This is a genomic window from Citrobacter sp. Cpo040 (genome assembly GCF_030332915.1).
Taxonomy (GTDB): domain Bacteria; phylum Pseudomonadota; class Gammaproteobacteria; order Enterobacterales; family Enterobacteriaceae; genus Citrobacter; species Citrobacter portucalensis.
On the sequence record NZ_JAOWGX010000036.1, the window covers coordinates 287,969 to 403,311 of the forward strand.

The window sequence follows — 115,343 nt, forward strand, 5'->3', positions numbered from 1 at the left end:
GCTGCGACCCACGTGACAGCATCTGGGCAGCGAATTGCAGGCGTAAAGTGGTTAATACTGCGAGCGGCGTGGAGTTTGAGACTTCACGAAATAGCTGCGCGAAGCTGGCCCGCGACATATGTGCACGTTTCGCCAATTCTTCGACGGTCCAGGCAAACGCCGGTGACTCCAGCATCATGAAGACGACAGCCCCTAGTTTGGGATGAAGCAGTAGATTCAACACGTTTTGAACGGGGGTCGCCTTGGTTAACCATTCGCGAACGGCTAAGGCGAACAGTGTGGCGCATTGTTGACTGCAGACTACACTGGAACCTGGCAGAGTACTCATGGATTCCTGTTGCATCAACGCAATCATGGCCTTGAGCCAATGGCTGACAGGGCTATTTTCATCAGGTGCCAGAACCAATACTTCCGGTAACGCAGTTAAAAAATAGCGTGAGGAAGCGTGCAATCGAAGGCTGCCACAAACAATGTGTGTTTGTTCATCGCCAGACTGGCAGAGCCGATGTGCGGAGTTTTGCGGCAGGATCACGATAGTACCGGGCCGCAGAGTAAAAGATGTCCCATCGGGCATGTCCAGTTGGGCTGCCCCTTGTGTGACCGTATGCCAGCGGATAATGGACAATTCACCTGCTGCGTGCGGCAGTTGCCAGTCCCTGCTCAGCAGGCAATTTTGATCGATCGAGCCTTGTGGGTCGTTAAGCATCAGTAATCGGCTAAGGGCATCCATGGAGACTCCTGAACATTTTTTGTTGTCGTTTATTGAAACGATATTATCTCTTTATTTTATTATTATATTAATACCTTCAAAGTGTTAGTGTAATAATTCATTCTCGAAATGTTAGTCATCTTTAAGGCTGATTTAGACGATCTGACAGTTATTGGCGAGTTGTGGATACATTGTTCTGGCAGAGTTAGAGCTATATTTCAGTTCATCAAACGAACAGTGACTTGGCGGAGAGACAGCATGAATCAGTATCAGGCGATTATTATTGGATTTGGCAAAGCGGGTAAAACGCTGGCGGCAACACTGGCCAAAACGGGTTGGCGGGTAGCGATTATTGAACAGTCAAACACCATGTATGGCGGGACATGCATCAACATCGGCTGTATCCCAACCAAAACCCTGGTACATGATGCTGAACTTCAGCATGACTTTGCCGAAGCAATGCAACGCAAGGCCTCTGTTGTCAGTTTTCTGCGCGATAAAAATTTCCATAATCTTGCCGATCTGGAAAACGTGGATGTGATTGAAGGTCGTGCTGAATTCGTTGATAACCATACTGTGCGAGTCGTGCAGTCAACAGGCGAGATTGAGCTGAGCGGCGAGAAAATCTTTATTAATACCGGCGCCCAGTCAACGATTCCAAACGTTGAGGGATTAACCACGACACCTGGCGTATTTGACAGCACCGGGCTGTTGAATTTGACGCAACGTCCAGAGCGTCTGGGCATTTTGGGCGGTGGGTATATCGGCGTTGAATTCGCATCGATGTTTGCCAACTTTGGTAGCAAAGTCACTATTTATGAAGCAGCTCCGCAGTTTTTGCCTCGTGAGGACCGGGATATTGCTGACGCTATCGCCAACATTTTACGCGACAAAGGTGTCGAGTTGATCCTCAATGCCAACGTGCAGTCGGTCTCCTCTCATGATGGTGCAGTACAGTTGCACATGCCGGAGGGGACCCAGACGGTGGATGCGCTGTTGGTAGCATCAGGTCGCAAACCGGCGACAGAAAACCTGCAATTGCAGAAAGCGGGTGTGGATGTAAACGATCGTGGTGCCATTGTTGTGAATAAATATTTGCGTACATCGGCAGATAACATTTGGGCAATGGGCGATGTCACTGGTGGATTACAATTTACCTATATCTCGCTGGATGACTTCCGTATTGTGCGTGACAACCTGCTAGGCGAGGGGTTACGTAACACCGGCGATCGCCAAAACGTACCGTATTCCGTCTTTATGACGCCGCCGCTTTCCCGCGTTGGAATGACTGAAGAACAGGCTCGCGCCAGCGGTGCGGCGGTGCAAGTCGTGACGTTGCCGGTAGCGGCTATCCCGCGAGCGCGGGTGATGAATGATACGCGTGGTGTTCTTAAAGCGGTGGTGGATAGTGAAACGAAACAAATATTAGGCGTATCGCTGCTGTGCGTGGATTCTCATGAAATGATTAATATCATCAAGACGGTTATGGACGCGGGGTTACCTTATACCACATTGCGTGACCAGATATTTACCCATCCAAGTATGAGCGAATCATTAAACGATCTCTTTTCTCTCATAAAATGATAATAACGTAGTCTGCATATTTGCCCCACCCGTGTGGGGCTTTTTTTTATTTGTTTTTTATACTCCTGATACTAATTGACAGTTATTCTGGCGTTACGGATGAAATAAAATAAAGTGACATGTTTTATTATATTCCCACTGAAATAACTCGTTAATGGAAATAGAAATGAACATGTTTAAGTCTACGTTACTAATGACTGCGTTACTGACTGCTCCGGTGACATTTTCCGCGTTAGCGCAAACAGAGGTTGCCCACGTTAGCGTATCAGCCGTGTCTGGCTCTCCTTCCGTGATGGAAGATGCCATTGCGAAACTGGCGCAGGAAAAGAATGCGACTTCCTGGAAAATTACCTCAATGCGCATTGATAGCAGCACTCACGCAACGGCAATTTTGTACAAGTGAGGAGAGCCGGGATGGAAAAGTATCTTCGTATATTGGGCAAAGGCGATAGAGTTGGATTAACCTTGATTCGCCTGAGTATCGCGATTGTTTTTATCTGGATTGGTTTATTAAAATTTGTACCTTACGAAGCCGACAGCATTACGCCGTTTGTCGCCAATAGTCCGGTAATGTCATTTCTTTATGAGCATCCAGAAGAATACAAACAACATTTAACCCACGAAGGTGAATTCAAACCGCAGGCTCGTGAATGGCAGACGGCGAATAACACGTATACGTTCTCAAATGGCCTGGGCGTAGTCGAAGTTCTTATCGCTTTGCTGGTGCTGGCTAATCCTGTTAGCCGCTGGTTGGGATTAATTGGCGGCGTTCTGGCATTTGCCACACCAATTGTTACCTTATCATTTTTAATAACCACACCAGAAGCGTGGGTAATGCCGCTGGGTGATTTACACCACGGATTTCCGTACTTGTCAGGCGCCGGGCGGTTGGTGTTGAAAGACACGTTAATGTTGGCGGGAGCAGTGATGATCATCGCAGATTCATCCCGATCAATAATTAAGCAGCGGTATTGAATTTTTAACGTTGTGCCCTCTGTAAGATAGCAAGCCACTATAGTTCGATTCGGTACTTACCGGGCCAGCAGGATGCTGGCTTTTTTTCTGACTTAAGGTAAATTTATTAAGTATATATAAATTGCAATTATTCAATTTAGAAGCATAACGAGTCAGAGCTATATTTTTAGTTAATGATAGAGCGCAGTAAACATCTTCTCTTATCCCCCCGCGATAGCACGCCAACCCGCATGTTGCTTAGCCCCTCCATCATGATGGCTTTATTTTTTTCTGTACAATTCTTGCTATTTGTTATCTCAAAACCTCATTTTAAAAAATTTTGTTATTCGCTTTTGTTATAGCCAGTACGCAAGTTCGCGTGGTTTTAGGCCTGGCTTGAGCTAGAATTAATCCTGATTAAATGTTTTTACGTATCAATAACTGACTAAAGATAGTTAAAAACTTAACTTTTAACCAACTGTTTGACATGGAATCCACTATGGTAATTAAGCACCAGGGGTGGATGCTGATCTCGCGTTTTGTGAGTAACCAAAAGCGGGACATATCTTAAATATGGAAATAAGGGTTTTAGAATGAGCTTTGGCTTAGCAAAGGAAGACAAGTTTGAAATCATCGCTATCCTTCGTGAAGAGCTTCATAAGAAAACGAAACTGGAAATCCTGTGTGGAGACAGTAGCGTTATCACGCAGTTAGAGAAAGTTGATTTCGAACGGTTTGTCATCTCCGGACACGGAGACATTGTTCCTGAAAAGGTCCAATACTTTATCCTGCACAGCGAAAGCGGGATTGTAAAATTTACTGCCAGGTTCGAACAAACCTCGTCAGCAGGTGCGGAAGCAGGATTATCCTACTTCATCCCGGATATGATTTTCTTTGCCCAGCAGAGACAAAATCAGCGTTTTTCATTCCTGAAAGGCTATGACTTTTTCTGTTTTGGTCGTTACAAAAATGGAGAAAACTACTCTCTCAAGATTAAAAATATCTCGCAGGGTGGTTGTGCGTTAATCGTTAAAGATGTAAACGCCCGTTTTCTTTATAAAGATGCGGTGATTAAAAATGCATCTCTGGATTTCGATACATTTGGCAGTTTACAACTGGACTTAAAAGTGATCGATGTCGTCCCGATCAATGAATTTGATGAGGATAACCAGTTGTATTCCTGTCATCAGATCTCATGTGAGTTCGACTTTAAAAATCGTCGTGAAGAGACTGAAGTCGAGAAAATCATTATTAAATTTTTAATGAGTAACAAGATTAGAAGCTTATAAGGAACGGTGAACAGGATGTTGATGTGTGGCAGTGATAATTTTGTGGGCAATGGTATGTTTGCCTACCTGACCAGCAAACATGTACCGATACAAACATTCCAGTTTGAGGATATGTTGCATCAGTCATCATTATGCCAGCATCAAACCATGGTTTTTAATATCATTGATAATGAACAAGCGTGTTCAGACATTGTTCAGTTTTTGAATAAAAACCGATTCAAATTTTATAATAACGTCGTGGTGATTGTTGCTGATAGTTTGGTGGCGAAATTATGCGTAGAGTTATTATATGTCGAAAAAACAATAGTTTTGACTGAAAAATCTTCACTGCGTGATTTTGGTCAATTGGCAACATTATCAGTCGGGAAATGGAACCCCCGACTGTATCGTTCGCAGAAGAGATTAACCGAAAGAGAACAGCAGATCCTGAACTTACTGGTAAGTGGTTATACAGCCAAAGAAATTTCTGAGTTAGTTAGCCTGAACTATAAAACGATTCAGGCACATAAGATGAGAGTCGTCGCCAAGCTTGGCCTGACCAATACCTCTGATTTAAATAAGTTAATTGTCAGATTTACCCATCCTATGTCTTTTTTACCCTAACCTGACCATTCTTTTCTGATGTAATACACCTAATAGTAGATACAATTTGGGAGTGATTTTGACTGGTTTTTAATTTTATGATTTGTAGAGGGAGAGGGGAATGTTTAATTCCAATGAGGTGCTAACTGCGCTTGAAAAGGCTTTGAATACCAGTCAACTTTATATGGTTTATCAGCCTATTTTCAATTTGCATGCCCAGCGTATAAGCGGATTTGAAGCATTAATGCGTTGGAATAGTCCTCAGATGGGTATGATCTCTCCCGATGTTTTTATTACCTTACTGGAAGATAGCGGCAATATTATTTCCATTGAAGATATGGTTACTCACTCTCCGTGGGATGTTGCAACTTCCTGGCCTGACCCCATTGTATTATCCGTCAATATTTCCGCGCTTGAATTCTGCGATCCTCTGTTACCCCAACGCGTCAGACAAAATCTTGCCACTTCCGGATTGCCGGTCCATCGATGCCAAATAGAGGTCACGGAAACGTCACCGCTGTGTGACAGCCAGATTGCGGCTAAAAATATGACAGAATTAAAGGCGATAGGGGTCAAGCTTGCACTTGATGATTTTGGAACCGGCCATGCTAATCTTAATTACCTGTTGAAATATCCTTTTGACACCTTAAAAATTGATAAGGAATTTGTCACCGGTATTGAGCCCGACACCCGATCAACAAAGATTGTTGAGGGTATTATTTCACTGGCGCATAATTTTGGCATTGAAGTTCTTGCCGAAGGGGTGGAAACCCAGTCCCAGTTGGAGCGGTTGATGCAGATTGGTTGTGACAAAATTCAAGGCTTTTTCATTTCTCCCCCAGTGCTGGCAGAAGAGATCCCTTCACTCTTAGCACAATATAATCGTTAATCCCTCCTTATTTACGTTTCCCAAATCCTTGATTGTTCCGCGTTGCTGTTAAGTCTGTAGGCCTGATAAGCGTAGCGCATCAGGCGGCTTTGAACGGCAAAAAAAAGCCCCCTGCAGAACAGGGGGCTGGTGAGTTTATGTCAGCTTAGAACGATTTCTTAAAGCCGATAGAGGCATTGACCGGCGCTTCTACCTGCGACTTACTGCCGCCGTTGCTGAATTGCGTACCCAGCTCACCGTAGACCTGCAGGTTTCTGTCGATGGACCATGACAGGCCGGCTGCAACTTCAGTGCTGGAGTACTGCTGTGAAGATTCCAGCGTGGTGGTGGCTACCGCATTGCTAAAGTGCGTTTTGTCTTTTGAACCCAGACCCTGCCAGACGTTTACCCTGCCGTACGGCTGGAATTTGCCATGGTTGGTGTCATAGTCAGCGACCAGACGCACGCCCAGACGCGCGGTAAAGGAATCCGCAGTATCCATTTTCACTTTCGTTGGGGTCACACCATCCAGCGTGCTGTTATCAAAGTCGCTGTACTGGTAGATCAACTGAGCCTGAGGTTCCAGACTCCATACGCTGGCACCTAAACGGAACGATTTACCCACCTCTGTCGACGCCGTCAGCGTGTTGCCTCTGACCGTATACGAGCCGTTGTTCCCGGTCGCCTCCAGGCGGGATTTATGGTTACCGTACTGCAGGACGTTATCAACATACATACCGTCACCCGAGAACCAGGTAGCATAGCCGCCGACGTAAAATGCGTTGTCGTCGATGTTACCGCCTTTGCCATCGCTGCCTGTCTTCGTGCCTTTCACGTTGCTGTCGATATCAAGGATGCTGGTATACATCCCGGCTTTCCAGCTTTCGTTAGCATACATATCAACGCCGACCTGAATGCCCATGGTATGGGAGCTGGTTTGCGTACCGGCCGCATCATCCAGTTTGGTTTTACCGGAGTAGCCAATCATTCTTGCCCAGGCGCGATTGTCTTCATCAATGCCCGGTTTAACCTCGTCACCCATACGTTGGTGCATGTTACCCAACAGGCTAATATCACCCTGACGTACGACGCTGGCGAGGCCAGAATACAGCATGGTTTCTGGACGGTATTCACTTCTCAGATACCAGTTTTCACCCTGGCCCTGAGCATTACCCGCATGCAGTTGGTACTCAAACGCACCTGCAGCCATACGATCGGCGGCAAGATGGAAGGCATCCCGCGACGTTTGTGCGGTGGTGGTTGCGCCATTGAGCGCTGTCACCACTTCGATACCATCCCCAATGGTCGGCGCGCCGAGACCAGAACCATCGACATCCAGCAGCGTGCTACCGCTGGCTTTACCGCCATCGATAATCAGACGGTCGGCAATGCCTGCGCCGCTACCATTCTGGATAGCCGCCATGTTGATAGTCCCTTTTTCGCCGGTGTAATCCCCTTTGACGGTTAAGGTTGTGCCAGTCTGCTGACCGATGAGCGAGACATCGCCACCGTTGCTCAGGCCCGCTACCGTTTGGTTGTAACCCTGAGTGTTCAACGTGGTGTCTGCGACCACATAGTGGTGAGATGCGCTACTCAGGGTGTTGGCATTACCCGCTTGCAACACGCCGTTGGCGATCAACGTCGCGCCGCTGTAGCTGTTTTCACCTTGCAGCTCGGTAATGCCGCTACCGGTCTGATGCAACTGGCCTTTACCACTGATATTGCCGGTCAGCGCCAGGGTATCGCCACGATTGACGTTGAGTACGCCGTTATCAACGACATCCCCCTGAATGCTGCCGATATCGCCGCCGTTACCCAACTGTAAAACGCCTTGTTCGATGGTGGTGCCACCGGTGTAGGTGTTATCCAGCGTCAGGGTGAGGGAGCCTTTACCGGTTTTGGTCAGTTGACCATTACCTTCGACTTCCGTCAGCAGAGAAACGTCATGCCCGTTGGTGTCGAATGTCCCGCCGCCGGATTCCAGCGTCACCTGACGGGCAGTATCAAACGCTTCGCCATACTTCAGCGTACCGCCATTAAAGGTAATTCCCGTATTTGCCGCACCCAGGTTGGTATCGCCCGCTACCTGCAGCGTCCCGGAGGTGATGGTCGTTCCACCGCTGTAGGTGTTGTCGCCCGTGAGGATGAGGGTACCGAGATCGCCTTTATTCAGGCCGCCGGTACCGCGGATAACGTTGTCGATAGTCGCGGTGTAGTTGGCGCCGTCTACTGTGCCATCGCCAACGCGAATCAGGGTGTTGGCCGTATCGGTGGTAATGGCTTCGCCGCCCACGCGATAACCATCGGTGGCGAACTGCGCGCCGCTGATGATGACGTCGCCTTTGCTGTTATCGACGGTCACGTTGCCTGCTTCACCCTGGAAGACGGCAAACGCGGCATCGGTAAACGGTGCGTTCAGCGCGCCTTCCGGCGTTGATTCATCGGTCGTCCAGTTGTCGTTACCCTGGCTGGATTGCCAGATACCGTCGCCGCCGTTGATGACGCCGTTGTTTTTCAGCTCGCCATTTTCACCACCGGTGCCGTCCCAGAAGCGCAGCGTTAGTCCTGCGTGGTTGACCAGGTTGACCTGATTTTTCACCGATGTCTGCACGTACAGGCTGTCAGCCGCTTCCGGCGCGTTAGCAATATCCATCACATTGTTGGTCAATGTGCCGGTGTAGTTGATGACGCGATAGACGCCGACATCAAAGCTGCCGCCCGGTGAGGTTTCAATGTTGAGCTTACCGTCGAGCGTCAGATCGCCATTAACGTCAATCAAGTCGTTGAAAGCACCGCCCGGGGTGTAAGCCTGACCAAACTGATAATCCAGCTGTGCGTTATCACTGAGCGTCAGCGAACCGGTAGTCAGTTTACCCACGCTGTTGATAGCTGCACCCGCGGTAATATGAGCGTCGTCCAGTACATCAACCGCGCCGCCAATAATCCCGTTACCGCCGAGCGTTGCCCCGGATTTCACTGTCACCTGGCCGGTAGCCGCAGACTGATTACCGTTGACCAGCAGTACGCCTTCATTGACGTCCGTGGTGCCGGTGTATGTGTTGTCGCCGGTCAGCGTTAACGTGCCGTCACCGATTTTCACCAGGCTGCCGTCGTTGCCGCTGATAATGCCGCTGATGGTGTCATCAAGATGTAGATTACCCAGCGACAGCTCTTTATTGCCCAGTTCGACATTACCCGCGCCGGACAACGAGCCGATCGATGTTGCGCTGTCGACTGCGCTGATATCGACCTTACCGCCCGCCAGGTTTTTAACGACGGTATTTTCTGCCATCGCCAGGTCAGCAAAGGTCATCAGCCCGCTGTTGTTCACGGTGGCATTGCCGCCGCTGGCGTCTTCTTCCAGCGCCAGAGTACTGTCTTTTGACACGTTAACCGTCGCGTTGCCCGCGGTGGCGTTGTTGGTTAACACCGCTTTCGCCGTGCCCGTCAGGTTCAGCATTGCGCTCGCTGCGGTGACGTTATCTGCCAGCGTTAACAGGCTGTCGGCGATGTTCATGGTCAGGGATTTCAGGCTGGTATCTGTCCCGCTGACATTGAGCGTCGCGCCCTTATTGACGTTCACTGTGCTGCTTTCGTTACTGCCAAAGGCTCCGGTTTTGCTGACGTTGACCGTCACATTGTTGGCGTTTCCGGTACCGGCAATTTCTGTGTCGCCTTTGTAGCTGTTTGCGCGGTCGAGCGACAAGGTGCTGCCCGCATCGCTAGAGCTGCTGGTGACTTTCAGTTTACCGTCGCCGGTAATCTCACCAGTTGGCGTGAAGTGATGCGAATTGAGATCGAACACCGCTGCGTTCTCATTCGCTCCCAGCTCGATGGTGCGATTGCTGGTCAGGTCCGCGCCCAGTTGCAGCGTTGAACCGTTATTGATTGCCAGGTCAGTTCCGCTCTGGCCGAGATTGCTGTCGGAGGAGATCTGCAACGTGCCGCCATCAATGCGCGTGCCGCCGCGATACTCGTTGTCACCGCTGAGAATCAGACGGCCAAGGTCGCTTTTCACCAGCGTCAGCTTATCAGCAGTACTGGCTTCGCGGATAACAGACTCAATGGTCGCGGTATAGTTTTGCCCCGCGCCACCGGCGCCAACGCGCAGCAGCAGTTCGCCAGTTCCCGGCGTCTGGCCTGCGTGGGTCGCGTTTTCCGTGGTGGCATACGCGTTAAGCGCATCGCCTTTAACGACATAGCCATCGGCATCAAACTGTGCCCCGGAGAAGTTAACTTCTCCCGCGGCGTTGTCCACGGTAACTGTACCGCCTTTGGTGGTGAAGACGGCGAAGGACTTCTGTGCCCAAGGGGCGTTACCTTCACCGGTTGCGGTGGTCCAGTTGTTATCACCCTGGCTGCCGATTGCCATCCATTTGCCATCGCCACCGTCAATTTTGCTGTCGCCTTCAATGCCCGACGCGCCGTGGCTCTGATTGACGGTTGCGCCGTCCCAGAACTGCAGGGTAACGCCGTTGGCGTTCACCAGGTTGACCTGTTTGTCGATGGAGGTCTGGACAAAAATATTGCTCTTATCCTGACTGTCCGGTATTGCGCCTAATTCCAGCGTCTGGTTATCCAGCGTGCCGCCGTAGTTATAGATACGGTACACGCCCGGTCCGAAGCTACCGCCCTGTGAAGTGGTGACACCCAGAGTCCCGTCCAGTTGCAGATCGCCCGCGACGTTAATCAGATCGTTTAGCGCGCCGCCTGGCGTATAGGCCTGACCCAGTTCGAAAGCGGAAGTCGTTTTGCTACCAAGCTGCAGATTACCGTTAATGGATAACGTACCCGCACCACCGTCACCGGCGCTGAGGGTCGTGGCATCGTTCATCAGCACGTTGCCGCCGATAGTGCCATTACCGCCAAGTGTGGACGTGCCGCTAACGGTGGTGGCACCGCGCGCCGCGCTTTGATCGCCATTCACCAGCAGCGTGCCGTTGGTAACGGTGGTGTCGCCGGTATAGGTGTTGTTGCCGTTCAGACGGGTAATGCCGCCGCCGATTTGCTGTAGCGCGCCAATACCTGAGATCACGCCGTTGAGCAGCACGGTGTTGGCGCGATTAATCGCCAATATGCCGTTGTCGATAATGTCTGACACGGCGCTGACTTCGCCTGTATTTCCGCCGTCACCCAACTGCAGCGTACCGGTTTGAGCGATAGTGGTAGAGCCGGTGTAGGTATTGTTAGCTGTGAAGATCGTGGTACCGCCCGCCGCACGTTCGAACTTCCCGTCACCGCTGATGATACCGCGATAAATTTGCGCCGCTGAAGCATCACCCTGGGTATCGAAGATAACCCGGCTGCCTGTGCCCTGGGTCGTAACATTGTAATCGCCAATGCTTGCTGCAGTACTGGTCGGCTCGACGTGGTCGCCGGTGCTCAGGGTTGCGCCATTGTTTACGGCAATGGTTTTGCTTGCCAGTGTCAGGTTTTCTACGACGCGGACATCCGCGTTTGAGCCGCTGATGGTCAGCGAATCCCAGCCGGTGCCGATGTTGGTGCCAGTGGTCAGATTGTCGCTCGCCAGCGTACCAATCTTCGCACCTTTTGTATCGGTGAAGGTGAGGGCGTTGCCGCTACCAGCTTCAGTAGTGATGTGGCGTGTTTTATCCAGCGTCACATTGCCGATGTTGGCTTTATTGTTACCGCCAGTACCGGCGAAATTCACTTCACCCGCATAGGAGCCACTACGCCAGTTAAAGATGTCCGCACCTTCGCCGGTATTGATTACGCCGCTGGTTACACCGCCGCTGATATCAATGGTGTCATTGCCTTTGCCGGACTGAATGGCCACGGCCGTGTCGTTGATGGCCTGCAGGGTTCCCGTGTTGGTAATAGTTTTACTGCTGTCGCCGCTGGCGTCAATTACCGGTGAGGTGGTGCTGGCAGAGATAATCTTGCCGCTGTTGGTCAAGGCGCTGACGTTTTTCGCGATGATCGCCGAACCGCCTGCGTCGTTATGCACGTTAATGTCGGCATTGGTGGTGACATTACCGTTGGTATTAGCGCGGATACCGCTGCCTTCGCTGTTCAGCACCTCAATGGTGTAGCCTTTGCCGATGGTCAGATCGCCCGTCACCGAGCCGCCGTCGCGTTGTTCAAAAGCGAAGCCGGTACCTTTCCCGTTGACGTTGAGGATATTTCCAGCGCTGTCTTTATCGGTCATGGTCAACGCCACGCTGGTGCGGATGCCTGCGCCATCGTTGGAGTTTATGGTGACGTTTCGTAACAGGATATTGTTATTGTTAGCATCGTTTTGAATGCCAGCACCGTCACCCTTTGCACTGATCTCCACATTTTGCGCGGACAGAGCGCCAGCGCCTTCGGCCAGACGAATACCGTCAGCGGTGCCATCGGTAGTAATACTGTCGCCAGAAATACCGTTAATTAGCAGGCTGGCTCCTTGGGTGAGCAGAACCCCGGCAGTACCATTATCAACCTGAACTTTGCCCAGTGTATTGATCTGTGCGCTGGCACCTGAAGCTCTAACACCGATGCCGTTGCTGACATGCAGAGCGCTGGAAGAGTTATTGGTTAAGCTCCCGCCTTGTTGAACATCAACACCGATGCTGTCGACGCTGGCCAGATCAATAATCGAGTTGGTATCCAGGATCAGGTTGCCCTGATTCCTCGCCACATAGGCGATAACCTCATTGCCGCTAGCTTCAGAGGTAATCTTCGCGTTCGAGGTGAGGGTGGTGCTAGTAGGATCACCCTGCGTGCGACCATTCAACTGGTGAGCCTGACCATCCACAACCCCGGCAATGGTTCTTTCGCCGGTTAAATTGATGGTGGTTTTATCACTGATGGTCCCTTTCGCGCCGCCTTCGATTACCAGTGCCGCTGAGTCGCTGCCCTTAACGGCAAACGTTGCTTCACCAGTATCTACGCTACTGCCAGCGCCGGTGGCGAGAACGCCCACGGAATTCTTACCGTTGAGGGTAAGATCAAGGTTGGAACTGGACTGATCTTTCGGGTTAGTCGTGTTACCGGCCAGCAATGCGCCATTGGCGATACGGAAAATGGTGGTGCGATCCTGACCATTGTCATTCATCACCGCCTGACCAATATTGGCGGTAGCGCCTTTACCATACAGGTAATAACCAATCTGATCGGTGTTGTTGAATGTCGGGCTACTCAGACTGTCAACGTTAGCGATGGCGTTATCACGTACGTGCACACCGATGTTACCGGCTTTATCCAGCGTAATGTTGGAGTAAACGTTGACCACTGCCTGGCCGCTGCTGCCACCTTCAGCCCAAATAGCGTAGTTACGGTTACCGACGCCGCCTTCTCCGTCCACCACGATAGAGCCCGCAGCGCTGGTGGTGACTTCGGCATTTTTGTTATTGGCGCTAACGTGGATCCCCACGTTGTTGGTGCCATTTACGTTAATCTTGCCGTCGTTGCGGATTTCCTGATTATTTTCCGCGCCGCTGTCGCGTACGGAGATGCCGTAGTTTTTACTGCTGCCCCCGTCAGAACCTCCATTGATCACGATATTGCCGATATTGAGGACGTTGCCCGTGGCATTCCCGACCAGAATTCCCGCGGCGTTGCGTATCCCGGTTCCCAGCGTGATCAGACCGTTGTTAATCACCTCTTTGGCACTTTTGGTCATGATCCCGGCGCTCAGACTAGAGCCGCCAGCCATCGTGACATCTTTAGACGGATCGCTTGCGTCGCGACCAAGATAAATTGAGGCATCCTGAGCGTTAGTGAAAGTGGCATTCCCGGCGACTTCTACGCCATAAGCGGTGCCTTTGGCAAAGGATGCACCGTTTTTGCGCCCGTCCACGACGTTGATATCACCGTTGTTAACCCCTTGCGCATCGTCAGACAATTGCATACCAATAGCCAGCGTCAGCGAAGAATCTGGCTCATCTTTACTCCAGGGATCGGCTGCCGACGCGGTACCAAAGTTATCGGTGGTGATCGCCTGGTTAATGGTGCCGTTGTTTGCTATTTGGCTGGTGCCTTGCCCCTGCATGCCAAATGCGCCATAGCTGTTGACGTTTTGGTTGCCGTCTTTGTCGATAAACAACCCGGAGTTGATGATCCCGTTGTTGGTTGCCGTCGCGTCTTTTGCCAGCATGCCAATCGCCAGACTCTGCCCGGTAGACGTGCGTAATGCGTTCAGCTCGCCAAGGTTAGTGATAACCCCGCCATTAAGAGCTTTCATTACGCCATTGATACTGCCGTCAACGGCAATAATCGCATCTTTGTTCAGGGTGCCGGAGGTGCCTGCACCGTTGGCGTAAATAGCATGCAGCTCACCGCGGCCAGCGGTCGCGTTATTGCTATGCGACAAGCCGTCGGTCCAAACGTCGTAATCCCAGGTAAGCACGTCTGAAGACTTGCTGGAGTTGATCAAGCCATCAATCAGCTCCGCGTATTTTGTCTGCGCGGCGGCGACGGTTGTGATATCACCGTTTTCAACATCCAGCCACAACTGCAGTTGGCTGACCTTTTGCCCTTCAGGGTTTTCTGCTGCGTCGCTGCTTTTACCCAACAGCCAGTCGTTAAAATCGGCCAGCTCCTGCGTGCTGGTAATGTTAAATGTGCGCGTACCCGTTTCGACTACTTTACCGTCTGCATCATAGCCGTAGGACATGAGTGTTACATTATCGCCAAACACGGAGGTTTGCGCTGAACCGGCGAACGTTTTTTCAGGGACAACTGGGGCGGCGTTAAATTTTATATAGTTATCGGATTGCCAGTTAACCTGGCTACCTGCGTCCTGAGCCTCCAGCAAGGAGGAGTCTTTGGCCAGCAACTCGATAGTATTGGCTTTGTCGCGGACATTGAGCGTGTCGTTGCCAATATCCAGATTGGCTATGGAGCCATTTGTCGCCAGCGCGATGCCAAATTGTTTATAGATTTTAGACAATGTTGGATCGTAGGTGTTTAATACCGAATCGCCAATCTGGGATTCAGTAAGAAAATTACTTAACTCATTGGTGTCAAATACTTTAATAGTTGTAGGTTCGCCAGGGAACGCCGGGTCGTTAATATCAAATTCTGTGCTCTGTGAAGGCGTCGACGACCGATTGTACGTCAGGTATTCCGCCAGTTCTTCAGCGGTAGTAATCGTTTTTACGCTCTGGTCAGGGCTGGTGGCCTTAAGAGTGATTTTGCCGGTTTGCAGCAGTTCTCTGATGGTCGTTGATTCAACAACGCCACTTTGACCCGGACCGATCGTTGGGATCGCGCCGCTGATATTGAGCGCCTGACCAGCAGTGATATCTTTATATAAGAACCCGTAGTCGTGGATACCCGTATAATCCCCAACGGAAATACCTGCCTGGTAGTCGGTGAAAATATTGTGATCACCGGTGTCGATAATCGGATCAGCGGAAACCTGCATTGAAGCAGCGCTTAATGCACCCGCTGCCAATACCGCAACCGTTTTACGCGAGCTGCTTTTTTTCTTTCCTTTGGTTAATTCAGAAACGACCACCCAGATACCGAGCGCCGCGTTCCAAATAATGCTGTAAACTTTGTTCATATATAACCCTCGTCTACATTCCTGTTATGCATGTGTTAATACATTGAGTTGTTGGCTATGGTTGGCACGCGGATGTGCTACCCGGTAATAGATTTTTGGGAATAGGGTTTCCTTCCGTGCGATGCGGAATTAAAAAGCGAGTCGAAAGAAAACCTTTTTAAATAATAACCGTGATAATTGTCCTTAAATAAGTCAGTTACGGCTGGCTATAGTGGGAAATGGTGTACTTGAGCCGGGTGTTATTTTTGCCGAGTTTTCTGGCAATATTGCTTTTGTACGCCCCGATGGTTTTTTCACTTTTTTGTGATGCCCCGGCGATTTGTGTCAGTGACCATCCTCGGGCAAGCATCATCATTACGTTGAATTCGTTTGCTGTGATCTTGTTGTGTAATGCTTTGATATTTTGTTGGTTATTGTTCTTTGTGATACGTGTAACGGCATGGTGTAGCCGATCAAGACTGGCATCTTGATCAAGAAACAGCATGTTCTTCCCACAAACGGTTTGAAAAAGAGTAAAAGTAGCTTCATCTGCCAAAACAATAATTTTGGTGACAGGTCGTAAAGCCATGTTGCGGATAATCCTGGCATATTTTAAAAAATCTGATTTGTCAGGATTAATGATGATGCAATCCGTTTCATAAGGAAGCATTTTGACAGCAGAGAGCGTCTGGGAGGAGTAATACGCGATATCAATATATAATGATGAGCCACGTAGGATTTCTCGCATGCCTAGCCAAGGGTAAATTGAGTCACCCAAAAAAATAGCCTTTGACATAACGATCTCCTTGAAATTTTGGTGCAAGCAGCCGCCTCTTTTTGTAGGTTAAAAAAGAGTTTCTTGCGACGCGTGAAATGTTAATTAAATCTCGTATTACGTTCTGTGTTGTGAACGTATCCTTATTAATTCCAGATTAAACAGATATTCTCTGTATTTATTAGAATCATTAACTATTCTTAAAGTAGATATTACACTTTGTTAAAATTTAAGATAAATCGTTTATTTCAGCTCTGCGTAAATGATTGATAGATTTCGCTTATGAATCGCATGAATAATGATTGAGTGGTTTCTATAAAGACAGGGTATTCCTATCTGTTTTGGAGGGAATTTACATGAAAAACATTATATTTCAGATGGATATACGTTTTTCTTAATGGGCTTACTGGTGGGTAGGAGAATTCTTAATCAAGACCAGGACAAAGTGAAGGGGCGTCGAGGGGAAGAGAGAAATATCGCTAAATTTGCAGTTATCGACCTGAAACTCGAGTATCCAGGTTGATAATTCTTAGCGTTGTGAGGTTTTTAGGGAATTATCCTATTTTTAGCTTTTTGTGCTTAATTTTAAAAACTCACTTGAAGAGGTTATTTTTTCTGATTGCTATTGCTGATAGGGCTTAGCCCGCCAACAGTTCCTGTTCAACCTGATGTACCTGCTGTTCCAGTGTATTGCGGATTTCCGTAAGCGCCCGTTGTTGATCGGAGAAGTAGGCTTCTTTATCTGTCACGGAGGTGGCAAGCCGCCAGGCGTTTTCGGCTTCCAGTTCGGTAATCTCTTTGAGCAGCGCGTTAATTTGTTCTCTGAGCTGCTGTATTTTGCTGCGTAAATGCTGCAAATCGTTCAATCGGTCACTGGCCATCATCGGTTCGAGGCCGCTTTGCAATTGAGTCAGTAGCGCCCGGACGGTGGCAAGATCGGCATTTTGGCGCGCCTGGTTAAGCTGCACCATCATCTGATGCGCTTTCTCTTTCAGATCATCGGCTACCACGTCCGGGTGGCAAAGACGGCTTGCCTGACGCCACAGGCGTTTTAACTCATTACGTTCATCAGAGGAAAGCCGCTGGTCACGGCTAAAACGATGCTGTGCATCCTGCTGCTGCTCCTGATATTCATCATATTCATGGCTGGCCTCTTCCTGTGCCTGACGGGTTGCGCTGTCATCCTGGCGAGAAAAGTCGTTTTCCAGCTCACGAATCTCCGCCAGCAGGGCGGTAATCAGTTCAGTTTGCTGCTGAATACGTTGGCGTGTTTCCACCGATTCGCGCGAATCTGAATTCTGGTTCATCCAGTGCTGCTTGAGCCTGGCTAGTTGATCAACAGCCTGGGAAATATAGTGCTGACAGGATTGATAGTCTTTTTCCCGGCGTTTTTGCTCCGCTTCCTGTTTGCGCTGGGCACTGGCGGCGAGCTGTTTACGCAGTTCGAGAATGCGGCTCATCAGCGGTCCAAGACGAAGGTGATACAGATCGTTGAAATCATCGAGGATTTGAATGCGCGTGTTACGCTTATCGATCAGGTCACGCAACTGTGTTTCGAGTGCTTTGAGTTCCAGCTTACTGGCGGCAATGGCGGGATCCTGCCACGTAGAGACTGCCCGTTGAGATTGCAGCCAGGCTGAGATTTCCCGCAGGGCATCACCAAAGCGTCGTTCTTCGATCGCCTGCACAATGGTGCCAGGTACGACTGACAAAGGCTCATTTTTAAGATGCGCCACCTGCTGGAAAATAATCTCCTCATCTTCCAGTTCAATAGCGCTTTTGACGATTTCCAGTCGTTTGATGATCTTATTCATGACAGTCATTGCCTGGCTTGGCTAAAAAACGAGTGGCTGAAGTACAACAGGTTCACCCGTTTGAAAATGTTAGAAAAACAGTAAAGCGCATTCTGTGGCCTGCGATGCCTTTTCGTCCAGAATAATTCACTGTAATTATGAAAAACCGGAAGTCGCGCGCACCTGTCTGCATCTTCAAACCTCTGTTTCATGTTTTTTACTCTCGGGTAATTATTCTTGATTCAGTAAAGATAATGCGTATAGTTCTCATTCTCTTTTGTTATTAACTCCCTGTATTACTTCTGGTAAGGATCCCGACAATGAAAAAAACAACATCCGCGCTGGCATTGCTGATTGCTGCGGCGTTAAGCGGTTGTGCGGCGCATACCACGCCAGCCAGCAACGCCAGCGTTACGGAAAAAACAGCGCAACCTGCCGTCAGTGATGTGCAACAACGCGCGCTGGCGGATGGGTTATATGAAATGGCGCTTAGCCCGGCAGGGGATGAGTTGTACGTTGCAAGCGCCGAAGGATTTAAAGATGTGCAGGGCGGCGTGGTTTACAAGCTGGATCCAAAAACGCTTAAAACGCTCGGCTTGAGTCATACCGATATGAAAAACTTTGGTATGGCTATCTCGCCGGACGGTAAAACGGTGTATGTCACCAACTCATTGGATGGTGGCCTGAGCGCGCTGAATACCGCTGACGGCAAAGTGAAAAATCGCGTACTGTTCCCGGAACGTAACCCAGAAGGTTTCCCGTATGGTGCGCGGCAGGTGCTACTGCATAACGGTTTGCTCTATATTGGTGCCGTGGCGGATCCGGCGGTGATTTGGGTGGTTGACGCTGAAACCCTGAAGCTAAAAACCCGCATTAAAAATACGGGTAAATGGATGACCGGACTGCATTATTCAGAAGTGACGCAGCGAATTTATGCAGCTAACGGCGGCGGTGAAATTCTTGTTATCAACCCGCGTAATCAGCGCGTAGAAAAACGCTGGCAACCGCTGGGGGAACAACCTGCGCTGTTGCTGAATATGGCGGAGGACGCACAAACGGGTCGCCTGTTTGTCACCGACAACTCGAAAGCGAAGACTACCCTGGTGCTGGATATCCATACCGGTAAGCTGCTGAAAAAATTGGATGTGGGTGATTCGCTGGCGGTGAAATTTAACGCAAAACGCAACGAAATCTATATTACCCAGCGTGATTCAGGGAAATTGCTCAGCCTGAATGCGACCGATTACAGCGTGAAGAAAAGCTGGGATTTACCACCTAACCCTAACAGCTTGCTGCTCTCGGCGGATGGGCAAACCCTGTTTGTCACCGTGAAACAGAAATTTAATAAAGACCACTCTACGTCTGCGCCAGATAACGTGGTACGTATTGACCTGAATAAACAATAACAGCTCGCCTTCTTTCTATTGTTTTTCTCCCGAGCCTCGGTGCGTTGGGCAAGGAAGCCCGGCGTATCCAATCGATTGCGCCTTGCGACAACCAGGTTGAAATGTTAAAAGAAGCCCCTTCAATAAAAACCACACAGGGGAAGGGCGTGAAAAACGCGTCAACTGCATCTGACACCAGCGTGTCTGATGCCGCGTCGACGAACGAGCCGACGCTTCAACGAGGGTTGCAAAACCGCCATATTCAGTTAATTGCGCTGGGCGGCGCAATTGGTACCGGCCTGTTTTTGGGCATTGGCCCGGCTATTCAAATGGCGGGACCTGCGGTGTTACTGGGTTACGGCGTTGCCGGGATCATCGCTTTTTTGATTATGCGTCAACTGGGCGAAATGGTGGTCGAAGAACCCGTTTCCGGATCGTTTGCCCATTTTGCCTATAAATACTGGGGACCGTTCGCGGGTTTTCTGTCCGGCTGGAACTACTGGGTGATGTTTGTGCTGGTCGGCATGGCTGAACTGACAGCGGCAGGGATCTACATGCAGTACTGGTTGCCCGATGTTCCAACCTGGATTTGGGCCGCGGCATTCTTCGTGATCATCAACGCCGTCAATCTGGTCAACGTACGTCTGTATGGCGAAACGGAATTCTGGTTTGCGCTGATTAAAGTACTGGCCATTATCGGCATGATTGGTTTTGGCGTGTGGATGCTGTTTTCCGGTAACGGCGGGGAACATGCAAGCATCGATAACTTGTGGCGTTACAACGGCTTTTTTGCTACCGGCTGGAACGGATTAATTCTGTCGCTGGCAGTGATTATGTTCTCCTTTGGCGGGCTGGAGCTTATCGGGATTACTGCCGCGGAAGCGCAGGATCCACAGAAAAGCATTCCAAAGGCGGTAAACCAGGTGGTGTACCGTATTCTGCTGTTTTATATCGGTTCTCTGGTGGTGCTGTTGGCGCTGTACCCGTGGGTGGAAGTGAAATCCAACAGCAGCCCGTTCGTAATGATTTTCCATAATCTCGACAGCAACGTAGTGGCTTCTGCGCTGAACTTTGTCATCCTGGTGGCTTCGCTGTCGGTGTATAACAGTGGCGTCTACTCTAACAGCCGTATGCTATTTGGTCTCTCGGTTCAGGGTAACGCGCCGAAGTTCTTAACCCGCGTCAGCCGTCGCGGCGTACCGGTGAACTCACTGATCCTTTCCGGTGCTATTACGTCGCTGGTGGTACTCATCAACTATGTACTGCCGCAAAAGGCCTTTAGCCTGCTGATGGCGCTGGTGGTGGCAACGCTGCTGCTGAACTGGATTATGATTTGCCTGGCACATCTGCGATTCCGGGCGGCGATGCGTCGTAAGGGACGTGACACGCAGTTTAAAGCGCTGCTGTATCCGGCAGGGAACTACCTGTGTATTGCTTTCCTTGGCATGATTCTGGTGCTGATGTGTACGATGGATGAGATGCGCCTGTCAGCTATCCTGCTGCCAGTGTGGATCCTGTTCCTGTTTGTTGCCTTCAAACTGCTGCGTCGTAAGTCCCGCTAAGTTTCTACCGATCTTGTTATTACCGATCCCATCGTCAGGGTGGGATCGGATCCTCACTCAACGTTTATCGTGACCGTTCTCGCAATTTTGCTGCTGCTGACAGGATCTTTGTTTTGTAATCGATTACTTTTCTATTGAATCTAATTTGTAATCGATTACTTTTTAAGGATGGGGCAAAAATGGTGTCAACAACCGAAAGTAGTGGAAAACAGAGCGTACAGTACCGGCTGCTGGTCCCCCGGCTGTCGCTAATGATGTTCTTACAGTTCTTTATCTGGGGAAGTTGGTCCGTCACGCTGGGGCTGGTGATGAGCCAGCACAACATGTCGCTGTTGATTGGCGATGCGTTCTCAGCCGGGCCCATTGCCTCTATTCTGTCGCCATTCGTCTTAGGGATGCTGGTAGACCGCTTTTTTGCCTCGCAAAAGGTGATGGCGGTGATGCACCTTGCTGGCGCGGCAATCCTGTGGTTTGTTCCGCAGGCATTGGTGGCGCAAAACGGTGCACTGTTGATTGGTCTGCTGTTTGGCTACACGTTGTGCTACATGCCAACGCTGGCGCTTACCAACAATATTGCTTTTCATAGCCTGTCGGATAAGGACAAAACCTTCCCGGTGGTGCGGGTGTTTGGCACCATTGGCTGGATTGTCGCGGGGATCTTTATCGGTGTAACCGGAATTTCGGACACCACCGGCATCTTTACGCTGGCGGCGATTATCTCTGTGATTCTGGCGCTCTACAGCCTGACGCTGCCCAACACGCCTGCACCGGCGAAAGGACTGCCGGTGAAAGTTCGTGATCTGTTTTGTGCGGATGCTTTTGCCTTACTCAAGGTCCGTCACTTTTTTGTCTTCTCACTCTGCGCGACGCTTATCTCTGTACCGTTGGGAACCTATTACGCGTATACCGCGTCGTTTCTTGCTGATGCGGGCGTCGGCGACGTCAGTACGGCGATGTCGTTTGGTCAGATGTCTGAAATATTCTTCATGCTGGTGATCCCGTTCCTGTTCAGACGTTTGGGCGTGAAATACATGCTGTTAATCGGGATGTGCGCCTGGTTCGTGCGCTACGCATTTTTTGCCCTCGGCATCAGCGAAGAGGGGCGATTCCTGCTGTATCTCGGCATTCTGCTGCACGGCGTGTGCTACGACTTCTTCTTCGTGGTCGGCTTTATTTACACCGATCGTATCGCCGGGGAAAAAGTAAAAGGTCAGGCGCAAAGCATGATCGTCATGTTTACCTATGGGATCGGTATGCTGCTGGGCTCGCAAATTTCAGGCGCACTTTACAACCGGCTGGTGGCGGGGCAAACCGTGCCTCAGGCGTGGACCACATTCTGGTGGATCCCGGCAGTCGCTGCCGCAGTGATTGCCCTGATTTTCCTTTTCTCTTTCAAGTATGACGACAAAGAGCAGGCGTAATTTTCAGGAGGGGTTATGAAAACCATCAAGGGGCCAGGCATTTTTCTGGCGCAATTTATTGGGGATCGCCCGCCATTTAACACCCTGGAAGGCGTGGCAAAATGGGCGGCGGAGTTGGGCTATAAGGCATTACAAATCCCGTGTAATCACAAGTCGCTGTTTGATGTCGAACAAGCTGCTGTAAGTCAGGCCTATTGTGATGATATTCGCGGGATGCTGGCCGGATATGGGTTAGTGATTAGCGAATTATCTACCCATCTTGAAGGTCAACTGGTTGCCGTCCATCCGGCTTACGATGACGCTTTTGACGGATTTGCTCCGCCGTCTGTACGCGCTAATCCGCAGGCCAGACAGGCGTGGGCCATCGAAACCCTACACCAGGCTGCTGCGGCTTCGCAAAGACTGGGGCTGACGGCACATGCCACGTTTTCAGGTTCGCTCGCCTGGCCTTTCTTTTATCCGTGGCCACCGCATAATCGTCAGCGCTTTGAAGAGGCTTTTCTGGAGCTGGCGCGCCGCTGGAGACCGATTCTCGATCGCTTTGATCACCATGGGGTGGATGTTTGCTTTGAGATCCATCCCGGCGAAGATCTGCACGATGGCGTGACGTTCGAGCGTTTTCTTGCGCTGGTTGATAATCATCCTCGCTGCAACATTCTCTATGACCCGAGCCATCTGTTATTGCAGCAGATGGATTATCTTGGGTTTATCGATGTCTATCACTCGCGTATTAAAGCGTTCCACGTCAAGGACGCTGAGTACCATGCCAGTAGCCGCAGCGGTGTCTATGGCGGTTATCAGCCGTGGCTCGATCGCGCCGGGCGCTTCCGTTCTTTGGGGGACGGGCAGGTCGATTTCAAAACGATCTTCAGCAAGCTCACACAATATGATTTCCCTGGCTGGGCGGTGCTGGAATGGGAGTGTTGCCTGAAAGACGCGCAAACCGGGGCGCGTGAGGGGAGTGATTTTATACGGCGCCATATTATTCCGGTTTCTGCACGTGCATTTGATGATTTCGCCGCTGGCGATGAGGTACGCAAATGATACAGGTTGGCATTATTGGCAGCGGATTTATTGGGCCTGCACATATTGAGGCGTTGCGTCGACTCGGCGGTGTGAACGTGGTGGCGCTCTGTGATAGCTCACTGGCGGTTGCCCAGGAACGCGCAGATGCTCTTCATATTCCTCATGCCTACGGCAGCGTTGAAGCGCTGCTGGCGCATCCCGGACTGCAGGTAGTGCATAACTGTACACCGAATCATCTGCATGCCGACATCAATCGGCAGATTTTACGCGCGGGTCTGCACGTGTTTTCAGAAAAGCCGCTGTGTATGACGCCGGAAGAGGCTCGTGAACTGGAAACGCTGGCACAGCAGGCTGGAGTGGTGCACGGCGTGAGCTTTGTCTATCGCCAGTTTGCAATGGTGCAGCAGGCGGCCAGTATGGTCAGAAGCGGCAGCGTGGGCAGTCTGTTTGCCGTACAGGGGAGCTACCTGCAGGACTGGATGCTGCTGGAGACTGACTACAACTGGCGGGTCGATGCCGCACAGGGCGGCGATTCACGGGCGGTAGCGGATATCGGTTCGCACTGGTGTGATACGGTGCAATTCGTGACTGGAAAACGTATTGTCGAGGTGATGGCCGATTTGGCTATCGTCTGGCCGGTTCGTAAAGCCAGCATTGCCAGTAACGCCACGTTTGGCCAGCAAACGGCTGATGTGCAATTTGAGGATAAAGCGGTTACGACGGAAGATCGTGGGTCGGTGCTGGTACGTTTTGATGATGGCAGCAAAGGCTGCTTTAGCGTTTCGCAGGTGAGTGCCGGGCGCAAGAATCACCTGAGCTTTGAAATTAACGGTAGCCACTGTTCACTGCACTGGGATCAGGAAACGCCGCAACAGCTTTGGGTCGGGCACCGTCAGCAGGCGAACCAGATCCTGACGGACGACCCTGGATTGATGAATGCTGATGTAGCTGCCAGTGCGCACTTTCCGGGTGGGCATATTGAAGGCTGGCCGGATGCGTTCAAGAATATGATGCAGCAGTTTTATCAGGCTGTGTTGGCAGGCAAAATGCCCGCGGCGGCGGAGCGTCGATTTGCGTCTTTTTCTGATGGTGCGGATGTGATGTATATTATTGATGCAATTATAAAAAGCCATCAGCAGCAGCGTTGGGTATCAGTACAGCGCTAAACACGCATCCGGTTCGCCAGTCGGCGATTTTATGGTAGCCTCAACGCAAAGCGTAAACCGCAGGATGTGTCGTCGTTATGTCTATTCAAAAAATCGCCCAGCTTGCCGGTGTGTCGGTGGCGACGGTATCGCGTGTGCTGAATCACAGTGATACCGTCAAAGCCAAAAATCGCGAGCGCGTGCTACAGGCTATTAAAGAAAGCAATTATCAGCCCAACCTGCTGGCGCGTCAGCTACGTACAGCGCGCAGCTCGATGATTCTGGTGATGGTTTCCAACATTGCCAACCCTTTTTGTGCAGAGGTTGTTAAAGGCATTGAAGAGGAGGCGGAGAAGAATGGCTATCGCATTTTGCTGTGTAATTCCGGCTCGGATACAGCCCGCTCAAAATCGGCGTTGAAGCTCCTGTCGGGGAAAATTGTTGATGGCATTATCACCATGGATGCATTCTCAAAATTACCGGAACTAACTACGCTGATTGGCGATGCGCCCTGGGTTCAGTGCGCGGAATATGCTGACAAAGGCGCGGTTTCCTGCGTGGGTATTAACGATGTTGACGCCGCACAGTCGGTGATATCTCACCTGGTGGATAAGGGCTACCGACGAATTGCCTTAATCAATCATGACCTGAGTTATAAATATGCTCGTTTGCGCGAACGCGGCTATAAAGCGGCGCTGCATGCGCTGTCGCTTGAATATCAGGCTGTGGAATATGCCAGTGAATTAAGTTCCAGTGCAGGAATTGCGGCGATGAAAACACTACTTGCCGCAGAGGTGAAACCCGACGCGGTGTTTGCCGTATCGGACACGCTAGCCGCTGGTGCGATGCGCGCTATTTTCGATGCCGGATTACAGATCCCGCAGGATATCGCCGTTGTTGGTTTCGACGGTACGGAACTGGCAGAAATGGTTTCTCCACAGCTTTCGACCATTGAGCAGCCGTCACGGGATATAGGCCGCAAAGCGGTAGGATTATTACTGAATAAAATAGAAAATCCTGACGCGCAGACGGAAAGGGTGATGATGGACTGGCGCTATATTTCACGCGCCAGTACCTGAGCTTTATCGCTGAAACGCGCCAGACAGCGCACGAATATCATTTCCGGTAGGCGACTGATGAATGCGCAAGCCAAACTCTTCAACTACGGCAAATATATGGTCGAAGATATCAGCCTGAATACTTTCATATTCCAGCCAGACCACCGTATTGGTAAAGGCATAAATTTCAATCGGTAATCCGTGATCGTCCGGCGCAAGTTGGCGCACCATTAACGTCATATCTTTGCGAATACGCGGATGATGACGCAAATACTCGTTCAGATAAGCGCGGAAGGTGCCAATATTGGTCATCCGGCGGTGATTCAATACCGATTCAGGCGCATCTAACTGCTGATTCCACTCGCTGATTTCCTGGTGACGTGTGGTTAAATACGGTTTCAGCAGGTGGGCTTTATGCAGCCGCTGACGCTCATCCTCATCAAGAAAATGGATGCTGGTGGCATCAATGCTGATGCTGCGTTTAATTCTCCGACCGCCTGAAGCCGACATTCCGCTCCAGTTTTTAAAAGAGTCTGATACCAGTGACCAGGTGGGGATAGTGGTGATAGTGTTATCCCAGTTGCGCACTTTGACGGTGGTTAAGCCAATATCGATAACAGCACCGTCTGCACCGTATTTCGGCATTTCCAGCCAGTCGCCAAGCTTTAACATATCGTTGGCGGAGAGCTGTATTCCGGCCACCAGACCGAGAATAGGGTCTTTAAACACCAGCATTAACACGGCGGCCATTGCACCCAAACCGCTTATCAGTATTGCCGGTGACTGGCCAATCAGCAGGGAAATCATCAATATTCCGACGAGGATTGCGCTGATTAGCTTGATGCCCTGAAATATGCCTTTTAGCGGCAATTGCGACGCAGCAGGGAGTTTTTGCGACAGATTGAGAATAACGTCCAGCAGAGAAAACAGTGACAGCAGGGCGTACATCATGATCCACAGCTGTGCGCAGTTCACTAATATTTCTGCGGCTTCGCTGCCTTTCTGTAGCCAGAGTGCGGCCTGTATATTGACAATGATACCCTGCAGGGTGAATGCCAGCCGGTGAAATAACTTGTTCTGCGTGATGATTTGTAGCCACAGGCGGGAGCTGGCGTTGGCGCGCTTTTCAAATGCGCGTAATACCACCCAGTGCAAAATAACGTGAACAATAATGGCGGTGATAAAAATAATGCCAAAAATCATCACCAGCGAGGTGGTGTGATTTATTTCAATGCCGAGTTCTTCTACCTGAGATATCAATTCCTGCATAATGTCTCCTTAATAAACAGCGGTCTATGATGACCGCTGTGCGGAGCTTATGCAAATGCGGAGGATTAGACTTCCGTCAGCGTCGTTTCCAGCGGCAGACGAGATTTCGGCAGCGCGGCGTTGAAATCTTCTACGCTGTGATGACCCACAGGAACCACCACTACGCTGGTGAAACCTTTTTCTTTCAGGCCAAATTCTGCATCCATGACTGCTGAATCAAAGCCTTCGATAGGCACAGCATCCAGGCCCATCGCCGCAACGCCCAGCAGGAAGTTACCGACGTTCAGGTACACCTGTTTTGCCATCCAGTGGTTGTCATCTTTCAGTTCTTTGCGATGCATGTCGGCAAAGAAGGTGCGGCCTTTGTGGTTTGCGGCTTTCGCTTCAGGCGTGGCGAAACGACCATCGCTTTCTTCTTGATCCACCACGCGTTCCAGCCACGCATCGTCCATCGCCGTTTTGGCGCAGAACACCACGACGTGGGAAGCATCCAGCATTTTACGTTCGTTGAATACAAAGCCGCCAGCTGCGGATTTAGCCACACGCGCCTTACCTTCGTCAGTGCTGGCGACAATAAAGTGCCATGGCTGAGAGTTGGTGCTGGACGGGCTATACTGCAGCAGCGTTTTTAATTTTTCGGCCTGCTCAGCGGTCAGTTTTTTATTCGGATCAAATGCCTTAGTGGAGTAACGTTTTAAGGCGACAGAAACAATATCCATAACTACTCCTGGTGATTTTCCATACCCTGCGGGTGCGTTTTGTTTCAGCAGGGTACAGGGTTAGCAGGAAAAAGATAAGACAGGAAAATGCAAAAACACTTATCGGGGTTAGCGATAAATCAACCTGGACGCAGGCGTTTTTGATCCCGCTTCGGCAAGCCATCGACGACGCGGTGCCAGGAATCATTCACCAGCTCTGCCAGTAATGACTCGGTAATATCGTCACCAGGATAGACTGAGATCCAGTGCTTTTTATTCATGTGATAACCGGGTTCAATGCTGGGGTAGATCTGTTGATTTAACAGTGATTTTTGCGGATCGGATTTCAGGTTAACCAGCGGGCGTCCGTGATGTTCAAACACCAGCATGAAAATCTTGCCGCCGACCTTGAACACGTCGTATTCCGGGCCAAAAGGCCAGCAGTGCTCGGTGAAAGGCAGTTCTAGCGCAAGGCGCTTTGCGCAGGCATGCAGTGTCTTTCCGTCCATTATTTTTCCTCGCGAGTCAGGGCGCGCCACATGGCTTCAAACCCCAGCGAAATGTATTCAGCCGCGCGGGCAGGATTGCGGGCAGCGAATTCCATGGTTGTTTCTGCAAGTGTTAAAAAAAGCCCGTCGCCAAAGGCGCGATACTCGTCCGACATAAATTCAGGTCGCACGGAGCGATGGCAAAGATCGCGCAGTTCCGGGAACATATCGTCAGCCTTCTGTTCTGTTTCTTTACTGATTTTCTCGCTGACGGCCAACTGGCGAATGGTGCGATGTCCGCAGGTATGATTCAGGCCCCAGCTAATGTAGCTGTTCCAGATGTAGTGAGTCATGGTTTTGGCATCGGTCACTGAACGATCCAGGTTTGCCATCATCGACTGACAAAGGTCTTGCTTCAAAAAGAGGTAAAGCTCGTTGATCAAATCATCTTTGGTCGCGAAATAGCGAAACAACGTTCCCTCCGCAACCCCTGCATTACGGGCTATCACGGCGGTCGAAGCCGCAACACCTGATTGTGCAAATGCTGTGGTTGCAGCTTCCAGTAATGCCAGTTTTTTGTCTTCACTCTTCGGACGAGCCACTACACTTTACCCTTAAGTCTGTAAAAAACATGATTGAATCACGGCGTTTGCTGCGCCGCAACGGCGAATGTCAAAGATTGAAAATCATCTTGACGGAGAACTTTCGATTTCTATAATGAGTGCTTACTCACTCATAATCAAGAGTCAGTCGCGCAAACCAGCGGAAAGGGGGCGCGTTTAAGGTCAGGATATGAAGCGTCTCACAGTTTGTGTGGTTGTTATTATGCTTATTGCTGCAGCTGCAAGTTTACCGTTTGTACTCAATGCCGGGTTTGGTCAGGTGCCGCAAGGGGCACAACTGAGTCAGGTTGAACAGTCACCGCACTATCGTGATGGACAGTTTCATAACCAGGTGCCGACACCGGGCTATACCGGCAACAAAGGCATGCTGGCGGCATGGTGGGAGTTTCTGGTCGCTAAGCGTGAAAATGCACGACCAGCACAACCGTTACCTATGGTCGCGACCGATCTCGCCGGGCTTTCGCCGCAGCAGGATACCCTGGTCTGGCTGGGCCATTCTTCGTGGTATTTACAGCTGGCGGGTCAACGAATCCTGATTGATCCGGTGTTCAGCAATTATGCCGCACCGTTTTCGTTCCTGAACAAGGCCTTTGCCGGTGATTATCCATGGACTGCGCAGACGATGCCGGAGATAGACCTGCTCATCATCTCGCACGATCACTATGACCATCTGGATCTCGCCACTATCAAGGCGCTAATGCCGAAAATTAAGCGGGTGATTACGCCGCTCGGCGTCGGGTCGCATCTGCGTTACTGGGGGATGCGCAGCGAGATAATCGAAGAACGGGACTGGAATCAGTCCGTCAGAGTGACGGATTCGCTGATCGTTCATGTGCTGCCTGCTCGTCATTTCTCGGGACGCGGTATCAAACGCAACCAAACGCTATGGGCGAGCTTCATGTTCGAAACGCCGGAGCAGAACGTTTATTACAGCGGCGATTCCGGCTATGGAGCGCATTTTAAAGCCATCGGCGAGCAGTTTGGCTCTGTCGATTTGGCGATTATGGAGAACGGTCAGTATGACCAGGACTGGAAGTTTATTCACATGATGCCGGAAGAGACGGCTCAGGCTGCGGCAGATCTGCATGCGAAAGCCGTGTTGCCAGGGCATGCCGGCCGTTTCGTTCTGGCGAAACATACCTGGGATGATCCTTACAAACGACTGGCGCTTGCCAGCCGTCATCAGGATTACCGACTGCTGACGCCAATGCTGGGTGAACCGGTAATACTGTCCGAACCGGACCAACCGTTTACGGCCTGGTGGCAACAGGTGACACAATGAATACAGGGGAGAGCATGATGACGATTTCTGCTCAGGTAATTGATACGATTGTTGAATGGATTGATGATAATTTGAATCAGCCATTGCGCATTGATGATATTGCACGCCATGCGGGATATTCCAAATGGCACCTGCAGCGTCTTTTTATGCAGTACAAAGGCGAAAGTCTTGGGCGTTACATCCGCGAGCGCAAGCTGCTGCTGGCGGCGCGCGATCTACGCGATACCGACCAGAAAGTGTACGACATCTGTTTGAAATACGGATTCGATTCGCAGCAGACCTTTACGCGTATTTTCACCCGTACGTTCAGCCAGCCGCCGGGAGCTTATCGCAAAGAAAATCATAGCCGAACGCATTAACGGCAACGGGTTCTCGCGGGCCTAATCCGCCAGCGAGAACCAGCGCCGCCAGATGAAGCGCAGCACCAAATATTCAAGCACGCCCAGCAGTAAAAACCACAGGCAAAACAGTAAAGTATAAAACTGGTTGAGATCCATCAGATGAAAAATGGCGACGAGTTTTTGCGCCAGCACCAGGCCAAGTGAGGGCGCGGGCAGCAGCAGGCAAGACAAAAAAGCCAGTAGCAGGATCCCTGCGACAGTCATCAGTGATTCAAGCGGGTGTTTCATGACATTGTTAAACTTGAGTTAAAAAGCTATTGTCCGGGATCTCAGCGGGCAACGCAAATACCCACGCTTACAACCCCGCCCAAATCTCACAATGTTTTTTCACCAGACCACTCAACGATCCCCCTTCCGCCACGAAATCACGCATATTCTGTGCTTCGTCATGACCATGTTTAACCTGTAGGCGTAAGGCTTCAATCGCGCTGGTCGCACCCACTTTATCCGCAGAGGCGGCAACATTCTCCAGTAGCCGTAGCGTGTCATCCACCAGGCGATGCCCATCGCCCGTATTCACGTCGGTGACGATTCCCGCCATACCAAAACGACAGGCCTGAAAACGATTGAATTTATACAGCAGATAATCGCGCTCCTGGTGTTTGAACGGGCGTTTGGTGAGTAACCAGTGGGCGGTAGCCTGAATAAGTCCTGCCATATTGACCGCATGATCAAGGGTCAGCGGTGTATCCATTACCCGAACCTCTACCGTGCCAAAGTGCGGGCTGGGGCGGATATCCCAGTGTAAATCTTTAATGCTATCAATCATGCTGGTGTAAGCCAGTCGACGGAATAGCCCCTCGAATTCCTGCCAGTTATTCACCCATGGCATCGGGCCATTATCGGGAAATCCGGAGAATATATTCAGTCGCGCGCAGGCAAACCGCGTGTCGGAGGTCTGCATATAAGGTGAGGCGGCCGAGAGCGCAATAAAATGGGGAACAAATCGCGACAGGCCATGTAGCAGGTAAATTGCATCGTCGCCGTTTGCGCAGCCGATATGCACATGCTGGCCAAACACCGTCGCCTGCTGGATAAGATAGCCAAAATTTTCCAGGTTGCGCCGATAGCGTTCGTCATCGCAGACTTCCTGACGTTGCCATTTTTGAAATGGATGTGTGCCACCGCCACAAATGGCGAGGTGATGCTCTGCAGCAACTCGCATAATTATCTGCTGCATAGCGGACAATTCAGCATCAGCCTGGTCGATATTGCGGCAAACTCCGGTCGCCATCTCCAGCATACTTTCGGTGATATCGTGCTTCACTTCTCCGGCGGTGAGCTGCGGTTTTACGGCATCAATCAGCCGGGAGGAGTCCTGACTCAGGTCGTAACCTGGCGGATTGACCACCTGCATTTCCAGTTCAATGCCTAACGTAAAAGGGTCGGAAACATGAAAATCGGGTAGTGGCATAAGGCTCTCTTCCGCGTTGATTTTTAATCAGTATAGAAGGACTGCTGATTTTCTGTTCGTCGTCAAAATCACCCTTGTGACGCTTTGAAGGTGTAATGGCCGGTGTTATAACTATTTTTTACTTCGCTACTGGGGTTGAATCGTGCCGGAAATAAATCTTTATGGGCAGACCGTCGGCGATGTCGTGCCGGACTGGAATGGCGCTGCCGTACTGCCACGGGAAACGCTGATAGGGCAATATTGTCGACTGGTTCCCCTGGATGCCGACAGCCATGCCGCCGATCTGTTTGATGCCTACGCGCAGGCGCCGGACGATCGCGACTGGACCTGGCTTGCAAGCTCTCGCCCCACAAGCGTTGAGGCCGCAGCTTGCTGGGTGCAGGGGAAAGTTACTGATGCATCTCTGGTTCCCTATGCCGTCATTGAACAGCGTTCAGGACGAGCTGTCGGACTGGTGTGCTTTATGGCGATTGAACGGGAGCACGGTTCGGTCGAAATTGGTCATGTGACCTGGTCACCGCGTATGAAAAATACGGTTCTCGGCACCGAAAGCATCTGGCTGCTGTTACGCCAGGCATTTGCGTTGGGCTATCGTCGCGTGGAGTGGAAATGCGATTCTCTGAACACCGCTTCTCGACGGGCAGCGGAACGCCTTGGGTTTATCTTTGAAGGTCGCTTTCGCCAGAAGATTGTGCGCAAGGGGCGTAATCGCGACAGCGACTGGTTATCAATGATTGATAGCGAATGGCCCCAGTGTGACGCCGTGTTACAGCGCTGGTTGGCCGCAGAGAACTTTGATGAAAACGGCCGACAACGCCAGTCGATGGCAGAGTGCTTTTCCTGTGAGACAGCCAACGCTGAGACTGTGCAGATGCAACAGCAAGGCTATCAACAGCGCTGGCAACAGGAACACGGCTCGCTGACGCAAACACCGCCCGCGCTTCTGGCTGATTTACTCGCCGCACAACCTCGCAATCCCAACCTTTGCTACGACACGCTCAGCTCAAGAGCAGGGTTAGCAGCACTGACAAAAGCAAATGTGTCCACCTCAGAACCGATGGCGGCGATTATCAATACGGAAGTGGATACCGGAGAGCGTCGCATCCCGGTACGGATTTATCGTCCGGCACTGACCGGAGAGCCGAAGGTGGTGCTGTTTATCCATGGTGGTGGGCATCTGAGCGGTTCCGTGGAAGTGTATGACCCGGTTGCCCGTCATCTGGCGATGGCGACAGGGAATATCGTTGTGTCGGTTGATTATCGACTTGCGCCAGAAAACCCGTATCCGGCTGGTCTTTCCGATGCTAAAGCCGTAATAGAAAACGTCTGGTCGCTGCTCGAAAGTCAGCATATTCCTTACACTCGCCAACTCACGCTTATCGGCGACAGCGGTGGCGGTGCATTTAGTGCGACGCTGACGGCCTACTTTTCCCGCGAGCAGCCAGGATTTATTCATCGCCTGGTGCTGATTTATCCGAGCCTGGACTACACGCTGAACTGGCCGTCGGTGCAGGAGAACGGCGCAGGAAAGCTACTGGATGAAAGCAAAATACGCTGGTATTTTCAGCAATATTTCCGCAATGGAGAAGATCGTAAACAGACGTCTCCGCTTTACCTGCCGTTGAGCCAGGATTTTCCACCCACTCTGGTAGTCAGTGGTGGGTTGGATCCTTTACGGGATGAGAATTTTGCTTTTGTCGCCAGACTGCAAGCTGAGAGGATACCCGTACAGCATGTTCACTTTCCTGGGATGACGCATGCTTATCTGATGCTGGAGGATAAAGTCCCGCAGGAAGCAAAAGCCACCTATCTGGCGATTGGTGACTTTGTTAAAAAGTAACGTCGCACAGAGTAATGACATGGTAATCGCGTTGAAACCAATGCACGTTAATTTCCTGATTGGCGAGGTTAGGCGAAAATGATGGCATGATTTGCAATGTTAATTGCTGATTCGTGAGTGCGGTAATTTTTGCGCTGGTGAAACCTGGTAACCCGGATGCCTGAGTGGAAAAAGCCTTATACAGGCTCTCCTTGGCGCTGAATGCCAGAGTTAAGGCGAGTGGAAAGGGCAGTTCAGAATGATGCAAAATCGGTCGTTCGTGGTTATCGATAATACCGTCAGCCAGCTCAACTGCGGTTTGTGGCGTAAAAATAGCTTCTATATCCAGCCCTACGGGATGCGTCGATACCACCGCCAGCGCAGTTGACGCACTGTGGCTAATGCTGCCAAACAACGTTTGTGGCCACAGCGGTTGTCGCTGCCCGCCGATGCCGGGTACGGTTTTGTGACCAAATTCACGCAGCGCGTGTACTGCGGCAATACGCCCCGCTAAGTGCTCAGCTTTACGCTTACGTCCACAGGACTGAAGCTGAGAGTGGTGGGGGAGCCAGAGCAGGTCGTGCTCATAGAAGCTGTCGGGATCGAACTCGACAATGTGCAGCGTGTGGTCTGCGAAAGTGAGCGGTGTGTGCGTGGTGTGCATGATAGTTATAATTTCCCTCTCCTCGCAGCGAGGAGAGGGAAAGCGTTATCAGAAGTGGGTGTTTACGCTCATGAACCACGTCCGGCCCGGTTCGTTATAGGTATTCGCGCCAGCGCCCGCCATATAGTTCCCGGTTACAATATCGCCCGTGGTCTGGGCATTACCTTCACGCCACAGACGTTTGTCGAAGACGTTATCCACGCCGCCGGTCAGGCTGACGTTTTTCGTCACATCCCAGGTCGCGCTCAGGCCGACGATGCTGTACGGGCTGACTTCACTCGCCGAACTACCGGTTACCGGTTTACCCTGGTAATCGTATTTCTTCGGCTGCTGTTTGCCGTACCAGGTGAAGGTGGACTGCAGCGACAAATCTTCGCGTGCCTGCCAGCTCAGCGTTGAGTTCAGCGTATACTCAGGAATAATCGACAGGCGTTCGCCGGTCTCTTTATTCTTACTTTGCAGCATGTAGGTAATGTTGTTGGTCCAGTTAACGGTTTCGCTAACCGGTACGTTCAACGTCCCTTCCAGACCTTCAACCACCGCTTTAGGAATATTTTCCCACTGATAGATATCGGTGTAAGTCGTCTTGCCTTTATTGGTGATCGACGTTCTGTCGAACGGTACCGTACCTGCTTCAATTTTGTTGCGGTAATCGTTACGGAACCAGGTTACCCCAGCCAGCCAACCGTCACGCTTGAACTCAAGACCAATCTCTTTGTTGATACTGGTTTCAGCCTTCAGGTCATCGTTGCCCATCATGTAACAACCAATTCCGGTCGCGGAACCGGTAGCGTAGCAACCCTGGCCTTTACTGTACAGAATGTAGTTCGGGTTGAGCTGGTACAGGCTTGGTGCTTTATAGGCGCGCGCAATCCCCATCTTCAGGGTGAAATCATCACCCAGACCCTGGGACAGGTTCAGAGATGGGCTCCAGTTGTCGCCAACGATGCTGTGGTGGTCGAAACGCAGACCCGGCGTCAGCATGGTGCTGTCGGTCAGTTCCATGTTGTTTTCAGCAAACAGGGAGAAAATCTCTGCGTCTGAGTACGGGCTACGGTTGGTGCTGCTCGAACCGGGGATATCGCCGCCCATAAAGGTCTGCGAATTGGACAACATGTCCTTCATGCGTTGCTGGTTCCATTCAGTACCCAGCGTCAGGTTTTGGTTCACCAGCAGATCAAACGGAATGCTGATTTCACTGTGCAGCATGACGTCATTCAGGTCGGCATCGACATATTTTTGTGACGCATTCGGGTCGAAGATCCCTTCCGTACCTCCTGCCAGGCCTTCTGGTGTACGGGAGTTACGCGTATGTTCATACTGCACCCAGTTGCTGGTGGTGACGCCGTTATCCCAACCGCCGTTCCAGGTCAAAGAGTAGTTCTGGCGGTAAAGACGGTTGGTCTCTTTCCCGTAGTTATCTTTCACCAGTTGGTTGGTGTTGGTGTTTTGGGTGTCACCCGCATACAGGTTGCCCTGACGGCTATAACCGGCTTCCAGTTCCAGTGACTGGAGCGGGGCGAAATCCCAGCGCGCCACGCCGTTAATGTCCTTGTTGATCACCCCTTCACGACCGGCCGGTAAGGTGTTGGCGTAAGTGCCGGTACGTTCTGACTGATGGCCCTGGTTGATGTCCCATGCGTCGGCCTGGGTTTTATCAAGATTACCGTACAGGCGGAAGCTGAAATCCCCGCCCATTGGACCATTCAGGCTAAAGTTGGTGCGTTTGGTCGAACCTTCGTCTTTGTGTTCCGGGGCGTTGAAATAGGTATCCCAGGAGCCGTGCCATTCATTGCTGCCCTTTTTGGTGATGATATTCACCACGCCGCCAGCTGCACCGTTGCCATAGCGTGCCGCGGCAGGACCACGCAGCACTTCAATACGCTCAATCATTTCCGGTGGAACCCAGGCGGTATCGCCACGGGTATCACGCTCGCCGCGCCAGCCCTGACGCACGGAGTTACGGCTGGTAACCGGTTTACCGTCGATCAAAATCAGGGTGTTTTCTGGCCCCATGCCGCGAATATCGATCTGGCGGTTGTTGCCGCGCTGACCGCTGGTTGAGTTACCGGTCAGGTTAACGCCAGGCATGGTTCGGATGATTTCCGACACATCGCGAGCGGGAGGGTTCTTACGAATTTCATCAGCGGTAATGGTTGAAACGCCCGGCGCCTGCAGGTTCTGCTGGGCGGCGGTAACGACGATGGTGTCTTCAGGAGAGACAGCGACGCTATCGGTTTGATCTTCTGCCATTGCTGGCAGGGCTACCCCGTAAATCCCTAAATTGACCAATAAGGCCAGTGAATGAATCTTGTTGTTCATTGTATGTCCTGCTGTTCTTTTAGCCACGAGTACCAATGTGCCGTGGTGCGGCATTTGGCCTGATGTCGCCCGCATCTGCGTAAACTATCCATTCCAGAAAAAGTACGCAGCGCCAGGTCGGTTTATAAGTGGTGAAAAACTGTACGCGCTTCCCACAGCGCGACAATACGCTATTGCAAATGCAAATAGTTATCAATAATATTATCAATATATTTCACGCTAGATCATAAAATTTCACAATAAACATGGGGTTATGGCTGTGACGACGTTAAAGATGGGAAGCGAGGCGTGGTGGCAGTCGAAAAAAGGCCCGGAGTGGGAGCGTGAAGACAACGGAAATTATCAGGTAACCTTCTGGTGGCGTGACCCGCAGGGAACGGAAAATGAGTCAGTCATTCATCGCGTTTGGGTTTATATCACCGGCATCACCGACCACCATCAAAATGCCACCCCTCAGTCGATGCGACGCATTGATGGAACAAATGTTTGGTGCTGGAGTGTTTCCCTCAGCGCCAACTGGCGTGGAAGTTACTGTTTTATCCCAACAGAGCGCAACGATATCTTTTCCTCGCTTGTGGCAGGCGAAGCACCTGACAGAAACGTGCTGCGTGAAGGCTGGCGGCAATTGCTGCCACAGGCTATTGCCGATCCCCTTAATTCGCTGAGCTGGCAGGGTGGTCGTGGCCACGCGGTGTCTGCGCTGGAAATGCCGGAGGCACCCGTACAGCCTGGATGGGAGCGACCTGAAAACCCAGATTCACCCGCAGTTTGCTTGCAATGGCATAGCGCCAGGCTCGGCAATACGCGTCGCGTATGGGTGTTTACCACCGGTGATGCTCAACCCGAAACGCGTCCGTTGGCTATCCTGCTGGACGGACAGTTTTGGGCACAGAGTATGCCGGTCTGGCCTGCGTTGACTTCACTCACGCATCGCGGACACCTTCCTTCTGCCGTTTATCTCCTGATTGATGCCATTGATACGGCTCACCGCAGCCATGAGCTACCGTGTAATGCGGATTTTTGGTTGGCGGTGCAGGAGGAGCTATTACCACTGGTGAAGACAACGACCGCGTTTAGTGACGATCCGCAGCGCACCGTGGTGGCTGGGCAAAGTTTTGGCGGGTTGTCATCGCTGTATGCCGGGCTGAACTGGCCCGCGCGCTTTGGCTGTGTGCTTAGCCAGTCGGGCTCTTACTGGTGGCCGCATCGTGGTGGTCATCAGGACGGGGCGATCGTCGAGCAACTGAAAAGCGGGAAGGTGAGTGCTCAGGGGCTGCGTATTGTCCTGGAAGCGGGGATCCGCGAGCCCATTATTTATCGCGCTAATCAGGCGTTATATGCCCAGTTACCTTCTGCACCACAGTCTATTTTCTGGCGTCAGGTTGATGGCGGACACGATGCGCTTTGCTGGCGCGGCGGTCTGATGCAAGGGCTAATGACGCTCTGGCAACCGCTTACCGACACGATTTAACCGGACGATGTTCCACGACAGGAGTTGAGTATGGAATTCAGTAACCCCTTCGATAATCCGCAGGGCCAGTTTTACATTCTGCAAAATCCCCAGCGTCATTTTAGCCTTTGGCCGCAGCAGTGCTCGCTTCCTGCTGGCTGGCAAATTGCTTGCGAACCCCAATCCCAGGAAGCCTGCCAGCAATGGCTGGAAGCAAACTGGACCACGCTTACGACCGCGAACTACGTCGATGTGCAGGAGGCTCCATGACTCAGCGTTTACCGTTAGTGGCGGCTCAGCCGGGGATCTGGATGGCCGAAAAACTCTCCACATTGCCCTCGGCGTGGAGCGTGGCGCACTACGTAGAGTTAACTGGCGAACTGGACGCGTCGTTGCTGGCGAAAGCCGTTGTGGCGGGCCTGGAGCAGGCCGATACCCTGCGGATGCGGTTTAGCGAAGATAACGGTGAGATCTGGCAATGGGTGGATTCTGCGCTCGCCTTTGCGCAACCTGAAATTATCGACCTGCGCGAAAAATCCAATCCACATGAGGCGGCGCGTGCGTTGATGCAGGCAGACCTGCAGCAGGACATACGTGCTGATGGCAATAAGCCGCTGGTTTTTCACCTGCTTATACAGGTGGGAGAAAAGCGTTGGTATTGGTATCAGCGTTACCATCATTTGCTGGTCGATGGCTTCAGTTTTCCGGCCATTACCCGCCAGATAGCCGCAATTTATCGCGCATGGCTACACGGCGAGCCTACGCCAGACTCGCCTTTTACGCCGTTCGCCGAGGTGGTGGAAGAGTATCAACAGTACCGTCAAAGCGATGCCTGGCAACGCGACGGCGCTTTCTGGAGCGAGCAGCGAAAGCAACTCCCGCCTCCTGCCTCGCTGTCGAACAATCCGTTGCCGGGACGATCGGCCAGCGCGGATATTATTCGTATGAAGTTAACCGCGCCTGAAGGGGCGTTTCGTCGGCTTGCGGCACGTATGCCTGACGTTCAGCGTGCGGATCTGGCCCTCGCGCTGGTGGCATTGTGGCTGGGACGTTTATGCAGCCGAATGGATTATGCCGCCGGGTTTATCTTTATGCGGCGCATGGGGTCGGCGGCGTTGACCTCCACAGGACCGGTTTTAAACGTACTGCCATTTGGTGTGAGGCTGGATGCGGCAGAAAGCTTGCCTGTGCTTGCACAACGACTGGCCGGACAGTTGAAGAAAATGCGTCGGCATCAACGTTATGATGCCGAACAAATCGTTCGCGACAGCGGGCGTGCAGCTGGTGCTGAGCCGCTGTTTGGCCCGGTGCTGAACGTGAAAATATTCGACTATCAGCTGAATATTCCCGGCGTTCAGGCGCAAACCCACACGCTGGCGACAGGGCCGGTGAACGATCTTGAGCTGGCGTTATTCCCGGATGAAAACGGTGGGCTGAGTATTGAAATTCTGGCCAATAAACAGCGCTACGATGCAGTAACGCTGGCGCAGCATGCCTCGCGTTTAATCGGGCTTATCGAGCAGTTTGCCGACAATCCGGCGCTATGCTGCGGCGACGCCGGGATGCTGTTGCCAACAGAACATGAGCGGCTGGCGAAGATTAATGACACCACCGTGGAGATCCCGTCCACTACGCTGAGCGGGCTGGTGGCACAGCAGGCCGATAAAACGCCGGATGCCCCGGCGTTGGCCGATGCCCGCTATCAGTTTAGCTATCGCGAAATGCGCCAGCAGGTCGTGGCGCTGGCGAGCCTTTTGTGTGCACGCGGCGTCAAGCCAGGCGACAGCGTCGCCGTGGCATTACCGCGTTCCGTGTTCCTGACGCTGGCGCTGCACGGCATTGTTGAGGCGGGAGCCGCCTGGCTGCCATTGGATACCGGGTACCCGGACGATCGTCTGCGGATGATGCTCGAAGACGCGAAGCCAAAATTGTTGATCGCGACCAATGAGCAACTGGCGCGCTTTAGCGATATTCCTGGGCTGGAAAGTCTGTGCTATGACTCGCCCCTGCCAGCAGAAGATGCTGCTCCGCTGGCCCTATCTCAGCCTAATCATACTGCCTATGTCATTTTTACTTCCGGTTCTACCGGTAGACCAAAAGGCGTGATGGTAGGGCAAACCGCCATCGTTAACCGTCTGCTGTGGATGCAAAATCACTATCCGCTGACCGCAGATGATGTGGTGGCGCAAAAAACACCGTGCAGTTTTGACGTCTCGGTATGGGAGTTTTTCTGGCCGTTTATTGCCGGGGCAAAGCTGGTAATGGCAGAGCCTGAGGCGCACCGCGATCCGCTGGCGATGCAGCAGTTCTTTGCCCAATATGGGGTGACGACCACGCACTTTGTTCCCTCTATGTTGGCCGCTTTTGTCGCTTCACTGACGCCGGAAACCGCGCGGGAGAGTTGTGCCTCGCTGAAACGGGTATTTTGCAGCGGCGAAGCCTTGCCTGCAGATTTATGCCGTGAGTGGGAACAGTTAACTCATGCGCCACTGCACAATTTGTACGGACCAACGGAAGCGGCGGTTGATGTGAGCTGGTATCCGGCCTGGGGGGAAGACCTTGCTGCTGTAACCGGCAACAGCGTGCCGATTGGCTATCCGGTATGGAATACCGGTTTACGTATCCTGGATGCCATGATGCGCCCGGTGCCTTTCGGCGTGGCTGGTGACTTATATCTGACAGGGATCCAACTGGCGCAAGGTTATCTGGGCCGTCCGGATCTGACCGCAAGCCGCTTTATCGCCGATCCGTTTAACGCTGGCGAACGCATGTATCGTACCGGAGATGTGGCGCGCTGGCTGGAAAATGGCGCGGTGGAGTACCTTGGACGCAGCGATGACCAGCTTAAAATTCGCGGACAACGCATTGAGCTCGGCGAGATTGACCGGGTGATGCAGCAGTTGCCTGATGTCGAGCATGCCGTTGCCCACGCTTGCGTATTCAACCAGGCGGCGGCGACAGGCGGCGATGCGCGTCAACTGGTGGGGTATCTGGTGTCACAATCGGGTTTACCGCTGGATACGTCAGCGTTGCGGGAAAAGCTGCGTGAAAAACTGCCTGCGCATATGGTGCCGACGGTATTGTTGCAGCTGGCGGAGCTGCCGCTTAGCGCGAACGGTAAACTGGATCGTAAAGCGCTGCCGATGCCGCAGTTGACGTCGCGTACTTCCGGGCGTGCGCCGCGAGCAGGGACTGAAACCACCATCGCGCAGTCTTTTGCGGCTTTGCTGGGTTGCGAGGTGAATGACGTGGCGGCAGACTTCTTTGCGCTTGGCGGACATTCGTTGCTGGCGATGAAGCTGGCGGCACAGTTGAGCCGGGTTTTTGAGCGTCAGGTGACGCCGGGGCAGATTATGGTGGCCTCTACCGTTGAACAACTGAGTGCTCTACTGGAGAGCACTGATGATGAGCAGTCGCAGCGTCTGGGATTTGAGGCACTGCTGCCGCTTCGTGAAAGTCACGGCCCAACGCTGTTCTGTTTCCATCCGGCGTCGGGTTTTGCCTGGCAGTTTAGCGTGCTGTCACGATATCTCAGCCCGCAGTGGTCGATTATTGGCATTCAGTCGCCACGACCGGATGGCCCTATGCAGACGGCGGAAAATCTTGATGCGGTATGCGAACATCACCTGACAACGTTGCTCAGTCAACAGCCTCACGGACCTTACTATTTATTAGGTTATTCGCTGGGCGGCACGCTGGCACAGGGGATCACCGCGCGCTTACATGCCAGAGGAGAGACGGTTGCATTCCTCGGACTGTTGGATACCTGGCCGCCAGAAACGCAAAACTGGCAAGAAAAAGAGGCTAATGGGTTGGATTCAGCGGTACTGGCGGAGATCGAGCGTGAACGCGAAGCGTTTCTGGCGGCGCAGCAGGGGAATGCGTCAGAGGCTTTATTTAACGCAATCGAAGGCAACTATGCCGATGCGGTTCGCCTGCTCACCACGGCACACAGCGTGCCGTTTGCAGGTCACGCTACGCTGTTCGTTGCTGAGCGCACGTTAGTACCGGGTGTCAGTCCTGAACGCAGCTGGTCGCCGTGGATATCCAGTCTGGATGTTTACCGCCAGGATTGCGCGCATGTTGATATTATTTCCCCTGCCTCATTTGAGGCGATAGGGCCTGTAATAAATGCACTGATTAATAAATCTGTGTAACAAGACGAATATTGCTATCGCGGTGATCAAACAATTCCATAATGTAAAAAATATGTTATGGAATTGTTTATTTTTGTGCGGTGCAAGGTGATGAAAGGGGTGAATAAATTCCGAATATAATTTTTGGTAGGGCGACAAGCACAAAGATTGTTTCGGATAATTCTGACTAGCTGGTAGACTTCTCCCACAGGAATGTTTTTCTTTTAGGAAAGTTTTCAGGTCACGCAACATGTCATCATTAAATATAAAGCAAGATAACGTTTCGGAATTTACTGGGTATCCTCAGCCAACGGCAAACGCAAATGAAATCGATTTAGTGAATCTAATCGAAATCTTATGGCGTGCAAGAACGAAAATTATAGCGACCGTTTTCGCCTTTGCCTGTGTGGGTATTCTGGTCTCTTTTCTGCTGCCACAAAAATGGACCAGTCAGGCCATCGTGACGCCGGCGGAAGCGGTTCAATGGCAGGGACTCGAGAATACGCTGACCAAATTGCGCGTGCTGGATATGGATATTAGCGTTAGCCGTGGTGATGTGTTTAACCTGTTTATCAAAAAATTCCAGTCGCCTTCATTGTTAGAAGAGTATCTGCGCTCTTCGCCTTACGTAATGGATCAATTGAAAGGTGCTGATATCGACGAAATGGAGTTGCATCAGGCAATTGTCAGGCTCAGTGAGAAAATGAAAGCGGTTGATACTAACCTGGGTAAGAAGAACGAAACTTCGCTGTATACCGCATGGACACTGAGTTTTACCGCACCTCAGGCCGAAGAGGCCCAGTCAGTGCTGAAGGGATATATCCAGTATATTTCTGCCCTTGTGGTGAAAGAAACGCTGGAAGATATTCGCAATAAATTGTCCATCAAAACCAGTTATGAAAAAGAGAGACTGGAGATGGATCGCGTCAGGCTCAAAAACCAGCTGGAAGCAAATATCCAGCGACTGAACTACTCGCTGGAGATCGCCAATGCCGCCGGGATTAAAAAGCCGGTCTACAGTAATGGCCAGGCCGTGAAGGATGACCCCGATTTCTCTATTTCACTGGGTGCTGACGGCATCGAACGTAAATTAGAAATAGAAAAATCAGTAACGGATGTTGCTGAAATTAACGGTGAATTACGTAATCGCCAGTATCACGTTGAGCAACTGTTAGCGATGAATGTGGGTGACGTAACATTTACGCCGTTTAAATATCAACTGACGCCTTCGCTGCCGGTTAAAAAAGACGGTCCGGCTAAATCAATGATCGTTATTCTGGCCGCATTACTGGGGGGAATAGTGGCGTGTGGTGGCGTTCTGCTGAACTATGCCATGGTGTCGCGTAAGCAAAAAATGACGTTTATTGATCAGCAACTGGTGTGATGAATTGTCGTATGGCGGCAAGCTGGCCGCCATACTGTAACGCGTGTTATTTGTTGCGTCCAAGCGGCACCACTAACGGCGTTCCGGCAACCGGATCGTCGATAATCATACAGCGCAGTCCATAGATTTTTTCAATAAGCTGCGCGGTGACGATCTCCTTCGGTGCACCCTCGGCAATTATTTTTCCGTCACGCAGCGCGATCAGATGTGTTGCATAGCGACAGGCCTGATTCAGGTCGTGCAAAACGGCGGCCAGCGTATAACCTTTTTCCCGATTTAGCTCACTCAACAGTTCCAGCAGATCGATCTGATGACTGATATCCAGCCAGGTGGTGGGTTCATCGAGCAGCATAATCGACGTTTCCTGCGCCAGCACCATCGCAATCCATGCACGCTGACGTTGTCCGCCGGAAAGGGTATCCACACTTTGTGATGCCAGATGGGTGATACCCGTCGCCTGCATGGCGTTTGAGACCGCAGTTTCATCCTCTTTCCGCCAGCGGGTAAACAGCGGCTGGTGCGGGTAGCGTCCGCGGGCAACCAGCTCCTGTACCGTAATATCTCCCGGCGTGGTGGCGTTTTGCGCCAGCAAACCTATTCTGCGGGCGACTTCTTTGCTGGCATAGTGCTGAATATGCTCGCCATCGAGCCAGACCTTGCCGTGCGCGGGCGTCATCAGACGACTCAGCGTGCGCAGTAGCGTTGATTTCCCGCAGCCGTTTGGCCCAATAATCGCGGTGAAATGGCCGTCGGGAATCGATACATTGAGGTTTTCCGCCACGGTAAACTTGCCATAACCCAGCGTTAACTGGTCGCCACGCAAACGGGCTACTGATTCGATCATTTTTTGCGGGACTCCTGAATTAACAAGACGATAAGATAAATACCGCCGAGGCTTACGGTGACAACGCCCACCGGAAGCTGATAAGGCATAAACAGCTGTTGGGCGCATAAATCCGCCATCAGCAACAGCAACGCGCCGCACAGCGCCGACAGGGTTAATCCCCAGCGCGATGTACCGCTTATACGTCGCGCGATATGCGGCGCGACAAGAGCAATAAACGAGATAGGACCGGCCAGCGCGGTGGCGGCAGCGGTCAGTACCACCGCAACCAGCATCATCATCAGACGTGAACGCTCAACGCTGACGCCAAGCGCACAGGCGCTGTCATCACCCATTTCCAGTAAACGCATCCGGCGTACCAGCAGCGCGGCGCACACCAGCATGATGATAATCAGCGGAGCAGAAGGCCAGGTTTTGGCCCAGGTCAGGCCATTGAGCGATCCGGCGTTCCACAGCCCAGCCGTCAGCGCGGTTTCTAATGATGCTTTCAGCAGTAGCCAGGTGTTGAACGCCACCAGCATGGCGCGAATGCCGATACCAATAATAATCAGCCGGAAGGTGTCGATCCCATTGCGCCAGGCGAGCGCCCAGACCACCAGAGAGGTCAGAATCCCACCCAGCATGGCCGCCAGCGCGATAGCGGTGAGATGCTGTCCGAACAGCACCATTGCCACCAGCACACCGCTCCAGGCTCCGGTATTGAAACCCATCACATCCGGGCTACCCAGCGGGTTACGCATCAGCGACTGAAATATTGCGCCGCTCACGCCGAGAGCCGCGCCAATCAATAGCGCCATGAGCGCGCGTGGCAAACGCCATTCGGTCACCACCAGCGTAATACTGCGCGGCGCATCGCCGAGCAGGGCGGCAATAATTTGCTGGGTTTCCAGCGTAACAACGCCGCTACGCAGGCTCCACAAACCAATGACGAGACAACCTGCAACCAGCAGCAGGCTGCTGATTATCAGGCGGCGGGAGAGGTACATCATGCGCCACCTCCGCGCGATTTACGGCGTACCAGAAAGATAAGCACCGGTGCACCGATAAACGCACTGACTACCGACACGCGCAGCTCGCCGGGGACAATCAGGCGACCGATTATATCGGCAATCAGTAACAGAGTAGGCGTTGCCAGTAGGGTTACGGGCAGTGACCAGCGGTGATCCGCCCCCACGAGCCAGCGCGCCATGTGCGGCATCATCAGGCCGATAAAGGCGATAGGACCGACAATCGCGGTCGCGCTGCCACACAGTACGGTAATAACCAGCAGGCCAATAAACTGCGTGCGAGCGACTTTACTGCCAAGCGCGGTAGCGGTGTCGCTGCCGAGGCTCAGACTATTCAGAGCGCGACTGAGGAACAGTGCGACAGCCGCGGCAATTAGTACCGGTACCAGCACAACTTTCAGCGTTTGCAGGCTGCGGATATCCAGTGAGCCGGCTTGCCAGAAACGCAGCTGATCGTAAACGTCCGGGTTGAGCAGGGCGATGCCGGTGGATAATCCTTCCAGCACCGCGCCCAGCGCAACGCCCGCCAGCGTCAGACGTACTGGGCTTAACTGCCCGCCGCCCTGACTACCGGTAAAAGCTACGATCAGCGATGCAGCCAGCGCACCGCAAAAGGCCATCAGCAGCTGTTCTTGCGCAGAGGAAAAGCCGAACAGCGCGGCCCCCAGCACAATAGCGAAGCTGGCGCCGGAGTTGACACCCAGAATGCCGGGATCGGCGAGAGGGTTACGCGTGAGCGTTTGCATAAGTGCGCCAGCCAGGCCCAGCGCGCCACCGGCGAGCAGCCCCGCCAGCGTGCGCGGCAGGCGCGCGTCCAGCACGATGGTGCAATCAGCACTTTGACAACTGCCGGTGAGCGCATCCAGCACCACGGAGGCAGGTAACGACTTGGCGCCAATAACCAGACTTAATACCGTGGTGAGAACAAGTAATAACAATAGTCCGGGCACGGCGAAGGCACGTGTCGCGGAAACAGAGCATGACATATCAACTTCCCTGATAATGATAGTAATTATCGTTATCGATCTTATTTGGATATGTTAGCATGTGCAGCCATCGAATGGATATTGAAAAAGTACCTGGTAAGGCTCTGTAATGAATCGACAATCCTGGCTGCTCAATCTCAGCCTGTTAAAGACCCACCCAGCATTTCGCGCTGTCTTCCTCGCCCGTTTTATTTCCATTGTCTCTCTGGGGCTACTCGGCGTGGCGGTTCCGGTACAGATCCAGATGATGACCCAGTCGACATGGCAGGTGGGTTTGTCGGTGACGTTGACCGGTAGCGCAATGTTTATTGGCCTGATGGTGGGCGGAGTGCTGGCCGACCGCTATGAGCGTAAAAAAGTGATCCTGCTGGCGCGTGGAACCTGTGGTATTGGCTTTATTGGCCTGTGTCTGAATGCGCTGCTGCCTGAACCGTCGTTGCTGGCGATTTATCTGCTTGGCTTATGGGACGGTTTCTTTGCCTCGCTGGGCGTGACCGCTTTGCTGGCAGCGACGCCAGCGCTGGTTGGGCGCGAGAATTTGATGCAGGCCGGGGCGATTACCATGCTGACGGTGCGTCTGGGATCGGTAATTTCGCCGATGCTTGGCGGGGTGCTGCTCGCGACTGGCGGCGTGGCCTGGAACTACGGACTGGCGGCGGCGGGAACCTTCATTACCTTACTACCGCTGCTGAGCCTTCCTGCGTTGCCGCCTCCGCCGCAGCCGCGCGAGCATCCGCTGAAATCGCTGCTGGCAGCATTTCGCTTTCTGCTTGCCAGCCCGCTGATTGGCGGCATTGCGCTGCTCGGTGGTCTGTTAACCATGGCGAGTGCCGTGCGTGTGCTGTATCCGGCGTTGGCGATTAACTGGCACATGTCGAGTGCGCAAATTGGCCTGCTGTATGCGGCTATTCCGCTGGGGGCAGCCGTGGGCGCATTGACAAGCGGACAACTGGCGCACAGCGTGCGTCCGGGACTGATTATGCTGGCATCGACCGTGGCTTCATTTCTGGCTATCGGCCTGTTTGGCTTGATGCCTGTCTGGCAGCTTGGAGTGGTTTGTCTGGCGCTGTTTGGCTGGTTGAGTGCGGTCAGCTCTTTGTTGCAGTACACCCTGTTACAGACGCAGACGCCGGAAGCGATGCTCGGGCGAATTAACGGTTTGTGGACGGCGCAAAACGTCACCGGCGATGCGATTGGCGCGGCGTTGTTAGGTGGGCTGGGCGCGATGATGACGCCGGTTGCTTCGGCAAGCGTGAGTGGATTCGGGCTGGTGATTGTCGGTCTGCTACTGCTGCTGTTGTTGGGAGAAGTGCGCCGATTCCGGCAGGTCCCCGTGAATGTCTGATCGCGTTGTGCTCTACGGTTGTAGGCCGGATAAGGCGTTAGCCGCATCCGGCGCTGACCATTAAAACAGAGCCGACAGACGTTGCAGCAGCAGCGTGGCGCTGTAGTAGTCGAGACGGAAGGTTTCCGTACCCAGGGCGTAAACGCGTTTATTCTGCACGGCTGGCAGATGCGCCAGAAGCGGATTGGCGTAAATAGCGTCGGCATCTTTGCTGTCGCCAGCAAACAGGAACAGCGCTTCGCCGTTCAGGCCTGCCGCCAGGTTCTCACCGCCAAGCTGGATGATATCGTGGCGTTTGCCCTGACTCTGGCTGGTGTGCAAGTTGGCAGGCAGCGTTGCCAGCGTGAACCCTAACTGCTCCATCAGCTTGCCTTGCGCTGACTCAGGCGTCCACAGGTTGGCGCTGTGCGCCGCGGCGGTATATACCAGCGCGCTGACCGGCTGTGGTGGCAGGGTAATATGTTGCTTAACCGCCTGAAGTTGCTTATCAAACTCGGCAATTCGCGCTGCTGCCTGTTGCTCCTGACCGGTAATTTCACCTAACTGGGTAAGCAGCGACTGCCAGCTTTTATCGTCGTAATTAATGATGAGCGTTGGCGCAATGGTGGACAGCTGATCGTATAGCGCGAGGGCAGAATCTCCCCCTGTGGCGCTTACCAGAATCAGATCTGGCATTTGAGCTGCGACGGCTTCGGCGCTTGGTTCGCCGATATACAGGCGGCTCAGTTTGCGTTCTTTTGCTACTTCGCTCCACTGACGTAAAAAGCCCTGCGCATCGCCGATGCGATTGTTCGGCGTAGTGGCACCGCTGGCAATGACCGGGGCATCAATCGCCAGCAGCGAGCCGGTGAGGGTTACGCTGGTGGAGACAATGCGCTGCGGCTTATGCTCCAGCGTATGCGTGCCACGGCTGTCGGTGATCTGACGCGGCCAGTCGGCGGTGTGACCTAAAGAAACTCCTGAAATAAATACACCAGTCAGTAAAAGCACGGTGCGACAAAAAGAGGGGAGACTCACGAATCAGCTTCCTGTTATCAGTATGAGTAATGCTTCTCATTTTCATTGTTAGCGAGCAAGGATGCAAGCCAAAGTCGCACATTGTGCTACCACAAGAGTTGACATACCGCCGCTTTGCTTTTAGGTTAGCGACCGAAAATATAAATGATAATCATTATTAGAGCCTTTATCATTTTTGGAGGATGATATGGATATGTCACTGGCCGAGGAAAAAACGCAGACTATGCCGACGCTCGCTCCCGACAGTTTTTTCTTTATGTCGCCGTACCGTAGTTTTACGACGTCAGGATGCTTCGCCCGCTATGCGGAACCGGCAATTGATGGCGATTCGCCAGACAGCCCTTTCCAACAGAAAATGAACGCACTGTTTGCTGATGCCAAATCGCAGGGCATCGCGAACCCTGTCATGGTCGGGGCGATTCCCTTTGATACCCGCCAGCCATCATCGCTGTTTATTCCCCAATCATGGCTGAGCTTCTCTCGCACGGCGAAGCAGCAATCATCACGTTACTTTACCGCGCATCAGTCGCTGAACGTCGTTGAACGTAAATCGATCCCGGAACAGGACTTTTTTGAAGATATGGTCGCCCGGGCGGCAGCGCTGACGTCCACTCCAGAAGTCGACAAAGTGGTGTTGTCACGCCTGATCGATATCACCGCCGATGCCAACATTGACAGCGGTGCGCTGCTGGAGCGTCTGGTGGCGCAAAATCCAGCGAGCTACAACTTCCATGTACCGATTGAAGACGGCGGCGTATTGATTGGTGCCAGTCCGGAACTGTTACTGCGCAAAGAAGGCGATCGTTTCAGTTCTCTGCCGCTGGCGGGCTCAGCACGTCGTCAGCCTGATGATGTGCTGGATCGCGAAGCTGGGATCCGCCTGCTGGCGTCTGAGAAGGACCGCCATGAGCACGAACTGGTGACGCAGGCGATGAAAACGGTATTGCGCGATCGCAGCCGTGAACTGCAACTGCCTTCTTCTCCACAGCTGGTTACCACGCCGACGCTCTGGCACCTCGGCACGCCGTTTGAAGGTAAAGCCAACCCGCAGGAAAACGCCCTGACGCTGGCGTGCCTGCTGCATCCGACGCCTGCGCTAAGCGGCTTCCCACATCAGGTTGCGCGCAAGCTTATCGCCGAGCTGGAGCCGTTCGATCGTGAATTGTTCGGCGGTATTGTCGGCTGGTGTGATGCCGAAGGTAACGGTGAGTGGGTGGTGACGATCCGCTGTGCGAAGCTGCTGCGCAATCAGGTGCGTTTTTTTGCCGGAGCAGGAATTGTTCCAGCCTCTTCCCCGGTTGCGGAATGGCGTGAAACGGGGGCCAAGCTCTCCACGATGTTGAATGTTTTTGGACTGCATTAAGAGCCTTGTGGACTGGCTTTAAGGAGCAATAATGAGTATTCCTTTCACCCGCTGGCCGGAAGAGTTTGCCCGCAGGTATCGTGAAAAAGGTTACTGGCAGGATTTGCCGCTGACCGACATTCTGACCCGTCACGCCGACAGCGACCATACGGCGGTTATTGATGGTGAATGCCATCTGAGCTATCGCCAGTTGAATCAGGCCGCTGACAATCTTGCCTGCAGTTTGCGTCGCCAGGGGATCAAACCTGGCGAAACCGCGCTGGTACAACTGGGCAATGTGGCTGAGCTGTACATCACCTTCTTTGCGCTGCTCAAGCTGGGCGTGGCTCCAGTGCTGGCCCTGTTCAGCCATCAGCGTAACGAACTCAACGCCTATGCCAAACAGATTGAGCCGGCACTGCTGATTGCCGATCGCCAGCATACGCTGTTTAGCGGCGACGATTTTCTTAACGCTTTTGTGGCCGAACACAATTCAGTGCGTGTGGTGCAACTGCGCAACGATGAAGGTGAACACAATCTGCAAACGGCGATAAACCAGCCTGCGACAGATTTTTCCGCCACGCCATCGCCTGCTGATGAGGTGGCGTACTTCCAGCTTTCTGGCGGGACGACCGGGACGCCAAAACTGATTCCTCGCACTCATAACGATTACTACTACAGCGTGCGTCGCAGCAATGAGATTTGCCGCTTCACCGGGGAAACGCGTTATCTGTGCGCGATCCCGGCGGCGCATAACTACGCCATGAGTTCGCCAGGCGCGCTGGGCGTATTCCTGGCTGGCGGCACTGTGGTGCTGGCGGCTGACCCGAGTGCCACTCTGTGTTTCCCGTTGATTGAACAGCATCAGGTTAACGCCACGGCGCTGGTGCCGCCTGCGGTGAGTCTGTGGTTGCAGGCGATTGCGGAGTGGGGCAGTAATGCGCAACTGGCTTCGCTGAAACTGCTTCAGGTCGGTGGTGCGAGACTTTCCGCCACGCTTGCGGCACGTATTCCAGCCGAGATTGGCTGCCAGTTGCAGCAGGTCTTCGGCATGGCGGAAGGGCTGGTGAACTATACCCGTCTGGACGACAGTCCTGAGCGCATCATCAATACCCAGGGTCGCCCGATGTGTCCCGATGATGAAGTCTGGGTAGCAGACGCTGACGGCAACCCTTTAGCCCAGGGAGAGACCGGACGCCTGATGACGCGTGGTCCGTACACCTTCCGCGGTTATTTCAAAAGTCCTGAGCATAATGCCAGCGCCTTTGACGCCGACGGCTTTTACTGTTCCGGCGATCTGATCGCTATCGATCCGGATGGTTACATCACCGTTCAGGGGCGTGAAAAGGATCAGATCAATCGCGGCGGGGAGAAGATCGCCGCTGAAGAGATTGAAAACCTGCTACTGCGCCATCCAATGGTGATCCATGCCGCGCTGGTCAGTATGGATGACGAACTGATGGGCGAGAAAAGCTGTGCCTGGCTGGTGGTGAAAGAGCCGCTGCGCGCGGTGCAGGTGCGCCGTTTTCTACGCGAACAGGGCATAGCGGAATTCAAATTACCCGATCGTGTTGAGTGCGTTGAGTCATTACCGCTGACTCCAGTGGGGAAGGTAGATAAAAAACAATTACGTCAGTGGCTGGCATCACGTTCACTGGCCTGAAGGAGAAATAGAAATGGCAATTCCTAAACTGCAGGCTTATGCGCTACCAACGGCGCTCGATGTTCCGGTGAACAAAGTCGACTGGGCATTTGACCCTGAACGCGCCGCGCTGCTGATCCACGACATGCAGGATTATTTTATCGGCTTTTGGGGCAATAACTGCCCGATGATGGAGCAGGTCGTCGCGAACATCGCCGCGCTGCGCCAGTACTGCAAAGAGCATAACATTCCGGTGTATTACACCGCTCAGCCGAAAGAACAGAGTGATGAAGACCGCGCTCTGCTCAATGATATGTGGGGACCGGGCCTGACGCGTTCCCCGGAACAACAAAAGATCGTTGAGGCGCTGGCGCCGGATGAAGCGGATACCATTCTGGTGAAATGGCGTTATAGCGCATTTCATCGCTCCCCGCTGGAACAGATGCTCAAGGAAACCGGACGTAATCAACTGATCATTACCGGGGTGTATGCGCATATCGGCTGTATGACCACCGCAACGGACGCCTTCATGCGTGACATCAAGCCGTTTATGGTTGCCGATGCGCTGGCGGACTTTAGCCGTGACGAACACCTGATGTCGCTGAAATACGTGGCGGGACGTTCCGGGCGTGTGGTAATGACCCAGGAATTATTGCCGACACCGGTCCCGACCAGTAAAGATGCGTTGCGCAGCGTTATTCTGCCGTTGCTGGATGAGTCTGAAGAGCCGATGGATGACGAAAACCTGATCGACTACGGGCTGGATTCCGTGCGCATGATGGCGCTGGCGGCGCGCTGGCGTAAGGTTCATGGTGACATTGATTTCGTGATGCTGGCGAAAAAACCGACCATTGACGCATGGTGGGCACTGCTCTCCCGTGAGGTGAAGTAATGGCTGGATTTGATTTTGCCGGGAAAACCGTCTGGGTAACCGGCGCGGGTAAAGGGATTGGCTATACCACGGCGCTGGCATTTGCGAAGGCTGGTGCTGAGGTGACAGGATTCGATCGCGAATTTCCTCAGGATAACTACCCGTTTGCGACCGAAGTGCTGGATGTGGCGAATGCCGGACAAGTAGCTGAAGTGTGCCAGCGCGTCTTCAAAGCGCGCGAGCGTTTAGATGTGTTGGTCAATGCCGCAGGTATTTTGCGTATGGGGGCCACCGATGCGTTGAGCGCTGAGGAGTGGCAGCAGACGTTTGCGGTTAACGTTGGCGGGGCGTTCAATCTGTTTCAGCAGACGATGGCGCAGTTTCGTCGCCAGCAGGGCGGGGCGATCGTGACCGTCGCGTCGGATGCGGCGCACACGCCGCGTATCGGCATGAGTGCTTACGGCGCGTCAAAAGCCGCGTTGAAAAGTCTGGCGCTGACCGTCGGACTTGAACTGGCGGGCAGCGGTGTGCGCTGTAATGTGGTGTCGCCAGGCTCGACCGACACCGATATGCAGCGCACGCTGTGGGTTAGCGATGACGCGGAGCAACAGCGCATTCGTGGATTTGGCGAACAGTTTAAACTCGGGATTCCGCTGGGGAAAATCGCCCGGCCGCAAGAGATCACCAACACTATTTTATTCCTCGCTTCCGATCTGGCCAGTCACATTACGTTACAGGATATCGTGGTGGACGGCGGTTCCACGCTGGGGGCATGACGATGATCTGGAAGCGTCATTTAACGCTGGATGAACTCAATGCCACCAGCCAGAACACGATGGTGGCGCATTTAGGCATGGTCTACACCCGGCTGGGTGATGATGTGCTGGAAGCCGAAATGCCGGTGGATAGCCGTACGCATCAGCCATTTGGCCTGCTGCACGGCGGCGCATCCGCGGCCCTGGCGGAAACGCTGGGTTCAATGGCGGGTTATCTGATGACCCGCGACGGGCAATGCGTGGTGGGGACGGAACTCAACGCCACGCATCATCGGGCGGTATCGCAGGGGAAAGTGCGCGGTGTTTGCCAGCCGCTGCACCTTGGGCGTCAAAATCAAAGCTGGGAAATCGTCATCTTTGATGAGCAAGGACGACGCTGCTGCACCTGCCGTTTAGGCACTGCGGTGATGGGGTGAGATCACCCGGCAAAGTAAAATGAAATTGCAGAGTTAACAGGTAAATGAAGTGATCTAGTTAACAATGCAATGTAAATACTCAGTGATACTTCGGGTTTGCATGGTTGTCAGGTTGTTAAATTCAGAAAAGATGTTATAGAAACAAAATGTAACATCTCTCTGGATCGGACAACGGATAACAACTATGAACAAATCAGGGAAGTACCTCGTCTGGACAGTGCTCTCCGTTATGGGAGCATTTGCCCTCGGCTATATCGCATTAAATCGTGGTGAACAGATCAACGCGTTGTGGATAGTCGTGGCGTCGGTCTGTGTCTACCTTATCGCTTATCGTTTCTACGGCCTGTACATCGCGAAAAATGTACTGGCGCTTGACCCGACGCGTATGACGCCAGCCGTGCGCCATAACGACGGTCTGGATTATGTTCCCACCGATAAAAAAGTGCTGTTTGGTCACCATTTTGCGGCAATTGCCGGAGCGGGTCCGTTAGTTGGACCGGTGCTGGCGGCGCAAATGGGCTATCTGCCGGGGATGATCTGGCTTCTCGCCGGGGTGGTACTGGCGGGTGCGGTGCAGGACTTCATGGTGCTGTTTGTTTCTACCCGTCGCGATGGTCGTTCCCTTGGCGAACTGGTGAAAGAAGAGATGGGCCCAACGGCGGGCGTTATTGCGCTGGTGGCCTGTTTTATGATCATGGTGATTATTCTCGCGGTACTGGCGATGATCGTCGTGAAAGCGCTGACCCACAGTCCGTGGGGAACCTACACCGTGGCGTTCACCATCCCGCTGGCGATCTTCATGGGGATTTATCTGCGCTATCTGCGCCCGGGCCGCATTGGCGAAGTGTCGGTCATCGGTCTGGTGTTCCTGGTGTTTGCCATTATTTCCGGCGGCTGGGTGGCTGAAAGCCCGACCTGGGCACCGTACTTTGACTTTACCGGCGTACAGCTGACGTGGATGCTGGTGGGCTACGGTTTTGTTGCCGCCGTCCTGCCGGTGTGGCTGCTGCTGGCCCCGCGTGATTACCTCTCTACCTTCCTGAAAATCGGCACCATCGTTGGTCTGGCGGTAGGGATTCTGATCATGCGTCCGACGCTGACCATGCCAGCGCTGACCAAGTTTGTTGACGGTACTGGCCCGGTCTGGACCGGTAACTTGTTCCCGTTCCTGTTTATTACCATTGCCTGTGGTGCGGTATCTGGCTTCCATGCGCTGATCTCCTCCGGCACCACGCCGAAGATGCTGGCTAATGAAGGGCAGGCCTGCTTTATCGGCTACGGCGGAATGCTGATGGAATCCTTTGTCGCCATTATGGCGCTGGTTTCCGCGTGCATCATCGATCCGGGCGTGTACTTTGCGATGAACAGCCCGATGGCGGTGCTGGCTCCTGCGGGCACGGTTGACGTAGTGGCTTCTGCGGCGCAGGTAGTCAGCAGTTGGGGCTTTGCCATTACGCCAGACACCCTGCATCAAATCGCCAATGAAGTGGGTGAGCAATCCATCATCTCCCGCGCAGGTGGTGCGCCGACGCTGGCCGTCGGGATGGCGTACATTCTGCACGGCGCGCTGGGTGGCATGATGGATGTGGCGTTCTGGTATCACTTCGCCATTCTGTTTGAAGCGTTGTTTATTCTGACGGCGGTAGATGCCGGTACACGCGCCGCGCGCTTTATGCTGCAGGACTTGCTGGGCGTGGTATCACCGAGCCTGAAACGTACCGATTCGCTGCCTGCAAACCTGCTGGCTACAGCGCTGTGCGTGCTGGCCTGGGGTTACTTCTTACACCAGGGCGTGGTGGATCCTCTGGGTGGTATTAATACCCTGTGGCCGCTGTTTGGTATCGCTAACCAGATGCTGGCCGGTATGGCGTTGATGCTCTGTGCTGTGGTGCTGTTCAAGATGAAACGCCAGCGCTACGCGTGGGTGGCGCTGGTGCCAACGGCCTGGTTGCTAATTTGTACCCTGACCGCTGGCTGGCAGAAAGCGTTTAGCCCGGATGCGAAAATCGGCTTCCTGGCTATCGCCAACAAGTTCCAGGCGATGATCGACAGCGGTAACATTCCGGCGCAATACACCCAGTCGCAGCTGACGCAACTGGTGTTTAACAACCGCCTGGATGCGGGTCTCACCATCTTCTTCATGGTCGTCGTTGTGGTGCTGGGTCTGTTCTCCATCAAAACTGCGCTGGCAGCATTGAAAGAGGACAAACCAACGTCGAAAGAGACACCGTACGAGCCGATGCCTGAGAATGTCGAAGAGATCGTGGCGCAGGCGAAAGGCGCGCACTAATATTCTCTTAACCAACCAGCCCTCTCCTGAACGGGGAGGGCGTTTGTACGACAGGGAAACACTATGTTTGAAACACTCGCCAAAGCCGGGAAGTATTTAGGTCAAACCGCCCGATTAATGATAGGTATGCCGGATTACGACAACTATGTTGAACATATGCGCGTCACGCATCCGGACCAGACGCCAATGACCTATGAAGAATTTTTCCGTGAGCGCCAGGATGCACGATATGGCGGGAAAGGTGGCGCGAAGTGCTGTTGATTTTTTGCCGGATGGCGCTGACGCTTATCCGGCCTACAACATCGTATTGGCGTAATTTGCGTCGTAGGCCTGATAAGGCGAAGCCGTCATCAGGCAACCCGCACCATAATCACACCGTAAACGACTCTACCTTTTCGAATGCTGCGCGCAGTGTCTCCGGCGTTAACGTTACCGGCAGGGCGTGAATGGACTCCACCGGGCGCAGAGTGTGCGCAATCACTTTGTCGATTTCGGCGCGGTTATTGATGTCCACTTGCAGTTGAGCTAACCGGGTTGGCAGGTTGAATCGCTGATAAGCAGTAATTAACTGCGCCAGCACATCATCTTGTCCCAGCAGCGCGCTCTGCACCAGGATGCCGTACGCCACTTTGGTGCCGTGTAAAAACTTCTCGGTTTGTGGGAGGACGGTCAGGCCATTGTGAACAGAATGCGCTGCCGCCACGCGTGTGTAGCGCTCGCCCAGACCACCAACCATGCCGCCTCCGGCTATAATCGCATCTACCACATCGCAAAACGTGCGGCTTAGCGTGCCTTGTTGTTTGTCTGCCAGCGCCTGCTCGCTGCTTTCCAGCAGGACGTCGCGGATGGTCTGCGCAGCTTGAATACCCAGACGTACTGTCAATGGCAGTGTTTCCGGCTGAGGTGCGAGCACGACGGCTTCATACCACTTTGCCAGCGTGTCGCCGATCCCCGCCAGTAAGTATTCTTCTGGCGCATTGAGAACGATCTCGGGTTCGACCAGCACGAGGAAGTTCGCGTCAGCGAAAATTTCGAAATGTAGTGCCTGGCCCGCATCGTTATACCAGACGGAGAGCGGCGTCCAGGCAGCGCAGGTCGCCGCGATAGTAGGAATACCGACAAACGGCAGATCCAGACGACGGGCCAACGCTTTAGCGGTGTCGAGCAATGTACCGCCACCTACGCCAATCACCACACTGCGATCCTCTCCCGACTCTTTTGCCAGTTGAGCAACATCGGTTTCGCTGCAATGTCCCGTAAACAGCAGGCGTTTAGCCTCGGCAAGATGAAAAGCCTCTGGCAGGTAAGGGCAGGCTGCATCGATGGCGCGTTCACCATAAACCCACACGGCGCGTGAAAGTTGGTCGACAGAGAAAAATTCGTTCAGTCTCGACAGGCTGCCGGGATGGGAAAAATAGTTGGCCGGGCCGGTGACGACGCGAATCTCGGTATTACTCATGTTGTGTTGTCCTTTTGCTGTCCTGTCCAGGCAGGTTATTTTTATATAGACGTCTGAACGTCTTGATTGCCAAATACTAGCATCGTGCTATAGTGGCTTCAACCACAACATCACACGCTGGGATAACAATAATGAGTAATAACCCGCTGATTCCGCAAAGCAAACTGCCTAATCTGGGCACCACTATCTTCACGCAAATGAGTGCGCTGGCGCAGCAGCATCAGGCCATTAACCTCTCGCAGGGATTTCCTGATTTTGACGGTCCACTCTTTTTGCAAGAGCGTCTGGCGTATCACGTCGCGCATGGCGCAAACCAGTATGCGCCGATGACGGGCGTGCAGCCGCTGCGCGAAGCCATCGCGGATAAAACGGCAGACCTGTACGGCTATAAACCTGACGCGAATAGTGAAGTGACTATCACGGCGGGGGCAACGGAAGCATTGTATGCCGCGATCACTGCGCTGGTGCGCCCAGGTGATGAGGTGATTTGTTTCGACCCGAGCTACGACAGCTATGCGCCAGCGGTTGAATTATCCGGCGGTGTGGTTAAACGTATCGCCCTGCAACCACCGGCTTTTCGCGTCGACTGGCAGGCGTTTGGTGCCTTACTCAGCGACCGTACCCGATTGGTTATCCTGAACACGCCACATAATCCTTCTGCCACCGTGTGGCATCACGCCGATTTTGACGCGCTGTGGCAGGCGATTAAAGAACGCGAGATCTTTGTCATCAGCGACGAAGTTTATGAGCATATCTGTTTCGCCAAACAGGGGCATGCCAGCGTGCTGGCACATTCAGAGCTGCGGGAACGCGCTGTTGCTGTTTCATCGTTTGGTAAGACCTACCATATGACTGGCTGGAAGGTCGGATACTGCGTTGCGCCAGCCGCCATTAGCGCTGAGCTACGAAAAGTGCACCAGTATCTGACGTTTTCCGTCAACACGCCGGCTCAGCTCGCACTGGCGGATATGCTACGAGAAGATCCGGCACACTACCGCGAGCTCCCCGCGTTTTATCAGAAAAAACGCGACGTGTTGGTGAACGCGCTGCGTGACAGCCGGCTGGAAATTCTGCCATGTGAAGGTACGTATTTTTTGCTGGTCGATTACAGCGCCGTTTCCACGCTTGGCGACGTTGAGTTTTGCCAGTGGCTGACCAAAGAAGTGGGCGTTGCGGCGATCCCGCTATCGGTTTTCTGCGCCGATCCTTTCCCGCATAAGCTGATTCGCCTATGTTTTGCCAAGCAGGAATCGACGCTGATAGCGGCAGCCGAACGTCTGGTTTCGCTGTAGCTATTTAACCGTCCAGGCTTTGGAGAAGCGACGGTCGGCAAATAATTCTTGCAGGCCGTTAATTTGTTTCAGGCGTAAAACCTCGTCGCTGTCCATACCAAGATCCTTGCCAATTCTTTCTTCACTCCATCCCAGTTGCGATAGCTCGCGGACAATCTCGGACATGGCGTGGATTTGATGACGCCCGCGAGCGCGGTTGTGGCGAATGGTTGCCGCCATACGCTCATGGCGTTCGCGTTCTAAACAGGCAACCGGCAGATATCCTTTCAGCCTGGGCCTCAGTGAGGCTTTGGCTTTACCTAACTCGTGGCGGTGGAAACCATCGACAATTTCGTATTCTTCAGCCGTGGAGTGGACCACCACGATGGGCTGCGTGAATCCGTCAGCTTCCAGAGATTTCAGCAACAGCTTTTTCTCCGGTGGCGCAACGTTATTGGGGTTGTAGTCATTGGGTGAAATATGATCATTTTTAACCCAAAGAACGCAATCTACGGGCTCCTCGCGAAAGGGACTGATGCTGTGTATTGCCTTTCTGAATTCATTTATGGCTTCAATTCTTTCTGGTTCTGATAAACCAGAAAGAAAGCTGAGGAGTTCCTGAGTTAATCGTTGTTGCATAAGAGTCCCCATTCCTGGCGTTTTGTTTTCATGCGCTCATTGTAGCGTTGATAGTTTTTGGGTTTCGTTGGACTAAATGAGAGAGCCCGGCACCAATAGTCGTTATTCAGCAGGACCTTACAGATACGCCGCCACGACGGAATATCCGCTGAGCCAATATCTCTTTCCTGAGTTTGCGGAATATTTTCCATGCCCTTTTTCTTATACCACTGCAAATAGACGGCGATTTTATTGCGATAATGTTCGGCGGTCGTTTCCGGCATACTCTTCAATAACAGCATGGCGTATTCCTGCCAGCTTAAATGTTCGGGTTTTAATATTTTGCGGTGACCGTAAAAATGGTTGTCCTGACCAGCATATATCCCGCCACTTTTTACCCCGCTGACGCGGGAGCACATCATTGCCCAGCGTTCAGGCTCAATAACATGGTAAAGCCACAGCCCCTGGCGTTGTTCTGGTCCAAAGGGTTCGCAGATGCGCATGTATCGCGTGGGAACCCCCGCCTGATACATCAGGTTGTACAGGGGATTACACGGGAGCATTGACTTCGCAAACCACGTCCAGATGTCAGCAGTTTTCCAGTCATAAATCGGATAAATATACCAGGTATGCCCGCCGGGGGCGCTGGTGGTCCAGGGTTTGTCATCGGCAAAACGCTGTTTTTTCGAGTTCGCAATGGCGACAAAACGATTATATGACTCATCGGCGCGGATCCCGACCATCATGGCGGCCGGTCGTTTCTGCGAAAACCATTCAGCGAACTCACGAACAAATTGCTCGAAAGTCATACCGGGTTGATAGAAAGAGAAAAACTCGGGATCGGTAATGGCATCTGCGGGCGGTTGGCGCACCCATTGAGTACCCGGTTCCCAGCATTGCCATTCAGGCTGAAATTGTGACAGTGAATTTTGCGTCGTCAGTGGCAATGCAACCCAATAAAATTCTTCGATGATATCGGAATAACTCTCGCGTAGCGCCTGGACATAGTCGATAGTGCAGGAAAACTGAGCCTCCCAGTCGATAAATAAGACGTTTATTTTTTTCTGTAACTGGCGGGCAATGGCGGCGGTCAGATGTAACATTAACCCCGAATCTTTACCTCCAGAGAAAGAAACGCAGACACGCGGTAGAGTCTCAAGCGTCCAGGTAATACGTTCCTGTGCTGCTTCGAGAACGTTTTGATTCAGTGGTATTTTATAAACAGACATATCAAGTCCATATCCAGATTTTATTATTTACAGCTATAGTAAATACTTTCAATAAGATATGCTAATTTCACAAGGATGCAATACTTAAACATATTCATGGTTTAAATATTGTCGTCTAATTTATAAGAAATATATATTATTGTGTTGTTATTTACAGAACTTATGGGGTGATTGTTTTAATGTACTCAGCAAATGATTTGTTATTAAGTGAGGAGCGATTATACATTAGAAATAGCTTAACTGACGGTAATTTGAAATCAACACTGATTTCTTTCAGGTTAAGCGCTGCGGCGTTTTGCTCATATATTATTTTGGGAATGAGACCAATAATATCTGTGCTGGCAATAATATTGGTAATAGAAGTCAACGAATCACTACTAAAACCTATTTTACGATTGAGAAAGAGATTATTAGCTGCTGACTGTTGTTCCTGGATGCTTGGTTGAGTCGTGATAAGCAATGTAAACTGCTCGCGCATGATGTCTTCAAGCGTACTGTGTTCAACCATTCTGGGATGATTGCTGCTGCATACTAATACACTTTCAACTGTTTTAAACAGGGTACATACGATAGAGCGGTTGTGCACAGGTACTGTCGAGATGATCAGATCAGCCTTGCGGTACGCCAGAATATTTTCTGCGGTTTCTGTCGACATTAATATATCGTGGTGTTCGATTTCGACATCGGAGTTTTTTCTTAATAAATTTATTAATTCCGTTACGCCCAGCGTGGTTGTAATTTGTGGGCTGTAGATGACGAATTTATTTTTCAGGCTGGAACCGTGCATGATATTGATGGTTTGTTCCAGATTGTTGAGATTTTTTTCAAGGTGAAGATGAAGATTTACCCCTGTGACCGTAGGCGTAATGCCTTTGCCTGAGCGAATAAACAGGGGATCGTTAAACTGTGTACGCAGTCGCTGTAATGACTGGCTGACGGCTGAAGGGGTGATATACAGTGTTGCCGCAGCTTTACTGATGCTCAAATGTTGATAAATACATTCAAAAATTACCAACAGGTTAAGATCGAATTTTTTGAGGTCATAGAGGTTAGCCATGCATACCTTCCTGTGATGGTAATGTATTGGGTAATTCAATTATTGAATAATTTAAATTCTAATCATTCTTAGAATTTATGTTTATAGCTTAATGAATGATTAACTTAAACTAAAATAACACAGATTGCTTGATAGTTAAGATAAAAATATATTTAAAAGAGTGATTGAAATGAGAACCATAACAATCACTCATTTTGTTACCTTTATTTATTCCCCATGATAATATTTAATTTTTCCTTATCGGGTAATCCCACTTCCTGTTGTAACGTATCGTCTTTGCTCATGTAGTAGATCGCGGGCGTCACATTAGCACCTAAATCATCCATGATTTTTTGGTTGATATTCAGTACCTTCATCTGTTCTGGATGGACTGAAGCCGGGATTTCCAGCTTCATTTTCCCGCCGGATGCTTCATAGTCATGCCAGGTTTTGGCCGGATCTTTGGATGCCAGGATCGCAGCAGCAGTTGCTGGGCTTTCAGGCTTGATCACGCCAACCAGCAGCGTACGCAACTGAACTTTACCGGAATCTACCCATGGGCGCGCCTGCTGCCAGAACTGTTTGCAATAAGGACAGAAGGGATCGGCAAACACGTAAACGATGACCGGGGCCTCTTTTTTCCCGTCCAGAATCCACGACGCTTTTTCCATTCGCTGCCACATCTCACGTCCGGCAGGGGCATAGATCTCTTTTTCTATGAGCGCATTACTGAGGTTTTCGCCTTTTTCATTATACATGTAGCCGGAGATGGCATGTTTACCGTCAGGCGTGACATAGATAGTGACCCCCATGTCCTGGTATTTTCCCAGATAGCCTTTCATTCCACCCGGTGCGTCGAAGGGCTTCAGGATGGTAATTCCCTGTTTCTCAATGGCTTTAACAGGGGCAGGGAGTTCCTCTGCGTGCACGATAGCGGGGAGAAGAGTTAAGAGTAAGGTGCGTTTAAACATTGATTTTCCTTATAAAATCAGCAGGAAAGTGGGCTTAATTGCAAAACCTATCACAGCCATAGGTAAGATCGACGGTCTGTCGATTGCCCTTTCTTTAGTTGGGTGATGTAATCCCCATCGCTGTTACGACCTTTGTTAAGGTAATGTAGAGCGCAACACATAGCCAGCTCTGCTGGCACTGACGTTACCTGCGGGTAGCTCGGGTAATGAGGCTCCCTGCAAAGGGGGCCTTTTTTACTTTTATCTTTAGGTTCACAACATGAGTTTGAGTGAGTTGTTAGTTAACGCTTATTGATTTGATAAAGGAAACGCATTAGCCCTGCGAAGAGATTTTCGTTAACTTATCTCTCAACGAAAACACGGAGGAAGTACAGATGTCTTTGATTAATACCAAAATTAAACCTTTCAAAAACCAGGCGTTCAAAAACGGTGAGTTCATCGAAGTAACCGAGAAAGATACCGAAGGTCGCTGGAGCGTCTTCTTCTTCTACCCGGCTGACTTTACTTTCGTATGCCCGACCGAACTGGGTGACGTTGCAGACCATTACGAAGAACTGCAGAAACTGGGCGTAGATGTGTATTCCGTTTCTACCGACACCCACTTCACCCACAAAGCATGGCACAGCAGCTCTGAAACCATCGCAAAAATCAAATACGCGATGATCGGCGACCCGACTGGCGCCCTGACCCGTAACTTCGACAACATGCGTGAAGATGAAGGTCTGGCTGACCGCGCAACCTTCGTTGTTGACCCGCAGGGTATCATCCAGGCAATCGAAGTTACTGCTGAAGGTATCGGCCGTGATGCGTCTGACCTGCTGCGTAAAATCAAAGCCGCACAGTACGTCGCTTCCCACCCAGGTGAAGTTTGCCCGGCGAAATGGAAAGAAGGTGAAGCAACCTTAGCGCCATCTCTGGACCTGGTTGGTAAAATCTAAGTCGCGTAGTTTGTAGGCCGGATAAACGTAGTGCATCCGGCATTCCACAGGCGCAAATTTGCGCCTGTTTCATTCCAGCACCATGACGCAAGTTGCATTAATGCAGTCCCGCAAAATCGGCTTGCATGATGATGTTTTCAGAGAGGGAAGAAGAATGCTCGACACAAATATGAAAACCCAGCTCAGGGCTTACCTTGAGAAACTGACCAAACCTGTTGAGCTGATTGCGACGCTGGACGACAGCGCTAAATCGGCAGAAATCAAGGAACTGCTGACTGAAATTGCTGAACTGTCAGAAAAAGTCACCTTCAAAGAAGACAATACTCTGGCGGTGCGTAAGCCATCGTTCCTGATTACCAATCCTGGCTCTCATCAGGGGCCGCGCTTTGCGGGTTCTCCGCTGGGCCATGAGTTTACCTCTCTGGTGCTGGCGCTGTTGTGGACCGGTGGCCATCCGTCAAAAGAGGCGCAGACGTTGCTGGAGCAGATCCGCGATCTCGAGGGTGATTTTGAATTTGAAACCTATTATTCACTTTCCTGCCATAACTGCCCGGACGTGGTGCAGGCGCTGAACCTGATGGCGGTGCTGAACCCACGTATCAAACATACGGCGATTGACGGCGGTACTTTCCAGAACGAAATCACCGATCGTAACGTGATGGGCGTTCCGGCGGTATTTATGAACGGCAAAGAGTTCGGTCAGGGGCGTATGACGCTGACTGAGATCGTGGCGAAAGTGGATACTGGCGCAGAAAAACGTGCGGCTGAAGAGCTGAATAAGCGCGATGCTTATGACGTATTGATTGTCGGTTCTGGTCCTGCAGGTGCGGCGGCAGCGGTGTACTCTGCACGTAAAGGAATTCGCACCGGTCTGATGGGCGAACGTTTTGGCGGTCAGGTCCTTGATACTGTTGATATTGAAAACTATATCTCAGTACCGAAAACTGAAGGTCAGAAACTGGCAGGCGCGCTGAAAGCACACGTTGATGATTATGATGTCGATGTGATTGACAGCCAGAGCGCGAGCAAACTCATTCCAGCAGCGCAGGAAGGCGGTTTGCATCAGATTGAAACGGCCTCCGGCGCGGTGCTGAAAGCACGTAGCATTATCATCGCCACCGGCGCGAAATGGCGCAACATGAACGTTCCGGGTGAAGATCAGTATCGCACCAAAGGCGTAACCTACTGCCCTCACTGTGATGGCCCGCTGTTTAAAGGCAAGCGTGTTGCGGTGATTGGCGGCGGTAACTCCGGCGTTGAAGCGGCTATCGACCTGGCAGGTATTGTTGAACATGTGACGCTGCTGGAGTTTGCTCCTGAAATGAAGGCCGACCAGGTGCTGCAGAATAAGCTTCGCAGTCTGAAAAACGTCGACATCATTCTGAATGCGCAAACGACAGAAGTGAAAGGCGATGGCAGCAAAGTTACTGGCCTGGAGTATCGTGACCGTGTGAGCGGCGATGTTCACAATGTGGAACTGGCCGGTATTTTTGTTCAGATTGGGCTGCTACCGAACACCAACTGGCTGGAAGGTGCCGTTGAACGTAACCGTATGGGTGAAATCATCATCGATGCCAAGTGCGAAACCAGCGTGAAAGGCGTTTTCGCTGCCGGTGACTGCACCACCGTACCGTATAAGCAGATTATCATCGCGACAGGTGAAGGCGCGAAGGCCTCGTTAAGTTCGTTTGATTATCTGATTCGCACGACAGTAGCATAAAAAAAGTAAGACTCACCTGCACTATAAAAACCCCTGTCAGGCGTTAACCTGGCAGGGGTTTTCTTTAGCAAATCAGTGGCTGTTAACGAACAACCAGCACTGGCAAAGTCGCGTGTCGAACAACGCTGGAAGCGTTAGAGCCGAGCAGATGGGTGCTGATTGATGGGTTACGCGACCCAATGACAACGACATCCGCATTCAACTCTTCACCCAACTCGTTGACCACGTCACGGACGCTGCCAAAGCGGACGTGTTGTTTAATACGTGAAGGATCGATGCTGAAGTGACCGACCATCGTTTGCAGACGGGTTTCCGCTTCGTGTTGCAAATGCTCTTCAAAACGACGGACATCGGCCGCAAAGCGATGCAGGCTTAAGCTCGCTGAGCCTGGCAGCACATGCAGCAGATGAATAACCCCTTTATCCTGGGCCAGAAATTCTGCATGGCGAATAGCCTTGTCGCTCAGTTCCATTTCGAATACATCAACAGGCATTATGATTGTGTTGTACATAAACATTCTCCTTGTCATTACATGAACACATAACAGCATAGTATTAAAAATGATTCTGTCAGTCACGACACAGATTTATGTTTTGCGAACAGGAAAGAAAGCGAGGAGCAGGGAGATCTAACCGGAAAGAGGATGCGGATGCATCCCCTGTAAGATAAAGCGAGTGGCTTTGATAAGACAGAGTTAGCGCAGGTAGTCGCCTGCAGCTTCAGGCTGATACTCAAGCTCGATAACTTCGAGGTGCGTTGAGGTCCCGCCTGGCAGTTCCCAATGAATGGTATCACCCACGCGTAGCCCCAGAAGTGCAGCGCCGACAGGTGCCATTACCGAAAGCTGTGTGTTGCTGTCAGTCATAGTGGCCGGATACACCAGGGTACGCACACGGACTTCGCCATCACTCAGATTGCGGAATTTCACGCGGCTGTTCATGGTCACGACGTCGTGCGGCATGGTTTCTGGAGAACACATTTGGGCACGATCCAGCTCGGCGTTCAGGGCGTCGGCAATCGGTAAACCAGCAAACGCAGGTTGCTCCAACAGGCGGTCAATGCGTTCCGCATCGAGGTCGTTAATGATGATAGTTGGTCTGGACATTTATTACTCCATGTCGTCGATACTGCGGGTGCGCAGGTAAATAATCCCAAAAGAAAACCCTCACCGTCAGGCGGCAAGGGTTTAGCTTTTATGATGATACTGAGACTTACCCCATGTTTGAAGTGATTTAGTTCACATTCAGGTAAATCATCAATATTGTCGCATATGGTGTGATTTTAGCCGAAAAACGTGATCGTTCTCCAATTTGCATTATGCTTTTTAAGCGCTCGCTGCGGGCGCGTCAAACAACTCAGTGTTTCGCGACAGGAGATCTCATGAGCCAGTACGACAAACTTACCTTGAAAGACGGCAGCTATTTGCATTTTAAAGACTGGGGAAGTGGACAACCTATTGTGTTTAGTCACGGTTGGCCGCTGACGGCAGACGCGTTTGAAGATCAGATGCTGTTCCTTGGATCGAAAGGATTTCGTGTGATCGCCCATGACAGGCGCGGACATGGGCGTTCGGCCCAACCCTGGGATGGACATCATATGGATCAGTATGCTGACGACCTGGCTGAACTTACCGCGCATCTCAATCTTAAAGATGCCGTACATGTCGGACACTCTACCGGCGGTGGGGAAGTGGCTCGTTATATTGGCCGGCATGGGACGCAGCGGGTGGCAAAAGCGGTGTTAATTGGCGCGGTGACGCCCATCATGATCAAGACTGACTTTAACCCAAATGGCGTGCCGAAAGAGGTATTCGATGGCATCCGTGAGGGGGTTGTGAACGATCGCGCCGCCTTTTTCTATGAACTGACCGCTGCATTCTATGGCTACAACCGTCCGGGCGCAAAAGAGTCGAAAGCCGTCAGGGAAAGTTTTGTTGAACAAGGCTTACAAGGTTCCATCAAAGCGTTGTACGACTGTATACACGCGTTTTCGGAAACAGATCTGCGTGAAGACCTCAAAAAGATGACCATCCCGACGCTGGTGATCCACGGTGATGACGATCAGATTGTCCCGTTTGAAACCTGCGGAAAGGTCGCGGCGGAAATACTGCCGGACTCGCAGTTGAAGGTATATGTCGGCGGCTCGCATGGCATTTGCACCACCCATAAGCAACAGATCAACGGTGACCTGCTCAACTTTATTCAGTCGTAATCGTTGGCAGATTGTTCTACGCTGATCTTCTTTTTCCAGGGGGATGAGCGAAGCATAATTTGTGCTGCGCTGACGTTAACTTCAACAGGGAACGCTATGTATTTCTATCAACCGTCACAGGGACACGGCTTACCGCATGATCCGCTAAATGCCATCATTGGACCGCGCCCGATTGGCTGGATTGCGTCGCGTGACGGCAACGGTCGGCACAATCTGGCACCATACAGTTTCTTTAACTGTTTTAACTATCATCCGCCGATTATCGGTTTCGCCAGCAGCGGCTGGAAAGATAGCGTGCAGAATATTATCGAAACTGGCGAATTTGTCTGGAACCTGACGACTCTTGAGCTGGCCACAGCGATGAACGAAACGTCAGCCAGCTTGCCGCACGGTGAGGACGAGTTTTTTGCCGCCGGGCTTAGCAAGGCAGATAGCCGGATAGTCAACGTGCCGCGCGTGGCGCAAAGCCCGGTCAATTTTGAGTGCCGCTTATCGCAAAGCCTGCAACTGACTACCGCTGATGGCTCACCGGTTGAAACCTGGCTGGTGTTGGGGGAAGTGGTAGGCATTCACATAGATGAAACGCTCCTGGAAGACGGCATCTATCAGACGGCGAAAGCGAAGCCGGTACTGCGTGCAGGTGGGCCAACGGCGTATTATTCGATCAGTGAAACACACCGTTTTGATTTAGTTCGCCCGGATGCCCGTGCAAAACGCTAAGCTTACGAACCGACGCCAGCTTGCAGCGTCGGTCACGAGTTTCAGTATCCCACTTTGTCGATAATAAACTGTTTACCGCAGTTACCCGGATGCGGTTGCGGTAAGAATGACTGGGCAGATAACGTCTGGTTGATGTTGTCGGCTTTCAGGGATAACTGGATCTCAGTGAGATACGCTGGATTGCCGTGGCAGCTTAGCTTCACAGCTTTGACGTTCTCTTTGCCCCAGCTTTTGGCAACGGCGGCGTCAAATGCGTTACGGTTGACGGTTTTGCCGTAGTTTTCCGCCAGGAATTTGCCCACCTCGCTGTTCTTAACCTCATTATTCAGCCGTACCATCGTGCCGAAGTACGCGTCGGGATCAAAACCGAAACACGCGCCATGTTTGGCATACTCGTAACGTTCCAGACAGGATCTCCCTCCAGCGCCGGGCATTACGGCGCTGAGTTTTGCCGCGCTTTCCAGCGACAGCCCGGTTTCGGGGGCCGCGCATTTACGGCTGGCGCGGGCTTCAGGCAGGTTGGGAATAGGGCGAGTCGCGCAGCCAAAACGCATCCAACGGCGATTGTCTACTCCACGGGCGGCAATGGATTTAGGCAGGCTGGGCCATAAACCGTGAACGGTCAGGAAATCCGCTTTGTCTGCGCTCTCTTTTTGCAAACGACATTCGTCAGGCTCCTGACGATTACGCTCGTGTTGGCTCTGACAAAATCCGGTTTGCCAGGAGAGAGCCAGTACGTAGCTGTCAAAATCAGCGTACTGTTTTGCCTGAAGTTCATCGGCCTGAGCTGCAGAAACTGGCAGCAGGAGTGCTGCCAGCAACGAAGAATAACGCCATGTTGATGTCATGATGATTTCGGACACTTATATAAATTCTGAATATCATCTATTTAATCATAAAAAATGCCAGTCAGGTTTAGCTGACTGGCATCATTTTCATCAGGCGTGAACAGGAATGATTAGCTCCACATTGCCAGAATCGGCCAACCGACCAGCAGAAGCATAGCGATGTAGATAACGCCGAAGATAGCACCCAGACGCCAGTAGTCTTTGGACTTCACATAACCACAGCCGTAGATGATAACGCCTGGGCCTGTTGCATATGGAGTCAGACAGCCCATGATACCGATGGACAGTACCAGCAGGATACACAGGTGTTCCATCGGCACGCCCGGGATACCTTTACCGACGGCCAGAATAACCGGCAGCATGGTGGCGGTGTGAGCGGAAAGGCTGGCGAACAGGTAGTGAGCAAAGTAGAACACCAGCACCAGAACGATCACGGTCGCGTTAGGCGAGAAGCCTTCCAGATGCGTGCTCATAGTGTTGGCGAACCAGTCGATGAAGCCTGAACGGGTTAAACCATTCGCCATAACGACCAGCGTGGCGAGGTTAACCAGAGTGTTCCATGCGCTGTTATAACGAGTAATGTCTTTCCACGGTACAACGTGCAGCGCCAGCATCAGGGAAACGGCCAGCAAACCCACTGCGGTTGCATCAATTAGTTTACCACCGAAGACCCACAGGCCCAGGCTGAGCAGTACCAGACCAATCAGAGTTATCTCTTTACGGCTCAGTTTACCCATGCCTTTCAGTTCATCACCGGCCCAAGCGGCAACTTCAGCACTGTGAGTAACTTCTGGTTTGTACAGAACGTATGACAGCCACGGAGCAACGATCAGCAAAATAATACCGACCGGCAGGAAGCTGAGGAACCACTGCAACCAGCTGATTTGAATACCGGCAATTTTGTTGACGAATTCCAGTCCCAGTACGTTTGGCGCAGCGCCGGTCACGAACATCGAGGAGCTCAGGCTGGTACTGATGACCATCATCCACATCAAATATCCACCGATACGGCGCGCGGAAGGATCGTTCGGGAATGATTTAAACAGCGGCGGCAGGTTTTTGATAACCGGGAATACGGTGCCACCGGTACGCGCGGTGTTGGATGGAGTAAACGGTGCCAGCAGAATGTCGATGATAACAATCGCATAGCCCAGCGTCAGGGTACGTTTACCCATGAATTTCACCAGGAATAGCGCGATACGACGACCCAGACCGGTGACTTCATAACCCAGTGCGAAGATAAACGCACCAAACACCAACCACACGGTGGTGCTGGAGAAGCCAGCCAGACCCCATTTCAGCGCTTGCTTACCCGCTTTAAACGCCGGGTCGGCCAGTTCTGAAGCATCAAACAGCAGATAGTTGCTGCCGATAACGCAGATCGTTACGGCGATAAAGCTGATCGCTGTTGCCGGAATTGGCTCCAGGATCATACCGACGATCATCGCCACAAACACGGCAAAGTAGTGCCAGGCCTGTGGAGGCATTCCATCAGGGACGGGGATAAGAAACATGACACCCATGACGACCAGGGGGGCCAATAACTTCCATATTTTATCTTTTGCTAAAGACATGTGTGTGATTCTCCGGAAAGGATCTTTAATTGTGATAATGATGAACTTGTGAAATCTGAGCTAAGAACCAGGTGACGATCAGCAGATCGGCGCAACCTCCGGGACTGAGGTTGCGTTCAATGCACTGTTGGTCGAACTGGTGTAGATATTCGAGATCGGCAGGGGTACGAATCCCCCCTTGCTGCATCAGGGCGGTGGCCTGCTGCTGTAGCCAACGCAGACCTTCTGCGCCGCCACGTGAAGCCACGTTGGTGTCGCCGTTGATAGACATCAGCAGCAATAATGTGTCGAGTAACGCCAGTTCAGGGTCGCGGCCCTGAGTCAGCAGTGCGCGGTAGTGCGGCAGGGCATGCTGGATGACTAGCGGATATCCCGCTTCGGCTTCGCCCCGTGCGCCGGTTAATCCCAATTGCTGATAAAGACGTTGGCCAGCCGTGAGTTGTTGATTGTTCTGGCGCAGTTCGCGCTCGGTCAGGCCACGGCAAAATGTTGCTGCCGTAGAGCAAATGGTTTCAGCGGTAACAGTGAGTTGGAGCTGGTGCAGGCGGCCAATGGCGGCACACAGCAGTCCGAGTGAAAAGATGCTCCCTTTATGGGTGTTCACCCCGGCGGTGGCGCGGAACATATCGGCTTCGCAGGCCATGCCCAGCGGGCGCAGTCCTTTCAATACATCTTCAGGCGACAGCTGTGCGCTAAACGCCCCATATTCAATAAAACGTGGTAGCCATGACTGAATCGCTTCAGCACTGCGATGAAAATCTTCCAGCGCCATATCTTTATGCGCGCCGTTGTTAATACGATCTACCAGACCGGGTTTGGGCGACAGGTTGACTTCAGTCAACATGGCGCGCCACGCAAGCGCTGCGTAAGCATCAGGCAGATCCAGAGGGAGGACTGCGTTATTGGTTGATGTTGCGGGAATCGGCATCATGCAGCAGTGCCTCCATCTGAGTGAGTAAGTCGGAAAGCGCGTGGGTTTTACCCCGCGCACAGTCGGCAGCACTTTGCTCGCACAGCAGACAGCGGCGGGCAGGGAGTGCGAAATGACGCCGGGACAGAATTACCCCTTCAGGGGTCAGGACATCGATGTCCCATAGCCGTCCCAGCGGGTGTGAATGCTCAAGTTCAATGGTGGCGAGCTTGAGGTCGTGGGCCGGAGCCTCAATAGACAAAAGACCTTCTGGACCGCTGGCAGAAACCAGCGCTGTTTGCTCCCTGACAATCCAGGTGGATTGTTCCGCCAACGCGAGCAAGGCGGTTACGCCGTGATTAAAGATACGACGGGTTAATTCGCTGTCTTTAATCGGTCCCGGTGCGACGACGGTAAACGAGACCAGCGGCGCAGAGTGGCGTGTCAGCCACTCCTGTTGCCTTGCTTGTCTCTCATCGCGGCTGGCGAGCAGCTCCGGAATGGAAACCGCGTGTTGGGTGGCGTATTCAGGGAGCAGGTGCATGGTTTATTCCTTCACCTGATGCACAACGTCAATCACTGAACCATCGCGGTAACGCACAACGGCAATCACGCGGTCAGTGAATTCGATAGCGCGTGGCTGACCGGTGAGCTGCTGTGCACGTTCGCGCAGCCATTCAATGGACACCACTTTCATACCGGCTTCTTTCAGACGTTCTGCCAGTTCCGGACGTGCAGGGTTGACGGCGATACCGTGGTCGGTGACCAGAATGTCAACACTGGAGCCTGGGGTTACGCAGGTCAGCACGTTATCAACCAGGGTCGGGATGCGTCCGCGAACCAGCGGCGCGACGATGATAGACAGCGCAGCGGCAACCGCGGTATCGCAGTGACCACCGGATGCGCCGCGCAGTACGCCGTCAGAACCGGTCAGTACGTTAACGTTGAAGCTGGTATCAACTTCCAGCGCGCTGAGCACCACGACGTCCAGACGATCGACGGATGCGCCTTTTGAGCCCCAGTTGGCATACTGGTTGGCACTGATCTCAATGTGGTTTGGATTGCGGGCCAGCGATTCTGCGGCATTACGGTCAAAGCTCTGAACGTCCAGCAGTTTGCGAATCAGACCTTTTTCGTGCAGGTCAACGATGGTAGCGGTAATGCCGCCCAGCGCGAAGTCGGCACGGATATCGCGGCTGCGCATTTTGTCTTCCAGGAAACGCGTAACGGCCAGAGAAGCGCCGCCGGTTCCTGTCTGCAGTGAGAAGCCTTCGTTGAAGTAGCCGGAATTTGCAATGACCTCAGCCGCGCTACGGGCGATTAACAGTTCACGCGGGTTGGTGGTCATGCGGGTCGCATCGGCACCAATTTTGTCCGCATCGCCGACCTGATCGATCTGCACGATCAGATCTACCTGGTCCTGCGTAATGCTGGCCGGGTTATGCGGATAGGTCAGCAGCTGTTCAGTCAGCAGGACAACCTGTTTCGCGTTTTCGGCATCTACGCGGGCATAGCCCAGTGAGCCGCAGCACGCTTTACCGGTATAACCGTTGGCGTTGCCAAACTGGTCGCAGGACGGCACGCCGAGGAACGCCACATCAATGCTGAGCTCGCCACTTTGCACCAGGTGCACACGGCCACCGTGGGAGTGAATTTGTACCGGTTCGGCCAACAGGCCACGTGAGATTTCTTCCGCCAGCGGACCACGCAGACCGGAGGTATAAATGCGGCTAACCACGCCCTGACGGATGTGCTCAACCAGTGGAGCATGGCAGTCGCTCAGAGAGCTGGAGGCCAGCGTCAGATTTTTAAAGCCCATATTGGCGATGGCGTCCATCACCAGGTTAATCGTCAGATCGCCACCACGAAAAGCGTGGTGGAAAGAGATGGTCATACCATCCTGTAAACCTGAACGACGAATAGCGTCCTCCAGGTTAGCGCACAGCTTTTTGTCGCGCGGTTTTTGCGCCTGCAATTCTACTTTTGCGGTGCTCTGATAAGCGGAAAGCTCACTTTCTGCATGACGGCTCCAGGTCGCCACGCGATCCTGGCGTTGAGACTGTTCGATTTTCTGCGTCATTTTTTTGCCTTATTCTTCGCGAATGCCGGAAAGTTCTGCACGGGAGATAACCAGAAGGGCGCGCTCGATAACCGGGCTGTCGACCATTTTGCCGTTCAGGGAAACTACGCCACGACCTTCGCGAGCAGCGGCTTCAGCGGCTTCCACAACCAGACGGGCGTGAGCCAGCTCTTTGCGCGTTGGGGCGTACAGGTTATGCAGGAGTTCGATCTGGCGCGGGTTGATGAGCGATTTGCCGTCAAAACCCAACTGCTTGATGTGTGCGGCTTCGTGCAGGAAACCCGCTTCGTTGTTGGCATCGGAATACACGGTGTCGAACGCCTGAATACCGGCAGAACGTGCAGCCTGCAAAATAGAGCAGCGGGCAAACAGCAGTTCAGTACCTTCCGGGGAGCGCTCAGTGCGCAGGTTACGTACATAGTCTTCCGCACCCAGGGCAATACCGATCAGACGTTCGGAAGCATGGGCAATTTCTACCGCGCGAGTAATGCCTAACGGCGATTCGATGGCGGCTAACAGACCGGTGCTGCCGGGTTCACGGCCACAGGCGTTTTCGATGCGCAGAATTTCGCTTTCGATGTCGATGACATCCTGCGCGGTATCGGTCTTTGGTAAACGTACGATGTCAGCACCGCCACGTACCACGGCTTCAAGGTCGTTGATGCCCCATTCGGAGTCGAGGGCGTTTACACGCACGATGGTTTCAACGTCGTGATACAGCGGATGCTGCAGCGCGTGGTACACCATGCGGCGAGCGGTATCTTTTTCACGCAACGCGACGGAGTCTTCCAGGTCGAACATCAGTGCATCTGCCGGGTAGATGAACGAGTTGCTGACCATGGCGGCATTGGCGCCCGGTACGAACAACATGCTGCGGCGAGTACGGGTTTTACGTTGTTGCAAAGATTCGGAAATCACTGGCAATCCTCCCATGGCAGTGCCGGAATACCGCCAGCGCGGGCCAGTAGTGCTTCCAGTCGCGCACGTAAAATGCAGTCCAGTGCGCCTTTATCATCAACATTCAATTGCACGCCGCGTACGTTGTAGCGGGACAGAACGTCCAGAATGGTGGCCCGGATGGCATCACCGAACTGCTTTTCGACGCTACTGTTAACCTGCAGGTCAATATCCTGCGAATCGAGTGGGGCGATGCGAATCATCACATCACCGGACTCGAGTGTGCCTGCGACGGCTGCCTGGTTTATTTTCATTTTTCACCTGTTGCTAATGCGGGGGTATTTTGGCGGACTGTCGCACCCGATGAGGCTCGCTCAACCATGCTTTGCAGATACTGCAGCGTGGCGTCAGGGACCAGGGATGCGATAGCCGTGAGATCTTTTTTAACCAGCAGCTTGCGCACCCAGGAGGCGGAAATCGGCATCTCCTGGAAGCACAGCCGCTCAATTTCCACCAGTTCAATCGGTGGGGCGGGAAGCATTGGGGTCTCCAGCCAGTAACGCATATCGTTGTTATACTGGGAGGTGACGGTGCAATACGGCTCAGTACCGACGAAGCGGTGCGTGACGCCGAGAGCCGGAGCCAGATACTGGCGGAAGATTTTCAGGTCTATTTCGGTGTAGCAGTGGTTAATAACGCTCTGCTCTTTGATGAAGTAACACGGGAATGTGGCGCGGGAAATGATGTACTCCGAACCGCGATGCACGGTTAAACGCGGAATGTCTTTTGTTCCTTTAAGCACCAGATCCAGGCGGTCTTCATACGGAAAACGTGAGGTATCTTCTTTCACCAAAAACAGATGCAGCCAGTCACATTGCGCGGCCGCCTGTTGGATCAGAAAACGGTGTCCGTTGGTGAAGGGGTTGGCGTTCATGACGATACAGCCAATTTTTTTCCCATCATGACGCTGTTTTGCCAGTGACTCGGCGTAGCGTTTCAGACGTGTGGTGCTGTTTTCCATCAATACCATAATGCCGGGAACGCTGGTGAGCGTAGAAAAACCGCACTGTTTAAACAGCGATTCGTACTCGGTTTTGGTATAGATGAAGAGGTGCGTACAATGGCGTTCATAGGCAAGGTTGATTAACTCAGTCGCCAGCGTTAGCGCTAAGCCCTCGCCACGGACAGATTCACAGATTGCGACACACTTAATAATATTCCCAGCGATACCACCGCAGGCAATCAGACGGTCGTCACGGGTGACGGTGATAAATACTTCGACGGTCGTATCTACGCTCAAATCATTCTCTTTCAGAAATTGCGCGATAGCCGCCATCTTTTTATTTTCTGAGCGTTTAACTTGCGTGAATATATTATTACCGAACATAGTGAATAGAGCCCCGATGCTATATTTGTTACTGGGTTTCTGTTTTTGTTGCTCTGTTTAGCAACCTGATAACGTTTTGTTTGCAATTGAAGGGAATGGTTTTTTATTACGGAGTATTTCTTTTTTTCCCTGATGCATACATCGTAAGGGGTATTTTGGAGGTAATTTTTGATTTATTTCACAATAAGTTAGAAGGTTTTAATGTGTTTTATGGTTTTAAGTTTTTTAATTAATTTAACCCTAAAATAAGGTGTGGTTTTAATTTGTTTAATTGATTTAAGGTGGGGAATCTGCAACGATCTTGTTTTATAGCATAACGTGTAAATAGAACATTTTAATTACAACTACAATGAGAAATTAGTTTTAGTTAACGTCGGTGAGGAAAAATGTGATGGCAGAACAGAAAAATAAAACACGGTTTCCTTTTTTCCGCAGTCTGGCGTTTCCTTTACGTATCTTTCTGCTCATTCTGGTCGTTTCTGTTTTTATCATTGCCGCCCTGGCACAATACTTCACCGCCAGCTTTGAAGATTATCTGGCAACGCATGTCCGCGATATGGCAATGAATCAGGCCAAAATCATCGCCTCTAACGACAGTATCATCACGGCGGTTAAGCATCGTGATTACAAGCGATTGGCGACGATTGCCGACAAACTGCAGAGCGGAACTGACTTCGACTACGTGGTTATCGGGGATACCAACTCCATTCGTCTATATCATCCGAACCCGGAAAAGATTGGCTATCCGATGCAGTTCACCAAACCCGGTGCGCTGGAAAAAGGGGAGAGCTACTTTATTACCGGTAAAGGCTCCATTGGGATGGCAATGCGCGCTAAAACGCCCATCTTTGATGACGATGGCAAAATCATTGGCGTGGTCTCAATTGGTTATCTGATCAGCAAAATCGATAGCTGGCGCTCGGATTTCTTACTGCCAATGGCTGGGGTATTTATCCTGCTGCTGTTGGTTCTGATGCTGCTCTCCTGGTTTTTCGCTGCCCATATTCGTCGGCAGATGTTGGGTATGGAACCGAAACAAATTGCGCGGGTGGTACGCCAGCAGGAAGCGTTGTTCAGCTCGGTGTATGAAGGGTTGATTGCCGTGGATCCTGATGGATATATCACCGCAATAAATCGCAGTGCGAGGAAAATGCTGGGGCTGTCTTCACCTGGGAGAAAGTGGCTTGGAAAACCGGTGAGTGAGGTAGTTCAGCCAGTGGACTTTTTCACCCAACAGATTGCGGAAAAACGACAGGACGCGATGGTCAACTTTAATGGACTGAGCGTTATCGCCAACCGTGAGGCGATTCGCTCCGGTGACGAACTGCTTGGGGCAATCATCAGTTTTCGTAGTAAAGATGAAATTGCTACTCTTAATGCGCAGTTAACGCAGATCAAACAGTATGTAGAGAGCCTGAGAACGCTGCGTCATGAGCATCTGAACTGGATGTCGACTATCAATGGTCTGCTGCAAATGAAAGAGTATGACAAGGTTCTGGCCATGGTGCAGGGGGAATCCCAGGCGCAACAGCAACTGATTGACAGCCTGCGCGGCGCGTTTGCCGATCGTCAGGTAGCCGGTCTGTTGTTTGGCAAGGTGCAGCGCGCGCGGGAACTGGGTCTCACCATGACTATTGTTCCGGGCAGCCAACTGCATCAACTCCCCGAGGGGCTGGATAGCACAGAGTTTGCAGCAATTGTTGGCAATCTGCTTGATAATGCATTTGAAGCGAGCTTGCGCACCCAGCAAGGCAACAAGGTCGTCGAACTCTATTTGAGCGATGAAGGGGATGACGTGATCATCGAAGTTGCCGATCAGGGATGCGGTGTGCCGGAAGCATTGCGTGAAAAAATATTTGAACAGGGTGTGAGCACCCGTACCGATGAACCAGGTGAACATGGCATCGGTTTGTATCTTATTGCAAGTTATGTGAGGCGCTGTGACGGGGTGATTACGCTTGAAGATAACTCCCCCTGCGGCACCTTATTTTCTTTATTTCTTCCGAAAGTGAAAAAAAACAATGACGGAACCATTAACGCTATTGATCGTTGAGGATGAAACGCTACTGGCGGAAATGCATGCTGAATATATCCGCCATATACCCGGCTTCAGCCAGATTTGGCTGGCGGGTAATCTTGCGCAGGCGAGGATGATGATTGAGCGTTTTAAGCCCGGTTTGATTCTGCTCGATAACTACTTGCCGGACGGCAAGGGAATTACGTTATTGCATGAGCTAACCCAGGCGCGTTATCCGGGCGGTGTGGTGTTTACCACAGCGGCCAGCGACATGGAAACAGTCTCCGAAGCTGTGCGCAGCGGCGCGTTTGATTACCTGGTCAAACCCATTGCCTACGAGCGGCTCGGGCAGACCCTGACACGTTATCAACAGCGTCGACGCATGTTGGCGGGTAATGATAGCGCCAGTCAAAAGCAGATTGATGAGATGTTTAATGCCTACGCGCGGGGCGAGCCGAAAGGGGATTTACCGACCGGGATTGATGCGTTAACACTGAATGCAGTGTTGAAATTATTTGCCGATCCGACGGTACACCATACAGCAGAAACGATCGCCCAGGCGCTCACCATCAGCCGAACGACTTCCAGACGTTACCTGGAGTACTGTGCCAGCCGACATTTGATTATTGCGGAGATTATTCACGGTAAGGTGGGTAGGCCGCAGCGTATCTATCACGGCGGCTAAATGCTGATTTCTGACGTAGGCCGGATAAGATGCTTTAGCATCGACATCCGGCAACGTTGCAGTCGAAATGCCGGATGCGGCGTGAATGCCTTATCCGGCCTACATTTCTCTGAGTATCAGCCGCCAACGACGGCTGAAGAAGAGCCTGGTACCATCACTTCAGTTGCGATAATCACAACCAACAGCCCAACCAGAACCGGAACCGAAGTACGTTTCACCACTTCGAACGGAGAAATCTTCGCCATACCAGCAACAGCAACCACCACGCCGGAGACCGGGGAGATTGTGCGTCCAAGGTTTGACGCCTGCAGCATCGGGATAACAAGGTAAGCTGGGTTAATGCCGGAGGAATGCGCCAGCTTAGGGATCATCTCAACGAAGGCATAGAACGGGGCGTTACCGGAACCCGTAGTCATTGCCGCCAGCATAGTCAGGATCACCAGCACCATCATCAGAATAATGCTCGCCGAACCAAACGAGGTGGCGATAGAAATCAGACTCTGAATAAAGCCGATTGTGCTCAGGCCCTGGGCAAAAACACCCGCAGCGACTAACAACATCACCACGTTAGCAAAGGCATCCGCCATGCCACGGTAAGCGACTTCCAGACCAGAGAAAACCTTTTGGGTATTGAACCCACGTATGAACTCCAGAATAGCCGCGATGAGCATGCACAGTACCAGAATCGTAATGATATGCAGCTGTGGACCCCATTTACCATCAAAAATCAGGACGCCAACAATCGGGGTAAACGGCAGAATGGCGTAAAATGACGGGGCAGTCGTGGTGATTTCAGCCACATCTAACATTTCATGAGAAATGTTCTCTTTTTTATCCAGAAAACGCTGCCAGAAAAAGTGGGCAATCGCCATAGCAATGATGGCGGCAATGGAAATTGGCAGCGTGGTTTTAAAGGCGAAATCGATCAGCGGCATTTCCGCAGCTTTTGCCGCCAGCACCACATCACCGGATGTTGGTGAAAGAATAATTGCAGCAGGGGAGGCACAAATGGCCGCTGCGGCGCCACGGCTGATCCCAACGTTAACCATGACCGGGAACAGTGTTGCCATCAGCAATACGCCCAGACCGGTTGCTGAAGAAACCGCCAGTGACATCAGGCAGGCGACAAAATAGGCGGCAATCATTAGCAGGTAAGGAGAGTTGATGTATTGCAGAGGCTTGGAGGCCAGCTTAACGACCATATCGTTCGCGCCAATATGGGTCATATAAGCGGCAAAACCACACAGCATCATGATCATCATGCCGAGATCGCCACCACGGCTCATCAGCAAAATTTTAATATATTCAACAATGTCTGTTGCCGTATAGCCCGTCGATGCCGCGCTGGACGGCAAAACTTTATGCCCCATCAGCGCACTGATAATCAGCAAAACCAGACCGCCAACAAACAGTACGCCTGTCGCGGAATAACCTTTAATGATGTAGCGCGCTACACCCACAATAACCACAACTCCAATAAGGAGTTCAATAAATGTCAACATCGTTTCCCCTGTCGCATTGCTGCCCAGAAAGTAAAAAAACTAAAAAAAGTAAAAAGTGGTGACAGAATGTGCCTAATAAACCGATAACTCTTGCTGATTAAAATCAATAAAAATACGGATTCAAGCGATGGTTAAGCCGTTTTTTCAGCATCGTGGTTAAAAAAAGAATCTCACAATAAGAAACTGTGAAGCGCAGCGCTGATGTGTGTGTTTTGTGGCGATGATGAATATCAATTGTTAATTTATTGTGATGCTATTTAACTTTTTTCGCAGGAAAGAACAATTTATTGGCAATAAAGAGAAAATAGTTCCTATTAGATGGCTCAATAAACTCATGGATAATTATCTTAAAAATTATAGGCTGAGGATTATTCTGATTTTTTAGCTGCGCATTTTTGTTAAGCTAACATTAAGGTTGGGTTTGCTACAATTAATAATAAATCCCAGGATGGTAATTAAGTTGTGATTGTCGCTAAACGATATTTTCTCATTTTTTCATTTCTTTTTATTCAGTTAGCTTTCATTCCCCAGGGCGCTGCTGAAGATAAAGGTTGGTTCGCTACTTTTAAAGACAATGTCAGTGAAACCTGGCAGCAGCCAGAACATTATGATCTGTACGTGCCGGCTATTACCTGGCATGCTCGTTTTGCTTATGATAAAGAAAAAACGGATCGCTACAATGAACGCCCATGGGGGGCGGGCTTTGGTCAATCCCGTTGGGATGATAAAGGTAACTGGCACGGGCTTTATATAATGGCCTTTAAGGATTCCTACAATAAATGGGAACCCATTGGTGGTTATGGCTGGGAAAAAACCTGGCGACCGCTGGCAGATGAAAATTTCCACACAGGTCTCGGTTTTACCGCTGGTTTTACCGCGCGCGATAACTGGAACTACATTCCGGTACCCGTGCTGTTACCGCTGGCATCGATAGGGTATGGTCCGGCAACGTTCCAGATGACCTACATTCCGGGAACGTACAACAACGGTAACGTCTACTTTGCATGGATGCGTTTCCAGTTTTGATGGACTACCTGTATTGTCAGGTGGATTATTAAAAAGTCTTTTAAAAACAGTGCGATATTAACTTTAACTGAAAAATAACGCGACATTTATCACTTTTTGATAAAGTTCGACTGGACAAAGTCCACCACAATTGTTGTACTGATACCCGACACAGCATTTGTGTCTATTTTTCATGTAAAGGTAATTTTGATGTCTAAGATTAAAGGTAACGTTAAGTGGTTTAATGAGTCCAAAGGATTCGGTTTCATTACTCCGGAAGATGGCAGCAAAGACGTGTTCGTACACTTCTCTGCAATCCAGACCAATGGTTTTAAAACTCTGGCTGAAGGTCAGCGTGTAGAGTTCGAAATCACTAACGGTGCCAAAGGCCCTTCTGCTGCAAACGTAATCGCTCTGTAAGCATACGACAGCAAGCATTCAAAACCCGCTTAATTGCGGGTTTTTTTTCGCTTCAGTGCGCGGGAGAGGCCGAAACCAGCCAGAATGCCAGGGCGGTCATCGCAAATGATCCCAACAGATTAACCAGTACATTCACCATAGCCCAACCAAAGCGTCCTTCCTGTAGCAAAAACACCACCTCAGCTGAGAAAGTGGAAAACGTTGTCAGTCCCCCGCAAAAGCCAGTGGTAATCAGTACCTTCCACATTGGATCAATGTTTGTCATGCGATTAAACCATGCCAGACCCATACCAATGATAAATGCGCCAAGTAAGTTTGCAGCCAGCGTGCCGAATGGGATGGCCTGATGTAGCGGGTTAAACCTCATGCTCAACATCCATCTTGCTACACTACCTGTACCACCACCGATAAAAACCGCTAAAAGGAGTTGTAACACTGCATAATCCTGCTATTTGATTGTATATAGGATGAGTGTAACGCTGAATAATCGTGGTTGGCGAGCCTAACAACGTTTTCTGGAGGGAATATGTTCGTTGCAGCAGGGCAATTTGCCGTGGGACCTTCATGGGAAAAAAATGCAGAAACCTGCGTCTTATTGATGTCACAGGCTGCAGGAGAGGGGGCGTCGCTGCTGGTATTACCGGAGGCGCTTCTGGCCCGTGACGATCTGGACCCAGACCTGTCAGTGAAATCAGCTCAACTGCTGGAGGGCGGATTTTTGACGCGCTTGCTGCGAGAAAGCGCGCAAAACGAGATGACGACAATCCTGACGATTCATGTTCCTTCTGTGCCAGGCCGGGCGTTTAACATGCTGGTGGCGCTACGGGCAGGTCAGGTCGTGGCCCATTACGCTAAATTACATCTCTATGATGCCTTTTCGATTCAGGAGTCACGTAATGTTGATGCAGGGGACGCCATAGCGCCGCTGCTGGACGTAGACGGGTTAAAAGTAGGGTTAATGACCTGTTATGATCTGCGCTTTCCTGAGCTGGCGCTGGTGCACGCATTGCAGGGAGCGGAAATTCTTGTCTTACCCGCAGCCTGGGTTCGGGGATCGCTTAAAGAGCATCACTGGGCTACGCTTTTGGCGGCAAGAGCGTTAGATGCGACGTGTTACCTGATTGCGGCGGGAGAGTGCGGTAACAAGAATATAGGCCAAAGCAGGGTCATCGACCCCTTTGGTGTGACCATTGCTGCTGCGGCAGAAACGCCCGCGCTAATTATGGCCGAGGTTTCCGCCGAGCGGGTGAGGCAGGTTAGGGCACAACTCCCGGTGTTAAGTAACCGACGCTTTGCGCCACCGCAATTATTATGACGTTTTTTTAAACAAGGCTTGATTCACCTTGTTACAGATTGCTATTGTGTGCGCGCGTCGAAAGGCCGTTAATATTCTCAGGTTAATATGGCGCTTTATGCAGCCTGGTTTAAGTCAAGAAGGTATCTATGGGTGAGATTAGTATTACCAAACTGCTGGTGGTTGCCGCACTGGTTGTTCTGCTGTTTGGTACCAAGAAGTTACGTACACTGGGTGGAGACCTGGGAACGGCAATCAAGGGCTTCAAGAAAGCAATGAACGACGATAATGCCGATGCTAAGAAAGATGCTGATGGTAGCGTTCAGGCTGAGAAGCTTTCTCATAAAGAGTAATGTCAGGAGCATGATGCTCATACTGCATACTCTGCATGAAAAAAACCGGCAATTTGCCGGTTTTTTTATTGCTGATATGTAAGTGAGTATTACACGATTACTTCACTTCCAGCCCTTTGGCCTGCATGTCAGCATGGTAAGAAGAGCGAACGAATGGACCGCAGGCTGCATGGGTAAAGCCCATTGCCATAGCTTCGGCTTTCATCTCATCGAACTCATCCGGGCTCACATAGCGTTGAACCGGCAGGTGATGGCGGCTTGGCTGTAAATACTGCCCCAGCGTCAACATAGTTACACCATGACTGCGCAGGTCACGCATGACCTCAATAATTTCCGCATTGGTTTCGCCCAGACCGACCATCAGACCTGATTTAGTCGGAATCTCCGGGTGCGCTTCCTTGAAACGTTCCAGAAGCTTCAGTGACCAGTTGTAGTCAGCCCCGGGGCGTACATTGCGATAAATACGTGGTACGTTTTCAAGGTTGTGGTTAAACACATCCGGCGGAGTGGCGGTAAGAATATCCAGCGCGCGATCCATACGACCACGGAAGTCAGGCACCAGCGTTTCGATTTTAATCGACGGACTTTTCTCACGAATAGCGGTGATGCAGTCAGCAAAGTGCTGAGCGCCGCCGTCACGCAGATCGTCGCGGTCAACGGAGGTAATGACGACATAGCGCAGCGCCATGTCAGCAATCGTCTGAGCAAGTTTTAACGGCTCGTTAGCATCAGGAGCAACCGGACGGCCATGGGCAACGTCACAGAATGGGCAACGGCGGGTACAGATTGCGCCGAGGATCATAAAGGTTGCAGTTCCGTGATTGAAACATTCAGCCAGGTTAGGGCAGGAAGCTTCTTCGCAGACAGAGTGCAGGCCATTTTTGCGCATTGCCGCTTTGATGCCCTGGATGCGAGTGGAGTCCGCTGGCAGTTTTATTTTCATCCATTCCGGTTTACGCAGCAGGGCTTCACGCTCTGTTGCCACATTTTTTACCGGGATAAGAGCCATCTTATCGGCATCGCGGTATTTAACACCGCGTTCCATCACAATGGGTTTACTCATAGCTTGCGTGTTCCAGTTGCGAATTACGAAGGAAAGCGTTTCAATTCAAGGGAATGTTGCATTTATCAACTATTTTTGAATTAGTGATACGCAGTATATCATTGAAACGGGCCAGAAAGCAGCCTGACAGGCTGGCAAAATGTAAAATAGTTGTTGTTTTGTGCCATTTGCCACAACATATGCCGTGGCAAAGTATGCGCGTATTTTCAGTCCGCGATGTACTCGTGCGGTGGGTTACCCAACAGCGCCAGAATGTTGGCCAGCAGCCTTGGGCGAATGCTCTCGGTCGTGGCTGTGCTATCCCACTGCGATACCTTCGCCATTTCCATACCGGCATAACCACAAGGATTGATACGCAGGAAAGGCGACAAGTCCATATCCACGTTGAGCGCTAAGCCGTGAAATGAACATCCTTTACGAATACGTAACCCCAAAGAGCAGATTTTCTTCTCTCCAACGTATACGCCAGGCGCATCGGCTCGCGGGTGGGCGTCAATACCGATTTCCGCAAGGGTATTCACAACGGTTTGCTCCAGCAGCGTAACCAGTTCGCGAACGCCAAGTTTACGACGCTTCAGGTTCAACAGCACATACATGACCTGCTGGCCCGGCCCGTGATAAGTCACCTGACCGCCACGATCGCTCTGGATCACCGGAATATCTCCCGGCATCAGTACGTGCTCTGCTTTACCTGCCTGACCCTGGGTAAAAACAGGATAATGCTCTACCAGCCAGATTTCGTCATAACTGTTTTCATCGCGGGTATCGGTGAATTCGTGCATGGCCAGAGAAACTGGCTCGTAAGGTTGAAGACCGAGCTGGCGGACAAGAATTTTATCCTGATACAAAACGGCATCTCCGTAGATACTCACATAGAGTAGAGAATATAAAAGAGGGGGAAAAGTATATCACAGGAGGGAGGGGTTACCCGAGCGGGGATGCAGCGGGTAACCAACAGGTTTTTACAGTACCATGCGTACGATATCGATATTGCCTAATTCTTCGTACAGCGTTTCAACCTGCTCAATGTGTGTAGCAGTAATAGTGATTGAGACCGAGTGGTAGTTGCCTTTGCTGCTCGGTTTTACCGTCGGAGAGTAATCACCTGGCGCATGGCGCTGTACCACTTCAACCACCTGATCAACCAGCTCAGGCAACGCCTGCCCCATTACTTTGTAAGTAAATGGAGTAGGGAATTCAAGCAGTTCGTTAAGTTTGGTTTTCATGTCAGCTCCGGCGTTACATCAATAAATAATAACTCCCACAGCGCGTGGGAGTTATCTGGATACCTAGTATATGGGGACGTAAATCACACTTTCAAGTGTTCGATTTTTAGCCAAACCAGTGATGGAACATTAATTTAATGTAATCAATGATTTTCCCAAAGAAGTTGCCTTCAGGGATTTCCTGCAGGACTACCAGCGGGCGCTGCTCAATGGTTTTGCCATCCAACTGGAAGTTGATGGTGCCGACAACCTGGTTTTTCTGCAGCGGTGCGTGCAGTTCTGTGGTGTTCAGCACATAGCTTGCTTTCAGATCTTTCATGCGGCCGCGCGGAATAGTCAGGTAGACATCTTTATCTACGCCTAACGATGCACGATCGGTATTACCAAACCAGGCGGGCTCTGAAGCAAACTCTTTACCGACTTTCAGTGGGTTCACGGTTTCAAAGAAACGGAAGCCCCAGGTAAGCAGTTTTTTACTTTCGGTTTCACGACCTTTATAGGTGCGGCCACCCATGACGGCGGAGATCAGACGCATCTGACCTTCGGTTGCGGATGCAACGAGGTTATAGCCAGCCTTGTCGGTATGACCGGTTTTGATACCGTCGACATTCAGGCTGTTATCCCACAGCAGGCCGTTACGGTTTAACTGACGGATGCCGTTAAAGGTGAACTCTTTTTCTTTATAGATAGAGTATTCGTTAGGCACGTCGCGAATCAGCGCCTGACCAATCATCGCCATGTCGCGAGCCGAGCTGTATTGACCGTCAGCGTCGAGACCATGAACGGTCTGGAAGTGGGTGTTTTTCAGGCCTAGCGCGTTCACATAGCTGTTCATCAGACCGACGAAAGCATCCTGGCTGCCGGCTGCGAAGTCCGCCATTGCTACGCACGCGTCATTACCGGATTGCAGGTTGATACCACGGATAAGCTGAGAAACAGGAACCTGCATGCCAGGTTTCAGGAACATCAATGATGAACCTTTAAAGACCGGGTTACCTGTAGCCCAGGCGTCATTGCCGACGGTGACCAGATCGGTTTCTTTGAATTTCCCGGCTTTCATCGCCTGGCCGATGACGTAGCTGGTCATCATTTTGGTCAGACTGGCGGGATCGCGGCGAGTGTCAGCGTTCTGTTCTGCCAGAACTTTGCCTGAATTGTAATCAATCAGGATATATGACTCCGCATCGATCTGCGGAACACCTGGGATCATGGTTTTAATATTCAGGTCATCGGCATGGGCAGCAGAGAGAGAAGCTGCGCAGAGAGCCGCGGTGAGCGCCATACGCTGCACGAAACGAGCGGAAAAAGTGGTCTTCATGGTCTGAACTACGACGTCCGTGATGAAATTAAAAAAAGTGCCCTACTATAGCAAATGCAAAACGGGCAGGCATCTGACTTTCCGCGTGACTTTGTTAATGTCATTTACAGAAACTGACAGTTCAGATACCTGATTTACGTTATTACACGCCGGTGATGAAGGACTGTAATTGCGCCTCGGCTTGAAGACGCTGCTGCAATGTGGAGGCTTCAGCTTTGCTGGCGAACGGCCCCATCTGGATACGCCAGACTGCGCCGTTTTGTACCACCCGACCTGGGACGCCAAATTGCTGGCTTAAACGTTTTTGATACTGCTGCGCACGCGACTGCTCGCTGACTGCGCCAACCTGAACCACGTAGCGTCCGTTGGCTACTGCCGCTGGCGCAGGTGCTGCGACGGCGGCTGGTGTTGCTGCTGGTGCGGTTGGCGTTACCGGTGCGGTGGTGGTCGGTTGCGGAGCCGGAGTCGGCTCGCTACCTTCCAGCACGCCTGCAGCGAGCGTGGTCGGCGCACCGAGGAATCCACTGCTGTTCACTGGCGCACCGGTTGTATCATCGCTTTTCAACGTGGAATTGCTGATCGGACGAATATCGCCTTGCGGCTGACCCGCATCCGATGGCGCAGGCATGCTGCCCATATTGCCACCGCCGCTTAAATCAGGACGCGCGGGCAGGGCATAGGTTTGTTTCGCTACCGTGGTACAAGCCATTCCCGGCCCGGACAAGGAACCATCCTGGGCGACGATGATCGGGTCGATACGCACTTTGGTATTGTTGGAGGTATTCAGACGGTCGGCTGCTGCACGTGAAAGTGAAATCACGCGATCGTTGCCATAAGGGCCGCGATCGTTAATGCGCACGACAATCATCCTGCCATTAGCCAGGTTAGTTATTCTGGCATAGCTTGGGACTGGCAGCGTCGGATGCGCTGCGGTTAACTGCATCGGGTCGAACGCTTCACCAGACGCGGTTAAGTTGCTTCCGGGTTCCGCATCATAGATAGCGGCAAGCCCTGCCTGGCTAAAGCGGGAAGGGTCCTGGACGATTTTGTAGCTCTTACCATCACGCTGATAGTCCTGATTCGCCGTTGGGTTCAGGGGTTCAAAGCGCGGATCGGCCCCGCTGATTTCAACAATCGGACCATTACACACCGCAGGCTGCGGCGCGACAGCACCCTGTTGCTGACCATCATCACTCGAACACGCCGCGAGCATTCCTGCTGCGATGCAGATACCAAGCCACTGCTTACGCATTGCGTACCCCTTACACGCTTTTCGACAACATTTTTCTATGGGTATGGATCGACATAACAATCCCGAACCCAGCCATCAGCACGATAAGTGCCGAGCCTCCGTAACTGACCAGTGGGAGAGGAACGCCAACCACGGGCAGAATACCGCTCACCATACCAATATTTACGAAGACATAAACGAATAATATCAACATTAAACCACCCGCCATGACGCGACCAAAGGTGGTTTGCGCGTGGGCAGCGATCCATAATCCGCGCATAATCAGCAAAATGTACAGCGCCAGCAGAATTAAGATCCCTACCAGACCCAGTTCTTCCGCTAATACCGCGAAGATAAAATCTGTATGGCGTTCGGGTAAAAACTCAAGCTGCGACTGCGTACCGTGTAGCCAGCCCTTACCACGTAGACCGCCGGAGCCAATAGCAATTTTAGACTGAATGATGTGGTAACCCGCACCCAGCGGATCGGTTTCCGGATCGAGTAACATCATGACGCGCTGACGTTGATAATCATGCATCAGGAAGAACCACAGTATCGGGATAAACGCCGCAACCAGGACCACCGCAACACCGATTAAACGCCAGCTCAAACCAGAAAGGAACAGAACAAACAGACCGGAAAGGGCGACCAGAATTGAAGTTCCGAGGTCTGGCTGGGCGGCCACCAGCAGGGTGGGCATAAATATCAGCACCAACGCAATGGCGGTATTTTTTAGCGATGGCGGGCAAACATCACGGTTGATGAAGCGCGCGACCATCAGCGGCACGGCAATCTTGGCGATTTCGGAAGGCTGAAAACGCACAATCCCCAAATCCAGCCAGCGCTGCGCGCCTTTGGAGATAGCGCCGAAGGCATCTACTGCCACCAACAAAATGATGCAAAAGATGTAGAGATAGGGAGCCCAGCCCTCATAAACCCTGGGCGGGATTTGCGCCATCACCACCATGATGACCAGGCCCATCGCGATCTGACCGACCTTGCGCTCCATCATGCCAATATCCTGGCCGCTGGCGCTCCAGATGACCAGCGAGCTGTAAACCAGCAGCGCCAGCAAAATAAGCAACATTGTGGGATCGATGTGGATTTTGTCCCAGAATGTTTTTTTGTTCGGATTATCCGTCACGATTATTGGTCCTCCGCTGCTGCAACCGCGGGGTTTTCTGCAGGCAGATTGGTGTTATTGTCGCCCAACATAATGTGGTCAAGTATCTGGCGCATAATGGTACCCACAGCCGGGCCCGCGCCACCGTTTTCAAGGATTATGGCGACAGCAACCTGGGGCTTATCATAGGGTGCGAAGGCCGTCATCAGCTTGTGGTCACGTAAGCGCTCGGCGATCTTATGTGCGTTATAGGTTTCATTGGCTTTCAGGCCAAAGACCTGTGCAGTACCGGATTTCGCCGCAATTTTGTAAGGTGCGCCAGCGAAATATTTGTGTGCAGTACCGTTAGGACGGTTGGCTACACCGTACATGCCGTCTTTTGCGATTTCCCAATAACCGGAATGAATGTCACCAACGGGTGGTTCGTGTGGCTGGATCCACGGCACTTGCTTGCCGTTTTCTGCTGTGCTCATCAGCAGATGCGGGACTTTTACCAAACCGTCGTTGATAAGGATCATCAGCGCTTTACTCATCTGGATAGGGGTTGCCGTCCAGTAACCCTGACCGATGCCGACCGGAATGGTATCACCCTGGTACCATGGCTTTTTAAACCGTTTTTGCTTCCACTCGCGGGTTGGCATGTTTCCGGCGCGCTCTTCGGCAAGATCGATGCCCGTATATTGGCCGTAGCCAAACTTGCTCATCCATTCTGAAAGGCGGTCTATCCCCATATCATAGGCGATTTGATAGAAAAACGTATCCGCCGACTCTTCCAGAGAACGGGTGATGTTCAGATGGCCGTGCCCCCATTTTTTCCAGTCGCGGTAACGTTTTTCAGAGCCCGGTAATTGCCACCAACCCGGATCGAACAGACCAGTATTGCGGGTGATGACGCCTGCACTTAATGCAGAAACCGCGACGTAAGGTTTAACCGTCGAAGCAGGGGGGTAGACACCCTGAGTCGCGCGGTTAACCAATGGGGTATTCGGGTCATTGAGCAACCCGGAGTAATCTTTACTCGAGATACCATCGACAAACAGGTTCGGGTCGTAGCTCGGCATGGACACCAGTGCGAGAACGCCACCGGTACGCGGGTCGGTGACTACCACCGCGGCACGACTGCCCGCCAGCAGCGTTTCGATGTACTGCTGGAGTTTCAGGTCAAGGGTGAGATAGATATCGTGCCCGGCCTGCGGCGCCACTTCTTTCAGTTGGCGAATGACGCGGCCACGGTTGTTCACTTCAACTTCTTCATAACCAGTCTGGCCGTGAAGTACGTCTTCATAATAGCGTTCAATACCCAATTTACCGATGTCGTGCGTCGCCGCGTAGTTGGCCAGCTTGCCGTCTTTGTCCAGGCGGTCCACGTCTTTATCGTTGATCTTCGATACGTAGCCAATGACGTGGGTCAGCGCAGAGCCGTAGGGGTAATAGCGGCGTTTATAGCCTTTAACTTCGACGCCGGGAAAGCGATATTGATTAACGGCGAACCGTGCCACCTGAACTTCACTCAGGTTAGTTTTTACCGGAATGGAGGTGAAGCGGTGTGAACGGGCGCGCTCTTTTTTAAAGGCGGCAATGTCGTCGTCCGTCAGGTCTACGACGTTACGCAGCGCGTCGAGGGTATCCTGAACGTTGTCGACCTTTTCCGGCATCATTTCTATCTGATAAATGGTGCGGTTAAGGGCGAGCGGAATTCCGTTACGGTCATAAATGATGCCGCGACTGGGGGCGATAGGCACCAGTTTGATGCGGTTTTCGTTCGAGCGAGTCTGATAATCAGTAAAGCGAACGATTTGCAGATTATAAAGGTTGGCGATCAGCACGCCGGTGAGCAGCAAAATCCCCAAAAAAGCGACCAGCGCCCGGCGCACAAACAGCGCGGACTCAGCCGAATAGTCGCGAAAAGAATTCTGTAGTTTCATCCGCTGCTTAATCTACTCAAGAATCAATGATCACTCACGGTGATAAGGATGGTTGGTGGTGATGCTCCACGCCCTGTACAGACTCTCCGCGACCAGAACCCGAACAAGAGGGTGAGGAAGGGTTAACGCAGAGAGTGACCAGCTTTGTTCCGCTGCCGCTTTACAGGCAGGAGAGAGACCTTCCGGCCCGCCAATCAACAGACTGACGTCACGACCGTCCAGTTTCCAGCGTTCCAGTTCAGTCGCCAGCTGCGGCGTGTCCCAGGGTTTACCAGGGATATCAAGGGTGACGATGCGGTTTTTGCCTGCGGCAGCCAGCATCTGCTCACCCTCTTTGTCGAGAATGCGTTTAATATCCGCGTTCTTGCCGCGTTTTCCTGCCGGGATTTCGATCAGCTCAAAGGGCATATCTTTCGGAAACCGACGGAGATACTCCGTAAACCCGGTTTGCACCCAGTCAGGCATTTTCGTACCCACAGCGACAAGTTGCAGCTTCACGCATTAACTCCAGAGTTTTTCCAGTTCATACAGGCGACGGCTTTCTTCCTGCATCACGTGGACAATCACATCACCGAGGTCAACGACGATCCAGTCTGCAACGTTCTCGCCTTCTACGCCGAGCGGCAGCAGACCAGCAGTGCGGGACTCCTGAACAACGTGGTCTGCGATAGACATTACATGGCGGCTGGACGTGCCGGTGCAGATAATCATGCAATCAGTGATGCTGGATTTGCCCTGAACGTCTAAGGCGATGATGTCTTGACCTTTCAGGTCATCAATTTTGTCGATTACAAAATCCTGAAGTGCTTTACCCTGCAAGTGTTCCCCCTGGGTGAAAAGAGTTAAAAACGTCTGTTAGTATACCTGAACCAGAGGCGATATCGGGACAAATGTCTCCGAAAGCGCTTTTGAAGTGCGCTATCATCCCACCCCACGCCGCAGAATGCATCGCCATTTTTGTAAAACAATTTCTGCAAAGCTCTGAAGGGCGGGAAAAGTCAGGTTGCGGAGAATAACAGCCTGTCATGGGGTGTCAATGGGAGAGAAGCCCTTCGGCAGAAAAAACAGTGCGTTCACTCCCCGTCGTGCCATACAGCCCGACTGTTGAGCACTTTCAGAACCGCAAAATTGTCGCAAAAATCAATTGCGCTCCAGCAACCTTGTTCGACGCGAAAATGCCACATCGCTGCAGCCGGCATGGACAGCAGACGGGCGATCAACACGCTCAGAACACCCTGATGACTCACCACCAGCAGGTTTTGGCACGTTTTGTAATCAGCGAGCTGAGCAATAAAGCGTTCCACGCGCTGGGAAAACGCCTGAAAGCCTTCACCATTGGTTGGCGTCGCATTCTGCCAGTCGTTACACCACACGGTGTAGTTTTCGGCGTCTTCTCGCGCCAGATCGCGATGATGGCGCATTTCCCAGTCACCAAAAAACATCTCATTGAGCTCAGGCATGTTGCGCACAGGGACCTCACGATCGCCTAAGATCAACTGCGTTGTATGGCGGGCACGTTCCAACTCGCTGCACAGAACGTTGTCGACAGGCACATTGTGTAACAGCGTACCCAGTGTTTGCGCCTGAGCGATACCCCGTTCCGTTAGCGGTGTGGGGGCATGGCCGCTGTATAAACCAGCGACATTGGCTTCAGTTTCTCCATGACGTACTAACCAGAGTCTCATTTTTTCCTCTTGAGGTTATTCGCACAAAACATGATGTTTGCCCTGATTGCGCAGAGATTTTTCACTAAAATACCTTTTTTTGCGTGGAGCGGCACGATGTCTTTATTGAAGAGCGCGCATGGTGGCAATACGCGAGAAGCCGCCGAACTGTTGGGCATCTCGCCTGAACAATTGTTGGATTTTAGCGCGAATATTAATCCGCTGGGTATGCCGGCAAGTTTAAAACGCGCGATCCTCGACAACCTGGACTGCGCGGAGCGTTACCCGGATGTTGATTACGCTAAACTGCACGCGGCGCTGGCGGAGCATCATCAGATTCCTGCCTCATGGATACTTGCCGGAAACGGCGAGACTGAGTCGATTTTCACTTTGGTGCAAGGTCTTAAACCACGTCATGCGATGATCGTGACGCCCGGGTTTGCTGAATATCGTCGGGCGCTGCAATGGGGAGACTGTACGATCCATGAGTTTGCGCTGTGCGAAGACGATGGCTGGCAGCTTACCGATGCAATCCTCGATGCGTTATCCTCAGAGCTGGACTGCCTGTTTCTCTGTACGCCCAACAATCCCACTGGCTTGCTGCCCGATAACCGCCTGCTGCGCGAAATAGCCGCGCGTTGTGAGTTGCTTGGGATCAATCTGATCCTTGATGAAGCGTTTATCGATTTTATTGCCGGGGAGCCGGGGTTTATTCCGCTGCTTCGTGATAACCCGCATATTTGGGTGCTGCGCTCGCTAACCAAGTTCTATGCGATACCGGGGTTGCGGTTAGGGTATCTGGTCAACAGTAATGAACAGGCTGTTGCACAGATGCGCCGTCGACAAATGCCGTGGTCAATTAACGCATTTGCTGCACTGGCAGGCGAGATTATTTTACACGACAGCGCATATCAGCAGGCAACGTGGAAGTGGCTGGAGCAAGAGGGCGCGAGGTTTGATCGGCAGTTGAAAGAACTGCCCGGCCTGACGGTGTATCCTGGCAGGGCAAATTATCGCTTATTGCGCTGCGAGCGGGCGAATTTTGATCTGCAACGCGCAATGCTGGAACAACATGTCTTGATTCGCAGTTGTGCTAATTATCCGGGGCTGGATGCGCGCTATTATCGGGTAGCCGTTCGCAGCCAGGAAGAGAATAACCGCCTGTTGGCGGCTTTACGCAAGGTGCTTAGCGGTACAACCCCTGCTGATTGATATAGTCAAGCACTGCAGCTGGCATCAGGTCGTCGCACGGCTCGCCTTTTTCCAGACGCTCACGGATGAGCGTGGCGGAGATGTTAAACCACGGCGTTTCAGCCAGATAAATTTTCCCGCAAGGCAAGTTGTGCAGGTCATCTGGCGAATGGGTCAGATGATCCTCCAGCCACTGCTGGTGCTTTTCCTGCGCCATTTCGAGCGGATAGCCCGGACGTCGGCAGACAATGAGGTGGGTGTTACCCAGTATCGTGTGGTAGTCATGCCAGGACGGAAAGGTAAGCAGTGAGTCCTGGCCAATAATAAACGCTAATGGTACGTCCGGTCCTTGCTCCTCGCGCCACTCTTTGAGCGTTTGCGCAGTGTAGGAGGCAGTATCACGTTTCAGTTCACGTTCATCAAGGGAGAACAGCGGCTTATCGGCAATGGCCAGTTCAACCATGCGTTGACGTTGTTCGCCGGACGCTTCGGGTTGCGCACGATGCGGCGGCACGTTATTGGGCATGATAATGACCCGGGAAAGGCCAATCAGATTCGCCAGAATTTCAACCGGTTTAAGATGACCATAATGCACCGGATCAAAGGTGCCACCGAACAGAGCCTGCAATGATTTCATATCAACCATCAATAAAAACATCGGCCAGCGATTTATGGCAGAGTAACAGGGATAGCCCCTCAAGTTCCGCCCACACTGACTGACCATAGTCTTGTTTAAGCGTAATTTCCGTACGCGTTAACAGCGTTACCGCCTGACGCAACTGCGCAGGGTTCAGCCGGTTTAGCGCGTCTCCCATCATACCCCGGCGATTTTGCCACACCCGGTGTTTATCAAACAACGTGCGTAAAGGCGTATGGGCTGACTGCCGTTTTAAGTTGACCAACAGCAGTAATTCACGCTGTATCGTACGTAGCAAAATAACCGGCTCACTGCCTTCCAGACGTAACTGTTGCAGAATGTGCAGCGCGCGTTTGCTTTTGCCCATCAGCAGCGCATCCACCCAATGGAACGGGGTAAAGTGCGCGGCATCGTTAACGGCTTTCTCCACGCGAGGCAGCGTTAGTTTGCCATCAGGCCAAAGCAATGCTAGCCGTTCCAGCGCTTGCGCCAGTGCTAACAGATTACCTTCATAGCAATAGCACAACAGCTGATTGGCTGCGTCATCCAGTTGTAGATTGTTAAGCTTCGCTCTGGCGGCGACCCAACGAGGAAGCTGTGCTTGCTCCGGCGTCTGGCAGCTTACCTGCACCGCATTATTGGCAAGTCCGGTATACCATGCGGCGTTTTCCTGCGCTTTAGTCAGTTTGTTGCCGCGAACAATCAGCAGCAGGTCGTCATGTAGCAGTGTGACGAGTGAAGCGAGCTGTTCGTTAATGGCGGCATTGGGGCCATTTTCTGGCAACTGCAGGAGCAGGGTTTGACGGCTAGCAAACAGGCTCATCGCCTGGCAGAGTGAAAAAATCTCTCCCCAGTCGGTGCTGTTGTCCAGGGTGAAAGCGTGGTGTTCTTCGAATCCTTGCGTTGCTGCTGCCTGACGGATAGCGTCCTGGCTTTCCTGCAATAAGAGAGGATCGTTACCTAAGAGCAAATACGCCGCGCGCAGCCCTTCATTGAGCTGTGCGCGGAGTTGTTCAGGGTACAACTTGAGCATCAGTTACCCAGCGTGGTGGAAACACGCGCCGGAGATGACGCAGGCTCTGCGGCTTTTGTCGCCGCTGGCTTAGCATCATCATCAGCATTGGATGACAGAGTATCGGCCAGATGTACGCTTGGCAGCTTACGAATTAACTGTTCAGCCGCTTTGTCATACATCTCTTTGATGATCATGTCCTGCTCGTTATCCTTCGCCAGTGCAGCCTGTGGGTTGTCAAAGAACGAACGATAAACTTTGGCGCTGATTGGATAAATATCATGACCTGGGATCAGCACGGATGCACTCACGGACATCACCATCTGGTATTCAGCCGTTTGACCGTTCTGGAATACCGACGCCGTATCCTGCGAAATGCTGACCGCGCCAAGACGCAAGGACGTCACATCTTTACGCATTGTACCGTCTTCAAGCAGCGTAACGCCGTTCAGACGCAGCTGATTACGAACCGCGCGGCTTAATGGGCCGTTCGGATCACCAGAGTTCAGGATCATGGTTTTCATTGAGGGTGGGACCTGCGTAGTATTACGCAGATGCCAGCCACACCCGGCGGTGACAAGCACCGCCAGAGATAACAACAATGTTGTCAGAAGTCGCACGCTTCCTCCCGCGCTTAGCCAACGACCAGATTGAGGAGTTTACCCGGTACATAAATCACTTTACGTACGGTAACGCCATCAAGATATTTTGCCACCAGATGCTCCTGGCCAGCACGTTCACGAACCTGTTCTTCTGTCGCATTTACCGGAACGGTAATTTTGCCACGGACCTTACCGTTCACCTGAACTACAACCAGCGTCGAGTCTTCAACCATTGCGGCTTCGTCCGCCACCGGCCACGGTGCGTTGTCGATATCGCCTTCGCCTTTCAGTGCTTCCCACATCGTGAAACAAACGTGTGGGGTGAACGGGTTCAGCATGCGAACGACGGCCAGTAACGCTTCCTGCATCAGGGCTCTGTCTTGTTCGTCTTCCTGCGGTGCTTTCGCCAGCTTGTTCATCAGCTCCATAATCGCCGCAATTGCGGTGTTAAAGGTCTGACGACGACCGATATCATCGGTAACTTTAGCAATGGTTTTATGTACGTCGCGACGCAGCGCTTTTTGATCTTCGCTCAACGCATCAACGTTCAGGGCAGCTACATCGCCTTTGGAAGTATGTTCGTAAACCAGCTTCCATACACGTTTCAGGAAGCGGTTCGCCCCTTCAACGCCGGATTCCTGCCATTCCAGCGTCATATCAGCCGGAGAAGCGAACATCATGAACAGACGTACCGTGTCAGCGCCGTAACGCTCAACCATCACCTGCGGGTCGATACCGTTATTTTTCGACTTGGACATTTTGCTCATGCCGGTATAGACCAGTTCATGGCCTTCTGCGTCCTGAGCTTTGACGATACGACCTTTTTCGTCGCGCTCAACGATGGCATCAACCGGAGAAACCCAGTTACGCTCGCCGTTTGCACCAACGTAATAGAACGCATCAGCCAGCACCATACCCTGGCACAGCAGCTGTTTGGCCGGTTCGTCAGAGTTGACCATGCCCGCATCGCGCATCAGCTTGTGGAAGAAGCGGAAGTAGAGCAGGTGCATGATCGCGTGTTCAATACCACCAATGTAGATATCAACTGGCAGCCAGTAGTTTGCGGCTTCTGGATCCAGCATCCCTTCGTTGTACTGCGGGCAGGTGTAGCGCGCGTAGTACCAGGAGGATTCCATAAAGGTATCGAAGGTGTCGGTTTCGCGCAGCGCAGGCATGCCGTTAACGGTGGTTTTTGCCCACTCCGGATCGGCTTTGATTGGGCTGGTGATGCCGTCCATAACCACGTCTTCCGGCAGAATAACCGGCAACTGATCTTCTGGCGTCGGCAGTACGGTACCGTCTTCCAACGTCACCATCGGAATTGGCGCACCCCAGTAACGCTGACGGGAAACACCCCAGTCACGCAGACGGTAGTTCACTTTACGCTCACCCACGCCTTTCGCTACCAGCTTGTCAGCAATGGCGCTGAAGGCAGCTTCAAAGTCGAGGCCGTCAAACTCGCCGGAGTTAAACAGCACGCCTTTTTCGGTCAGAGCTTGTTCGGACAGATCCGGCTCTGCGCCTTCAGCGGTCAGAATTACTGGCTTGATGGTCAGGCCATATTTTGTCGCAAACTCGTAATCGCGCTGATCGTGGCCCGGAACGGCCATGACTGCGCCCGTACCGTATTCCATCAGGACGAAGTTTGCTGCCCAAACGGGGATTTCTTCGCCAGTCAGCGGGTGAACAGCTTTAAAGCCCGTGTCGACGCCTTTCTTCTCCATGGTTGCCATTTCGGCTTCAGCAACCTTGGTGTTGCGGCATTCGTCAATGAAGGCGGCCAGTTCTGGGTTATTTGCAGCAGCTTTCTGCGCCAGCGGGTGACCTGCGGCAACGGCCAGATAGGTCGCACCCATAAAGGTGTCCGGGCGGGTGGTGTAAACGGTTAGCGTGTTGTCGTAACCGTTCACATCGAAGGTGATTTCCACGCCTTCAGAACGGCCAATCCAGTTGCGCTGCATCGTTTTCACGGTGTCAGGCCAGTGATCCAGGTTATCCAGGTCACGCAGCAGTTCGTCAGCGTAAGCGGTGATTTTGATGAACCACTGTGGGATCTCTTTACGCTCGACTTTGGTATCGCAACGCCAGCAGCAGCCGTCGATAACCTGTTCGTTCGCCAGTACGGTCTGGTCGTTCGGGCACCAGTTGACCGCAGACGTTTTCTTGTACACCAGGCCTTTTTTGTACAGCTCGGTGAAGAATTTCTGTTCCCAACGGTAGTATTCCGGGGTGCAGGTCGCCAGCTCACGGCTCCAGTCGTAACCGAAACCCAGCATTTTGAGCTGGTTTTTCATGTATGCGATGTTGTCGTACGTCCACGGTGCTGGCGCGGTATTGTTTTTAACCGCAGCACCTTCTGCAGGCAGACCGAACGCATCCCAGCCAATTGGCTGCAGTACGTTTTTGCCCAGCATGCGCTGGTAGCGGGCGATCACGTCACCGATGGTGTAGTTACGTACGTGGCCCATGTGTAGTCGACCAGAAGGATAGGGAAGCATAGACAGGCAGTAATACTTCTCTTTGCTCTCGTCTTCGGTAACTTCAAATGTGCGCTTCTCATCCCAGTGAAGCTGTACTTTGGATTCTATCTCTTCCGGGCGGTATTGCTCTTGCATGGCAGCCAGTGGTCCTGTTTTCAATACAGCTACAAACGTAGCTCTAGATGTGGTGTTTCAGATCCGCATAGCATAGCCCAAACGCCCGCGCCAAAACAGCCTTTCGCGCATTCAGCGTTGAATTCCCGCAAGGATAATTCTTGCACGAATTTACACACTCTGTGGACAGTCTTGCAAAGCGTAGCGTAAATAACGTCTATTATTATAGACAGTTAACGACCCAGGAGGCGAAGCGATGAACAAGGTTGCTCAATATTACCGTGAACTGGTGGCTTCACTGAGCGAACGTCTGCGTAATGGCGAACGCGATATTGATGCGTTGGTGGAGCAGGCGCGTCAACGAGTTATGCAGACCGGGGAGTTAACGCGAACCGAGGTGGAAGAGCTCACCCGGGCCGTCAGACGCGACCTGGAAGAGTTTGCTCTGAGCTATGAAGAAAGTCTCGATGAGGAGACAGACAGCGTCTTTATGCGGGTTATCAAGGAGAGTATCTGGCAGGAACTGGCCGATATTACAGATAAAACCCAGCTCGAATGGCGCGAGGTGTTCCAGGACCTCAGTCATCACGGGGTTTATCACAGCGGCGAGGTGGTCGGATTAGGTAATCTGGTCTGCGAGAAGTGCCACTTCCATTTAGCGGTTTACACCCCGGATGTGCTGCCGCTGTGTCCGAAATGCGGACACGATCAGTTCCAGCGCCGACCGTTTGAGCCGTGATGATTAGGCGTGCCAGAAGTTATTTGTAGGCCTGATAAGATGCGCCAGCATCGCCATCAGGCAATATGCCGGATGGTGGCGCAAGCGCCTTATCCGGCCTACAGTTTTACGCGTAATATCTTAAACGTTCTGCCAGCAAATCGACAAACCCTTCGCGATCCACGTCTACCATTACGGTGGCGTTTGGCTTATTGCCGCTCAGGAAGTAGTAATCCACCACGGTCATTCCCTGGGTATATTTACCCTGAGTTTCCACGCCGACCCAGCGTTCAACGGTGGTAAACAGTTCAGGTTTCAGCAGCCAGGCAATGGTGCATGGATCATGCAGTGGCGCGCCGATGAATCCCCATTTTTCATCTTTGTGATATTCAAAGAAGAAGTCGAGTAGTTCAGCAACGATCGTCGAAACAGGGTTGCCGATAGCGCGGAATCGTTCGGTATCTTCGCGATGTATTTGCGCTTTATGCGTGACGTCCAGACCAGCCATCACCACTGGAATGCCAGACTGGAATACGATTTCAGCGGCTTCAGGATCCACGAAAATATTGAACTCGGCGGCGGGCGTCCAGTTTCCGAGTCCCATCGCACCACCCATGATCACGATACGGGCGATTTTGGCGTGCAGCTCAGGATGGCTATTCAGGAGCAATGCGACGTTAGTTTGCGGCCCGGTGGAGACAATCGTCATCGGTTCCGGGCTTTCACGCAGGGTTTTCGCCATCAGTTCCACGGCGGTACAGTCTTGTGGCGCAAAAGCGGGTTCCGGCAGCGCCGGGCCATCCAGCCCACTCTCGCCGTGAACGTTATCGGCGATAATCAGATCGCGCATCAGTGGTTTCACTGCGCCACCAGCCACTGGGATATCCGTACGGTTGAGCAACGTTAACATGCGCAACACGTTACGCAGCGTTTTGTCAGGTGTCTGGTTACCGGCTGATGAGGTTATCGCTTTCACATCCAGTTCTGGTGAGGCGAGGGCGAGCACAATTGCGATAGCGTCGTCATGACCCGGATCGCAATCAAACAGGATAGGAAGTGCCATTGTTGCTCCTTGTAAGTGGGACTTTGTGACAAGGTTAACGCTGGGCTGTATGTGTTTCGAGAGGCGAAGGGATAAAGCGTGAGGTGGCGCGCACATGGAGATGCGCGCCAGCAAGATTAGTGCAGTATTTTCGCGAGGAAGTCTTTGGCGCGGTCCGATTTCGGATTAGCGAAAAACTCTTCTTTCGGTGAGTCTTCAACAATTTTCCCTTCATCCATGAAGATCACCCGGTTCGCCACTTTACGCGCAAAGCCCATTTCGTGGGTAACCACCATCATGGTCATCCCTTCATTGGCCAGTTCAACCATAACATCCAGTACTTCGTTGATCATTTCAGGATCAAGCGCCGACGTCGGTTCGTCAAACAGCATGGCGATAGGATCCATGCACAGCGCCCGGGCGATAGCGACACGCTGTTGCTGGCCCCCTGAGAGCTGAGCTGGAAACTTCTCCGCATGTGCTGACAGACCAACGCGTTCCAGTAACTTTTGCGCTTTGTCGCGGGCCGGTTTTTTATCGCGCTTGAGCACTTTTACCTGCGCCAGAGTCAGGTTCTCAATGATCGACAGATGCGGGAACAGTTCAAAGTGCTGGAACACCATACCAACGCGAGAGCGCAGTTTGGCCAGATCGGTTTTTTTGTCGTTCACCACGGTACCATCAACGGTGATGACGCCTTGTTGTACCGGCTCCAGCCCGTTCACCGTTTTGATAAGCGTTGATTTACCGGAACCTGACGGGCCGCAGACCACAACCACTTCCCCTTTTTTCACTTCCGTGGAGCAGTCGGTCAGCACCTGAAAGTGACCATACCATTTAGAAACATTTTTCAGGGTAATCATTAAACTGTCCTTTTCTTCAAATAGCTGACCAACAACGATGCGCTCAGACTGAATACAAAATAAACGGCGCCAGCAAACAGGATCATTTCAACCTGTGTGCCGTCACGCTCGCCAATGGTGGAGGCGGTACGGAAGAAGTCTGCCAGACTTAATACATAGACCAGCGAGGTATCCTGGAAGAGTACGATGCCCTGGGTTAGCAGCAGCGGTACCATCGCGCGGAATGCCTGCGGCAGAATAATGAGCTTCATCGACTGCCAGTGGGTCATCCCTAGCGCCAGCGCGGCGCTGGATTGCCCACGAGAAATACTCTGGATACCGGCACGGATAATCTCGGAATAGTACGCGGCTTCAAACATCGAAAACGCGACCATTGCTGAGATCAGGCGAATATCGGTTTTTGGCGACAGACCCAGTACGTTTTGCAGGAAGCCGGGCACAATCAGGTAGAACCACAGCAGCACCATGACCAGCGGAATAGAACGAAATACGTTGACGTAGCCTTTCGCAAACCAGGCTATCGGCGCGAAGCTGGACAGACGCATGACGGCCAGGATAGTTCCCCATACGATACCAATGACGACCGCCGTGACGGTAATTTTCAGCGTGATCATCAGCCCATCCAGCAGATACGGCAGGGAAGGGACAATTGAACTCCAGTCAAATTCGTACATTATTTGCCTCCCAAATTGCCAGGCAGGCGGATTTTACGTTCAACGAGATTCATCACCAGCATGATGACGGCGTTAATCAGGACGTAAGCCAGAGTGATAGCGGTAAACGATTCCCATGCGTGGGCGGAGTAATCCAGCAGTTTGCCCGCCTGTGCCGCCATATCGACCAGGCCGATGGTGGAGGCGATCGCGGAGTTCTTCACCAGGTTCATCATCTCTGAGGTCATTGGCGGAACAATCACGCGGTATGCGTTTGGCAACAGAACATAGCGGTAGGCCTGCGGTAACGTCAGCCCCATCGCCAGTGCGGCGTTTTTCTGCCCACGAGGCAGAGACTGAATAGCGGCGCGAACCTGTTCGCAGACGCGCGCGGCGGTAAACAACCCCAGACAAAGCATCGATGAAAGGAAGAACTGGATGTTGGGATCCAACTCAGCCTTGAACCACATCCCAATGTTTTCCGGCAGCAGTTCAGGAATAACCAGATACCAGGTAAAAAACTGGACGATGAGCGGAACGTTACGAAACAGCTCAACGTACAGCGTGCCGATCCCAGAAAGGAAACGATTTGGAACGGTACGTAAGATGCCGAATAAAGAGCCTATGAGGAAAGCGATAATCCATGCGGTGATGGATAACGCGACAGTGACCTGGAAACCACTCCAGAGCCAGCCGAGATAGGTGGTGTTGCCGAACGGGGCTTGTTGTAAAAAAATACCCCAGTTCCAGTCTATAGACATAAATCTACTCCAGAAAAAAAAGGGTAGCAGCGCTACCCTCGAAGATTGTTATTCGGCGTTTTGCGGTTTTCAGGCCTGATGGGGAACGACCATCAGGCTTATAGTCTGTCCGTGCCGAGTAACAATCGAGAGGGAGGGGAAGCCTCCCATTTATTTTAGTTAGTTAAGCGCTTTATCATTCGGTTCTTTGAACAGGGCTTTCATCTCGTCTGACAGTTCGAAATTCATGTTCAGGTTCTTCGGCGGAATTGGATTTTTAAACCACTTATCAAACCATTTCTCAGCTTCGCCTGAGGTTTGCGCCTTGGCGATAGTGTCGTCCATCAGCTTTTTGAACTCAGGATCATCTTTGCGCAACATACAGCCGTAGGCTTCCTGAGACTGTGGCTTGCCGACGATCTCCCAGTTGTCTGGTTTCTTCGCTTTCGCGCGCTCGCCAGCCAGCAGGGCGTCATCCATCATAAAGGCAACGGCGCGACCGCTTTCCAGAGTACGGAAAGAGTCACCGTGGTCTTTCGCGCTGATGATGCGCATATCCATTTTTTGTTCTTCATTCAGCTTGTGCAGCAGAACTTCGGAGGTGGTACCTGAAGTCACGACTACGGCTTTACCTTTCAGATCGGCGAAATCTTTAACGTCGCCGCCTTTTTTCGCCAGCAGACGGGTGCCGACAACGAAAATGGTGTCAGAGAAAGCCGCTTGTTTTTGGCGCTCGACGTTGTTGGTGGTGGATCCACATTCAAAATCGAAGGTGCCGTTTTGCAGCAGCGGGATACGGTTTTGTGAAGTAATCGGGATCAGTTTTACCTGCAGATCAGGCTTGTTCAGCTTTTTCTTCACGGCTTCAACGATCGCGTTGGAGTAATCCTGTGAATAACCGACCACTTTTTGCTGATTATCGTAGTAAGAAAACGGTACTGATGATTCACGGTGGCCGACAACGATCACGCCATTTTTGGCGATCTTATCCAGCGTGCTGCCTGCCGCTGGTGCTGCGTCTTCTGCGTGCGCCAGACCGGCGGACATTCCCATGACCAGCATGGCAGTGGCGAGCTTACGTAATTGCATATCCAACTCCTTTATCGTCTGCGCCAGGGACGCATTGATACCCATTGTGATGTTGTTATTGTTTGCTACTAAAACGTGCAGTCTTGTATGTGTTTGTTAACATTTAGTTTGGATGAATGTAAAGAATTTGCTGTGTTATTGTTTATTTTTGCGAAGTGCGCCGCACCATTTGGGGGCAAAAATATCTTGTTGCACTTTTCAGGTGCTACCGGCGCTCAACTTTGGTGCGACCAGGTTGCACATTCAGCCAAAACAGCGTTTGCCTTGTAGAACAAAGCAATAGACGTGCCAGAATGGTCTTTTGGAGGGGGGAAGTAGGCCTGATAAGCGTAGCGCCATCAGGCACGATGCTGCACAACTGCCGGATGGCGGCGTACTGCCTTATCCGGCCTGCATTTGATGGGGCGCTGTTTTACTTACGACGTTGGCGCAGACTCATTACCACTGCGCCAAAGCCAAACAGCGCGGTTAGCAGCCAGAGCGGCCAGTTTCCGGTACGGGCATAAGGGGTTAAGCCCGTCGTTGGCGTCACGCTGGTGGTCAGCACCTGACGGGTAAACTGCGGGATCATCGCCTGAACTTCGCCCTGCGGACCAATCACCGCCGTAATACCGTTGTTGGTGCTACGCAGCAGAGGTCGCGCCAGCTCCAGGGAACGCATACGCGCCATCTGGAAGTGCTGCCACGGGCCAATAGATTTACCAAACCATGCATCGTTAGAGATAGTCAGCAGGTAGTCCGTATCCGGGCGGAAGTTATCCCGTACCTGTTCGCCAAGAATGATTTCGTAGCAGATGGCAGCGGTCAGCTTAAAGCCGTGTGCATGCAACTGTGGCTGTACATAAGGACCGCGGCTGAACGAAGACATTGGCAGATCAAAGAATGGCGCTAGCGGGCGCAGGATAGATTCCAGCGGGACAAATTCGCCAAACGGTACCAGATGGTTTTTGTTGTAGCGGTTGTTGGAGTCGTAGCTGTATGGGCTGTCTTTACCCAGTGTGATGATGGTGTTGTAGGTGTCGTAACGATTCTGCTTGTTCAGACGCGCGTCTACAATACCGGTAATCAGCGTGCTGTTTTTCGATTTCAGCAGGTCATCCATCATGCTCAGAAAACGCTGCTGGTTAATTTCCAGGTCCGGAATAGCGGATTCTGGCCAGATGATGAGCTGTGATTTGCCCATCTCAGGCTGGGTGGCGTCGAGATAAATCTTCAGGGTGTTGAGTAATTGGCCTTCATCCCATTTGAGCGACTGCGGGATGTCACCCTGCACCATCGAGACCTGGGTGGTTTTTTCCGGCTCCAGCGTGTACCACTGAATATAACGTAGCGGGAAGGGCAGAGCGAAAAGCACCACGGCGGTAGCCAGCGGCTTCCAGTTACGCGTTACCAGCGCAAGTGCCAACAGGCCGCTAACCATCATCAGCAGGAAGTTAATCGCCTCAACGCCCATTACCGGCGCCAGCCCTTTTAACGGACCGTCGATCTGGCTGTAGCCGAATTGCAACCACGGAAAACCGGTCAGTACCCAGCCGCGTAGAAATTCAGTGATTTGCCAGACTACCGGCGCGGCAATCGCTACACGTATCCAGGTAGTTTTCGGCCACAGACGCGCCAAAACGCCGGCAAACAGGCCAGTGTAGAGGGAAAGGTAAGCAGCAAGCAGAACCACGAGGAAGACGTTAACGGGGCCCGGCATACCGCCAAACTGCGCGATACTGACGTAAACCCAGTTGATGCCTGAGCCAAACAGTCCCAGTCCCCAGAAGTAGCCGATAGCGGCAGACTGGAGCGGACGGCGGTTGAAGGTGAGAGCCTGCAGGCCCATCAGCGAAACAATCGCAGCGGGCCAGATGTCATACGGTGAGAAAGCCAGTGTCCCGCAGGCACCGAATAATAACGCCAGCAGCAGGCGAATGCGCTGGCGTTCAATTAAAGGGGCAAATGCCATGTAGTCTTAGATCCAGTTTCGGGTTTATTCGTCCAGTTTGGGCTGGGGTGAGTCGTCCGGAATTCTGACATGAACCTGAATAATACGACGGCTGTCGGCCATTGCCACTTTGAACTGGTAACCATCAATGTCGATGGTCTCTCCACGCGCGGGCAGATGACCGAAGGCCTGCATGACCAACCCGCCAATGGTATCCACTTCTTCATCGCTGAAATGCGTGCCGAAAGCTTCGTTGAAGTCTTCAATTGGCGCCAGCGCGCGAATAGTCCAGGTGTGGCGACTGAGCTGACGGAAATCAATATCGTCTTCTTCGTCGTACTCATCTTCAATTTCACCGACAATCAGTTCAAGGATGTCCTCAATGGTCACCAGACCTGAGACACCGCCGAACTCGTCGATGACGATAGCCATATGATAACGCTGGGAGCGGAACTCTTTCAGCATGCGGTCAACCCGCTTGCTTTCAGGGACGACAACCGCCTGGCGTAACACTTTCTCCATGCTGAAGGCTTCGGCATCGCTACGCATAAATGGCAGCAGATCTTTGGCCATCAGAATCCCTTCAATGTGATCCTTGTCTTCGCTAATTACCGGGAAACGCGAGTGGGCAGACTCGATAATGACATCGAGGCATTCGTCCAGAGTTTGGTTGCGTTTCAGGGTAATCATCTGGGAGCGAGGGATCATGATGTCGCGAACGCGTTGGTCCGCAATATCCATTACCCCTTCGAGCATATCGCGCGTATCTTCATCGATAAGGTCGTTTTGCCCGGAATCACGGATCAGCTCCAACAGTTCGTCGCGGTTTTTCGGTTCACCGTGGAAAAGTTGGCTCAGTAACAGGGAAAAAAATCCCTTTTTGCTGTTTAAGGTGTCACTACTGTGTGAATTGTCGTCGCTCATGGCGTCGTATGGGTTCTCATGTTAGTTAATACAAAGCGCGTCATGCGTTTACTCAGCTGTTGACGGCATGTTTTGCCTGATGGCGCTACGCTTATCAGGCCTACGAAAGGCATGAATGTAGGCCGGATTAGGCGCAAGCGCCGCCATCCGGCAAGCTACTATTCTGCAATCTTCTCGGCAATGTACGGATCCTCATAGCCCAGAGCAAGCATAATCTCTGTTTCGAGGGATTCCATCTCTTCCGCTTCATCGTCTTCAATATGGTCGTAGCCGAGTAAATGCAGGCTACCGTGCACCACCATGTGCGCCCAGTGGGCCTCAAGCGGTTTGCCTTGCTCCTGCGCTTCTTTCTCGACCACCTGACGGCAGATGATCAAATCGCCTAGTAGCGGCATTTCAATGCCCGGCGGGGCTTCAAACGGGAAAGAGAGCACGTTGGTGGATTTATCTTTCCCGCGATAGGTCAGGTTCAGGTCGTGGCTTTCAGCGTCATCGACCAGACGAATCGTCACTTCAGACTCTTCCTGAAATTGCGGGATCACCGCATCCAGCCAGCCCTGAAACTGACTTTCTGTTGGCAAACCGGATTCGTCTTCACATGCCAGCTGTAAATCGAGGATAACCTGACTCATTTTTGTTCCTGCTCCTGAGCTTCGCGCTTGCGTTCTGCAGCCTGCTCGGCTTTGCGTTTCTGTTCTGCTTCTTCCCAGGCTTCATACGCCGTGACGATACGGGCGACCACCGGGTGGCGCACCACGTCTTCGCTATGGAAGAAATTAAAACTAATTTCGTCGACTTCAGCCAGCACTTCAATGGCATGACGCAGACCGGATTTGGTGCTACGCGGCAGGTCAATCTGGGTGATATCGCCAGTGATGACCGCTTTGGAGTTAAAGCCGATACGGGTCAGGAACATTTTCATCTGTTCGATGGTGGTGTTCTGGCTTTCATCAAGAATGATGAACGCATCGTTCAACGTACGACCGCGCATGTAGGCCAGGGGCGCAACTTCAATGACGTTACGCTCAATCAGCTTTTCAACCTTTTCAAAGCCGAGCATTTCGAAAAGCGCGTCATACAGCGGTCGTAAATACGGATCGACTTTCTGGCTGAGATCTCCTGGCAGGAATCCCAGTTTTTCGCCCGCTTCCACTGCCGGACGGGTCAGCAGAATGCGACGGATCTCCTGACGCTCAAGCGCATCAACCGCAGCGGCAACCGCGAGATACGTTTTACCCGTACCCGCAGGGCCAACGCCAAATGTAATGTCGTGGTCGAGGATATTCGCAATGTACTGTGCCTGGTTCGGCGTGCGCGGCTTAATTACTCCACGCTTGGTTTTGATGTTCACCGCTTTGCCAAATTCAGGCACGCTGTCTGCGCTTTGTTCAAGCACACGCGCTTCTTTGATCGCCAGATGAATTTGTTCAGGCTCGATGTCCTGCGTCTGACCGCGCATTGGGGCGGTATCGACGTACAGGCTACGTAAAATATCTGCCGCAGCGGTGACGCAAATTGGACGACCGGTCAGTTTAAAGTGGTTATCACGGCGGTTAATTTCGATGCCGAGGCGACGTTCCAGCTGTTTGATGTTGTCATCAAATGGGCCGCAAAGGCTCAACAGGCGGGCGTTGTCTGCGGGTTCAAGGGTGATTTCGCGAGTGTCTATGTTCAAACTGTTCCTCTTATGCATGTCTCGCCGGACGCTGAACATTTACCGGCATCTAAGGAAATTATTCACGCCATGGGGGAAAGGCGCAAGCATTGCAGCAAATATGGGGATGACAGGGCAGATTACAAGACCCGCCGGGACAGCGAGCCCAGGATTGTAGGCCCGATAAGTGTAGCGGTATCGGGCCTTTTTTACGTTTTTCAGCAGGATTAAGGCTGATAAATACCGACGCCCAGATCGTTTTCTTTGCGGGTACGCGCAATGACCGATTCAGGGGATTCTGCGATACGCAGACCCATTTCGTCCTCGGTACGCACCACTTTACCGCGCAGGGAGTTAGTCCAGACATCGGTAATTTCTACGTCTACGAACTTACCGACCATATCCGGGTTGCCTTCAAAGTTCACCACACGGTTATTTTCGGTACGGCCTGACAGTTCCATGATGCTCTTACGCGATGTGCCTTCAACCAGAATGCGCTGGGTCGTGCCGACCATACGGCGGCTCCAGGCCATAGCTTGCTGGTTGATACGCTCCTGTAGAATGTACAGACGCTGTTTCTTCTCTTCTTCCGGTACGTCGTCAACCATATCGGCGGCAGGGGTGCCAGGACGCGCAGAGAAAATAAAGCTGTAGCTCATGTCAAAATTTACGTCAGCAATCAGCTTCATGGTCTGCTCGAAATCCTGCGTGGTTTCACCCGGGAAGCCAACGATGAAGTCGGAGCTAATCTGGATATCCGGACGCGCAGCGCGCAGTTTGCGGATGATCGCTTTGTATTCCAGCGCGGTATGGGTGCGCCCCATCAGGTTCAGTACGCGGTCTGAACCGCTCTGTACCGGCAGATGCAGGAAGCTCACCAGCTCTGGCGTATCGCGATAAACTTCAACGATATCATCGGTGAATTCGATCGGATGGCTGGTGGTGAAGCGGATACGATCAATGCCGTCGATCGCTGCGACCAGACGTAACAGATCGGCAAAAGATCCGATCGTGCCGTCGTAGTTCTCACCACGCCATGCGTTCACGTTTTGCCCCAGCAGGTTCACTTCACGCACACCTTGGGCTGCAAGCTGGGCGATTTCAAACAGAATATCATCCGCCGGACGGCTGACTTCCTCACCGCGGGTGTAGGGCACCACGCAGTAAGTACAATATTTATTACAACCTTCCATGATGGACACAAACGCGCTTGGACCTTCAGCACGCGGTTCCGGCAGTCGGTCGAACTTTTCGATCTCCGGGAAACTGATATCAACCACCGGGCTACGGGTCGTGCTTCCACGCACTTTGTTGATCATTTCCGGCAGGCGGTGCAGCGTTTGCGGCCCAAAAATAATATCGACGTAATGCGCGCGCTGGCGAATATGATCGCCTTCCTGAGACGCAACACAGCCACCGACCCCAATGATGAGCTTGGGGTTTTTCTCTTTTAACAGTTTCCAGCGGCCCAGTTGATGGAACACTTTTTCCTGAGCCTTCTCACGGATTGAGCAGGTATTCAGCAGCAGCACATCCGCTTCTTCCGCCACGTCAGTCAGTTGATACCCATGAGTGGCATCCAGCAGATCGGCCATCTTCGATGAATCGTATTCGTTCATCTGACAGCCCCAGGTTTTAATATGGAGTTTTTTGGTCATCGACTTGCTCTTGCGAAATTGTGGCTGAAATGCAGGGCGCATAGTGTACTGCTTTGGCGCGGTTGTGACCAGTATGACGGATGTCAGCCTCAAGGGGTAAAAAATCCTGTAAACTTACACAATACATGTAACTGGATAATTGACCATGACAAATCAACCAACGGAAATTGCCATTGTCGGCGGGGGGATGGTCGGCGGCGCGCTGGCGCTTGGACTGGCGCAGCATGGATTTACGGTAACGGTCATCGAGCATGCCGTTCCCGCGCCGTTTGTGGCTGACGGACAGCCTGATGTCAGAATTTCTGCCATTAGTTCCGCGTCGGTGTCGTTGCTAAAAGGGCTGGGCGTCTGGGATACGGTGCAGGGGATGCGCAGCCATCCTTATCGTCGACTGGAAACGTGGGAGTGGGAAAATGCCCATGTGATGTTTGATGCCGCCGAGCTTAAGCTGCCTCTGTTGGGCTATATGGTGGAAAACACGGTCCTGCAACAGGCGCTCTGGCAGGCGCTGCAAGCTAACCCTAAAGTCACGCTGCGCGTACCGGCGTCCCTGATTTCTTTGCATCAACATAACGATCGGCATGAGCTTGAGCTGGCAGGTGGCGAAACTATTAGCGCGAAGCTGGTCATCGGCGCCGATGGTGCCAACTCTCAGGTGCGAAAAATGGCCGGGATTGGTATCCATGCCTGGCAGTACGCGCAGTCCTGTATGTTGATAACCGTACAATGCGAAAATTCACCGGGAGACAGCACCTGGCAGCAATTTACGCCTGACGGCCCGCGCGCGTTTTTACCGCTGTTTGATAACTGGGCCTCGTTGGTGTGGTACGACTCACCGGCTCGCATCCGCCAATTGCAAGCGCTGAATATGCCGCAATTGCAGACGGAGATTGCTAAACATTTTCCATCGCGACTCGGTAAGGTGATGCCAGTGGCTGCGGGGGCGTTCCCGCTTACGCGTCGTCATGCGCTGCAATATGTGCAACCGGGGCTGGCGCTGGTAGGTGATGCCGCGCATACCATTCATCCGCTGGCGGGGCAGGGCGTTAATCTGGGCTTTCGTGATGTCGATGCGTTGATTGATGTGCTGGTGAACGCGCGCAGCTACGGTGAATCCTGGGCCAGTCAGCCGGTGCTCAAGCGCTATCAGAATCGCCGTATGACTGACAATTTCATCATGCAAAGCGGTATGGATCTGTTCTATGCCGGATTCAGCAATAACCTGCAGCCGCTGCGCATCATGCGTAATCTCGGGCTCATGGCCGCAGAGCGCGCTGGCGTACTGAAACGTCAGGCACTGAAGTATGCGTTAGGGTTGTAGCTCGAGTGGTGCCTGATGGCGCTACGTTTATCAGGCCTACAAGTCATGTAGGCCGGTTAAGGCTTGCCGTCACCCAACGTTAGAAAAGCAAAAAGCTCGCCGAGGCGAGCTTTTTTAATATGGCTGGGGTACGAGGATTCGAACCTCGGAATGCTGGTATCAGAAACCAGAGCCTTACCGCTTGGCGATACCCCAACGGGTGCACCCACAGAGTGGACGACTTCTTGAAATTGGCTGGGGTACGAGGATTCGAACCTCGGAATGCTGGTATCAGAAACCAGAGCCTTACCGCTTGGCGATACCCCAACAATTTTTTGGATTTACCGAACGAGTCGATACGTCCTTAATATGGTGGCTACGACGGGATTCGAACCTGTGACCCCATCATTATGAGTGATGTGCTCTAACCAGCTGAGCTACGTAGCCAAATACTAACATTTTCTTCGATGGCTGGGGTACCTGGATTCGAACCAGGGAATGCCGGTATCAAAAACCGGTGCCTTACCGCTTGGCGATACCCCAATGACCGTTGCGGTGAACCGCTATATCGAAGAAAAAATGGCTGGGGTACCTGGATTCGAACCAGGGAATGCCGGTATCAAAAACCGGTGCCTTACCGCTTGGCGATACCCCATCCGTGCAACGCTTACGGGTGAATGGTGCGGGAGGCGAGACTTGAACTCGCACACCTTGCGGCGCCAGAACCTAAATCTGGTGCGTCTACCAATTTCGCCACTCCCGCAAAAAAGATGGTGGCTACGACGGGATTCGAACCTGTGACCCCATCATTATGAGTGATGTGCTCTAACCAGCTGAGCTACGTAGCCATCTTTTTTTCGCGTAACCTTATCGGCGTTGCGGGGCGCATTATGCGTATTGAGCCTTGAAGCGTCAACCCCTTTTTCATTGAAAATAGCTGGAATGTGACTGTTTGGTTAGGTTGCGAACAGCATGACGCAATATTCGGCAATTATTAGTTATTAATTGTTTTTTTGCACAGAAAACAAACATAAAAAAAGAGCCCCGCAGGGCTCTTATCTAAGGATTAACTTATTTATAAGCGGACTGATGTACGCCAACGGCACGGCCAGACGGATCGTTCATGGTTTTAAACGCCTCATCCCATTCGATCGCCTTAGCAGAAGAACAGGCAACCGACGGCCCGCCCGGCACACATTCGGCAGCGCTTGCTACCGGGAACAACTCTTCGAAAATCTCACGGTACAAATACGCTTCTTTAGACGATGGCGTGTTGTACGGGAAACGGAAGCTGGCAGTTTCCAGTTGTTGGTCAGAAACTTGTTCTGCAGCCACCTCTTTCAGAGTGTCAATCCAGCTGTAACCGACACCGTCAGAGAACTGCTCTTTCTGACGCCATGCGACGCTTGCCGGCAGGTAGGACTCAAAACATTCGCGCAGAACGTGTTTTTCCATTTTGCCGTTGCCGCACATTTTGTCCTGTGGGTTGATGCGCATCGCCACATCAAGGAATTTCTTATCCAGGAAGGGCACGCGGGCTTCTACACCCCAGGCCGACATGGCTTTGTTGGCACGGGCGCAGTCGAACATATGCAGCGCTTGCAGCTTGCGCACGGTTTCTTCGTGCAGTTCTTTTGCATCTGGCGCTTTGTGGAAATAGAGATAGCCGCCAAACACTTCGTCCGAACCTTCACCCGACAACACCATTTTAATGCCCATCGCTTTAATTTTACGCGACATTAAGTACATTGGCGTCGAGGCGCGAATCGTTGTGACATCGTAAGTTTCGATGTGGTAAATCACGTCGCGGATCGCATCCAGACCTTCCTGCACGGTGAAGTGGATCTCATGGTGCACGGTCCCCAGATGGTTCGCCACCTCTTGCGCAGCTTTCAGATCCGGAGCGCCTTCCAGGCCGACGGCGAAGGAGTGCAGCTGTGGCCACCAGGCTTCGCTACGTTCCTGATCTTCAACACGGCGTGCCGCGTATTTTTTAGTTATCGCGGAAATGACGGATGAATCCAGACCGCCGGACAGCAGCACTCCATAAGGAACATCTGACATCAGGTGGCTTTTCACCGCATCTTCCAGTGCCTGGCGCAGCTCGTTTTTATCGGTAACGTTGTCTTTGACTGCATCGTATTCAAACCAGTCGCGCTGGTAGTACTGACGAATTTCACCGTCTTTACTCCACAAATAGCTACCGGCCGGGAATTCTTTGATTGTGCGGCAGACGGGAACCAGCGCTTTCATTTCAGACGCAACGTAGAAGTTACCGTGCTCGTCGTAACCCATATACAGCGGGATGATCCCGATATGATCACGACCGATCAGGTAGGCGTCCTGCTCGCTGTCGTACAGGGCAAAAGCGAACATCCCTTGCAGGTCATCGAGGAACGCGGGTCCTTTTTCCTGATACAGGGCGAGGATAACTTCGCAGTCGGAACCGGTCTGGAACTGGTAGCGATCGCCGTATTCAGCACGCAGTGTCTGGTGGTTATAAATTTCACCGTTAACCGCCAGGATATGTGTCTTCTTCACGTTGTACAGCGGCTGAGCACCGGCATTGACGTCGACGATGGACAGACGTTCGTGCGCCAGAATGGCGTTATCACAGGCGTAAATACCTGACCAGTCCGGGCCGCGGTGGCGCATCAGACGAGACAGTTCCAGGGCTTTTTTACGCAGTTCAACTGCGTCAGTTTTAATATCGAATACGCCAAAAATAGAACACATAACCTTCTCCGTTAACCTGTTGCGTGATGCTTTTTATGTTTGCTTGATAAAGAAAATGCCGCAAAGCTGGAGAGGGCGCAAGCGAATTACGGGTCAGAAAATAAAAAACGCAATGGTCATTGCTGATTGATGAAAAAAGATTATGTAATGAACGCTATTATTGATGAATCAACAGTGAAGTGGTGATTTTATTGAATGGATGTATTTTTCAGGCCGGATAACTTGCAGATGTTGTTATCCGGCTAAAGAGATTAAATGACGTCTATTTCAGCAACGGACGGGTAAATCCAGCTTGGTCTGAACGGCATGTTGTCAATATCATCAAGCTTGGATACGCCAGACAGTACCAGGATAGTTTCCAGACCCGCCTGAAAACCTGCCAGAATATCGGTACGCAGGTTGTCACCAACGATAACGGTTTCTTCCGAGTGCGCCTGCATTTTGTTGAGAGCCGCGCGAATAATCCACGGGCTGGGTTTGCCGACATAAAACGGTTTACGACCTGAGATCTTCTCAATACCGGCACAGAGTGCTCCACAGGCGGGATAAAAGCCGCGACCGTGGGTATCCGGGTTAGTGGCGATAAAACGCGCGCCGTTGGCGACAAAATAGGCTGCTTTATGCATCATGTCCCAGTTATAGGAACGTGTCTCGCCAACAATCACAAAATCGGGGTTCACGTCGGTAATGGTAAATCCAGCTTTATACAGTTCGTGAATTAACGCGCCTTCACCCACCACGTAGGCCTTTTTCCCTTCCTGGCGACGAAGAAAATCAGCGGTAGCCATCGCGGAAGTATAAAAGACGCTATCAGGGACATTCACACCCGCGGTGGCGAAGCGGTTTGCCAGATCTTGCCCGGTTTGCGAAGGGTAGTTAGTCAGCAGGACTAACGGCAAACCTTTTTCCAGGATCCCAGTCAAAAATTCTGCCGCACCCGGTACAGCAACATTGTCGTGCATCAGCACGCCGTCGATATCACAAATTACATTCTTAATGGCCATGGACTACCCAGGGAATTCGTTATGAGTCTGATAGTAATCGACTACTATATGAGAGCATTAGCTTTCCAGCAAACGTTGCAGCAATGTCCCGTTGAGCATTGCGCGCTTCACCAGCGCAAAGGCGCCAATGGCGGAGCGGTGATCCAGCGTGGACCGAACCACCGGTAAATTATG

At 52.1% G+C, this 115,343-nt stretch carries 100 protein-coding genes, 7 tRNA genes and 2 pseudogenes (2 of these 109 running past the window's edge); 42 read left to right on the forward strand and 67 right to left on the reverse strand.

All coding sequences use genetic code 11. The features are described from left to right. Window positions 1-730 carry the 5' portion of a reactive chlorine-specific transcriptional regulator RclR gene (gene rclR / locus OGX86_RS16230; protein ID WP_048214745.1) on the reverse strand. The gene continues 125 nt to the left of window position 1, outside the view, so 730 of the gene's 855 nt are visible here — the first part of the coding sequence; its start codon is at window positions 728-730; its stop codon lies off the left edge, out of view. A gap of 237 nt (window positions 731-967) precedes the next feature. Here rclR and rclA point away from each other — a divergent pair, with 237 nt between their 5' ends. The 6 genes from rclA (at window position 968) to OGX86_RS16260 (ending at window position 6,007) form a co-directional block, all read left to right on the forward strand. Beyond that, entirely contained in the window at window positions 968-2,293 is a 1,326-nt protein-coding gene (gene rclA, locus OGX86_RS16235; protein WP_286640289.1) for a reactive chlorine resistance oxidoreductase RclA, read from the forward strand. 172 nt (window positions 2,294-2,465) lie between these two features. Next, the gene (gene rclB, locus OGX86_RS16240) at window positions 2,466-2,696 is read left to right on the forward strand and encodes a reactive chlorine resistance periplasmic protein RclB (protein ID WP_048226462.1); all 231 of its coding nucleotides are present in this window, start codon (window positions 2,466-2,468) and stop codon (window positions 2,694-2,696) included. 11 nt (window positions 2,697-2,707) lie between these two features. Continuing rightward, window positions 2,708-3,268 (forward strand): reactive chlorine resistance membrane protein RclC, encoded by a 561-nt coding sequence (rclC, locus tag OGX86_RS16245; RefSeq protein ID WP_286640290.1) that lies wholly within the window; start codon window positions 2,708-2,710, stop codon window positions 3,266-3,268. Window positions 3,269-3,840: 572 nt separating this feature from the next. Continuing rightward, window positions 3,841-4,536 (forward strand): flagellar brake protein, encoded by a 696-nt coding sequence (locus tag OGX86_RS16250; RefSeq protein WP_048226180.1) that lies wholly within the window; start codon window positions 3,841-3,843, stop codon window positions 4,534-4,536. Window positions 4,537-4,557: 21 nt separating this feature from the next. Continuing rightward, window positions 4,558-5,139: a helix-turn-helix transcriptional regulator gene (locus OGX86_RS16255; protein WP_171846098.1), complete on the forward strand. Its 582-nt coding sequence runs from the start codon at window positions 4,558-4,560 to the stop codon at window positions 5,137-5,139. A gap of 100 nt (window positions 5,140-5,239) precedes the next feature. Further along, the gene (locus OGX86_RS16260; protein ID WP_003831149.1) at window positions 5,240-6,007 is read left to right on the forward strand and encodes a putative bifunctional diguanylate cyclase/phosphodiesterase; all 768 of its coding nucleotides are present in this window, start codon (window positions 5,240-5,242) and stop codon (window positions 6,005-6,007) included. 145 nt (window positions 6,008-6,152) lie between these two features. On the opposite strand, the gene OGX86_RS16265 is transcribed toward OGX86_RS16260, so the two are convergent. From OGX86_RS16265 to OGX86_RS16275, 3 genes are all read right to left on the reverse strand, one after another. After that, entirely contained in the window at window positions 6,153-15,497 is a 9,345-nt protein-coding gene (locus tag OGX86_RS16265; RefSeq protein ID WP_286640291.1) for an autotransporter outer membrane beta-barrel domain-containing protein, read from the reverse strand. Between the two features lie 196 nt (window positions 15,498-15,693). After that, window positions 15,694-16,272, reverse strand: coding sequence for a helix-turn-helix transcriptional regulator (locus OGX86_RS16270; protein ID WP_008784033.1), 579 nt, complete (start codon window positions 16,270-16,272; stop codon window positions 15,694-15,696). A gap of 617 nt (window positions 16,273-16,889) precedes the next feature. After that, entirely contained in the window at window positions 16,890-18,065 is a 1,176-nt protein-coding gene (locus OGX86_RS16275) for a coiled-coil domain-containing protein (protein ID WP_048226175.1), read from the reverse strand. Window positions 18,066-18,364: 299 nt separating this feature from the next. Here OGX86_RS16275 and OGX86_RS16280 point away from each other — a divergent pair, with 299 nt between their 5' ends. From OGX86_RS16280 to OGX86_RS16305, 6 genes are all read left to right on the forward strand, one after another. Next, on the forward strand, window positions 18,365-19,450 hold the full coding sequence (locus OGX86_RS16280) for a YncE family protein (RefSeq protein WP_286640292.1): 1,086 nt from the start codon (window positions 18,365-18,367) through the stop codon (window positions 19,448-19,450). Between the two features lie 146 nt (window positions 19,451-19,596). Continuing rightward, window positions 19,597-20,991 (forward strand): phenylalanine transporter, encoded by a 1,395-nt coding sequence (gene pheP / locus OGX86_RS16285; RefSeq protein WP_008784036.1) that lies wholly within the window; start codon window positions 19,597-19,599, stop codon window positions 20,989-20,991. Between the two features lie 179 nt (window positions 20,992-21,170). Next, a complete protein-coding gene (locus OGX86_RS16290) occupies window positions 21,171-22,412 on the forward strand; it encodes an MFS transporter (protein ID WP_032942623.1) in 1,242 nt (413 codons plus the stop codon). A 15-nt stretch (window positions 22,413-22,427) separates the two neighbouring features. Continuing rightward, on the forward strand, window positions 22,428-23,456 hold the full coding sequence (locus OGX86_RS16295; protein ID WP_048235922.1) for a sugar phosphate isomerase/epimerase family protein: 1,029 nt from the start codon (window positions 22,428-22,430) through the stop codon (window positions 23,454-23,456). Beyond that, window positions 23,453-24,604, forward strand: a complete 1,152-nt coding sequence (locus OGX86_RS16300; RefSeq protein WP_286640293.1) for a Gfo/Idh/MocA family protein — start codon at window positions 23,453-23,455, stop codon at window positions 24,602-24,604. Before OGX86_RS16295 ends, OGX86_RS16300 begins: the two co-directional genes overlap by 4 nt. A 77-nt stretch (window positions 24,605-24,681) precedes the next feature. Next, window positions 24,682-25,662, forward strand: coding sequence for a LacI family DNA-binding transcriptional regulator (locus tag OGX86_RS16305; protein WP_003831159.1), 981 nt, complete (start codon window positions 24,682-24,684; stop codon window positions 25,660-25,662). Between the two features lie 3 nt (window positions 25,663-25,665). Here OGX86_RS16305 and OGX86_RS16310 read toward each other — a convergent pair whose 3' ends face one another. The 4 genes from OGX86_RS16310 to OGX86_RS16325 all read right to left on the reverse strand — a co-directional run bounded on the left by OGX86_RS16310 (window position 25,666) and on the right by OGX86_RS16325 (window position 28,698). Next, entirely contained in the window at window positions 25,666-26,910 is a 1,245-nt protein-coding gene (locus OGX86_RS16310; RefSeq protein WP_128317217.1) for a mechanosensitive ion channel family protein, read from the reverse strand. A 65-nt stretch (window positions 26,911-26,975) separates the two neighbouring features. Continuing rightward, a complete protein-coding gene (nfsB, locus tag OGX86_RS16315) occupies window positions 26,976-27,629 on the reverse strand; it encodes an oxygen-insensitive NAD(P)H nitroreductase (protein WP_048214736.1) in 654 nt (217 codons plus the stop codon). Window positions 27,630-27,748: 119 nt separating this feature from the next. After that, a complete protein-coding gene (locus OGX86_RS16320; RefSeq protein WP_103015062.1) occupies window positions 27,749-28,117 on the reverse strand; it encodes an MmcQ/YjbR family DNA-binding protein in 369 nt (122 codons plus the stop codon). Beyond that, window positions 28,117-28,698: a TetR/AcrR family transcriptional regulator gene (locus tag OGX86_RS16325; RefSeq protein WP_048226159.1), complete on the reverse strand. Its 582-nt coding sequence runs from the start codon at window positions 28,696-28,698 to the stop codon at window positions 28,117-28,119. The genes OGX86_RS16320 and OGX86_RS16325 overlap by 1 nt, the downstream gene beginning before the upstream one ends. Window positions 28,699-28,888: 190 nt before the next feature. Here OGX86_RS16325 and OGX86_RS16330 point away from each other — a divergent pair, with 190 nt between their 5' ends. Together OGX86_RS16330 and OGX86_RS16335 are read left to right on the forward strand one after the other, a co-directional pair. After that, on the forward strand, window positions 28,889-30,001 hold the full coding sequence (locus OGX86_RS16330) for an MBL fold metallo-hydrolase (RefSeq protein ID WP_286640294.1): 1,113 nt from the start codon (window positions 28,889-28,891) through the stop codon (window positions 29,999-30,001). 17 nt (window positions 30,002-30,018) lie between these two features. Then, entirely contained in the window at window positions 30,019-30,360 is a 342-nt protein-coding gene (locus OGX86_RS16335; RefSeq protein ID WP_003021996.1) for a RamA family antibiotic efflux transcriptional regulator, read from the forward strand. A 21-nt stretch (window positions 30,361-30,381) separates the two neighbouring features. On the opposite strand, the gene OGX86_RS16340 is transcribed toward OGX86_RS16335, so the two are convergent. Continuing rightward, complete coding sequence (locus tag OGX86_RS16340) at window positions 30,382-30,630, reverse strand: DUF1158 domain-containing protein (protein ID WP_286640295.1); 249 nt, start codon at window positions 30,628-30,630, stop codon at window positions 30,382-30,384. A 67-nt stretch (window positions 30,631-30,697) separates the two neighbouring features. Then, window positions 30,698-31,816, reverse strand: a complete 1,119-nt coding sequence (locus OGX86_RS16345; protein ID WP_048214731.1) for a YbdK family carboxylate-amine ligase — start codon at window positions 31,814-31,816, stop codon at window positions 30,698-30,700. A 142-nt stretch (window positions 31,817-31,958) separates the two neighbouring features. Between OGX86_RS16345 and OGX86_RS16350 the strand changes: the two are divergent. Both OGX86_RS16350 and OGX86_RS16355 read left to right on the forward strand, forming a co-directional pair. Next, window positions 31,959-32,648, forward strand: a pseudogene (locus OGX86_RS16350) (GNAT family N-acetyltransferase); the annotation flags it as partial. A 294-nt stretch (window positions 32,649-32,942) separates the two neighbouring features. Further along, a pseudogene (locus tag OGX86_RS16355) lies at window positions 32,943-33,656 on the forward strand (alpha/beta hydrolase); the annotation flags it as partial. Here the strand turns inward: OGX86_RS16355 and entD are convergent. Together entD and OGX86_RS16365 are read right to left on the reverse strand one after the other, a co-directional pair. Then, on the reverse strand, window positions 33,646-34,299 hold the full coding sequence (gene entD / locus OGX86_RS16360) for an enterobactin synthase subunit EntD (RefSeq protein WP_286640296.1): 654 nt from the start codon (window positions 34,297-34,299) through the stop codon (window positions 33,646-33,648). The pseudogene OGX86_RS16355 and the gene entD overlap by 11 nt on opposite strands. A gap of 48 nt (window positions 34,300-34,347) precedes the next feature. Next, window positions 34,348-36,621 (reverse strand): TonB-dependent siderophore receptor, encoded by a 2,274-nt coding sequence (locus OGX86_RS16365; protein ID WP_286640297.1) that lies wholly within the window; start codon window positions 36,619-36,621, stop codon window positions 34,348-34,350. Window positions 36,622-36,874: 253 nt separating this feature from the next. On the opposite strand from OGX86_RS16365, the gene fes reads away from it, so the two are divergent. From fes to wzz(fepE), 4 genes are all read left to right on the forward strand, one after another. Next, entirely contained in the window at window positions 36,875-38,092 is a 1,218-nt protein-coding gene (fes, locus tag OGX86_RS16370; protein ID WP_286640298.1) for an enterochelin esterase, read from the forward strand. Between the two features lie 30 nt (window positions 38,093-38,122). Further along, window positions 38,123-38,341 carry an MbtH family protein gene (locus OGX86_RS16375; protein ID WP_286640299.1) on the forward strand — a complete coding sequence of 73 codons (219 nt, stop codon included), beginning with the start codon at window positions 38,123-38,125 and terminating at the stop codon, window positions 38,339-38,341. Next, window positions 38,338-42,228: an enterobactin non-ribosomal peptide synthetase EntF gene (entF, locus tag OGX86_RS16380; RefSeq protein WP_286640300.1), complete on the forward strand. Its 3,891-nt coding sequence runs from the start codon at window positions 38,338-38,340 to the stop codon at window positions 42,226-42,228. The genes OGX86_RS16375 and entF overlap by 4 nt, the downstream gene beginning before the upstream one ends. 229 nt (window positions 42,229-42,457) lie before the next feature. Then, on the forward strand, window positions 42,458-43,591 hold the full coding sequence (wzz(fepE), locus tag OGX86_RS16385; RefSeq protein ID WP_195995400.1) for an LPS O-antigen length regulator Wzz(fepE): 1,134 nt from the start codon (window positions 42,458-42,460) through the stop codon (window positions 43,589-43,591). A gap of 46 nt (window positions 43,592-43,637) precedes the next feature. Here wzz(fepE) and fepC read toward each other — a convergent pair whose 3' ends face one another. Genes fepC through fepD form a run of 3 tightly spaced genes read right to left on the reverse strand, consistent with a single transcriptional unit; the run spans window position 43,638 to window position 46,428 of the window. Continuing rightward, window positions 43,638-44,435 (reverse strand): iron-enterobactin ABC transporter ATP-binding protein, encoded by a 798-nt coding sequence (gene fepC / locus OGX86_RS16390; protein ID WP_032942652.1) that lies wholly within the window; start codon window positions 44,433-44,435, stop codon window positions 43,638-43,640. Next, window positions 44,432-45,424 carry an iron-enterobactin ABC transporter permease gene (gene fepG, locus OGX86_RS16395; protein WP_168978517.1) on the reverse strand — a complete coding sequence of 331 codons (993 nt, stop codon included), beginning with the start codon at window positions 45,422-45,424 and terminating at the stop codon, window positions 44,432-44,434. Before fepG ends, fepC begins: the two co-directional genes overlap by 4 nt. Continuing rightward, window positions 45,421-46,428, reverse strand: coding sequence for a Fe(3+)-siderophore ABC transporter permease (gene fepD / locus OGX86_RS16400; RefSeq protein ID WP_032942654.1), 1,008 nt, complete (start codon window positions 46,426-46,428; stop codon window positions 45,421-45,423). The genes fepG and fepD overlap by 4 nt, the downstream gene beginning before the upstream one ends. Window positions 46,429-46,537: 109 nt before the next feature. On the opposite strand from fepD, the gene entS reads away from it, so the two are divergent. Then, window positions 46,538-47,773 (forward strand): enterobactin transporter EntS, encoded by a 1,236-nt coding sequence (gene entS, locus OGX86_RS16405; protein WP_003831193.1) that lies wholly within the window; start codon window positions 46,538-46,540, stop codon window positions 47,771-47,773. Window positions 47,774-47,833: 60 nt separating this feature from the next. On the opposite strand, the gene fepB is transcribed toward entS, so the two are convergent. Further along, window positions 47,834-48,790 carry a Fe2+-enterobactin ABC transporter substrate-binding protein gene (fepB, locus tag OGX86_RS16410; RefSeq protein WP_128317209.1) on the reverse strand — a complete coding sequence of 319 codons (957 nt, stop codon included), beginning with the start codon at window positions 48,788-48,790 and terminating at the stop codon, window positions 47,834-47,836. Between the two features lie 187 nt (window positions 48,791-48,977). Between fepB and entC the strand changes: the two genes are divergently transcribed. From entC to OGX86_RS16445, 7 genes are all read left to right on the forward strand, one after another. After that, window positions 48,978-50,153, forward strand: a complete 1,176-nt coding sequence (entC, locus tag OGX86_RS16415) for an isochorismate synthase EntC (protein WP_048214714.1) — start codon at window positions 48,978-48,980, stop codon at window positions 50,151-50,153. A 31-nt stretch (window positions 50,154-50,184) separates the two neighbouring features. Continuing rightward, entirely contained in the window at window positions 50,185-51,795 is a 1,611-nt protein-coding gene (gene entE, locus OGX86_RS16420) for a (2,3-dihydroxybenzoyl)adenylate synthase EntE (protein ID WP_286640301.1), read from the forward strand. A 13-nt stretch (window positions 51,796-51,808) separates the two neighbouring features. Continuing rightward, entirely contained in the window at window positions 51,809-52,666 is an 858-nt protein-coding gene (locus tag OGX86_RS16425; protein ID WP_048226136.1) for an isochorismatase, read from the forward strand. After that, window positions 52,666-53,421 (forward strand): 2,3-dihydro-2,3-dihydroxybenzoate dehydrogenase EntA, encoded by a 756-nt coding sequence (gene entA / locus OGX86_RS16430; protein WP_048226134.1) that lies wholly within the window; start codon window positions 52,666-52,668, stop codon window positions 53,419-53,421. Before OGX86_RS16425 ends, entA begins: the two co-directional genes overlap by 1 nt. A 2-nt stretch (window positions 53,422-53,423) precedes the next feature. Then, window positions 53,424-53,837, forward strand: coding sequence for a proofreading thioesterase EntH (gene entH / locus OGX86_RS16435; RefSeq protein ID WP_003022055.1), 414 nt, complete (start codon window positions 53,424-53,426; stop codon window positions 53,835-53,837). Window positions 53,838-54,021: 184 nt separating this feature from the next. Next, window positions 54,022-56,127, forward strand: a complete 2,106-nt coding sequence (cstA, locus tag OGX86_RS16440) for a pyruvate/proton symporter CstA (RefSeq protein WP_008784063.1) — start codon at window positions 54,022-54,024, stop codon at window positions 56,125-56,127. Window positions 56,128-56,190: 63 nt separating this feature from the next. Then, the gene (locus OGX86_RS16445) at window positions 56,191-56,388 is read left to right on the forward strand and encodes a YbdD/YjiX family protein (protein WP_008784064.1); all 198 of its coding nucleotides are present in this window, start codon (window positions 56,191-56,193) and stop codon (window positions 56,386-56,388) included. Between the two features lie 109 nt (window positions 56,389-56,497). Here the strand turns inward: OGX86_RS16445 and OGX86_RS16450 are convergent, their stop codons facing one another. Next, window positions 56,498-57,586: an oxidoreductase gene (locus tag OGX86_RS16450; protein WP_195995402.1), complete on the reverse strand. Its 1,089-nt coding sequence runs from the start codon at window positions 57,584-57,586 to the stop codon at window positions 56,498-56,500. A 131-nt stretch (window positions 57,587-57,717) separates the two neighbouring features. Between OGX86_RS16450 and OGX86_RS16455 the strand changes: the two genes are divergently transcribed. Then, on the forward strand, window positions 57,718-58,878 hold the full coding sequence (locus OGX86_RS16455; protein WP_128317207.1) for a pyridoxal phosphate-dependent aminotransferase: 1,161 nt from the start codon (window positions 57,718-57,720) through the stop codon (window positions 58,876-58,878). Here OGX86_RS16455 and OGX86_RS16460 read toward each other — a convergent pair whose 3' ends face one another. The 4 genes from OGX86_RS16460 to dsbG all read right to left on the reverse strand — a co-directional run bounded on the left by OGX86_RS16460 (window position 58,879) and on the right by dsbG (window position 62,711). Next, window positions 58,879-59,496, reverse strand: a complete 618-nt coding sequence (locus tag OGX86_RS16460) for an IbrB-like domain-containing protein (RefSeq protein ID WP_286640302.1) — start codon at window positions 59,494-59,496, stop codon at window positions 58,879-58,881. It abuts the gene before it with no gap. Then, window positions 59,481-60,704 carry a phosphoadenosine phosphosulfate reductase gene (locus OGX86_RS16465; protein ID WP_286640303.1) on the reverse strand — a complete coding sequence of 408 codons (1,224 nt, stop codon included), beginning with the start codon at window positions 60,702-60,704 and terminating at the stop codon, window positions 59,481-59,483. Before OGX86_RS16465 ends, OGX86_RS16460 begins: the two co-directional genes overlap by 16 nt. A 160-nt stretch (window positions 60,705-60,864) precedes the next feature. Beyond that, window positions 60,865-61,761: a DNA-binding transcriptional repressor CitR gene (gene citR, locus OGX86_RS16470; RefSeq protein ID WP_136391620.1), complete on the reverse strand. Its 897-nt coding sequence runs from the start codon at window positions 61,759-61,761 to the stop codon at window positions 60,865-60,867. 203 nt (window positions 61,762-61,964) lie between these two features. After that, window positions 61,965-62,711: a thiol:disulfide interchange protein DsbG gene (dsbG, locus tag OGX86_RS16475; RefSeq protein ID WP_048226122.1), complete on the reverse strand. Its 747-nt coding sequence runs from the start codon at window positions 62,709-62,711 to the stop codon at window positions 61,965-61,967. Window positions 62,712-63,085: 374 nt separating this feature from the next. Here dsbG and ahpC point away from each other — a divergent pair, with 374 nt between their 5' ends. Together ahpC and ahpF are read left to right on the forward strand one after the other, a co-directional pair. After that, window positions 63,086-63,649, forward strand: a complete 564-nt coding sequence (ahpC, locus tag OGX86_RS16480; protein ID WP_002894394.1) for an alkyl hydroperoxide reductase subunit C — start codon at window positions 63,086-63,088, stop codon at window positions 63,647-63,649. Between the two features lie 154 nt (window positions 63,650-63,803). Further along, window positions 63,804-65,369 carry an alkyl hydroperoxide reductase subunit F gene (gene ahpF, locus OGX86_RS16485; RefSeq protein ID WP_048226121.1) on the forward strand — a complete coding sequence of 522 codons (1,566 nt, stop codon included), beginning with the start codon at window positions 63,804-63,806 and terminating at the stop codon, window positions 65,367-65,369. A gap of 82 nt (window positions 65,370-65,451) precedes the next feature. Here the strand turns inward: ahpF and uspG are convergent, their stop codons facing one another. Both uspG and rnk read right to left on the reverse strand, forming a co-directional pair. Then, a complete protein-coding gene (uspG, locus tag OGX86_RS16490) occupies window positions 65,452-65,880 on the reverse strand; it encodes a universal stress protein UspG (RefSeq protein WP_003022101.1) in 429 nt (142 codons plus the stop codon). A gap of 183 nt (window positions 65,881-66,063) precedes the next feature. Continuing rightward, window positions 66,064-66,474 carry a nucleoside diphosphate kinase regulator gene (gene rnk, locus OGX86_RS16495; RefSeq protein ID WP_003831264.1) on the reverse strand — a complete coding sequence of 137 codons (411 nt, stop codon included), beginning with the start codon at window positions 66,472-66,474 and terminating at the stop codon, window positions 66,064-66,066. 275 nt (window positions 66,475-66,749) lie between these two features. Here rnk and OGX86_RS16500 point away from each other — a divergent pair, with 275 nt between their 5' ends. After that, the gene (locus OGX86_RS16500; RefSeq protein WP_003831266.1) at window positions 66,750-67,580 is read left to right on the forward strand and encodes an alpha/beta fold hydrolase; all 831 of its coding nucleotides are present in this window, start codon (window positions 66,750-66,752) and stop codon (window positions 67,578-67,580) included. A gap of 96 nt (window positions 67,581-67,676) precedes the next feature. After that, the gene (locus tag OGX86_RS16505; RefSeq protein WP_048214703.1) at window positions 67,677-68,300 is read left to right on the forward strand and encodes a flavin reductase family protein; all 624 of its coding nucleotides are present in this window, start codon (window positions 67,677-67,679) and stop codon (window positions 68,298-68,300) included. Between the two features lie 41 nt (window positions 68,301-68,341). On the opposite strand, the gene rna is transcribed toward OGX86_RS16505, so the two are convergent. The 8 genes from rna to citC form a co-directional block, all read right to left on the reverse strand. Next, the gene (gene rna, locus OGX86_RS16510) at window positions 68,342-69,148 is read right to left on the reverse strand and encodes a ribonuclease I (RefSeq protein WP_048226459.1); all 807 of its coding nucleotides are present in this window, start codon (window positions 69,146-69,148) and stop codon (window positions 68,342-68,344) included. A 110-nt stretch (window positions 69,149-69,258) separates the two neighbouring features. After that, window positions 69,259-70,722, reverse strand: a complete 1,464-nt coding sequence (citT, locus tag OGX86_RS16515; RefSeq protein WP_048226119.1) for a citrate/succinate antiporter CitT — start codon at window positions 70,720-70,722, stop codon at window positions 69,259-69,261. Between the two features lie 25 nt (window positions 70,723-70,747). Then, window positions 70,748-71,653, reverse strand: coding sequence for a triphosphoribosyl-dephospho-CoA synthase CitG (gene citG, locus OGX86_RS16520; RefSeq protein ID WP_286640304.1), 906 nt, complete (start codon window positions 71,651-71,653; stop codon window positions 70,748-70,750). Further along, entirely contained in the window at window positions 71,622-72,176 is a 555-nt protein-coding gene (citX, locus tag OGX86_RS16525; protein ID WP_168978511.1) for a citrate lyase holo-[acyl-carrier protein] synthase, read from the reverse strand. Before citX ends, citG begins: the two co-directional genes overlap by 32 nt. Window positions 72,177-72,179: 3 nt before the next feature. Continuing rightward, window positions 72,180-73,712, reverse strand: coding sequence for a citrate lyase subunit alpha (gene citF / locus OGX86_RS16530; protein WP_008784078.1), 1,533 nt, complete (start codon window positions 73,710-73,712; stop codon window positions 72,180-72,182). 9 nt (window positions 73,713-73,721) lie between these two features. Then, window positions 73,722-74,630: an aldolase/citrate lyase family protein gene (locus OGX86_RS16535; protein WP_003831275.1), complete on the reverse strand. Its 909-nt coding sequence runs from the start codon at window positions 74,628-74,630 to the stop codon at window positions 73,722-73,724. After that, window positions 74,627-74,923, reverse strand: coding sequence for a citrate lyase acyl carrier protein (gene citD, locus OGX86_RS16540; protein ID WP_003831276.1), 297 nt, complete (start codon window positions 74,921-74,923; stop codon window positions 74,627-74,629). The genes OGX86_RS16535 and citD overlap by 4 nt, the downstream gene beginning before the upstream one ends. After that, on the reverse strand, window positions 74,920-75,996 hold the full coding sequence (gene citC, locus OGX86_RS16545; RefSeq protein WP_048226113.1) for a [citrate (pro-3S)-lyase] ligase: 1,077 nt from the start codon (window positions 75,994-75,996) through the stop codon (window positions 74,920-74,922). Before citC ends, citD begins: the two co-directional genes overlap by 4 nt. Before the next feature lie 391 nt (window positions 75,997-76,387). On the opposite strand from citC, the gene dpiB reads away from it, so the two are divergent. Both dpiB and dpiA read left to right on the forward strand, forming a co-directional pair. After that, window positions 76,388-78,049: a sensor histidine kinase DpiB gene (gene dpiB / locus OGX86_RS16550; RefSeq protein ID WP_286640305.1), complete on the forward strand. Its 1,662-nt coding sequence runs from the start codon at window positions 76,388-76,390 to the stop codon at window positions 78,047-78,049. Then, window positions 78,018-78,698 carry a two-component response regulator DpiA gene (gene dpiA, locus OGX86_RS16555; protein WP_003831279.1) on the forward strand — a complete coding sequence of 227 codons (681 nt, stop codon included), beginning with the start codon at window positions 78,018-78,020 and terminating at the stop codon, window positions 78,696-78,698. Before dpiB ends, dpiA begins: the two co-directional genes overlap by 32 nt. Window positions 78,699-78,814: 116 nt before the next feature. Here dpiA and dcuC read toward each other — a convergent pair whose 3' ends face one another. Further along, window positions 78,815-80,200: an anaerobic C4-dicarboxylate transporter DcuC gene (gene dcuC / locus OGX86_RS16560; RefSeq protein WP_286640306.1), complete on the reverse strand. Its 1,386-nt coding sequence runs from the start codon at window positions 80,198-80,200 to the stop codon at window positions 78,815-78,817. A 462-nt stretch (window positions 80,201-80,662) separates the two neighbouring features. Here dcuC and pagP point away from each other — a divergent pair, with 462 nt between their 5' ends. Both pagP and cspE read left to right on the forward strand, forming a co-directional pair. Then, window positions 80,663-81,226 (forward strand): lipid IV(A) palmitoyltransferase PagP, encoded by a 564-nt coding sequence (pagP, locus tag OGX86_RS16565; protein WP_003831280.1) that lies wholly within the window; start codon window positions 80,663-80,665, stop codon window positions 81,224-81,226. Window positions 81,227-81,415: 189 nt separating this feature from the next. Continuing rightward, a complete protein-coding gene (gene cspE, locus OGX86_RS16570) occupies window positions 81,416-81,625 on the forward strand; it encodes a transcription antiterminator/RNA stability regulator CspE (protein ID WP_000034825.1) in 210 nt (69 codons plus the stop codon). Between the two features lie 52 nt (window positions 81,626-81,677). Here the strand turns inward: cspE and crcB are convergent, their stop codons facing one another. After that, the gene (crcB, locus tag OGX86_RS16575) at window positions 81,678-82,061 is read right to left on the reverse strand and encodes a fluoride efflux transporter CrcB (RefSeq protein WP_003831281.1); all 384 of its coding nucleotides are present in this window, start codon (window positions 82,059-82,061) and stop codon (window positions 81,678-81,680) included. 90 nt (window positions 82,062-82,151) lie between these two features. On the opposite strand from crcB, the gene OGX86_RS16580 reads away from it, so the two are divergent. Together OGX86_RS16580 and tatE are read left to right on the forward strand one after the other, a co-directional pair. Then, complete coding sequence (locus OGX86_RS16580) at window positions 82,152-82,940, forward strand: deaminated glutathione amidase (RefSeq protein WP_048214698.1); 789 nt, start codon at window positions 82,152-82,154, stop codon at window positions 82,938-82,940. Window positions 82,941-83,068: 128 nt separating this feature from the next. After that, complete coding sequence (tatE, locus tag OGX86_RS16585) at window positions 83,069-83,272, forward strand: twin-arginine translocase subunit TatE (protein ID WP_003022699.1); 204 nt, start codon at window positions 83,069-83,071, stop codon at window positions 83,270-83,272. A 97-nt stretch (window positions 83,273-83,369) separates the two neighbouring features. On the opposite strand, the gene lipA is transcribed toward tatE, so the two are convergent. The 10 genes from lipA to OGX86_RS16635 all read right to left on the reverse strand — a co-directional run bounded on the left by lipA (window position 83,370) and on the right by OGX86_RS16635 (window position 92,843). After that, window positions 83,370-84,335: a lipoyl synthase gene (gene lipA / locus OGX86_RS16590; protein ID WP_003022702.1), complete on the reverse strand. Its 966-nt coding sequence runs from the start codon at window positions 84,333-84,335 to the stop codon at window positions 83,370-83,372. A gap of 206 nt (window positions 84,336-84,541) precedes the next feature. After that, a complete protein-coding gene (gene lipB, locus OGX86_RS16595) occupies window positions 84,542-85,183 on the reverse strand; it encodes a lipoyl(octanoyl) transferase LipB (protein ID WP_003831286.1) in 642 nt (213 codons plus the stop codon). Between the two features lie 114 nt (window positions 85,184-85,297). Continuing rightward, window positions 85,298-85,561: a DUF493 family protein YbeD gene (gene ybeD, locus OGX86_RS16600; RefSeq protein WP_003022706.1), complete on the reverse strand. Its 264-nt coding sequence runs from the start codon at window positions 85,559-85,561 to the stop codon at window positions 85,298-85,300. 106 nt (window positions 85,562-85,667) lie between these two features. Then, complete coding sequence (dacA, locus tag OGX86_RS16605) at window positions 85,668-86,879, reverse strand: D-alanyl-D-alanine carboxypeptidase DacA (RefSeq protein ID WP_003022711.1); 1,212 nt, start codon at window positions 86,877-86,879, stop codon at window positions 85,668-85,670. Window positions 86,880-87,021: 142 nt separating this feature from the next. Further along, window positions 87,022-88,131 (reverse strand): endolytic peptidoglycan transglycosylase RlpA, encoded by a 1,110-nt coding sequence (gene rlpA / locus OGX86_RS16610; RefSeq protein ID WP_032942683.1) that lies wholly within the window; start codon window positions 88,129-88,131, stop codon window positions 87,022-87,024. Window positions 88,132-88,141: 10 nt separating this feature from the next. After that, window positions 88,142-89,254 carry a peptidoglycan glycosyltransferase MrdB gene (mrdB, locus tag OGX86_RS16615; RefSeq protein ID WP_003022718.1) on the reverse strand — a complete coding sequence of 371 codons (1,113 nt, stop codon included), beginning with the start codon at window positions 89,252-89,254 and terminating at the stop codon, window positions 88,142-88,144. A 2-nt stretch (window positions 89,255-89,256) separates the two neighbouring features. Beyond that, the gene (gene mrdA / locus OGX86_RS16620) at window positions 89,257-91,158 is read right to left on the reverse strand and encodes a peptidoglycan DD-transpeptidase MrdA (protein WP_003831292.1); all 1,902 of its coding nucleotides are present in this window, start codon (window positions 91,156-91,158) and stop codon (window positions 89,257-89,259) included. 30 nt (window positions 91,159-91,188) lie between these two features. Further along, on the reverse strand, window positions 91,189-91,656 hold the full coding sequence (gene rlmH / locus OGX86_RS16625) for a 23S rRNA (pseudouridine(1915)-N(3))-methyltransferase RlmH (RefSeq protein ID WP_003022725.1): 468 nt from the start codon (window positions 91,654-91,656) through the stop codon (window positions 91,189-91,191). 3 nt (window positions 91,657-91,659) lie between these two features. Next, a complete protein-coding gene (gene rsfS / locus OGX86_RS16630) occupies window positions 91,660-91,977 on the reverse strand; it encodes a ribosome silencing factor (protein ID WP_003022728.1) in 318 nt (105 codons plus the stop codon). Window positions 91,978-92,231: 254 nt separating this feature from the next. Continuing rightward, window positions 92,232-92,843: an adenosylcobalamin/alpha-ribazole phosphatase gene (locus OGX86_RS16635; protein ID WP_286640307.1), complete on the reverse strand. Its 612-nt coding sequence runs from the start codon at window positions 92,841-92,843 to the stop codon at window positions 92,232-92,234. Between the two features lie 96 nt (window positions 92,844-92,939). Between OGX86_RS16635 and cobD the strand changes: the two genes are divergently transcribed. Further along, complete coding sequence (gene cobD, locus OGX86_RS16640; RefSeq protein ID WP_136391627.1) at window positions 92,940-94,034, forward strand: threonine-phosphate decarboxylase CobD; 1,095 nt, start codon at window positions 92,940-92,942, stop codon at window positions 94,032-94,034. Here cobD and nadD read toward each other — a convergent pair. Genes nadD through leuS form a run of 4 tightly spaced genes read right to left on the reverse strand, consistent with a single transcriptional unit; the run spans window position 94,009 to window position 98,879 of the window. Beyond that, window positions 94,009-94,650, reverse strand: coding sequence for a nicotinate-nucleotide adenylyltransferase (gene nadD, locus OGX86_RS16645; protein WP_103015104.1), 642 nt, complete (start codon window positions 94,648-94,650; stop codon window positions 94,009-94,011). The two genes, cobD and nadD, sit on opposite strands and share 26 nt — an antisense overlap. A 1-nt stretch (window position 94,651) precedes the next feature. Further along, entirely contained in the window at window positions 94,652-95,683 is a 1,032-nt protein-coding gene (holA, locus tag OGX86_RS16650) for a DNA polymerase III subunit delta (protein WP_032942687.1), read from the reverse strand. Next, complete coding sequence (gene lptE / locus OGX86_RS16655) at window positions 95,683-96,282, reverse strand: LPS assembly lipoprotein LptE (RefSeq protein ID WP_048226108.1); 600 nt, start codon at window positions 96,280-96,282, stop codon at window positions 95,683-95,685. Before lptE ends, holA begins: the two co-directional genes overlap by 1 nt. Window positions 96,283-96,296: 14 nt before the next feature. Beyond that, window positions 96,297-98,879 (reverse strand): leucine--tRNA ligase, encoded by a 2,583-nt coding sequence (gene leuS / locus OGX86_RS16660; RefSeq protein ID WP_168978509.1) that lies wholly within the window; start codon window positions 98,877-98,879, stop codon window positions 96,297-96,299. A gap of 235 nt (window positions 98,880-99,114) precedes the next feature. Here leuS and OGX86_RS16665 point away from each other — a divergent pair, with 235 nt between their 5' ends. Next, on the forward strand, window positions 99,115-99,597 hold the full coding sequence (locus OGX86_RS16665; RefSeq protein ID WP_003022748.1) for a zinc ribbon-containing protein: 483 nt from the start codon (window positions 99,115-99,117) through the stop codon (window positions 99,595-99,597). Between the two features lie 106 nt (window positions 99,598-99,703). On the opposite strand, the gene rihA is transcribed toward OGX86_RS16665, so the two are convergent. From rihA to miaB, 10 genes are all read right to left on the reverse strand, one after another. Continuing rightward, window positions 99,704-100,639: a pyrimidine-specific ribonucleoside hydrolase RihA gene (rihA, locus tag OGX86_RS16670; RefSeq protein ID WP_048214692.1), complete on the reverse strand. Its 936-nt coding sequence runs from the start codon at window positions 100,637-100,639 to the stop codon at window positions 99,704-99,706. Window positions 100,640-100,755: 116 nt separating this feature from the next. After that, window positions 100,756-101,481 carry a glutamate/aspartate ABC transporter ATP-binding protein GltL gene (gltL, locus tag OGX86_RS16675; protein ID WP_003022754.1) on the reverse strand — a complete coding sequence of 242 codons (726 nt, stop codon included), beginning with the start codon at window positions 101,479-101,481 and terminating at the stop codon, window positions 100,756-100,758. Beyond that, window positions 101,481-102,155: a glutamate/aspartate ABC transporter permease GltK gene (gltK, locus tag OGX86_RS16680; protein ID WP_038638772.1), complete on the reverse strand. Its 675-nt coding sequence runs from the start codon at window positions 102,153-102,155 to the stop codon at window positions 101,481-101,483. The genes gltL and gltK overlap by 1 nt, the downstream gene beginning before the upstream one ends. Further along, window positions 102,155-102,895 (reverse strand): glutamate/aspartate ABC transporter permease GltJ, encoded by a 741-nt coding sequence (gene gltJ, locus OGX86_RS16685; protein WP_003831316.1) that lies wholly within the window; start codon window positions 102,893-102,895, stop codon window positions 102,155-102,157. The genes gltK and gltJ overlap by 1 nt, the downstream gene beginning before the upstream one ends. A 159-nt stretch (window positions 102,896-103,054) precedes the next feature. Continuing rightward, window positions 103,055-103,963: a glutamate/aspartate ABC transporter substrate-binding protein GltI gene (gene gltI / locus OGX86_RS16690; RefSeq protein WP_003022762.1), complete on the reverse strand. Its 909-nt coding sequence runs from the start codon at window positions 103,961-103,963 to the stop codon at window positions 103,055-103,057. Between the two features lie 412 nt (window positions 103,964-104,375). Then, a complete protein-coding gene (lnt, locus tag OGX86_RS16695) occupies window positions 104,376-105,914 on the reverse strand; it encodes an apolipoprotein N-acyltransferase (RefSeq protein ID WP_286640308.1) in 1,539 nt (512 codons plus the stop codon). A gap of 24 nt (window positions 105,915-105,938) precedes the next feature. After that, window positions 105,939-106,817 carry a CNNM family magnesium/cobalt transport protein CorC gene (gene corC, locus OGX86_RS16700; protein WP_003022770.1) on the reverse strand — a complete coding sequence of 293 codons (879 nt, stop codon included), beginning with the start codon at window positions 106,815-106,817 and terminating at the stop codon, window positions 105,939-105,941. 158 nt (window positions 106,818-106,975) lie between these two features. After that, window positions 106,976-107,449 carry an rRNA maturation RNase YbeY gene (gene ybeY, locus OGX86_RS16705; RefSeq protein WP_048214688.1) on the reverse strand — a complete coding sequence of 158 codons (474 nt, stop codon included), beginning with the start codon at window positions 107,447-107,449 and terminating at the stop codon, window positions 106,976-106,978. Next, entirely contained in the window at window positions 107,446-108,492 is a 1,047-nt protein-coding gene (locus OGX86_RS16710; RefSeq protein ID WP_003022776.1) for a PhoH family protein, read from the reverse strand. Before OGX86_RS16710 ends, ybeY begins: the two co-directional genes overlap by 4 nt. Before the next feature lie 206 nt (window positions 108,493-108,698). Continuing rightward, the gene (gene miaB / locus OGX86_RS16715; protein ID WP_003831327.1) at window positions 108,699-110,129 is read right to left on the reverse strand and encodes a tRNA (N6-isopentenyl adenosine(37)-C2)-methylthiotransferase MiaB; all 1,431 of its coding nucleotides are present in this window, start codon (window positions 110,127-110,129) and stop codon (window positions 108,699-108,701) included. A gap of 145 nt (window positions 110,130-110,274) precedes the next feature. Between miaB and ubiF the strand changes: the two genes are divergently transcribed. Continuing rightward, window positions 110,275-111,450 (forward strand): 3-demethoxyubiquinol 3-hydroxylase, encoded by a 1,176-nt coding sequence (ubiF, locus tag OGX86_RS16720; protein WP_079934609.1) that lies wholly within the window; start codon window positions 110,275-110,277, stop codon window positions 111,448-111,450. 120 nt (window positions 111,451-111,570) lie between these two features. On the opposite strand, the gene OGX86_RS16725 is transcribed toward ubiF, so the two are convergent. The 10 genes from OGX86_RS16725 to nagC form a co-directional block, all read right to left on the reverse strand. Continuing rightward, window positions 111,571-111,645: transfer RNA gene (locus tag OGX86_RS16725), tRNA-Gln, on the reverse strand. A 36-nt stretch (window positions 111,646-111,681) separates the two neighbouring features. Continuing rightward, a tRNA-Gln gene (locus OGX86_RS16730) sits at window positions 111,682-111,756 on the reverse strand. Between the two features lie 43 nt (window positions 111,757-111,799). Continuing rightward, window positions 111,800-111,876 (reverse strand) — tRNA-Met (locus OGX86_RS16735). A gap of 21 nt (window positions 111,877-111,897) precedes the next feature. Then, a tRNA-Gln gene (locus tag OGX86_RS16740) sits at window positions 111,898-111,972 on the reverse strand. 37 nt (window positions 111,973-112,009) lie between these two features. Continuing rightward, a tRNA-Gln gene (locus OGX86_RS16745) sits at window positions 112,010-112,084 on the reverse strand. A 23-nt stretch (window positions 112,085-112,107) separates the two neighbouring features. Continuing rightward, a tRNA-Leu gene (locus tag OGX86_RS16750) sits at window positions 112,108-112,192 on the reverse strand. Window positions 112,193-112,200: 8 nt separating this feature from the next. After that, a tRNA-Met gene (locus OGX86_RS16755) sits at window positions 112,201-112,277 on the reverse strand. 223 nt (window positions 112,278-112,500) lie between these two features. After that, a complete protein-coding gene (asnB, locus tag OGX86_RS16760; RefSeq protein WP_008784099.1) occupies window positions 112,501-114,165 on the reverse strand; it encodes an asparagine synthase B in 1,665 nt (554 codons plus the stop codon). A 251-nt stretch (window positions 114,166-114,416) separates the two neighbouring features. Further along, window positions 114,417-115,169 (reverse strand): ribonucleotide monophosphatase NagD, encoded by a 753-nt coding sequence (nagD, locus tag OGX86_RS16765; protein WP_003022792.1) that lies wholly within the window; start codon window positions 115,167-115,169, stop codon window positions 114,417-114,419. A gap of 57 nt (window positions 115,170-115,226) precedes the next feature. Then, a protein-coding gene (gene nagC / locus OGX86_RS16770; RefSeq protein WP_003022796.1) for a DNA-binding transcriptional regulator NagC crosses the window boundary here: on the reverse strand, window positions 115,227-115,343 show its end. Its footprint extends 1,104 nt past the window's final position; the window shows 117 of its 1,221 coding nt (coding positions 1,105-1,221); its start codon lies off the right edge, out of view; it ends in the stop codon at window positions 115,227-115,229.

Coding starts and splice junctions, on each gene's coding strand:
- ybeY (WP_048214688.1), bottom strand. CDS start 107,449: ATGAGTCAGGTTATCCTCGATTTACAGCTGGCATGTGAAGACGAATCC.
- entC (WP_048214714.1), top strand. CDS start 48,978: ATGGATATGTCACTGGCCGAGGAAAAAACGCAGACTATGCCGACGCTC.
- rlpA (WP_032942683.1), bottom strand. CDS start 88,131: ATGCGTAAGCAGTGGCTTGGTATCTGCATCGCAGCAGGAATGCTCGCG.
- OGX86_RS16255 (WP_171846098.1), top strand. CDS start 4,558: ATGTGTGGCAGTGATAATTTTGTGGGCAATGGTATGTTTGCCTACCTG.
- gltI (WP_003022762.1), bottom strand. CDS start 103,963: ATGCAATTACGTAAGCTCGCCACTGCCATGCTGGTCATGGGAATGTCC.
- OGX86_RS16505 (WP_048214703.1), top strand. CDS start 67,677: ATGTATTTCTATCAACCGTCACAGGGACACGGCTTACCGCATGATCCG.
- OGX86_RS16445 (WP_008784064.1), top strand. CDS start 56,191: ATGTTTGAAACACTCGCCAAAGCCGGGAAGTATTTAGGTCAAACCGCC.
- entF (WP_286640300.1), top strand. CDS start 38,338: ATGACTCAGCGTTTACCGTTAGTGGCGGCTCAGCCGGGGATCTGGATG.
- asnB (WP_008784099.1), bottom strand. CDS start 114,165: ATGTGTTCTATTTTTGGCGTATTCGATATTAAAACTGACGCAGTTGAA.
- dpiA (WP_003831279.1), top strand. CDS start 78,018: ATGACGGAACCATTAACGCTATTGATCGTTGAGGATGAAACGCTACTG.
- miaB (WP_003831327.1), bottom strand. CDS start 110,129: ATGACCAAAAAACTCCATATTAAAACCTGGGGCTGTCAGATGAACGAA.
- citT (WP_048226119.1), bottom strand. CDS start 70,722: ATGTCTTTAGCAAAAGATAAAATATGGAAGTTATTGGCCCCCCTGGTC.
- ubiF (WP_079934609.1), top strand. CDS start 110,275: ATGACAAATCAACCAACGGAAATTGCCATTGTCGGCGGGGGGATGGTC.
- OGX86_RS16345 (WP_048214731.1), bottom strand. CDS start 31,816: ATGCCACTACCCGATTTTCATGTTTCCGACCCTTTTACGTTAGGCATT.
- OGX86_RS16425 (WP_048226136.1), top strand. CDS start 51,809: ATGGCAATTCCTAAACTGCAGGCTTATGCGCTACCAACGGCGCTCGAT.
- citC (WP_048226113.1), bottom strand. CDS start 75,996: ATGTTCGGTAATAATATATTCACGCAAGTTAAACGCTCAGAAAATAAA.
- OGX86_RS16275 (WP_048226175.1), bottom strand. CDS start 18,065: ATGAATAAGATCATCAAACGACTGGAAATCGTCAAAAGCGCTATTGAA.
- rclC (WP_286640290.1), top strand. CDS start 2,708: ATGGAAAAGTATCTTCGTATATTGGGCAAAGGCGATAGAGTTGGATTA.
- cobD (WP_136391627.1), top strand. CDS start 92,940: ATGTCTTTATTGAAGAGCGCGCATGGTGGCAATACGCGAGAAGCCGCC.
- OGX86_RS16310 (WP_128317217.1), bottom strand. CDS start 26,910: ATGCAGGAATTGATATCTCAGGTAGAAGAACTCGGCATTGAAATAAAT.
- mrdA (WP_003831292.1), bottom strand. CDS start 91,158: ATGAAACTACAGAATTCTTTTCGCGACTATTCGGCTGAGTCCGCGCTG.
- gltJ (WP_003831316.1), bottom strand. CDS start 102,895: ATGTCTATAGACTGGAACTGGGGTATTTTTTTACAACAAGCCCCGTTC.
- citR (WP_136391620.1), bottom strand. CDS start 61,761: ATGGCTAACCTCTATGACCTCAAAAAATTCGATCTTAACCTGTTGGTA.
- leuS (WP_168978509.1), bottom strand. CDS start 98,879: ATGCAAGAGCAATACCGCCCGGAAGAGATAGAATCCAAAGTACAGCTT.
- OGX86_RS16280 (WP_286640292.1), top strand. CDS start 18,365: ATGAAAAAAACAACATCCGCGCTGGCATTGCTGATTGCTGCGGCGTTA.
- OGX86_RS16450 (WP_195995402.1), bottom strand. CDS start 57,586: ATGAGTAATACCGAGATTCGCGTCGTCACCGGCCCGGCCAACTATTTT.
- rnk (WP_003831264.1), bottom strand. CDS start 66,474: ATGTCCAGACCAACTATCATCATTAACGACCTCGATGCGGAACGCATT.
- fepC (WP_032942652.1), bottom strand. CDS start 44,435: ATGATCGAATCAGTAGCCCGTTTGCGTGGCGACCAGTTAACGCTGGGT.
- OGX86_RS16465 (WP_286640303.1), bottom strand. CDS start 60,704: ATGTCTGTTTATAAAATACCACTGAATCAAAACGTTCTCGAAGCAGCA.
- OGX86_RS16265 (WP_286640291.1), bottom strand. CDS start 15,497: ATGAACAAAGTTTACAGCATTATTTGGAACGCGGCGCTCGGTATCTGG.
- ybeD (WP_003022706.1), bottom strand. CDS start 85,561: ATGAAAACCAAACTTAACGAACTGCTTGAATTCCCTACTCCATTTACT.
- OGX86_RS16665 (WP_003022748.1), top strand. CDS start 99,115: ATGAACAAGGTTGCTCAATATTACCGTGAACTGGTGGCTTCACTGAGC.
- rihA (WP_048214692.1), bottom strand. CDS start 100,639: ATGGCACTTCCTATCCTGTTTGATTGCGATCCGGGTCATGACGACGCT.
- OGX86_RS16500 (WP_003831266.1), top strand. CDS start 66,750: ATGAGCCAGTACGACAAACTTACCTTGAAAGACGGCAGCTATTTGCAT.
- nadD (WP_103015104.1), bottom strand. CDS start 94,650: ATGAAATCATTGCAGGCTCTGTTCGGTGGCACCTTTGATCCGGTGCAT.
- rclA (WP_286640289.1), top strand. CDS start 968: ATGAATCAGTATCAGGCGATTATTATTGGATTTGGCAAAGCGGGTAAA.
- OGX86_RS16460 (WP_286640302.1), bottom strand. CDS start 59,496: ATGCAACAACGATTAACTCAGGAACTCCTCAGCTTTCTTTCTGGTTTA.
- tatE (WP_003022699.1), top strand. CDS start 83,069: ATGGGTGAGATTAGTATTACCAAACTGCTGGTGGTTGCCGCACTGGTT.
- cstA (WP_008784063.1), top strand. CDS start 54,022: ATGAACAAATCAGGGAAGTACCTCGTCTGGACAGTGCTCTCCGTTATG.
- gltK (WP_038638772.1), bottom strand. CDS start 102,155: ATGTACGAATTTGACTGGAGTTCAATTGTCCCTTCCCTGCCGTATCTG.
- OGX86_RS16270 (WP_008784033.1), bottom strand. CDS start 16,272: ATGTCAAAGGCTATTTTTTTGGGTGACTCAATTTACCCTTGGCTAGGC.
- OGX86_RS16635 (WP_286640307.1), bottom strand. CDS start 92,843: ATGAGACTCTGGTTAGTACGTCATGGAGAAACTGAAGCCAATGTCGCT.
- uspG (WP_003022101.1), bottom strand. CDS start 65,880: ATGTACAACACAATCATAATGCCTGTTGATGTATTCGAAATGGAACTG.
- fes (WP_286640298.1), top strand. CDS start 36,875: ATGGCTGTGACGACGTTAAAGATGGGAAGCGAGGCGTGGTGGCAGTCG.
- entA (WP_048226134.1), top strand. CDS start 52,666: ATGGCTGGATTTGATTTTGCCGGGAAAACCGTCTGGGTAACCGGCGCG.
- rna (WP_048226459.1), bottom strand. CDS start 69,148: ATGACATCAACATGGCGTTATTCTTCGTTGCTGGCAGCACTCCTGCTG.
- OGX86_RS16300 (WP_286640293.1), top strand. CDS start 23,453: ATGATACAGGTTGGCATTATTGGCAGCGGATTTATTGGGCCTGCACAT.
- gltL (WP_003022754.1), bottom strand. CDS start 101,481: ATGATTACCCTGAAAAATGTTTCTAAATGGTATGGTCACTTTCAGGTG.
- citX (WP_168978511.1), bottom strand. CDS start 72,176: ATGCACCTGCTCCCTGAATACGCCACCCAACACGCGGTTTCCATTCCG.
- OGX86_RS16250 (WP_048226180.1), top strand. CDS start 3,841: ATGAGCTTTGGCTTAGCAAAGGAAGACAAGTTTGAAATCATCGCTATC.
- OGX86_RS16455 (WP_128317207.1), top strand. CDS start 57,718: ATGAGTAATAACCCGCTGATTCCGCAAAGCAAACTGCCTAATCTGGGC.
- cspE (WP_000034825.1), top strand. CDS start 81,416: ATGTCTAAGATTAAAGGTAACGTTAAGTGGTTTAATGAGTCCAAAGGA.
- OGX86_RS16330 (WP_286640294.1), top strand. CDS start 28,889: ATGAAGCGTCTCACAGTTTGTGTGGTTGTTATTATGCTTATTGCTGCA.
- OGX86_RS16320 (WP_103015062.1), bottom strand. CDS start 28,117: ATGGACGGAAAGACACTGCATGCCTGCGCAAAGCGCCTTGCGCTAGAA.
- entH (WP_003022055.1), top strand. CDS start 53,424: ATGATCTGGAAGCGTCATTTAACGCTGGATGAACTCAATGCCACCAGC.
- entS (WP_003831193.1), top strand. CDS start 46,538: ATGAATCGACAATCCTGGCTGCTCAATCTCAGCCTGTTAAAGACCCAC.
- lnt (WP_286640308.1), bottom strand. CDS start 105,914: ATGGCATTTGCCCCTTTAATTGAACGCCAGCGCATTCGCCTGCTGCTG.
- dcuC (WP_286640306.1), bottom strand. CDS start 80,200: ATGTTGACATTTATTGAACTCCTTATTGGAGTTGTGGTTATTGTGGGT.
- dsbG (WP_048226122.1), bottom strand. CDS start 62,711: ATGTTTAAACGCACCTTACTCTTAACTCTTCTCCCCGCTATCGTGCAC.
- dacA (WP_003022711.1), bottom strand. CDS start 86,879: ATGAAGACCACTTTTTCCGCTCGTTTCGTGCAGCGTATGGCGCTCACC.
- OGX86_RS16295 (WP_048235922.1), top strand. CDS start 22,428: ATGAAAACCATCAAGGGGCCAGGCATTTTTCTGGCGCAATTTATTGGG.
- OGX86_RS16290 (WP_032942623.1), top strand. CDS start 21,171: ATGGTGTCAACAACCGAAAGTAGTGGAAAACAGAGCGTACAGTACCGG.
- OGX86_RS16335 (WP_003021996.1), top strand. CDS start 30,019: ATGACGATTTCTGCTCAGGTAATTGATACGATTGTTGAATGGATTGAT.
- lipA (WP_003022702.1), bottom strand. CDS start 84,335: ATGAGTAAACCCATTGTGATGGAACGCGGTGTTAAATACCGCGATGCC.
- citF (WP_008784078.1), bottom strand. CDS start 73,712: ATGACGCAGAAAATCGAACAGTCTCAACGCCAGGATCGCGTGGCGACC.
- holA (WP_032942687.1), bottom strand. CDS start 95,683: ATGCTCAAGTTGTACCCTGAACAACTCCGCGCACAGCTCAATGAAGGG.
- ahpF (WP_048226121.1), top strand. CDS start 63,804: ATGCTCGACACAAATATGAAAACCCAGCTCAGGGCTTACCTTGAGAAA.
- entD (WP_286640296.1), bottom strand. CDS start 34,299: ATGCACACCACGCACACACCGCTCACTTTCGCAGACCACACGCTGCAC.
- OGX86_RS16260 (WP_003831149.1), top strand. CDS start 5,240: ATGTTTAATTCCAATGAGGTGCTAACTGCGCTTGAAAAGGCTTTGAAT.
- nagD (WP_003022792.1), bottom strand. CDS start 115,169: ATGGCCATTAAGAATGTAATTTGTGATATCGACGGCGTGCTGATGCAC.
- fepG (WP_168978517.1), bottom strand. CDS start 45,424: ATGATGTACCTCTCCCGCCGCCTGATAATCAGCAGCCTGCTGCTGGTT.
- entE (WP_286640301.1), top strand. CDS start 50,185: ATGAGTATTCCTTTCACCCGCTGGCCGGAAGAGTTTGCCCGCAGGTAT.
- corC (WP_003022770.1), bottom strand. CDS start 106,817: ATGAGCGACGACAATTCACACAGTAGTGACACCTTAAACAGCAAAAAG.
- citG (WP_286640304.1), bottom strand. CDS start 71,653: ATGATGCCGATTCCCGCAACATCAACCAATAACGCAGTCCTCCCTCTG.
- OGX86_RS16305 (WP_003831159.1), top strand. CDS start 24,682: ATGTCTATTCAAAAAATCGCCCAGCTTGCCGGTGTGTCGGTGGCGACG.
- OGX86_RS16580 (WP_048214698.1), top strand. CDS start 82,152: ATGTTCGTTGCAGCAGGGCAATTTGCCGTGGGACCTTCATGGGAAAAA.
- fepD (WP_032942654.1), bottom strand. CDS start 46,428: ATGTCATGCTCTGTTTCCGCGACACGTGCCTTCGCCGTGCCCGGACTA.
- OGX86_RS16375 (WP_286640299.1), top strand. CDS start 38,123: ATGGAATTCAGTAACCCCTTCGATAATCCGCAGGGCCAGTTTTACATT.
- rclB (WP_048226462.1), top strand. CDS start 2,466: ATGTTTAAGTCTACGTTACTAATGACTGCGTTACTGACTGCTCCGGTG.
- OGX86_RS16365 (WP_286640297.1), bottom strand. CDS start 36,621: ATGAACAACAAGATTCATTCACTGGCCTTATTGGTCAATTTAGGGATT.
- citD (WP_003831276.1), bottom strand. CDS start 74,923: ATGAAAATAAACCAGGCAGCCGTCGCAGGCACACTCGAGTCCGGTGAT.
- nfsB (WP_048214736.1), bottom strand. CDS start 27,629: ATGGATATTGTTTCTGTCGCCTTAAAACGTTACTCCACTAAGGCATTT.
- OGX86_RS16340 (WP_286640295.1), bottom strand. CDS start 30,630: ATGAAACACCCGCTTGAATCACTGATGACTGTCGCAGGGATCCTGCTA.
- dpiB (WP_286640305.1), top strand. CDS start 76,388: ATGGCAGAACAGAAAAATAAAACACGGTTTCCTTTTTTCCGCAGTCTG.
- ahpC (WP_002894394.1), top strand. CDS start 63,086: ATGTCTTTGATTAATACCAAAATTAAACCTTTCAAAAACCAGGCGTTC.